This is a genomic window from Undibacterium sp. TJN19, from assembly GCF_049339485.1.
Classification (GTDB): Bacteria; Pseudomonadota; Gammaproteobacteria; order Burkholderiales; family Burkholderiaceae_D; genus Undibacterium.
In genome coordinates this window covers 340,664-454,424 of the sequence record NZ_JBMPPL010000003.1, presented here as the reverse complement: position 1 = coordinate 454,424, position 113,761 = coordinate 340,664, and the positions used below count along the sequence as shown (strand labels likewise).

Sequence of the window (113,761 nt, the reverse complement as noted above, 5' to 3'; positions counted from 1 at the left end):
ACCCAACTGCCGAATGGTCGGGCGAATGCGCTTCCCGAGCTTGATATAAAGCTTGACCGCTCGAATACGGTCTTCGTATGAATACATGAACTACCTCCAAGTAGTCCAAGTTATTGTCCGCACCCCCGCGTTTGTATCAAATTCTTACCCACTCTGTTCGTTTGCTAGCTGAATTGACCCTGTCAGTTTGATCCGCCTTCCACTTCCTGGCGAAGGCGGCCACCCGGTCATACGACCCTTCAAATCCCAGTTCTTTTAGATCGAGATGAAGCTGCTTTAAGCTTCGTCGCTGCTTACGATTTTTTCCCGCTTCGGTTTTAAGCCAGCTTGAAAGCTGTAATGCATACTGATCGATGGTGCTTGTTGTTTGTCTATCCGCATAGGCTGGCTCTGTGACTTCAGAGCGCAGATAGCGACGGACAGTGTTGCGAGAGATGCCCAGTCGTCTGGCAATCTCCCGTAATGGAATCTGGTCACGAATGTGCCAGCGTCGAATAATACCTAGTAACGCCACGTCAATCACTCCTGTCCCCTACTCATCAAGATAAGTAAGATTGTGTGCTAAACGTGGGTCAATATTAGATGCAAATTATCCAGCAAAAGTGGAGGTCAATTTTCAGTGCAAATCAACACATCGAATCTTGAGCGTAAGTTTTAATAGCCTTTTCGCTGTTATTTTTATTTAATGCCTCCGAATTATTTTTTGAAACTTCATTTGCATTTCTATTCAAGTCTTCACAAGATAAGACAAGCTGTTTCCGGTTACACTTTGTTAATCGGGAATACGAGGGCGTTGCAACGACCGCACAATTTTTATTAATCCGAATATTAAAAAGCAAAGAAAGATAAACGCCAATCCAGAAATTATTTTCATTTTTTTCTTATCTTGTCTCCAAGATTCAAAGGAGCGATTTTCTTTACCGATGTGATAGACAATTTTTACATCTTCAAGGTTGTTTAACATTTTCGTCACTTGATCAACCTCCGCAACAGAAATTTGAAGAATCGATTTATTCAACCAATTAATTTCTGGCGGCGCTGCGCTTGATTTGTCAAAATACCTAAAAACGAGGAATTCTTTGCTTTCAGGTTCCGTAGATTTATGAACGTATACATAAACCGCTGAATCACTGCTACTGGTATCACAAACAGTGTAGTGCGCAGACGCAATTAAGCCAGAACCATTGGCAACCTGCGGTAATTTGTCATGCATACAACTCGAACTAGACTTACCCTGAGGATCTAGCATGTTAGGCAATAAGTAAAAATAAAATGAAATCCCTACTGCACATAACACACATAACGCCAATGCAAAATATTTTAAGGTTTTCCTATAACGACTTTCCATATACGAACCGCCTTTTTTTAATTTGAACAATTAAAACTCGTCATTGTGGGCAACCGCAAGTTAAATGACCTGAATTAGCCGCATTCCAGCCGCTGCTCCACCATTCTCCCCAATTGTTACTTCCAGCATTTCCAGATTTCGCAGCACCATAAATATTTCCAATTGCTTTGGTAGCCCACAAAGGCACACCCGCCCCGTTCATGTACACACCAACACCGAAATTAGAAGCGTCGGAATATGCACGAATAAAATCTGAGCCACTTCGTTGATAGTCATATGTCCCAAATTGGCCAATAGAACCTAATCCTTTTGTGGAATCCCATCCATTACGCTGACCTGCAGAATATTCATCGCCCAAATTCCACCCAGGAGGTAAATAATACTCTTTACCTTCAGGAGTTTTGCACTTAACAGCATCTTTTGGAATGTCACGGATGATTCTGGTAATACTAGGAACGGCTGGCGGCATGGGATTAAAATCGGGCCACGGCGTACCTCCTGGGAAAGCTTGCAAACCTTTTGCGTCTATACCACTAACCGGATTCGCCCCCACATACCCATAGGTAGTCATGCCCCCTGCCAAACCTATCGGGTCAGATTCTACATAGCGTCCCGTTCTCGGATCATAGTCCCTGAAGTAATTGTAATGCAGTCCTGTTTCCTGGTCGAAGTATTGACCTGCAAAGCGGATATTAAACGTGAATTTGCTGGTCGCATTCGTTGGCTGCTCATTAGGCAGTGTTTCCCCAAACGGGGCACTATCCCAGCGCCATACTTCTGTCCCTGAACTATCGGTGATGACCCTGGGTGTATCCAGGTGGTCAGTGTGGATGTCATACATTTTTACCGCATGACCCGCCACCGTGACAGGTGTCGAGATGCGGCTTGCCCCCAAGATTGTCTGTGGCTTTTGCCGTCAGGCTATAAGTGCCACTGGTGACATCATTCCAGTTGAAACGATATGGCGCAGTGGTGACGGTGCTTAATAAGCTGCCGCCATTATAGAATTCCACTTTGGCGATGCTGCCATCGCTGTCGGCAGCTGTCGCATTCAGAATGATGGTGGCTGGGGCGGTGGCATTCACCGAGTTGGTCGTCAAACTGACGATGGGGGGGATTGCGTTATACGGCCCCTTGTATTCCCTTAAACTTATACATCTAATTCATTGTTTAGCATCACCAGTCAGTTTACTCAACATAGAATTCTTTTGTTCTTGAGAAGCTGTACTTGTTCTAATGCTCTGTAATTCCGCCTGTTTTTCTTTCTCTGACATTGATCGGAATTTATGCAAATATTCATCCATCATTGCAGGCTCGCCATTAAGCGCGCCTATGTACAACCAGTAATCTGCCATACCGAATTGATGGCGATCAATGTACCTCTGACGCAAATTTTTTATCGCAGTAAAATCTCCAGTATTTGCAAGCTCCACCATTGGATCGATAGGGATATCATCACCCGTTCGTCTTCTGACTTGAAACAGTAGCGAATACAAAACCCAACAAATGATTGTTACTAACAAAATTATTTTAATGGATTTGAGCACGAACCTACCTCTTGATTGTACAAGTACCAAAACAATTCCCAAAAAATGCAGATCGGATGTAATGTTATCATCCAACCGAATGGTTCACGTCCCCATGCTCTGCTTTTTCAATCAATGCATTTAGCCCTTTTTGAGATAAAACCATAGGATCTTGAGTGTAAGTTTTAATTGTCTTTTCGCTGTTATTACTTTTATTCAATACCTCCGAATTATTTTTTGAAACTTCATCAATATTTCTATTCGAATCCTCACAATAGAAGACAACAGAAGAATTGCATATAAATAACGCAAAAACACCACATATAAATTTATTCATATTTGTCAAAAACTGGTCGCTCCCTTGACTGACATAATTCAGTTGCAACATCGAAAACTACAAAGCCCCTCTATCAATGCGCTTACTCAAAATAATAGACGTAGATGTCTGCCTCACCCCATCCAGCGCACCGATCTGGTCGAGTAATTTGTCCAGTGTTTCTGTCGTGGCGCAGCGCAGGGTCAGCATGTAGTCGATGGCGCCGCTGACGGCGCACAGGGTTTCGGTTTCTGGCAGTTGTTGCAGGAACTTGATCAAGCCTGCTGCATAACGTGCTTCAACCGACAAGCCCACGTAGGCGCGCACGGCGGGCTGCACCATTTTTTGGTTCAGTTTCAGGCCATATCCGGCAATCACTTCGCGTTTTTCCAGCGCAGCGATCCTGGCAATCACTGTTGTGCGGGCGATGCCTACCGATTTGGCGATGGTAGTCACTGGCAGGCGTGCATTATCCATCAGCAGGGCCAGTATTTTGTGGTCTATGTCATCGAGGTCTGGTTTCATATCGTCATATTGATGTATTTAATCGACATATTATCTCGCCACTTCACATTTTGACGATAACTTAACCACTATTATCTGACAAAACTAAGGCCTACACTGAACCATCATTCTTTTAACAACATTTATAAAGACTTGGAGACAGACATGGCCACAAAATTAATTCTCTTGGGCGCAGGCAAGATTGGCGATGCAATTCTTAACTTGCTGTCACATACTGGCGATTATCAAATCACTGTTGCTGACCGTGACCCAGAGCGCCTGAAATATGTAGAGCAGGCAGGCTTCCCGAATACCCGCATCGTGCAAGCCGATTTGGGCGACAAGGCTGCGGTCACTGAACTGATACGCGGTCACAAGGTGACGATGTCGGCATGCCCTTATTTTTTAACGCCCATCATTGCCGGCGCTGCGCGTGAAGCCAATTCCCATTATTTTGATTTGACTGAAGACGTGGAAAGCACACGTATCGTCAAGCAACTGGCTGAAGGCGCAGATTGCGCATTTGTGCCGCAATGCGGCTTGGCACCGGGCTTTATTTCCATCGTCGCCAATGATGTGGCAAAACGTTTTGAAACCCTGCGCGATGTCAGCATGCGTGTAGGTGCCCTGCCTACCTTCCCGAATAATGCATTGAAATATAACCTGACATGGAGCACGGACGGCCTGATCAATGAATATTGCAACCCTTGCGAAGCGATCGTTGATGGCCAATTGCGTGAGACTGCGGCATTGGAAGAAATTGAACATTTCTCTCTCGATGGTATCGATTATGAAGCCTTCAATACATCTGGCGGCCTGGGTACTTTGTGTGAAAGCCTGGAAGGTAAAGTACAGAACCTGAATTACAAAACCGTGCGTTACCCCGGTCACCGCGATATTGTCAAAGTACTGATACGCGACCTGCAACTGGGCAAACTGGAACGCCGCCCCATCTTGAAAGAAGTCATGGAAACAGCGATTCCCATGACCAAGCAAGACGTGGTCCTGGTATTTGTGAGCGTAGTAGGTATGCGTGATGGCCGCTTGGAGCAGGAATCTTATGCCAAGAAAATTTACGCACAACAAGTGAATGGACAATTGCTGTCGGCCATACAACTGACTACGGCATCAGGCATATGCGCGATGGTTGACCTGGTTGTCACAGGCAAGTTACCGCAGCATGGCCTGGTACGTCAGGAGCAAGCCAACCTGCCAGATTTTCTGGCGAACCGTTTCGGGCAATACTATACAGTCTAAGCCTGTTGAGCTTGACGGCGTTACAATATGCGCCTGGCGACCCGCCCATCGAAAAATTCACATGCTTGCGTCACGCCCTATCAAGGCCCCTGCCGCAAGCAGGTATGTATCTGAGGTTAAAGACAATGGCTAACACGACTCTTGAAGCAATCTTGCAGGAACTCAGCATCAATCTGAGCGACTATCAGGGAACAGACATTCACAGCGTTTCACCAATCAACGGCGAAACCCTGGCCAGCCTGCGCGCTGATTCAGCAGATGAAGTAAAGCAGCGCATTGATCGTGCGCATGCTGCATACTTGCAATGGCGCAATGTGCCGGCACCACGCCGCGGTGAACTGGTGCGTCTGTTTGGCGATGAATTGCGTATCCACAAAGAAGCACTGGGCAAACTGGTGACGTTGGAAGCAGGGAAAATCCTGCAAGAAGGCCTGGGCGAAGTGCAGGAAATGATCGACATCTGTGATTTCGCTGTTGGCCTGTCACGTCAGTTATACGGCCTGACGATAGCCTCTGAACGCCCTGGCCACCGCATGATGGAACAATGGCATCCGATAGGCGTGGTCGGTGTCATTTCTGCATTCAACTTCCCGGTGGCCGTATGGGCCTGGAATGCTGCACTGGCCTTTGTTTGCGGCAATAGCGTGACCTGGAAACCATCGGAAAAAACACCGTTGACCGCCATCGCCACGCATGCCCTGTTCATGAAAGCCGTAGCACGTTTTGGCAGCGATGCCCCTGCTGGCCTGGCAGAACTGATTATCGGCGCACGCGATACTGGTGCGCACATGGTGGAAGACAAACGTGTCGCCCTGGTCAGCGCAACAGGCAGCACCCGTATGGGCCGCCAGGTGGCAGAAGCCTGCGCCAAACGTCTGACTCGCACCATTCTTGAATTGGGCGGCAACAATGCCATGATCGTTGCCCCTAGCGCAGACCTGGAAATGGCAGTGCGCGCCATCACTTTCTCTGCTGTTGGTACGGCAGGACAGCGCTGCACAACATTGCGCCGCTTGTTCGTCCACGACAGTATTTACGAGAACCTGGTACCGCGCCTGAAGAAAATTTATGGAGGGCTGCCTGTTGGCAATCCGCTGGAAAAGACGACGCTGGTTGGCCCCTTGATTGATGCGGCATCGTTTGATGCCATGCAAAGCGCACTGGCTGTTGCCAAAACAGAAGCCGGGCATGTATTTGGTGGTGAACGTGTTGAGGTCAGCGACAACAGCAAGGGCTTCTATGTACGCCCTGCCCTGGTGGAAATGCCGGGGCAAACCAAATCCATGCACCATGAAACTTTTGCCCCCATCATGTACATTGTGCGTTACAGCGATTTGCAACAGGCAATCAACTGGAATAATGAAGTACCGCAGGGCTTATCTTCCTCCATCTTCACAACTGATTTGCGCGAAGCAGAAACTTTTGTTTCCGCCTCAGGCAGCGATTGCGGCATCGCCAATGTCAATATCGGCCCTTCCGGTGCTGAAATCGGCGGCGCGTTTGGTGGCGAGAAAGAGACTGGCGGTGGACGTGAGTCGGGTTCAGATGCATGGAAAGCCTACATGCGTCGCACCACCAACACGTTTAATTACAGCAACTCCCTGCCATTGGCACAAGGTATCAGCTTTGATATCTGATCTTGTTGACTTATCTCATTGACTGATCTGCACCTGATGCATTGAAGCAAAAGACCGTCTTCTGGCGGTCTTTTGCTTTATGTGTAGAGAAAATAGCCTTACAATTTATAGTGAAATCGATATCTACAGAAGCAGCACACCAAGATCATGAAAAAAGCAGTCTCTTGTGCATTCATCAATCATCTTGAGCAATTACCCAATGTCGGCAAGGCAACTGTTGCCGATTTGCATTTACTGGGCATCACCACGCCACAGCAATTGAAGGGACGCGACCCCTACCAGATGTACGATGCGCTTTGTACCGCGACAAAAGTGAGGCACGATCCCTGTGTCTACGACGTTTTCATTTCCATAGTAAAATTCATGAATGGCGAACCGCCTCTGGCCTGGTGGCATTACACCGCAGAGCGCAAGGCGTACTTGCTATCCCCCTCCTCACTCTAAGCCTATTCCTGACAAGATTACTCAAGTTTGCTATACTTGACCAAAATGCTCAACAATTCAGGGCATTCAGCATTTCCTGGCAAGAAGTACCCCGGAGTAAGAATATGCGATTGACCACAAAAGGACGTTTCGCCGTGACGGCAATGATTGACCTGGCTTTGCGGCAGGACAAAGGACCGGTCACGCTTGCTGGCATCAGCCAGCGGCAAGACATCTCGCTGTCTTATCTCGAACAATTGTTTGGCAAGCTGCGCCGCCATGAAATCGTTGAGTCTGTACGTGGCCCTGGCGGCGGCTACAATCTTGCCCGCAAGGCACAGAATGTCACAGTGGCAGATATCATCATTGCTGTTGATGAACCCCTGGATGCAACACAATGCGGCGGCAAGGGAAATTGCCATGGCAGTGACCATGAAAACGGCCTGCATTGCATGACGCATGATTTATGGGCGACGCTGAACGCCAAAATGGTCGATTACCTGGATTCGGTTTCACTTCAGGATCTGGTCAATCAGCAAAGACAGAAAGCCTCGGAAAACCATATTATTGTCATGCACCCCAGCCATGCCAGTCATATTGCCTCTTGAATATTTGGAGTTTTGAATGAACGCCCCTTTGGAAAAAAGCCTGATTGATACGCTGAAATCACCACACTTCCCTATTTACATGGATTACTCGGCAACGACGCCTGTTGACCCACGGGTTGCTGACAAGATGATCCCGTTTTTGCGTGCGCAATACGGCAACCCGGCATCGCGCAGCCATATGTATGGCTGGGATGCGGAAAAGGCTGTTGAAGATGCGCGCGCGCAGGTGGCTGACCTGGTCAATGCAGACCCGCGTGAAATCGTCTGGACTTCTGGCGCCACAGAAAGCAATAACCTGGCACTCAAAGGTGCGGCAAATTTCTACAAAGCCAAGGGCAAGCACATCATTACGGTCAAGACCGAACATAAAGCCGTGCTGGATACCGTACGCGAACTGGAGCGCCAGGGCTTTGAAGCAACCTACTTGCAACCAGGCGACAATGGCCTGATCACCATTGAGCAGTTAAAAGAAGCGATTCGCCCTGACACCATACTGGTATCCGTGATGTGGGTGAACAATGAGATCGGCGTTATCCAGCCTATCGCTGAAATTGGTGAATTATGCCGCGAAAAAGGTATAGTGTTCCATTCCGATGCGGCGCAGGCTACTGGCAAAGTTGTGATTGACCTGGAAAACACCAAGGTGGATCTGGTTTCGTTTTCTGCCCACAAAACTTATGGTCCCAAAGGTATAGGTGCCCTGTATATTCGCCGCAAACCACGCGTGCGCCTGGAAGCGCAAATGCATGGTGGCGGTCATGAGCGCGGTTTCCGTTCCGGCACACTGGCAACCCATCAAATTGCTGGCATGGGTGAGGCTTTCCGCATCGCCAAGGAAGAAATGGACAGTGAACTGACCCATGTACGCAGCATGCGTGACCGCCTGGCAAAAGGTTTGCAAGAAATTGAAGAAACCTATGTCAATGGTGACATGGACCACCGCGTACCGCATAACCTGAACGTCAGTTTCAACTATGTGGAAGGTGAATCCTTGATCATGGCGATCAAGGATATTGCTGTTTCATCCGGCTCTGCCTGCACATCAGCCAGTCTGGAACCTTCCTATGTCTTGCGCGCACTGGGCCGCAGCGATGAGTTGGCGCACAGCTCGATACGTTTCACCATCGGCCGCTTTACGACAGAAGAAGATATCGATTTTACGATCAACCTGCTCAAGACCAAGGTTGCCAAATTGCGCGAATTGTCACCGCTGTGGGATATGTACAAGGACGGCATTGATATCTCTACCATTCAGTGGGCTGCGCATTAATTCATATTCATTGCGTATTTGAAAAACGCACTTGAAAAAACGCATTTGAAAAATCAAGGAGCATCAAAATGGCTTACTCAGAAAAAGTTTTAGATCATTACGAAAACCCCCGCAATGTCGGCGCTTTTGACAAAGGCGACGATACTATAGGCACCGGCATGGTGGGCGCGCCTGCGTGTGGCGATGTCATGAAATTGCAGATCAAGGTTGGCGCTGATGGCGTTATCCAGGATGCCAAGTTCAAGACTTATGGCTGCGGCTCTGCCATTGCCTCGTCTTCACTGGTGACTGAATGGGTCAAGGGCAAGACCCTGGATCAGGCTCTCGAAATCAAGAATACAGCGATTGCTGAAGAACTGGCCCTGCCGCCCGTAAAAATTCACTGTTCCATCCTGGCTGAAGATGCAATCAAGGCAGCTGTGCTTGATTACAAAGCCAAACATGGCGCTGAGCAAGCTGCCTGATTTGCAACAACTGGCGACACAGGCACGGCAATATTGGTAAAACTGGAATCAACATGGCTATCACACTCACAGAAAAAGCAGCAAAACACGTCACCCGTTATATGGAGCGCCGCGGCAAGGGCATAGGCCTGCGTTTTGGCGTGCGCACCACGGGCTGCTCTGGCATGGCGTACAAGCTTGAATATGTAGATGAAATCGGCAATGACGATGAAGTGTTTGAGTCCCATGGCGTGAAGGTGTTTGTTGACCCGAAAAGCTTGCCATACATTGATGGCACAGAACTGGATTTTGCCCGCGAAGGCTTGAACGAAGGTTTTAAATTCTACAACCCCAATGTCAAGGATGAATGCGGCTGCGGTGAAAGTTTCAGGATTTAAGGCCAGTCTGCATGCAAAATCATTTTGAACTTTTCCAGCTACCACAACGATTCGCACTGGATCAGGCTCAACTGGATGCTGCTTACCGTGAAGTACAGAATACGGTGCATCCAGACAAATTTGTACAGGCCAGCGAAGCCGAGAAAAGGGTAGCCATGCAATGGGCTACCCAGGCCAACGAAGCTTACCAGGTCCTGAAAAAACCGCTGAAACGCGCACGCTATTTATGTGAATTGCAAGGCGTGGATTTGCAGACCGAGTCCAATACTTCCATGCCTGGCGCCTTTCTGATGCAGCAAATGGAATGGCGGGAAACCTTTGAAGATGCGGTACGCGACAACAATCAGGCTGCGCTGTTGCGACTGGAGCGCGAAGTGAACAGCGCATTAAGAACGCAATTGCATGCGGTTGGAGAAGCGCTGGATCTGCGTCAGTTTCAGGAAGCTGCGCAACAGCTCCGCGCCTGCATGTTCCTGGAAAAATTCATTGCCGATATCGTAGCAATCGAAGAGTAATTTCGAATAACCCTGCAAGTCCGCGCAAGATAATTGGCGCGATGAGCATTTTTCGATGGTCCGCCATCAGCATTTCACCATGGCTTTATTGCAGATTTCTGAACCTGGCATGTCCACTGCCCCGCACCAGCACAGGCTGGCAGTCGGCATCGATTTAGGCACGACCAACTCCCTGGTTGCGACGGTACGCAACAGCATACCCGAAGTATTGAATGACGAAGAAGGCCGGCCATTGCTGCCATCCATTGTGCGCTACCTGCCGAACGGTCATGCCCACATAGGCTTCAAGGCGCAGGCAGAGCAAAGTAATGACCCAAAAAACACCATTGTTTCAGTCAAGCGCTTCATGGGACGCGGGCTGAAAGATATCGCCTACGCTGAAAACCTGCCCTACGATTTCCATGATGAACCTGGCATGGTGCAACTGAAAACCGTTGCCGGTATCAAAAGCCCAGTGGAAGTTTCTGCGCAAATCCTGGCAACTTTACGCCAGCAGGCAGAAGATGCGCTGGGTGATGATCTGGTCGGCGCAGTCATCACTGTTCCCGCCTACTTTGACGATGCCCAACGCCAGGCCACCAAGGATGCGGCAAAACTGGCTGGCCTGAATGTCTTGCGCCTGTTGAATGAACCGACCGCGGCGGCGATTGCCTATGGTCTTGACAATGCATCCGAAGGCATTTACGCCGTGTTTGACCTGGGTGGCGGCACGTTCGATATTTCCGTCCTGAAAATGAGCAAGGGCATATTCGAAGTATTGGCCACTGGCGGCGATTCTTCTCTCGGTGGCGATGATTTTGATCACCGCCTGTTTTGCTGGATTTTACAAGAATCCAAACTCCTACCTTTATCAGATGAAGACACCAGCACCTTGATGGTGAAAGCGCGAGAAGCCAAAGAAACCCTGTCAAACAAACCCAGCACCTTCATCGATGCGAAATTAAATTCTGGCGAAAGCGTGCATTTGCAAATCAGCGCCACCGCATTTGCAGAGATGACGCAAAACCTGGTGTTGAAGGCAATCACCCCATGTCGTAAAGCCTTGCGCGACGCTGGCTTGACCATAGATGATATCGATGGCGTAGTACTGGTCGGTGGCGCAACGCGCATGCCGCATGTGCGTAAAGCCGTTGGTGAGTTTTTCCAGACCACGCCACTGGCAAATATTGATCCTGACAAAGTAGTTGCCCTGGGTGCGGCCATACAGGCCAACCTGCTGGCTGGCAACCGCGCTCCTGGTGACGACTGGTTGCTGCTGGATGTCATCCCTTTGTCTCTGGGTGTGGAAACCATGGGTGGACTGGCAGAAAAAGTTATTCCCCGTAATTCCACGATACCTTGTGCGCGCGCGCAGGAATTCACCACCTTTAAAGATGGTCAGACCGCCATGGCGATTCACGTGGTGCAGGGCGAGCGCGAGCTGGTCAGCGAATGTCGCTCTCTGGCACGCTTTGAATTGCGCGGCATCCCGCCGATGGCTGCTGGCGCTGCGCGCATACGCATCACTTATCAAGTCGACGCTGATGGCTTATTGTCAGTTTCTGCCCGCGAATTGCGTTCTGGCGTAGAAGCAGCTATCTCTGTCAAACCGTCATACGGCCTTGCTGATGATGATATTACCCGCATGCTGCAAGATTCGTTTGCATCGGCAGATAACGACATGCAGGAACGTGCATTGCGCGAAGAAAGTGTGGAAGCAGAGCGCATTTTATTGGCAACGCAATCCGCCTTGAGCGCCGACGCCCAGTTGCTTAATGAAGCCGAACAGGTTTCGATACAAGAATTGATGAAGACAGTCAACGAACTGAAATCAGGCAAGGATCACCAGCAATTACATGCAGCGATTAAAGCGCTGGCACAAGGTACGGAAGAATTTGCTGCTCGTCGCATGGACCAGAGTGTGCGCAAAGCTCTTGCCGGCAAAAAACTGGATGAAATTGCCTGAAGTTGCCTAACCCTATTGAGAAAAACATGCCACAGATTATTGTTTTACCCCATCCCCAGCTTTGTCCTGAAGGCACTGTAATCGATGCGCCTGAAGGCAAGTCTTTGTGTGAAGCTTTGGTAGAAAGCGATGTTGAAATCGAACATGCCTGCGAAATGTCGTGTGCCTGCACGACCTGTCACGTTGTCATCCGTGAAGGCTTTCAGTCATTAAATGAATCCACTGACGACGAAGAAGATTTGCTTGACGCTGCATGGGGCCTGGAATCCACATCACGCCTGTCTTGCCAGGTCAAGTTGGGCAAGCAGGACATCACCATAGAAATCCCGAAATACACCATCAATCACGCGCGCGAAAATCATTAGGGCAAGCCATGAAATGGACAGACACCTACAGAATTGCCGAAGCCCTGAGCGATAAATTCCCTGATATCGATCCGCTGACGGTTCGTTTTACCGATTTGCATAACTGGATCGTTGACCTGGAAGAGTTTGACGACGATCACACACGCGGTGGCGAAAAAATCCTGGAAGCCATACAAATGGCCTGGATAGAAGAAAGCAAATAAGCGAACTGCGTCCGTCCCTACACTGTGAAAGCTCTGCAACATCAGGGATCAGGACAACCACTTGTGTCACGCATAGTCCCAAATTTGCACGCTTTTAGACGGACTATGTAAATTTGTGCACATATACTGTATGCGCAAGAATCATAACTTGCTGAAACGCAAAAAACCTTTTAGTATTTTAGAATTGTTTGTGCGATCATCAGATCACCAATACCTTTAGTTGTGTCTGATCAGTAAATGATTGTCTGCGCAGAGCGCCAAAGCGCTCCGGCAGACTATGCCTACCGGGAAGTGTTGCACAAGGATCTTGCAATGCAGTTTCGACATCTTTTATCCGCACTACGCAGCCGCATTACGCTCAGACTTGCGATCATACTGGCAGTTGTATTTGGATTAACAGTTCCCGCCGCCATTCTCATTCCTTACCACTTACACACGATAGAAACCGCTGCCCAGGTACGCAATGCGGAAGACCATAACCGCCTGGTAGAAATTCTGTCCGTCATCCTGAGTGAGCCTTTGTGGCAAATCACCCCTGAAATTGCAAATATTTCCAGTGAAGTCGTGTATTCCGACCCCCGAGTGGCAACAATAGAAGTCATTACCCTGCCTGACCGCAAAGAGTTCATCAAGAACGATACCCGCAAGCAAACCCAAAAAGGGCCATTCACCAGCATGGTCAGGGAAATCAAGCATGGTGGCCAGGTCATAGGCCAGGTCAGGTTGACGCTGGCTGAAGATCTGTTGCAAGAAAGCCTGGCTTCTGATTTCCGGCGCTACGTGACTACTGCCGTCCTTTCACTGATACTGGCTATCTTGTTTATCTTGCTGGTATTGCAATGGCGTCTGGTGCAGCCAGTGCGGATATTGATGGGGCAGTCAGACCGACTGGCCAATGGCGAACTGAATGACCCTATCGCCTTGAACCGCGAGGATGAGCTGGGTCACCTGGCAACCAGCCTGGAAGCAACACGACAGGCTTTGCAACGCTCGTTTGGCGAACTGGAAATCAAGAACCAGCAATTGCTGGAATACTCCGGGACTTTGGAATCCAAAGTCAGGCAAAGAACCCAGGAACTGGAAACCGTGAATCAAAACCTGGAAGCGGCGCTGACCAATGTCAATTCTGCTCAGGCAGAACTGGCCCGGGTTGAGCGCATGGCTGCGCTGGGTTCCATGGTGGCTGGCGTTGCCCATGAACTCAATACGCCCCTTGGCAACTGCCTGCTGGTGGCCAGCACGCTCGAAGAAGAGACCAGACACCTCGTCAAGATGGTGGAAGAAGGCAAAATGCGCAGGTCAGACCTGACCCGCTATGCCAATACGGCTGTGGATTCAACCAAGCTGTTGTTGCGTGGCTTGCAGCAATCTGCCCATCTTGTCGGCGACTTCAAACAAGTCGCCGTGGATCAGTCCAGCGCACAACGCCGTCAGTTCGCCCTGCTGGTCATGTTGCAGGAACTGACAGCCCTGCTGCATTCCAGCTTGCGCAAAACACCGTTTACGCTGGAACTGGATATTCCGGCAGAGATACAACTTGATAGCTACCCAGGCTTGCTGGGCCAGGTTTTCACCAACCTGGTCAATAATGCCGTTGCCCACGGACTGGAAGGCCGCGAAGAAGGCCATATGCGCTGCACAGCTGAAAAACAGGGCGAACAGGTCATCATTATTTTCGAAGACAATGGCAAAGGTATTTCCTCCGACATCATCAACAGAATATTCGAGCCCTTCTTCACTACCAAGTTTGGCCAGGGTGGCAGTGGCCTGGGCCTGAGCATTACCTTCAATATCATTTCCAACGTCCTTGGTGGCAGCATTCATGCGACCAGCATCGTTGGTGAAGGCACACGCTTTGAAATCAAGCTTCCGCTAGTCGCTCCGGGCGAACCGGAATCATCCAATCCTTTGTTAAGTAAACGTTAATTTTTTGATTATTTCAATGTAGACGCCAGGTGGACGGCATCCACGGCGGTAGCAATTTGATTCAATCGACGTATATTTTGACACCTAAGGTATACTAGTGCCTCAGACAACACCGTTTTTAATTCCCCATGCGTCAATATCTGGACTTCATGCGTCATGTGAAAGAACATGGCACGCGCAAAACTGACCGTACCGGCACCGGTACCCTGTCTGTGTTCGCACATCAAATGCGCTTTGATCTGAACGAAGGCTTCCCTTTGCTGACGACCAAGAAACTGCACCTGAAGTCTATCGTGCATGAACTGATCTGGTTTCTGGCTGGTTCAACCAATATCAAATATCTTAAAGACAATGGCGTTTCCATCTGGGACGAATGGGCTGATGCCAATGGTGACCTTGGGCCGGTCTACGGATCGCAATGGCGTAGCTGGCCAACGCCTGCTGGCCAGCATATAGACCAGATCAAGCAAGTCATTGAACAGATCAAGAACAACCCTGACTCGCGCCGCTTGATTGTGTCAGCATGGAATGTGGCCGACATCCCGCACATGAAACTGCCCCCTTGCCACGCGCTGTTCCAGTTTTATGTGGCCGATGGAAAACTGTCCTGTCAGTTGTACCAGCGCAGTGCAGATATTTTCCTTGGTGTTCCCTTCAATATTGCTTCATACGCTTTACTGACCCATATGGTGGCGCAACAGACCGGCCTCGGTGTCGGCGATTTCATATGGACAGGTGGCGACTGCCATCTGTATTCAAATCACATGAACCAGGTGGAAGAGCAATTATCGAGGACTACCCTGCCCCTGCCCAAACTGCTTATAAAACGCCAGCCGGATAGCATATTCGATTATCGCTATGAGGATTTCGAATTCCTGGATTACCAGTTCCATCCAGCCATCAAAGCACCGGTTGCTGTTTAAAAAAGTGATTCATCACCATGTCATCTTTAACGATTATTGTAGCGACTGATAAAAAAAACGGTATTGGTATAAACAATACCCTGCCGTGGCGCTTGCCCGAAGACCTTGCCCACTTCAAACGCACGACCAGTGGGCACAGCATCATCATGGGCAGAAAAACCTTTGATTCGATAGGCAGGCCATTGCCCCAAAGACGCAATATCGTCATCACGCGCAATCGCCAATGGCAGCACGATGGCGTCGAAAACGTCGCGTGCCTGGATGACGCCCAAGCCCTGTTGCATGATGAAGAGGCATTTATCATCGGTGGCGCAGAGATTTATCAGCAGAGTCTTGCGCTCGCAGATAAATTGATCGTGACTGAAATACAACAAGAATTTGATTGTGATGCTTTTTTCCCAGAAATCGATCCCCAGATATGGGAAGAGACAGGAAGAGAAAAACATTACTCCGAGGCAAATAATTTACATTTTGCTTTTGTAACTTACGAGAAGATTTAGGAATATTATGTCAGGACACGGATTTCACGTACACGGACCGCATGACCACGAACTGGAACATGCAGCGCACGGCAATGACGATTTTGCCAGCCGGATAGCTGTCATGACGGCGATCATGGCAACCGTAGGCGCGCTATTTGGTTACGCTGGCGGCGCAACACAGAATGATGCGGGTATGTTTAAAAATGACGCCGCAATAAAAAAGACTGAAGCATCGAACCAATGGAATTTTTATCAGTCGAAGTCAAACAAACAAAACCTGGCTGAACTGGCGATGGTTTTGCCTGGCGTTGATGTTGAAAAATATCGTGCTGAAGTAAATCGTTACAAATCAGAAAAAGAAGAAATCAAGAAAAAAGCGGACGAACTGGAAAAAGAAGCGCAAGATTACGAACACAAGTCTGAAGAATCACTGCATCAGCACCATCGCTGGGCACAAGCGATGACAGCCTTGCAAATCGCCATCTCCTTGGCAGCAATCACCTTGCTGACCAAAAAGAAATGGATGCAATATGCATCGTATGGCGTTGCAGGTATTGGTGTTGCAGTGGCTGGACTTGCCTGGTTCCACTTTTAATTAAAGCGAGAACAGAATGAAAAGAATACTCGGCATTGCCTTATTGGCGACGGTGTGCTCGGTGCATGCCCAAACCTCGCAATTCGTGCAATTGGTGCCCACCACATATTTACCCAAGGATGCGAATTTTTCCCTGGGTGCAGTGGCACTTTCCATGCCAAAATATATCGGCGCTGATGATCGGCGTCTGGCAGTTTATCCAATGTTTGACGCACAATGGAAAAATGGCGCTTTTTTCAGCGCAATAAGCGGTCTTGGCTATAACTTTTCCAAAGACCCCAGTGTGCAATACGGCCTGCGCCTGACGCTCGAGGCCGCACGTGATGAATCCCGCTCTGGTAAATTACGCGGCCTTGGCGATGTGAACACTGCCATCGAAACCGGCGGCTTTTTCAACTATAACATCGACCAGAATTATTCACTCGCTTCATCTATCAGGTATGGATCCGGCACTGATCACAATGGCTTGCAAATCAGTTTTGGTGGCCGTGCGACTACGCTCTTAAGCCCGCAGCACAGATTGTCAGCAAGCATAGGGGCAAACTGGGCCAATACCGCTTACATGCAATCTTACTTTGGTGTCAGTCCTTCGCAATCCGCCATCAGCGGCTACGCACAGTACACGCCCTCTTCCGGCATCTCCGACATCAAACTGGGGGCAAGCTGGCACTGGAGTATAGATAGCAACTGGTCATTGACGACCGGCGCATCCGTTACCCGCCTGAATGGCGATGCTGGCAGAAGCCCGTTTGTGTTCCAGAAAAACCCGGTCACGATATTTTCTGCGGCAACTTATCGATTCTGATAGTGATGTTGTAAAAATAGCAGACATATGAAAAGGAGTGCTGAACAGCACTCCTTTTCCTTTTGGGCGATACGCATTCTTAAATTAAATTCATGCCTTGGCCCATTTGGCGATGCAAGATATGGTGCAAAAGCCAATTTGATGACAATCACATGAAATTTTGATTTTCCCATGCCCAACATACGTATTTTTTCACATCAGCCCCCACATATCTGAGAGAATTCGCTTCTTTGAATTTTTCGGCGCGCAAGCGGTTGATTTAACTTGCCCAGGCGTCTCCCTTGTAACAAGCTTTTTTGGAGACTTCCATGAAATTCCGCTTCCCCATCGTCATCATCGACGAAGACTTCCGTTCCGAAAATACTTCTGGCCTGGGCATACGCGCCCTGGCTGATGCCATAGAATCCGAAGGCATGGAAGTATTGGGCGTCACCAGTTATGGCGACTTGTCCCAGTTCGCACAACAGCAGTCACGTGCCTCTGCCTTTATTCTGTCTATCGACGATGAAGAGTTTGGCGACGGTACCGACGAAGAAACCGATTACGCACTGAAATCATTGCGTGCCTTCGTCGAAGAAATCCGCTACAAGAATGCGGATATCCCGATTTATCTGTACGGCGAAACCCGCACCTCGCGCCACATCCCGAATGACATCCTGCGCGAACTGCACGGCTTCATCCATATGTTTGAAGACACGCCTGAATTCGTGGCGCGCCATATCATCCGTGAAGCACGCTCTTACCTCGATGGACTGGCACCACCGTTTTTCCGTGCACTGGTACATTATGCAAATGATGGTTCCTATTCCTGGCACTGTCCTGGGCACTCAGGCGGCGTAGCCTTCCTGAAGTCACCGATAGGCCAGATGTTTCACCAGTTTTTTGGTGAAAACATGCTGCGCGCCGACGTTTGTAACGCCGTCGAAGAATTGGGTCAATTGCTGGACCATACCGGCCCGGTAGCCGCGTCCGAACGCAATGCCGCCCGCATTTTCAATGCAGATCATTGCTATTTTGTCACGAATGGTACCTCGACATCGAACAAGATGGTCTGGCATTCCACTGTGGCACCCGGCGATATCGTCGTTGTTGACCGTAACTGCCATAAATCCATTCTGCACTCCATCATCATGTGTGGTGCGATACCCGTTTTTCTGATGCCTACCCGTAATAATCTTGGCATCATTGGCCCTATCCCGCTGGAAGAATTCAGCATGGAAAGCATACAAAAGAAGATAGAAGCCAATCCTTTTGCACGCGAAGCCAAAAACAAGAAACCGCGCATCCTGACGATCACGCAATCGACGTACGACGGCGTGCTGTACAACGTCGAAGTATTGAAAGACTTGCTCGACGGTGAAATCGATACCCTGCACTTTGATGAGGCATGGTTGCCGCATGCGACTTTCCATGACTTTTACAAAGACATGCATGCCATCGGCAAAGACAGGCCACGCGCCAAGAAATCGATGATTTTCTCGACGCAGTCCACGCACAAACTGTTGGCCGGTATCTCACAGGCATCGCAAATTCTCGTGCGTGAATCCGAAACGCGCAAACTGGACAGAGACAGCTTCAATGAAGCCTACCTCATGCACACGTCAACATCGCCTCAGTATTCGATCATTGCGTCCTGCGATATCGCTGCCGCCATGATGGAAGCGCCAGGTGGTACGGCACTGGTAGAAGAATCAATACTCGAAGCCCTGGATTTCCGCCGCGCCATGCGCAAGGTTGATCAGGAATGGGGCAAGGACTGGTGGTTCCAGGTCTGGGGGCCGGAAGAATTTGCCGCTGATGGCATAGGTTCGCGCGAAGACTGGATCATCCGCGCAGAAGACGACTGGCATGGCTTCGGCAAGCTGGCGTCTGGTTTCAATATGCTGGACCCGATCAAGGCCACCATCGTGACGCCCGGCTTGTCCCTGGAAGGCAAATTTGGCGAGACTGGCATCCCGGCTTCCATCGTGACCAAATACCTGGCTGAACATGGTGTTATTGTCGAAAAATGCGGTCTGTATTCTTTCTTCATCATGTTTACCATTGGCATCACCAAAGGCCGCTGGAATACCTTGCTGACAGCCCTGCAGCAGTTCAAGGATGATTACGACAAGAATCAGCCTATGTGGCGTATCCTGCCTGAATTTGCCGCTGCCAATCCCCGTTATGAAGGCGTTGGCCTGAAAGACCTGTGCCAGGGCATACATGAAGCCTACAAAGGCCATGATGTGGCACGCTTGACGACTGAAATGTATTTGTCTGACATGCAGCCAGCCATGAAACCCTCAGATGCCTTTGCCATGATGGCGCACCGCGAAACTGAACGCATATCGATAGATGAACTCGAAGGCCGCGTCACGGCCATCCTGCTGACACCTTACCCACCGGGCATTCCTTTATTGATTCCGGGTGAAAGGTTCAACCGTACTATCGTTGATTACCTGCGCTTTGTACGTGATTTCAATGAAAGATTCCCTGGCTTTGAAACGGATTGCCACGGCCTGGTAAAAGCCGAAGTTGATGGCAAACGTGGTTATTTTGTCGATTGTGTAAAATCTACGGCAGAAATGGTCAAATAAGCCCAGTTTTATTTCGGTTTAAGAGGCACTTATGACCATTCCAAAGTCATAAGTGCTTTTTTATTATGCCAGGGAACAACATAGGCTTTAATTTGCCTGGTCTTTCGATATACAATCAAATCGGACTTCAGAATACGGAATCAAGACATGGGTGGTGCTTCAGGATTAATGCCAATCAAGCATGCTGAAATCAGCGTAGGTGAAACCGTACCTTGGTCCATCTATGATTCGAACGGCAACTTGCTGATGGCATCGGGCGTTGTCGTTGAAAATCAGCATCAGCTTGATGGCTTGCTGGAGAACGGTTATTGCAACCCTGATGCGATGTGGGACACCATCCCCTCGAAACTCACTCCTATTTCAAAGCAGACATCGTCCCCGGCAGCTTCGCCAAGCACTACACCTGCAGAAGCTCATAAAGATACGTTGATTGAGTTGGATAGCGTACGCTGGAACGTTGGTGAGATTTTGTATTTGCAAGTACATGATCATGCCTCAGTGCGGTATACAGTGCGCCTGATCGGCTTCGTGAAAAATATGTCTATACTGGTGACCGCACCAACAGCCGAGGGCAAAACTGTATTGATACGCGATGGCCAGACATTTATTGTGCGCGCCTTCCCTGGCAAGAGAGCATATGCATTTACTGCATCGGCGATAAAATCCGTCTATTCCCCACATTCTTATTTACACATCTCTTACCCCAAACAGGTTCGCTGCACAACGATACGCCAAGGTTCGCGGGCGGTCGTGAAAATCATTGCTTCCGTAACGATAGGCGATCCGGAGCAGACCGCGGCGGCCGCATTAGGCGACCTAAGCATGGGTGGAGCTTCAGGCGTAATTAAGAAAGCGATAGGAAAAAAAGGAGATTTTGGCGTCATCAAATTCAAAGTCAGTGCAGCCGGCAATGATGAATACCTGATTTTGAAAGTCATCCTGCGATCACAGGCACCTACTGAAAATGGGCTGGAATTCCGACATGGCTTTGAATTTGTCGATGTATCAGCACAATCAAAACTGATACTTTCAGCTTTTGTTCATCAGACCCTGGCAGAAATGGACTGACAATTCATTGCAATATGGAAATACGCTGTTAAAAGGCTCACACTTTCGTTACTCTTTGTTACGCGCAATAAGCGATTATTGTGCATCCTAACCCTTTGTTACACTTTATGGCTATTTGGTGAAAGGGGATAGATTAGAATTACCTTGCCAGAAGGAAATTTTCTGGGAGGACAATTAGGAGTCATCATGCCGCGCATCAGATTTACCACGCTCAAATTCTTGCTGATAGCAGCGCTGATCTCAACGCTTAGCTCTTGCGGCGGCGATGGAAAAACCAGTAGCTCTACTCCTGACAACAACACTTCCGCAATCAGCGGCATTCAGGCCCTGTTTGCACCAGCACCTGTCGTCACCAGCAGTACGGTAACTTTTAACGGTTTTCGCTCCAATTACACGATCACTAATACGGGAAGCGGCTACACAGTCAAAGACAATGTCGGCAGTGATGGCACAGTGACTATTGCGGCAGGTACGCAACAACTAAATTTCAAGGATGTCTCGGTCAATCTGCTGATTGCCGATCTTTCGACCACCATTGCTGTGTCTGATTTAAATGCGATCATAGAACTCTATGTCGCCTACTTCAATCGCATCCCTGATGCCAATGGCCTTGCCTACTGGATAAACCAGTTTAAGAGTGGCGTGCCGATTGAAAAAATTGGTGAATCTTTCTATATTTCTGCCATCCAGGACTCGGCATTGACTGGCTATCTGCCAAACATGACGAATGCTGATTTCGTCACGGTCGTCTATAAAAATGTACTCAGCCGCAGCCCACCTGATAAAGCCGGCCTTGACTACTGGACCAACGGCCTGGCGAATGGCACGGTAACGCGCGGCAATGTCGTGCGTTCCATGCTGATTGCCGCACACGGGTACGCTGGCGACCCGGTATATGGCTGGATCAGCAACCTGCTCGACAACAAGGATAGTGTTGCAAAAAATTTCGCCATTCAGCAAGGCTTGAGCTACATCCTGACTTCCGACTCCATCAGCAAAGGCATGACGCTGGCTGGTAGCGTATCAGCAACAGACACCAGTATTGCTAACGGCCTGATCCAGGCCCTGGTTGGCTTTCAATCTGCCAGCAGCAATGCGCCGACACCAACACAGGCTTCACGCTTTCTCGGACAAACCACCTTTGGTGCTACCAATACTGATATTACCGGCCTGACAAATAGTAGTTACAGCGCCTGGATAGACAAGCAATTCAGCTTGCCTCAGAAACTACATAAAAATTATATGGATACGCAGGCTGCCGGTTTCATCAATGGCCAGGCTGATCTGAGCCAGAATAATTTCTTTGAATCGTTCTGGCAACAAGCGATCAAAGGGGATGACCAGTTGCGTCAGCGCGTCACATTCGCCCTGTCGCAAATCATGGTTGTGTCATTTCAAGACAGTAATGTTGCCAACTACCCGCGTGGTGTCGCCGCCTATTACGACACTCTGGGTGCAAACGCGTTTGGCAATTTCCGCAATTTGCTTGAGGCAGTCACCTTGCACCCCATCATGGGCAATTACCTGACTTCAATACGCAATCAGAAAGAATCCGGCACCCAGGTGCCAGACGAAAACTATGCACGCGAAGTCATGCAGTTGTTCACTATCGGCTTATACCAGTTGAACCAGGACGGCAGCTATGTTCTCAACAACGGCAAACCCGTTGAAACCTATTCCAGCACTGACATCAGCGGTCTGGCCAAAGTATTTACCGGCTGGAGCTGGGCTGGCGCAGACAAGAGTGATTCCCGGTTCTTTGGTGGCAATCCCGATGCAAATCGTGACTGGTTGCCTATGCAGAGCTATCCTAAATACCATTCGATTTCAGCCAAGACATTTTTGGGAACGACTATTCCAGCACAATCCTCAGCCAACACGGAAGGTGATTTGAAAATAGCCCTGGACACTTTATTCAACCACCCGAATGTCGGCCCTTTTATTGGCAAACAATTGATACAAAGGCTGGTTACCAGCAACCCCAGCCCGCAATATATTTCGCGCGTCGCTGCGGCATTTAATAACAATGGCCAGGGTGTCAGGGGAGATATGCGCGCGGTCATCAAGGCAGTGCTGCTCGATAGCGAAGCACGCAACGAAGCAACACTGGGTTATGCCAGTACAGGCAAATTGCGTGAGCCCGTGATCAGACTGGCAAACTGGATGCGTGCTTTTGGCGTAAATTCCACATCGAGCCGCTTCCTGATGACCAACCTTGATGATCCATTAAGTGGACTGTCTCAAACACCGATGCGTTCACCAACGGTATTTAATTATTATCGACCTGGTTATGTACCACCAAACAGTGGTATTGCGACAGCAGGCCTGGTTTCACCAGAAATGCAGATTACCGGCGAGACCTCTGTGACGGGATATCTGAATTTCATGCGTGATGCCATACCTAACGGTACAGGCTCGTCCCGTGACATCAAACCAGATTACACAAGCATGCTGGCATTGGCAGCAACACCAGATCAGATGCTCGACCAGATCAACTTGCTGTTAATGGCGAATCAAATGAGCAGTGGCTTGCGCAGCCAGTTACTGACGGCAGTGAATTCTGTCACCATACCAACCAACAGTACGGCCAATGCAGACGCAGCGAAAAAGAATCGGGTTTATCTGGCGATTTTCCTGAGTATGGCATCACCAGAATATCTGGTTCAAAAATGAACGGGGCTTACCATGACTAAAGTCAATGCTTCGCGCCGGGAATTCTTGCGCGTCTCTTCTGCACTCTCTGCTTCCGGCATCATCGGTAGCGCCAGCATTCCTTTCGCGCTCAATCTGGCGACAATGGGGTCGGCGGCGGCACAAACTTCTACTGGTGGTTACAAGGCACTGATCTGCCTATTTTTATACGGCGCAAATGATCATGCCAACACCGTACTGGCCACGGATAGCACATCGTGGAATCAGTACACGACTGTACGCACCACCAATGAAGCTGGCTCGATTGCCTTGCCGCCCGTAGGCAGCAATGGTGGGGTCATCCCCATCACGCCAACCAGCGCGCAAAGTGGCCGTAGCTTTGCCCTGCATCCAAACCTGGCTTCATTGAAAACGCTTTTTGACAATGGCCGAGCAGCCATCGTCAGCAATGTCGGCCCCTTGATCGTGCCGACCACCTTGCAACAGTACAAGGCAGCCAGCGTGCCTTTGCCACCAAAACTGTTTTCCCATAATGATCAGCAGTCTTTATGGCAGGCTTATGCCCCTGAGGGAGCGACTTATGGCTGGGGTGGCCGCATGGGTGACATGCTGGCGTCGACCAATGCCTATCCGGTGTTTACTGCGATTTCAGTATCTGGCAATGCTGTCTTTCTTGCCGGACGCAATGTCAATCAATATCAGGTCAGCGGCTCTGGCGCGGTTCCTATTGGCGGCCTGACAGGCGCCTTGTTTGGGTCCACCGCTGGCGGCAATCCGCTGAAAAACATTATTACTGCTGACAACCCCAATCTGTTTCAAAAAGAGCATGCCGCTGTCACTAACCGCGCTATCAATGCACAAAGCCTGCTGAGCCCGGCAATGGCGCCTGCTGGCGCAACTGGTGTGCCCAATCCATCGCAATACACCAACCCAAATAACGGCGCCTCAGCAACCAATGGCCTGGCAGCACAATTACAAACCGTTGCCCGCATTATTGCCGGACGCAGTGCATTGGGCGCACAAAGACAGGTATTTTTTGTCAGCCTGGGCGGATTTGATACGCATGATTTTCAGCGTACGGCACACGCTGACCTGATGGCCAGACTGTCCCATGCACTCACCTATTTCGACGGCGTCATGAGTAATTTGCAGGGTACTGACATGCGCAACCAGGTTACACTATTTACCGCATCAGACTTTGGGAGGACTTTTACCAGTAATGGCGATGGCACTGACCATGGCTGGGGCGCACATCATTTTGTCGTAGGCGGTGCAGTCAAGGGAAATAATATCTATGGCGACTTCCCCGTGACAGGCCTCAAACATAGTCTGGACGTAGGATCGGGTAGTTTGTTGCCACAGATATCGGTCGATCAGTACGGTGCCACGCTGGCCAACTGGTTCGGTATCAGCAACTCGCAAATCAATGATATTTTCCCCAACATTGTCAATTTCTCGAACCGCAATCTCGGCTTCATGAGTTCATGACTTTGTTTTCAGCTACTGACAGGCACGTCAGATTTTTTATTCAAAAGATCGAGCGTGCTGTCAGCGTCGTGAAACGTTCCAGCGCATAAGTACCCGCCAGTGAATTGCCGGTAGCATCCAGCCCGGGTGACCACACTGCCACAGCCAGCTCTCCCGGCACCAGCGCCAGGATGCCGCCACCAACACCGCTTTTGGCTGGCAAGCCGACCCGGTAAGCAAAATCTCCCGCTGCATCATAGGTGCCACAAGTCAGCATCAATGCATTTAACCGCTTGGCCGAACTGGCATCCAGTATCTGCACGCCATTCCATGGAATAGTGCCGTGATTGGCAAGGAAACTACCAGCTTTTGCCAACTCCTCGCAAGTCATCGTGATCGAGCATTGGCGGCAGTAACTATCAATGACTGTCTTGACCGGGTTATGCAGGTTGCCAAAGTCTTTCATCAGATGCGCAATCGCATAATTTCTGTGCGCAGTCTGCCGTTCGGATTGCGCAACCGCCATATCAAAATCGATATTATTTTTGCCGGCAATCATGCGGGCAAACTGCATGACGGCAATATCTGACTCAACAAAACGTGCCGACAAAATATCGGTCATGACCAAAGCACCCGCATTGATGAAAGGGTTGCGTGGCTTGCCTCTTTCATATTCGAGCTGCACCAGCGAATTGAAAGGATTGCCCGAAGGCTCGCGCCCTACCCTTTCCCAGATGGCGTCACCCTCGCGTGAAAACGCCAGTGCCAACGCAAACAGCTTGGTCACACTTTGCAAAGAAAATTTTTGCTGGCCTTCGCCAATCGAAAAAGTACTGCCATCAAGGCAATACACAGCCATGCCGAATTGGTCCGCCCGCACCTTCGATAATTGCGGAATATAAGAAGCGACCCTACCCTGTGACAGCAAGGGCTGCACTTCTTCAAAGATGGTTGCAAGAATGGCGGCGTAATCCGGCGACGCTGCGGCCACTGACGCGGATGACTCTGGCGACATACGTAATTCTGCCGTATCAGGTTTTAGGCAATGTTACGCCCACCTGCCCCTGATATTTGCCGCCACGGTCTTTATAAGAAGTCTCGCAGACTTCATCACTTTCAAAAAACAAAACCTGGGCACAGCCTTCACCTGCATAAATCTTGGCTGGCAATGGCGTGGTATTGGAAAACTCCAGCGTCACATAACCTTCCCATTCAGGTTCAAACGGCGTGACATTGACGATAATGCCACAACGTGCGTAGGTAGATTTACCCAGGCATATTGTCAATACACTACGTGGAATACGGAAATATTCCATCGTACGCGCCAGTGCAAATGAGTTGGGCGGAATGATGCAGACATCACCCTTGAAATCGACAAAAGATTTTTCATCAAAATTCTTTGGGTCAACGATGGTGCTGTTGATATTGGTAAAGATCTTGAACTCGTCCGCACAGCGGATATCATAACCATAAGAAGAAGTGCCATAGCTGACGATGCGGTGACCATCCTGCTCACGCACCTGGCCTGGTTCAAACGGCTCTATCATGCCAGTCTGTTCTGCCATGCGGCGTATCCACTTGTCTGATTTGATGCTCATATACTTCCCCTGCCAAATTGATATTGGCGCGATTTTACGCGAAAACAGCTATATCTAATATGGAATTAGCCCTTAAAAATACAAACAAATTCGAGAAAATTCACATCAAACCAGCGACATGACCAAGTCAAACATCAATTTTCACCGCATCAGCACGGCGCTTTCAAACAATCGCAGACAAGTCCAGATTTTCCTCATGGTCAACGCTCAACTGATCAGACCTTCTATCACCAAGAACAAATTCATTGGCAAATAGCTCATATCAATTGCATGCAAGCTTTTGATTTTTCAGAAGAATTTCCTTAGTCCCACACAAAATCAGCTGCTTTCCGGTACAATTCCGCCAATGAACGCTCAGCCTAAAAATCTATTCTCATTCCCACGTTTCCGTCCCGAAGTCGGCGGTAAAAATACCGCGCCTTTTTTACCCATGTCACGCGCCGAAATGGATGTGCTGGGCTGGGATAGCTGCGATGTCATCCTCGTCACTGGTGACGCCTATATTGATCATCCCAGCTTTGGCATGGCATTGATAGGTCGCCTGCTGGAACATCACGGTTTCCGCGTCGGCATCATCAGCCAGCCAGACTGGCAATCGGCTGAGGCCTTCCGTGTGCTGGGCAAGCCCAATCTGTATTTTGGCGTCACAGCAGGCAATATGGATTCCATGGTCAACCGTTATACCGCTGACCGCAAGATACGCTCTGAAGATGCCTATACGCCTGATGGTGACCGCACCAAGCGACCTGACCGTGCATTGGTGGTCTATGCGCAACGTGCGCGTGAAGCTTTCCCTGATGCGAATGTCGTGGCGGGCAGCATTGAAGCCAGCCTGCGTCGCATTGCCCATTACGATTACTGGTCCGACAAAGTCCGCCGCTCGGTATTGCCTGACTCGAAAGCCGACATACTGCTGTTCGGCAATGCTGAACGGGCATTGATAGATCTTACCCATCGTCTGGCAAATGGCGAGGCCATCAAGGACATTCGCGACCTGCGTGGCACCGCTTTCATGACACCACGCGGCTGGCTGCCTGACGATGAATGGACAGAGATCAATTCGGTCAAGATTGATACGCCCGGCAAGATAGAAGTGCATACCGATCCGTATGCCATGACACCAGAAAAAGATGCCAAGTGCGCGACTGGTGACACACCTGAAACACCAGATGCAAAGCTCAGCGCCTTGACAATAACGTCCGCCGCTGCCCAAGCCAGGACTGATGTCGTACAGCAGCAAGCCATACGCATCATGAGCCGGGAAGAGCGCCAGGCCATGTTGCGCAACAAATTGCACAAATCCGTGATACGTCTGCCTTCCTACGATGAAGTCAAGGACGATGCCGTCATGTATGCCCATGCATCCCGCGTTTTCCATCTGGAAGCCAACCCTGGCAATGCCAAGGCACTGGTACAAGGCCACGGTGACCGTGATGTCTGGCTGAACCCGCCGCCGCTGCCTTTGGCCATGGACGAAATGGATGGCGTGTATGACCGTGCCTATGCACGTGCACCCCACCCTGCTTATGGCAAATCACGTATCCCGGCATGGGAAATGATACGTTTTTCCATCAATATCATGCGCGGCTGCTTTGGTGGCTGTACTTTCTGCTCGATTACCGAGCATGAAGGCCGCATCATACAAAGTCGCTCTGAACCTTCGATCCTGCGTGAGATAGAAGAAATCCGTGACAAGGTCAAAGGCTTTACAGGCACGATCTCTGATCTGGGCGGGCCAACTGCAAATATGTATCGCCTCGCCTGCAAGGATAAAAAGATAGAAGAATCCTGCCGTCGTTTGTCCTGCGTCTATCCGACAATATGCTCGAACCTGGGTACCGATCATAGCAAGCTGATATCAATTTATCGCAAGGCGCGTGCTATCCCGGGCATCAAGAAAGTGCTGGTCAGCTCTGGCCTGCGTTATGACCTTGCCGTGCGCTCACCAGAATATGTAAAAGAACTGGTCACGCATCACGTAGGCGGCCTGCTGAAGATCGCTCCTGAGCATACTGAAGCTGACACTTTATCGAAAATGATGAAGCCAGGCATAGGCAGCTATGATGAATTCAAGGCAATGTTCCATAAGTATTCGAAAGAAGCGGGCAAAGAACAATACCTGATCCCCTACTTCATCGCGGCCCATCCAGGCTCTACTGATGAAGACATGGTGAATCTGGCGATCTGGTTGAAGAAAAATGATTTCAAGCTCGATCAGGTACAAACCTTCATGCCCACGCCTATGGCACTGGCAACGACGATGTACCATACGCGCAAGAATCCGCTGAAGAAAGTAACGGCAGATTCCGAAGTGGTAGAAACGGCACGTTCAGGCAAGGTACGCAAACTGCACAAAGCCCTGCTGCGCTACCATGCGCCAGAAAACTGGGAAATCATTCACGAAGCCCTGCAACGCATGGGCAGACGCGACCTGATTGGCAGCAGCCCACGTCATCTGATCCCGCCACGCCAGCCGCTTATCCCTCTTACGATAGAAGAAAGCGGCGTCGCCAATGGCAGGAGGATAGCCGCGCCAAAAATTGACACCTTTGGCAAAAAACCGGTATCACGCGGCGGTAAAGCTGCTACACCCAAGGCAGCGACAGGCGGCGCTGCTGCACGCCCTGCACTCGCCTACAAAACAGCAAAACCAAAGCTCGCTGCCAAACCTGGCCCCAGTAAATCAGGCCGGCGCTAAGCAGCGCAAAGTAGCAAAAAAATTAAAACAATGAAAGCTGTGTTGGATAACACAGCTTTTTTTTCAACCAGCTCTTTTCATATCAGTCTACTGATGTAGAATCAAATCATCACTTGCCGCCAGTCCACGCCATAACCGTACGGAGGAAGTATGAAGCACATGAAAACGGTATTAATCCTGGAACACACCGAGGAAGTTTTCGACAAACTGACTTGTGATGTTTGCGGTGCAGAATCCCGATGGGATGAAAACTGGGGTCGCAAGGAGCATGAAAAAACCATCACCACCATCCAGTTGGAAGAAGAAGAGTCCTTCCCACATGGTGGACAATCCACCATCACCCAATATCATATCTGCCCGGCATGCTTCAAAGAACATCTGGCCAAATGGATGGAAAGCCATAGAGAAAGCAAGCCAACGGTAAGCAACTCGGTCTGGTAAACCCCATCTTCAATCATGCATCGCCAACCGGCATTGAAGGCACGGTCTACCCGCGCAATTTTTGCCGGATGACTTTTGGTTTGCAAGGCACTTTCAACCTCAATAAATAGCGTATTTACCACTTTCCACACAGAGTTATCTTCGATTGCTGTTATGCTGCCCAGGGCAAGGTATAATGCAAGGTTTGATTGCATTAGAAAAGAATACCTATCATGGAAGCTGAACGCCTCAATAGTCTGTCCGCCCTGCTCGCCGACCTGACCGTCCGCGAAGCCGAACTTCGGAGGTATCTTTGACTTCGATATCAAGTCAGAGAAACTGGAACAAGTCAACGCCGAACTCGAAGACCCTGCCGTCTGGAATGATCCCAAGCGCGCGCAAGAATTAGGCAAAGAAAAAAAATCACTGGAAAACGTCGTCAACACGCTTGTCAAGGCGGATAGCGGCCTGCGCGATGCGAATGACCTGTTCGCCATGGCGCGCGAAGAAAATGACGACGATACGCTGGAAGCGATAGAAGTTGATGCCCAAAGCCTGCGTGAGCTGGTGGAAGGCATGGAATTCCGTCGCATGTTCAACAACCCCATGGACCCGAATAACTGCTTTATCGACATCCAGGCTGGTGCTGGCGGTACTGAGGCGCAGGATTGGGCGTCGATGCTATTGCGCCAATATCTGCGTTATTGCGAACGCAAGGGTTTCAAAGTCGAAATCATGGAACAGTCTGACGGCGATATCGCTGGCATCAAGACTGCCACCTTGAAGGTCGAAGGCGAGTATGCCTATGGCTTTTTGCGTACTGAAACAGGCGTACACCGCCTGGTACGCAAATCACCATTTGATTCCAACAATGGGCGCCACACCTCTTTTTCCAGCCTGTTTGTCTACCCTGAAGTAGATGACTCGTTTGAGATCGATATCAACCCGGCGGATGTGCGTACCGATACGTACCGCGCCTCTGGTGCCGGTGGTCAGCATATTAATAAAACCGACTCTGCTGTTCGTTTGACGCACGGCCCTTCGGGCATCGTCGTCCAATGTCAAAATGACCGCAGCCAGCACAGGAACCGTGCTGAAGCATGGGAAATGCTGAAGGCCAAACTGTTTGAACTCGAACTGCGCAAGCGCATGAGTGAAAAGCAGAACTTGGAAGATTCCAAGACCGACGTCGGCTGGGGTCACCAGATTCGCTCTTATGTACTGGATCAATCCCGCATTAAGGATTTACGCACGAATTTTGAATCTGGCAACACCAAAGCAATTCTGGATGGTGATCTGGATGAATTCATTGCGGCATCCTTAAAGCAAGGCGTGTAATTAATTTTGTACAGTGCGCAGGCACCCGCCTGCGCAGCCTTAAAGAATCAAAACCCGCAGGCCAGATGCCTGCCCTCCCTTAGGGAAAATTATGTCTGATATCAATAACACGACAGCAGGTGAATTGCCTGTTGATGAAAATTCCATCATCGCCGAACGTCGCGCCAAACTTGATGCTATCCGCTCCAAAGGCGTCGCATTTCCCAATGATTTCCGCCCACAACACAAGGCTGCGGAACTGGCAGAGAAATACGGCGCAATGAGCCGCGAAGAACTGGAAGCACTGAATGTTGAAGTCAGTGTTGCTGGTCGCATGATGCTGAAACGTGAAGCCGGTAAAAAAGCAGCGTTCGCGACATTGCAAGATGCATCCGGCATGAAGGCTGATGGCCGTATACAGTTATATGTCACCACGGACAAAACCGGCGAAGCTGAAATGGAAGCCTTCCGTCATTATGACCTGGGCGACATCCTGGGTATCGTAGGTGTACTGTTCAAAACAAAAACTGATGAATTGACAGTCAAGGTCACGACCTTGCGCATGCTGACCAAGTCGCTGCGCCCTTTGCCTGACAAATTCCACGGCCTGGCCAATCAGGAAACCAAATACCGCCAGCGTTATGTCGACCTCATCATGAGTGAAGATACACGCCGCACTTTCAAGGCGCGCACAGCGGCCATGAACTCTATCCGTACCTTCATGAACAGCAATGATTTCATGGAAGTGGAGACGCCCATGCTGCACGTGATACCTGGCGGCGCGGCAGCCAAGCCTTTCATCACACATCACAATGCGCTGGACATGCAAATGTATCTGCGTATCGCGCCTGAATTGTATCTGAAGCGTTTGGTCGTCGGCGGTTTTGACCGTGTGTTTGAAGTGAACCGCAACTTCCGCAACGAAGGTGTATCACCACGCCACAATCCAGAATTCACGATGATGGAGTTTTATGCCGCTTACGTGGATTACAAATGGATCATGAACTTCACTGAGCAAGTCATACGCAAGGCTGCCGAAGATGCGCATGGCACAGCCGTATTGACTTACCAGGGTCGCGAACTGGATCTGAGCAAGCCTTTCCAGCGCATGACGATTGTTGACGCGATCAATAAATACGCGCCGGGTTACAGCGCAGAACAATTGCAAGATGCAGCATTCATCAAAACAGAGCTGCTGAAGTTTGGTGTCAAGCCTTTCGCTACTGCTGGCTTGGGCGCTTTGCAGTTGGCGTTGTTTGAAGAAACTGCAGAAGCGAAATTGTGGGACCCAACCTTCATCATCGATTACCCGGTTGAAGTCTCGCCACTGGCACGCGCATCTGATACATCAGATGGCATTACCGAGCGCTTCGAGCTGTTCATGACAGGCCGTGAGATCGCCAACGGCTTCTCGGAATTGAATGATGCAGAAGACCAGGCAGCACGCTTCCAGGCACAGGTTGCGGCAAAAGATGCAGGCGATGAAGAAGCCATGTACTACGACGCAGATTACATCCGCGCCCTGGAATATGGCCTGCCACCAACTGGCGGTTGCGGCATAGGCATAGACCGTTTGATGATGTTGATTACCGACTCACCCAATATCCGTGACGTGATTTTGTTCCCGCACTTGCGCCGGGAAGATTAATAATTGACATAGTCAAGCATAAATGACGAAGGGACTGTAGAATTTGCAGTCCCTTTTGTTTTTTGCCATCTTCTGCCATTTTCAGCCATTTAGTAAATCCTGCCATGCCACCAGTCCACCCGCTTAAAAAACTCCTGAATTATGCCAAGGCCTATAAAACAGATTTTCGCCTGGCGATCATTTATTCAATACTGAATAAATTCTTTGATGTCCTGCCCGAAGTGCTGATCGGTGTCGCTGTCGATATCGTCATCAATGGCGACAAGAGTTTCCTGGCGAAACGGGTATTGGGTGGTTTTGGCATTACAGATACCTGGCATCAACTGATGTTTCTCGGCATCCTGAATGCCCTGATCTGGTTTGGTGAATCCTGGTTCGAATATCTGCTGTCCATCAAGTGGCGCAAGCTGGCGCAAAACCTGCAACATGATCTGCGGCTGGACACTTACGACCATGTGCAAAAACTGGAAATGGCGTATTTTGAAAACCAGCGCACAGGCAACCTAATGTCCATCCTGAACGAAGACATCAATCAGATGGAGCGTTTTTTAAACGGCGGTGCAAACCAGATCATACAAGTCATCTGTTCTTCAATCATGGTCAGCGCCGTTTTCTTTGCCCTTCAGCCATCGCTGGCTGTGATTTCCCTGTTACCGGTACCCGCCATTCTGATAGGCGCATTCTGGTTTCAAAAACGGCTGGCACCCCGTTATTCCGAAGTGCGCGAAGCGGCTGGTGATGTCAGTGCGCGCCTGAATAACAATTTGCTGGGTCTGGCGACCATCAAAGCCTTCGCTACAGAAAATTTTGAAAAGAATCATATCGCACAAGCCAGTGACACATATCGGCAAGCCAACAGCCGTGCCATTGCTATCAGTTCGGCTATCACTCCCGTCATCCGCATGGCGATTCTGGCGGGCTTTACGGCCACCCTGGTCTATGGCGGCTGGCTGACGCTGCAAGGCGACCTGGCAGTCGGCGCTTATTCAGTGCTGGTATATCTGACCCAGCGCCTGTTATGGCCAATGACGGGTCTGGCCGAGGTCGCCGATATGTATCAGCGCTCCATGTCGGCCATAGACCGCGCCATGGGCCTGCTGGATACCAAAATCAATATCCCGTATGAAGGCATACATATTGCCCCAGGCAATGTCAAAGGCGAACTCCGCTTTAACAAGGTGGAATTTGCCTATGGCGAACAAAAAACCCTGAAGCAAATTGACCTGCATATCCCGGCAGGCAAAACTGTCGCTTTTGTCGGCTCTACCGGCTCTGGAAAATCAACGCTGGTCAAGTTGTTACTGCGCTTCTATTCGCCACAATCAGGACAGATTACACTGGATGACAAGGAAATCAGCGCGCTGAATCTGCAAGACTTGCGCCGCACCATAGGCTATGTCGCCCAAGACAGTTTTCTGACCGATGGCACCATTGCTGAAAACATCGCTTATGGCATGCAGGATGCGACAGATGAAGCCATTGTCGAGGCTGCGCAGGCAGCTGAAGCCACGGAATTCATCGCGAAATTGCCACTGGGATTTGCCACACGTATTGGTGAACGCGGACAAAAATTGTCCGGCGGCCAGCGTCAGCGCCTGGCATTGGCCAGGGCCATTTTAAAGAACCCGCCTATTCTCATCCTGGATGAAGCCACCAGCGCAGTTGACAATGAGACAGAGGCCGCCATACAACGCAGCCTGGATGTGGTCAGCCGCAACCGCACGACCATCGTCATTGCACATCGCTTATCCACCGTGCGTCAGGCCGATTGCATTTACCTGCTCGAAGCAGGCACAATAGTCGAAAGTGGTACACATGAAGAATTGTTATCATTAAACAGAGGTTATGCCGCTTTGTGGCGATTGCAAACCGGCGAAAGAAACCCTGCGTTATAATAAGAAAAATTTATTCTGAGCAACTTGTTCGCTGGATAAGTCTTTAAGGATATGGAGTAGCGCCTGGTATGAAAAAATCTCTTGCTATAGGACTGGCAGCAAGCTTGCTGACCCTGCTTGGCGTGACCTCTTACCATGCAATTGCCTATGTGGCACAAGTGCAACCGGCCAGCAGTGTCGCGCTCAGTTCCCCCGTCAAGCCCTTTGAAGTTGATCCTTCCTGGATAAAATCTGGCAATCCTAACTTCAGGGCGACAGAATTCTTCAAATCCCATGATGGAAAAACCAGCTCAGGCATATTCGAATGTGATGGCCCCTCTACTTTTGAATGGCACTATCAATTGGATGAAACCATTTATGTACTCGATGGCGGAGTTGATATTGACTACCAGGGCAAGCATTTTTCACTGAAAGCGGGTGAAACTGCTTTTTTCCGTGCTGGCACCAAGGCGCTCTGGCATGTTCCCAAAGGCATACGCAAAAGCTGGACCCTGCATGACGCGGGCAAACCTGCGCGCGGACTGGCCAGTTTGCTCAAATAAGTACTCAGGCAGGTGAACAAGACTTGTCAGAAGTATAGAAAAAATGATTATTCTTGAGCGCCTTGCTGGTTCTTCCTGTCATGTGCTTTCATGCTGGCTTCGACAGATGCCTGAAACCAGCGCCAGCGCGAATGCATCAAGCCAGATAAAACCTGGTATTCATCTTCTTCCACTACGTCACGTGAAGCCTGCTCATGAAGTTGCACGAATCTCACTGAAATGGCATTTGGCTTGCGCTCTTGCCTGACCAGCCTGATTTCCCTGATGATGTATTCATCCAGTGTCATATAAGTTATGTCCATTTGTGCTTTTAAGTATCAGAGCGCTTTGACCGCAGCGAGGAATATCCCAAGCTTAATCAGCCACTTTATCGCTGGGAACACGGATAGAGGCGCGCAGTAAATGACTCATCGGCATATTCAAATTGATACCGTTTGGGAAAATGGGGCTGGCAAACCATTTTTTGTACATGGCATAAATTTCACCATCGAGCATGATGCGCGACACTTCACGGTCAATCAGGTGCTTGAAATCAGGGTCTTGTCTGGCCAGCAAGATGGCATATGGCTCTGCTGACAATGAATCGCCAACGACCACAAAGTCAGCCGGATTTTTAGCAGCCGCCCGCAAACCATTCAGCAAGACATCATCCATCGCGAAAACATCTGCTTCTTTGCGCTCCACCATGGCAAAGGCTGCCGCGTGGTCTTTACTTTCCAGCAAAGTAATATTGAGTGAGCGTATTTTGTCCCTGTCTATCAGGGTCTGCGCATTGGTGGTGCCTTTCGTGGTGACGACTCTTTTATCGCGCAGGTCTGACCAGTTTTTTATTCCTGAATCTGTTCTCACCAACATCCGGGCACCGGCAATAAAGTAAGAAATGCTGAAGTCAACCTGTTTGCGGCGCTCCTTCGTGTTGGTGGTAGAACCGCATTCAAGATCTGCCTTGCCATCAGCAATCATTTGCATGCGGTTCGCAGGTGTCACCAACACATACTGCACATCCAGATGTGTCAGTTTTAACTCACGCCTGACGGCCTCCACAATCTTCTCGCAGATATCCATGGCATAACCAATGGGGTGCTTTTTATCGTCCAGATAAGAAAATGGCATGGAAGATTCACGATGTGCAATGACTATCGTTTTTCGTTCACTGATCCTGGCCAGGGTGTCACTCGCCCTGGATTCCAGCGAAGACAACAACATGAGAAGAACGACGATTTTCATCATTGATACAGGCATGGTGTGGGCTCCGGTAAATTAAACAAGACTTAATGCTGATGGGTGAGTTGTGCGTTTTCTTCAGACAGACTGACGCAGCGGCGCGCAAGAATTTCAGTAGGATCGAGCAAGGCAACACGCTTGCCGTCGATAAAAAAGTCCGTGGTTTGCGACAACAGCAAAGGCAGCTCTGTGCAACCCAAAATGACCACTGTTGCGCCACGCCTGACCAGATGCCGCAAGGCTTGCATCAAATCCTCCAGGCATTCACCTTCAAGATAGCCAGCCTTGATGCCTTTTTCGCCGTAAATCGCACGCATCAACTGGTCTTGATGCGCATCATCAGGCACCATAAGATCAAAGTGAGCGCCTCTTGCCGCATCGTGATAGACACGGCTACTGATTGTTCCCGTTGTCGCGAGCAAACCGACCTGGCTCTGTTCACTATGGTGATGCCGTATGAAAGAAATTGTTTCGAACAGCATATTCACGATGGGTATGGAAAGGTAAGGCTGAATACGCGCGACATAGGCATGTGCTGTATTGCAAGGAATGGCGATCACTGCGGCATCATTCGCCTCCAGCCGTTTGCAGGCGGCGTAAATGGCAAGAGTAGGATCTTCACCCCCGGCAATCAGATTCGCCGTCCTGTCTGGAATCTTGGGGTTGTGCTCAACAATCAACTTGATATGATCCTGATCGCGTCTGGCATCCGTGTTTTTGATGATTTTTTCCATAAAATCAACTGTGGCAGCCGGCCCTACACCCCCTATGATGCCTATCTTGTAAGAGGATGGTCTTACTGTCTCATCATGCGTAAGCGCATAATCAACATATGCCTGATTCGCATCCAGGATGGGAATGCCGCGATGTCTCAGTGCTTCTGCGACGATGGCTATTTCGGTAGCGCCGGGAATAATGACATCAACGCCTTGTTCCATCAGGTTCTCACAGGCTTTTTGCAGCAAATCCAGAGCATCTCCCTGTAAATTGCCGGTCTTGATGCCATTCACGCCATAAATCGCCTGCATGACACAGGCATCCTGAATTTCCAGGTTCGGGTATACCAGAACGTAGTCCTGCTTTTCAAAATAGCGTTCGAAAAGCTGATTTTTTTTCACATAGTCTGAAGTCAAAACGCCGATCTTATGCGAAGAAGGTAAGGCAGACCTCAAATGCTGTAGTAAGGCATGCATGATGTTGACGACTGGTAAAGCCAGTTCCGCCTCAAGCTCATCAAGAAAGGTGTGGCTGATAAAACAGGGAACAAGAACACTATCGATCTGACGCCCCTCAAATTGCTTCATCATGTCGAAAATATACAACTTGCGCCCATTCAAATCAGGGCTGGCCTTCGCTGAATGATCATCCCCGTCGAATGGATGTTGCTCGAACAAGATGTCGTCATTCTCCATACCGCCACGTTGAGTCACCGTACGCATCAGTTTGAAATACACGTCAGCGCCAGCCAAAGCACCCAAACCACCGATGATGCCAAGGCGTTTTCGTGAAGTCTTGTGAGACGTGGTCATATGTATTGGCTTTCCGGTAAGGCGTATCAATTAACTAAAGATACCTAAATCTGACATCGCGACTATGCAAATTCGCACTAGATCTATGCATTAGCGGCATAGCAGTACAAGCTGATTCAACTTAGAATGGGTAACCGGCTCACCAGGCTCACGCAGCAATATGAAAAGAGCAGAAACAGGGGAAGAAAATGGATACCAAATGGATAGAAGATTTTCTGAGTCTGGCGCAAACGCGAAATTTCTCCCGCTCGGCAGAAGAAAGAAACGTCACGCAACCCGCACTGAGCAGAAGAATCAAGGCGCTGGAAGCCTGGGTAGGCACCGACCTGGTTGACCGCAGCACTTATCCACTGGTACTGACAGCCGCGGGTAAAATATTCAGCGCCTCTGCCACAGATTCGCTCCGCATTCTCAATGACACGCGCGCCATGTTGCGCGTTGAGGGTGCTGACGAAAACATGCTGCACATCTCCGCCGGGCACACGCTGTCGCTGAATTTTTTCCCGATGTGGCTCAATGGCATGCAAGCCAGGCTGGGCAAGATACGCACACGGATTTTACCGGCCAACGTCCATGATTCGGTGTTATCGCTGGTAGAGAAAAACTGCGACCTGCTTTTATGTTATTACCATTCGGATCTGCCGATAGAACTGGATCCGGCGCGCTATCACTGTGTCAGCCTGGGTAGCGAGATGGTCATACCGGTTTCTATCCCTAACCGTGCGGGTTCGGCAGCGTTTTCACTTCCTGGCAGCAAGAGCAAACCAACGCCGCTGCTGGCTTACACGGGCGCATCATTTTTCGGCCGGGTAGTCGAGCGCATTATCGCCAAAACCAGTCAGCCCAGTTTTTTCGTTCACACCTACGAAAGTGATATGGCAGAATTACTGAAAAGAATGGCATTGACAGGGCATGGCCTTGCCTGGCTGCCAGAAAGTTGCATCGTCCGCGAGCTGGCCGAAGGCAAACTGGTGCGTGCGGGTGGTGAGCAATGGGGCATGACGCTGGAAATACGCTTATATCGCGCTGTTGACAATAAGAAAGCGCTACTCAACACCATGTGGGATGAGTTAAGCCATACGTAAAACTGTTCATGAAACTGCTGATCAAGACGGCAGAAGGGCTTGCACCACTTCTGCCTGCCAAAATCATCGTGTTATTCAAAAATTGATTTCGCCAAAGCCAGAGCACTGAGGAAAGCATTCTCCACCCGACCGGCGCCTTCCAGTCCGGCAGCAAACCAGTCACCGCAGACGCCAATCTTTTGTCTGGCATTCCACAGGCTATCGGCATCTACCGGTTTTTCAGCCTGCGCATAACGCCAGCGATGCACTACTGCGTGAATTGGCTGTATCCATGAACCCGTAGCTTCATGAAAAGCCTTGGTCAGTTTTTCTTTTACCCGCTCATCATCATCTTCCAGATGCTCCAGGCTCCATGCAGCGGTGGCGTGACAGACCCAGCGCTCACCTGCCCTGTGCAAGGGCTTGGCATCATCATGGGCGATCCAGCCCAGTCTTGAATTATTGATCCAGGCACCATCATAGGGCAACTCAAGCGAAGTCTGAAAACCCAGCATCAAGGTCCAGCAAGGGGACAGACGCGCCTGCTTGGCCTGCTTGGCGAAAGCAGGTACCACGCTCAACAGGGGCTCCGCCTGGTCAGCCGGTATCGCCAGTATCACCGCATCAAAAGGCCCGGCAGTGGCGGCTACAGGCACTTCGCTGGAGCGTATGGACAATAGCCATTGCTTGCCATGTGCTTCCAGCGCCGTTACCTGTTGCTCACACCGCACATCCAGGCCATGCGCCAGTTGCTTGCCCAGCGCGCTCATACCAGGCACGGGCACATAACGGGTAGACGATTTACCTGCGGCCTTGCTGGTGCCTGCATCCAGTGTTGCCAGCTTGGTAGTCCAGGGGACGACCCAGCCAAATTTTTTCCAGTCAGCGACCTCTTTCTTGAAACGATCAGAACTGGCAGTGAAGTATTGTGCGCCATGATCAAAACCGCCTAGTTCTGTGTGTCTGGTACTCATACGGCCACTTACACCCATGCTTTTTTCATACACGGTGACGGCATGCCCTTGTGATTGCAATTGTCTTGCGACAGTCAAACCTGCCAATCCAGCACCAACAACAGCGATATGCATAGTATTTCCCTTATGGAGAAAATTTGAGGCAATAAAAAACGCCCGCGTAAATATGCTTGCGGGCGTCGATTCAATTCATTTTAAACATGCGGGATCATTGCTCGTTTTCTTCTACTGGCCAGTCTCGAATGTATGCCTTCAGCATTTTATTTTCGAAACTTTGCGCTTCCAGTACTGCTCTTGCCACGTCGTAGAAAGAAATGACACCCAGCAAGGTTTTTGCATCCATGACTGGCAAATAACGGGAATGCTTTTCCAGCATCATGCGCCGTACTTCATTGACTTCAGTTTCCGGCGTCACGGTCAGTGGGTGATCATCCATGTATTTGCGCACCGTACCCGAACCAAGAGAGCCCTGGTTTTTATGGATGGCACGTATCACTTCACGGAAAGTCAGGATACCGACCAGATCGCCATATTCCATGACCACCAGCGAACCAATATCCTTTTCTTCCATGACGCTGACTGCTTCGGTGATAGCAATGTCAGGAGTAATCGTGAAAAGTATATTGCCTTTCACCTGGAGTATTTCTGAGACTTTCATGATGCCCCTCCTGTTTGTGCGTTTGTACCTAAGTACCTTATTGCGTTTTTATTGTCGTTCATTGCAATGTATCGCAAGCCTTGCAAAAAATCCAGCATCTAAAATAATTTCCTGATGAAAATACACTGATTTTGCAAGCTTGGTGCCTGCGATGGTAGCATTCAGCATCAAAACAGGGAGAGTCTCCGATGAGCGGACCAAAATACCACGGCTTCGACACACTATCATTACATGCAGGCGCAACACCCGACCCTGTCACAGGCGCCCGTGCCACACCAATTTATCTGACATCGTCGTTTGTTTTCAAGGATTCTGATCACGCTGCCTCTCTATTCAATATGGAGCGCGCTGGTCATGTGTATTCCCGCATATCCAATCCCACCAATGCAGTGCTGGAAGAAAGAATTGCCGCACTGGAAGGCGGGGTTGCTGGAATCGCTGTTGCCAGCGGGCAAGCTGCCATGCATTTGGGTTTGAGCACAATAGCTGGTGCGGGCTCGCATGTGGTCGCGTCCCGCGCCCTGTATGGCGGCTCGCAAAACCTGCTGGCCTACACGATGAAGCGTTTTGGCATAGAAACCACCTTCGTCGATCCACGGGATCTGAATGCTTGGCGCGCAGCAATCCGCCCAAATACCAAAGTATTTTTTGCAGAAACCCTGGGCAACCCGGGGCTGGATGTACTCAATATCCCTGCGGTAGCCGAGATTGCCCATGAAAATCATTTACCATTGATGTTGGATGCGACTTTCACTACCCCTTATCTGTTAAAGCCGTTTGATCATGGGGCTGACCTGGTATTTCACTCAGCGACCAAGTTCTTGTGTGGGCATGGCACAGCCATCGGCGGCCTGTTGGTGGATGGTGGCACCTTCAACTGGCAGGAAGCTTATGAAAAAACCGGTCGTTTCGCTGAATTGTGCGAACCCTATGATGGCTTTCACGGCATGGTATTTGCGGAAGAATCCAGTGTTGCACCATTTTCACTGAGAGCAAGACGTGAGGGTCTGCGTGACTTCGGTGCCTGCCTGAGCCCGCACAATGCCTTTGCGATTTTGCAAGGCATAGAAACACTAGGGCTGCGCATGGATCGCCATGTTGCCAATACCCGCAAAGTGGTCGAATTTCTGGTGGCACATCCGGCGGTTGAAGCAGTGTCTTACCCTGAACTTCCATCGCACCCCGACTACGAGTTGGCCAAGACGCTGCTGCCCAAGGGTTGCGGCGCCGTGTTTTCTTTCAATATCAAGGGCAATCGCGCTGCGGGCCAGCGCTTTGTGGAATCACTTTCCATCTTTTCGCACCTGGCTAATGTTGGCGATGCCAAATCCCTGGTCATACACCCTGCGTCTACTACGCATTTCCGCGTTCCGGCAGAACAATTGCTGGCGTCTGGCATTACCGAGGGCACGATGCGCTTGTCGATAGGACTGGAAGATGTCGACGATTTGATTGAAGACCTGGCACGTGGCTTGAAAGCTGCACAGAAAGGGGCCTGAGATGCTATATCAAGTTCAGGGACAAGCGGCATATTGCTATACAGGCGGTAAAACTTATCAACCAGAATTACCGACCGTGGTTTTTATTCATGGCGCCCAAAATGACCATTCAGTTTGGGGCTTGCAGAGCCGCTATTTTGCCTATCATGGCTTTAATGTACTGGCCGTTGATCTGCCCGGCCATGGCCGTAGCAAGGGCGATGCGTTGACCAGTGTAGAGCAGATGGCAGACTGGCTGATTGCACTGATGGATGCCGCCAGGGTGCCGCAAGCCACGTTGATTGGCCATAGCATGGGATCACTGATCGCACTCGAAACCAGCTTCAGGGCACCCACCCGCGTGAGCAAACTGGCACTGGTGGGTACGGCCTACCCGATGCGAGTTTCCGATACCTTGCTCAATGCAGCAAGAGATGAAGAACAGACTGCGATTGATATGGTCAATATCTGGTCGCACAGTTCAATCGCACATAAGCCTTCTTCCCCTGGCCCAGGTTTCTATGTCATGGGTGTCAGCCAGCGACTGATGCAAAACATCTCAAAAATCAATCCAAAACAGGTTTTCCATACCGATTTCAGCGCCTGCAATGCCTATGCCAATGGTGAAGTCGCAGCACAGGCAGTCACTTGCCCTACCCTGTTTTTACTGGGCAGGAAAGACATGATGACACCCGTCAAAGCCAGTGCCATATTGAGCAAGTCAATTGCACATAGCCAGCAAACCATCATAGAGAACTGCGGGCATTCGCTGATGGCGGAACAGGCAGATCAGGTACTCTCAAGCCTGCTTGCATTTGCCCGGACATAAACAGCATGGCAATGAATCTGGAAAGCTGGGCCTTGTTTACCCTGACAGAAGCTGCCCTGTCCCTCTCACCAGGGCCAGCCGTGATGATGGTGGTTGCCTATGGCATAGCCAGGGGATGGCGTACATCGCTATTCGTCACACTGGGCATATTGACTGGCAATGCGATTTACTTTGTCCTGTCGGCAACTGGCATAGGGTCTTTGCTATTAGCCTCGCCCAGGGTATTCATGGCGATTAAATATCTGGGGGCTGCTTACCTGATTTATCTGGGGCTATCGGCAATTTTCGGCAAGCCGTCACCCATGACCATTTCCAGACTGGATGACAAGGTTTTAAGCGGCAAACGGATTTTTACTGGTGCATTGATGCTGCAACTGACCAATCCTAAAACCTTGCTGATGTTTGTGGCGATACTGCCGCAGTTCATTGACCCAGCCCAACCTGTGGGTTTGCAGATGCTGATACTGGCGGCCTGCTCCATCATCCCGGAATTCTTCATTCTACTGGGCTACGGCATGCTGGCCAGTAAAGCTAGCCATTGGGCAACGCAGGAAAGATATGCCGTCATCACCGAGCGCATCGCGGGCACGCTGGTCATGGGTGCAGGCATCATGGTAGCGATTGTCTAAGATTCCGAACAGACAGACATCACACTGCGCTTTTTGGGCAGTGTGATATCTGACAATCGACTCGTTACGCCTGAGCAGGCAGGCGCTGGCTCAGGTTAGCCAGGTAATCAGCCCGGAAACGCCGCAAGATATAGTCTTTATAGTTATTGTGCTTGAGATTGTCCCAGGCGGCTTCCCTGCCCCTGGCTGATTTTTCTTTTGCCGCCTGCACCAGATCCTTATTGCATTCAAGACAGGCATCTGTCATCAGTTCATAGCCATATAGCTGCATGAATTCCTTCGTCAGGCTCTCGATGACTTCTATCTCTTGCAGGCTGAGCTGCTGTTTGAACTTATCTTTATTTGCCATCAACGGCGGGAAACGATTACTTTCCCATAGTGCCGACATATGGGAAATCTGTTGCGCCTCACTCGAATGTTCGACATCCAGCATTTCGGGCAAAAAGGCAATACCGAAAAACTGACAGATGGCGCGCAGTACAGTTTCCTGGTTACTCAGAAAATCTTCATAACGTATGGTCAATACGCGATCAGGGTAACGTTGCACGATATCGCGCGCAAGCTGATGCGCTTCCAGCCATGACAAGGCATTCAGTGTGGAATCATAGTCATGAATAATCGCGCGGTTCATCGATGCCACTTGCGCCCTGGGGTCACGGACTACATTCAGGAACAGCATGTCCGGGAACAGTTGCAGCAATTCTTCCGCATAGTGAACACTGTCAAGCGACTTGTCCATGACGATACTCGCATGATGCTGTTCGCCGGTGCGCAGCAGCAATTCCCATAATATTCGGTGCACGCTACGCGTCTGATGCTTTATCGATTCAAAAATATCGACCGGATCAAACACGATGTCTTTCCACTTCACCATACTGGCAGATTGCAGGCCCACCACATCTACCACCAGGCGGAAATAGGCTTCATCATCTTCCAGGTTGCCATAACGCGGCACTAATGGCATGAAGTCAACGATGTGCAGCGGATACGGAGAATAAAACTCTTTGCTGTTATTCAGGCGCAGGCGCAATGCATGACTGCCGCAGCGCCGCAAAGGGATCATCAACACGGGTCGCGGACGCTTTACACCAGCGGTATTCACTTGGGTATCTGAAACGCTATCGTTACTATCCATGTTCGTCTCCTGAGCTGATAAACCAATAAGCAGAAAAACTTTATTTCTTAAGTCATTTTTATCACGATGTAGTTTGAGTAATGAAGGATGGTACCTGCTCAAAATAGGCGGCAAAGCACCGGGTAAAATATTCAACTTCCGACGCTGCCAATTGGTTAATGCCGGCGGCACTGCGTCGACCACCTCCGCTGACAAACCGGGAGCAGAACTGACTTGCCGAATGCGTATCTGGCTGCCCCGAACGGACACTGACTACATAGGAAGCATCTGACCTGGCAGTTAAGACGGCAAAAGATTTTCCTGGATCCTGCACACTCAGTTGATTTGCCAATATCCCTGAAACACGTCTGGCCCACGCCTTTGCTGGCAAGATATATATGGCGCACGCCTCGGCTTGCCAGGTCGCACTAATTCCTTGCAAGGCAAGCATATCTTCAGCGTAGGCTTTGCGTAAAACGGCAAACTCAGTCGCCGTATTAATGAAATCAAATGGGTCTGTATAAATATGTACAGCCTGATACAAGGCAGCCGGATGAAAATGCAGGTCTTCGACGCTTTCGCCGTACGCGTTATAGTTAATGAGCGTGCCAAGCTCGTGTAATTGCCCGCACTGCGCCGGACTCATCCCAAGTTGCTGGGCCATCTGGCGCGCCACATGCTGCAGGTTGTCACCATAAGCAGCCACCACGGCCCAATGGGCATATTTTTCGCCTAAATAACGATTCACAAGAATACTGGTGCACACGTCGGCGGCAGTATCACAAAACAATTGCAGGTGCTCATGCTCGAAAGCTTGCGCCGCATTATGATGATCAAAGTAACTGACCATTGCACCGGCAGACAGATGTTCGCGCAAGGGGCGTATATTGGCATCCAATGAAATATCCAATATGGTCAGTCTGTCGCCCGGGCCTGACTGAAAGCGTGTCAGCAAATCAATATCTCGCTTGGCACCGGTAATTAATGTTGCGTCACGAGATTCGTGTAAGCGCAACTGATGCAGGGCACAGATACCATCTGCATCACCATTGAACACATCAAAATCCTTACTTGCAGCATTTGTATCAACAAGCATTTTTCTCTCGCACCTCAACGAATTCTTTAACGCCCCACCCTTTGTCTCTTGGTTTGCCTGCGCATCTGTATGTGCATTTATTTGATATAACAAAGTCCGATAAGATGGCGATATAACTTATCTGCGGCATCTTCTATGGTATGCAATTCGGAATTGATTTCCATATCCGGATCTTCAGGTGACTCATAGGGCGCCGACACACCGGTAAATTCGGGGATTTCACCACGACGGGCTTTCGCATACAAGCCCTTGGGGTCACGCCTTTCACAGACAACGCCCGGCGTACTGATGTGAACTTCGATAAATCGTTCGACACCAATAATTTCTTTCGCCATGGCACGATCATCGCGAAATGGTGAAATGAAAGCGGTGATGACGATAATACCTGCCTCGTTAAGCAAATGGGCAACTTCTGCCGCCCGTCTGATATTTTCGCGCCTGTCATGCGCAGAAAAACCCAGGTCGCTGTTTAAGTGATGGCGCAGATTATCGCCATCAACGACAAAGCAACAGTGCCCCCTGTCCAGCAAGTTTTTTTCAAGCGCATAAGCCAGCGTGGATTTACCCGCCCCGCTTAAACCTGTCAGCCATAAAGTCGCCGGTCGCTGATGTAATAATCGTTCCCTTACATGCGCGCTGACAACGCCATGATGCCAGTTGATATTGGTACCATGCGATTGGGGGTTTGGCATAAAACGGCCAAATCTGGTCCTGCGTTCAACGATGACAGCCTGTTCGGATGCTTCTTGCAAAATTGCTGTAGTCGCTTGCATTTTCCAACCCCCAAATAAAATTTGACCTGTTCAATGCTTCTAAAACTCTTCCCAATCCTGCGTACCAGCCTGATGATTACCAGGAGAATTTACCACCCGTTTGATGTGATTGAGGTTTTGTTTTTTGTCTTGTGGCGTCGCTTTCTTGACCAATGGGATGACCTTCTTGTCAGCTTTGGCAGGCTGACCAGTCATGACCGCCTCGCGCCAGCTCTGGTCGGTAAATTTACCGGCTTCAAGCTGGAAGGTACTGACCAGGCTGGATAAGTCATCGGCCTGATTTTGTAAGGCAGAAGCTGCCGCAGCGGCTTCTTCCACTAATGCCGCATTTTGCTGTGTGACATCATCCATCTGCACGATGGCTTCATTGATTTGTTCTATGCCAACGGTCTGTTCCTGGCTGGCCTGCATGATTTCGCTCATGATTCCGGTGACGCGCTTGATGCTGGCAACAATCTCTTCCATTGTCAGTCCTGCCTGATCAACCAGTTTTGCGCCAATATCAACCTTGGTGACCGAGTCGTCGATCAAAGTCTTGATTTCCCGTGCAGCCTCAGCCGAGCGTTGTGCAAGGTTGCGTACTTCGGTCGCAACAACGGCAAATCCTCGCCCCTGTTCACCAGCGCGCGCAGCTTCAACTGCCGCGTTAAGGGCAAGGATATTGGTTTGGAAAGCGATACCGTCAATGACGCCAATAATATCGACGATCTTGCGAGAAGAAGCGTTGATGGAACCCATGGTGACAACCACTTCTGACACGACCGAGCCACCTTTGACGGCCACATCAGAAGCTGACTGGGCAAGCAGGTTTGCCTGTCTTGCGCTATCGGCATTTTGTTTTACTGTCGAGGTCAACTCTTCCATGGAAGAAGCAGTTTCTTCTAGCGAGCCAGCCTGTTGTTCCGTACGCGATGATAGATCCATATTTCCCGAAGCAATCTGTCTTGAAGCCGTGGCGATTGTATCGGTACCTGAACGCACCATGCCGACGATGTCTGCGAGTCCTTTCTGCATTTCCCGCATGGCATGCATCAGGCTACGGGTATCATTGGCTTCGAGATGAATTGGTACAGCCAGGTCACCTGCGGCAATTCTTTCTGCAATTTGTACGGCATATCGAGGTTCGCCACCCAATTGTTTCAACAGACTTCTGACAATAAGCAAGGAAGCGACAATTCCCATCAGCAAAGCGGCAGCACCGAAGCTATACATCAGTTTTTTTGCATTGGCGTAATCCACTTCGGCTTGCGCAATTGCCTCTGCATTCTGTTTATCTTCATCTGAAATGAAGTCATTCAACAGTTCCCACCATTTTTTTTGCACAGGTCTGAATTCAAAGCGCAAAAGCTTGTAGGCCTCTTCACCTTGTTTTTTAACCCCTAGATCCGCACCTCTTGCAATAAACGGTTCGGCCAGTTTTGCCTGGTCCTTGATGCGGTTAAATAAGGCGATTTGTTCGGCTGTGCTGTTAGGATCATCCGCGAACATTTTTGTCAGCTTGTCTTCAGCGTCAGCATATTTTTTTGCCTGTGCCTTGATCCTGCTAACTTCGATCTGGATCTCGGCTTCATCAGTGAGCAAAATAAGATTTCGCAAAGCAAGCGCGCGCTCGGTCACTGTCAGGTACATGGTCGAAGCCAACTTGGACTGCACATTATTGACGTTGGCAATCTCCTCAAGGCGTTGGTGCATCCTTGCCATGTAGGTCGTCCCCAAAAGCAGAACTACCAGCAGTAAAACCAGCACCAAGCCAAAACCTGTCGTAAGACGGGTAGAGACTTTCGAGTTCTCGATCTTCATGATTCCCCCAAAAACATTTTCAGACAAACAACAAAATGACTGAGTAAGGGCTTGCAATGCATTGCTACACAAATCCATATTGCCACACAGAAATTAATACTTCAAGGCAATTTGTTAAATATTGTGATTTTTAACCCAGCGAGACTTGCTATTGAAATGGATTTTATATAGTAATTAACTATTAACCTCTAACAAAAATCGCATATCCATATTCGTTATCAATATATCAAATTCAATAATAGTAGAATTTATTTCAATGTCAATATTGAAATAAATATTATTTTAATAATATTTTCAAGTGAATTCGCATTTGAAAATTTTTGAAATTTGATTGTTGGTTTTATCCGCTCATTGTCTGCACTGACGTCATTCTATTTGCGCTTACCATTAACCTGATAAAAGTATTTTTTCGGAAAATCCCAATGCGCATGCTAAAAAAATCGGAGCTCCCTAGCAAACTCTGCCTGCAATGTAATAGGCCATTTACGTGGAGAAAAAAATGGAAGAAAGTTTGGAGTGATGTGAAATACTGCTCGGATCGCTGCCGCCAGGATAACAAACGTCAAGCATGACTATTTCAACTTCACCTCTTGCAGCAGACACGGCAACAATCTACTGGTTTCGCAACGATCTGCGCTTAGTTGGCAATCCTGCTCGAAGCGCCAGATCTGGGAATCGCTGATTGACGCTGACATGACAGAGCCTGCTGCACCGCCGGGTTTGAGGCGCAATTGATTGACTACGACGTCTACAGCTATCAAGGCAAAGAGCTATATATCGCCATCACCGGACAAGGCATCGATCCCCTGAACGGAAGACGGTTTAATATTCAAAAAAAGCCTATGATCATGAGCAAGCTGATGTATATCAACGGCTGAGGAATTCACTATAATGATGACGATGACTATAAAAAAACTCACCCTCAGATTGATCCTGGGCGACCAGCTCAATCTGCAACATCGCTGGTTTACCGAAGTCGACGATGACACAGTATATGTCATGATGGAAGTTCGACAAGAAACCGATTACGTACTACATCACGCGCAAAAGATTCTGGCGATTTTCGCTGCAATGCGCGACCTGTCAAGACAGTTATGCGAAGCTGGGCACAGAGTGCATTATCTCGCTATTGATGACGTACACAACACCCAGTCAATGCCCAATAATATTGATGCGTTGATCAGTCTTTACCAGGCCACTGTATTTGAGTATCAGGCACCCGATGAATGGCGCCTGGATCAACAGTTATATCAACATGGGCGCCGATCGCACATCCCCTGGATAATGATCGATAGCGAACATTTTTATACCGGGCGTAATGAAGTTGCAGATATCTTCACAGGGCGCAAACAATGGCTGATGGAGTTTTTCTACCGCCAGATGCGGGTTCAACATCAGGTGTTAATGGAGGATAGCAAAAAACCTCTGGGAGGTCAGTGGAACTATGATCACGACAACCGCAAGCCGTGGCGTGGTATACCCAGCGAACCGCAAGATGTGCGTACTTTGCATGATCATTCTGATTTGTGGAAAACCATCGTGCAGGCAGGTGTGAAGAGTTTCGGCAATCCCAAGGCGGATCAACTGTCTTGGGCGCTGAACCGGGATGAGGCATTGCAACAACTGGATGCATTCATTAACAATGCCTTGCCGCAGTTTGGAGATTTTCAAGATGCCATGAGTACCAAGGCCTGGCGTTTGTTTCATTCGCTTTTGTCGTTTTCTTTAAATGTGAAAATGCTGAGTCCACGTGAAGTCGTTGCCAAAGCTGAAGCGGCCTATCACGCAGGCCAAGCGCCACTGGCCGCGGTTGAGGGGTTTATCCGACAAATATTAGGGTGGCGTGAATATGTGCGCGGTGTCTACTGGGCTAACATGCCAGATTATGCAGAGAAAAATTTCTTTGGCCATAAGCGTGCGCTACCTTCCTGGTTCTGGGATGGTAAAACCAGGATGAATTGTTTGTCACAGGCGATAACACAATCGCTGGAACAAGCGCATGCACATCACATTCAGCGTCTGATGGTCATTGGAAATTTCGCCTTGCTCGCCGGCTTAGATCCAAAGGAAGTACATCACTGGTATTTAGGCATCTACATCGATGCATTTGAGTGGGTAGAGCTTCCCAACACGCTGGGCATGAGTCAGTTTGCCGACGGCGGATTACTGGCAACTAAACCCTACGTGTCCAGTGCTGCCTACATTGATCGCATGAGTGACTATTGCAAAGGCTGCCACTACGATAAAAAGGTCCGCATCGGCGAACGTGCTTGTCCATATAATGCCTTGTATTGGGATTTTTTTCATCGCAATACGAATACGTTGGCGAGGAATCCACGCATTGGCATGGCGTACAGACAGTTGGAGAAAATGGATGCCGCAACGATTACGGATTTCCAGAAGCAGGCGCAAAGTATTTTCGATAATTTAGATTTATTGTAAATCCATACTGTAGATTGCCCATCCAATGTATTAAATGAAAATAAGGAAATCCAATCCATTCAGGGCCGCTGGTTTGCGGCTTGTGGTCAAGGTTTTGCTGCCCTGTTTTCGGGTATCACACGCATCAGCATGTTTGCACATTAAAAACTTTATTCAAAGCGATATGCCATGCTGATATGCGGTATGCCCGCCTCTTCAAAAATATCGCCATCGCGCAGATAGCCTTCTTTCAAATAAAAATTTTCTGCTGACTGCTGGGCATTCAAGCGAATCGTTTTTTCACCACGCTGCTGCGCCTGCGCCATCAGGGCACGCAATATCATTGCACCTATACCCATGCCTCTGGCCTCACCCAGAACTGCCATGCGACCGATATGCGCATCTGGCAATAGACGGCCGGTACCCAGCGCAAGACCTGTTTCGTCATAGACAACCGCGTGCACACATTGCGCGTCTGCGGCATCCCATTCCAGTTCGGCAGGAATTTTCTGCTCCACAACGAAAACCGCATAGCGTATTGCCTGTGCGTCTTTTTGCAAGGTGTCCCAGTCAGCAATCACTATGCGTAAATTAGCTTTGTTCATGATCGTGTATCAGCAGGTAAATGTGTTTCGAAGGCCGTTATTATCGCACGCCATGCATCGCTGACTGGTACGGCTTTTCTTTTTTCGGTATCTGCATATACATACACCAGTTCGCCTGAGATGAGCTGATTTTCGCCGAGTTAAATCTCAAGTAGGAATTGCAAGGAAGAACGCCCCATGCTGGCACAACGCACCCCGATATCAAGTTCATCATCAAACCTGGCTGGTGCCATGTATTCAAGCGTCGCTTTACGGGCGAATAACTCCATCCCGTTCGCTGCTTGTGAAATGACATTTGGCAAGCCGGTAGCACGCCAGTATTCGGTAAAAGCCACATCAAAATAATTCAGGTAGTGGCCATTAAAGACAATAGCCTGCATATCCACTTCAGACCAGCGTACTCGCAAGCGATGGAAGAAAGCGAAATCTCTTTTTGCCATGGGCTTAGCTCTTCAAATAATCGCGTATCAATTGATTAATGCGCTGCGGCTGTTCATGGATGATCCAGTGTGAACCCTCAGGAATGCGCTGCACCTGCAAGTCTGCAACGAATTCCTCCAGTCCATCCAGCAGGGTTTTAGGCAGCGCCTTATCGTTCTCCCCCCAGATCACGCGAACCGGCACCGTCACCTTGAAATCAGCAGGATTTAATTGCAATTTCAACGGCCCCGGATTGCTCTCTGTCGGTGGATGCAAAGGTGAAGCACGATAATAATTAACACCTCCGCTCAAACCACGCGCCCAGCAGGCATGGTATTTTTCTCTGGTGTCTGTATCAAACCATGGTGCCTCGCCCTGCCCCATGCCATTGAAAAAGCCATCCATCAGGATGAAATTATCTTTTGCGAGTGCCTCTTCTGATCCAGGCGTACGCAACCAGTTCATGTATTCGCTGGATTGTTTTTGTGCAGCATCATTGACCAGCGCGTGCATGAACAGATAAGGATGTGGGGAATTGATGATAATGAGTTTTTCAAACAAATCTGGCAGAACAGTCGCCATATTCCAGCAAACTGCACCACCCCAGTCATGTGCGACAACGACGGCTTTTTCGTAACCAAGATGTGCTATCAGTAAACGCAGATCGTCAACAATGTGCTTGGCCTTGTAGGCCGTCACATCTGCCGGCATGTCGGACAAATTAAAACCACGCAAATCTGGCGCGACAGCGAAATAGTCCTGACCAAATTCAGCCAGTTGTGCTGACCATTCATACCAGAACTCTGGGAAACCATGCACAAACAACATAAGGGGTCTTCCCTTTTCACCTGCACTGGCGTAATGCAGGCGTGTGCCGTTTTCCAGATTTGCATATTGCATGCTTTGTATTTGCGCAGTCATCCCTGTGTCCTTTTTCAGGTGAAATTATTATGCCTTCAGTTTGGCGCGCAGCATGTCACGTATGTGTGGCGCGGCTTTGTAGGGGTCTCCAGGATTGCGTTGCAGAATGATGTCTTCCATGCGTTCCTGCACGTTACCCAATGCGCCCGGATGAGAGAAGATATAGAACTGTTCGTCAGCAATTGCCTTGAAGGTATTTTCAGCCACTTCTTGTGCCGTCACTTTGCCAGAGTTCACTGCCTTGTCTGACATGGCCTGCGCCGCTCTCTGGCTGGCTGTGGGCGCAGAACCTGGTACATCTTCGGGACGATTTCTATGCGATTGTGAAATGCCGGTAGGCACAAAATAAGGACACAGTACAGAAGCACCTATCGGTGCTTCAACCAGTTTCAAATCCTGGTACAGTGATTCAGACAGCGACACCACGGCATGCTTGGAAACATTATAGACACCCATGGTAGGCGCATTCAACAAGCCGGCCATTGAAGCCGTATTGACGATATGTCCTTCAAACTGCGGGTCTTTCTTTGCACATTCCAGCATCAGATTGGTAAAAATGCGCACGCCGTGGATGACACCCCAAAGATTGACGCCGATCACCCAATCCCAGTCTGTCTGCGAGTTTTCCCAGATTAGCCCGCCTGAACCTACACCCGCATTATTGAATACCAGATGCACGGCACCAAATTTTTCCATCGCTGCATCGGCCAGGGCTTGTACTTCTTCAACATGACGCACATCGCAACGCATGGCCACAACCTGTGCGCCCAACTCTTCCAGTTCTGCCTTGACTTTATCAAGTGCATCTTGCTGCACATCTGCCAGCACCAGCTTCATGCCCAGACGTGCACCGATCAATGCAAATTCACGCCCAAAACCGCTGGCACCACCAGTGATGACGGCTACTCTATCCTTGAATACTTTCATATTGTCTCCTTTATGTCATTGTATGTAATTTATTAAATCTTTTTTTTGCTTCAGTTTATTTTGCGCGTTTCATCTGGAACCCTACACGTGGAAAATGCACAAGCACAGTTCCTGCACGCGCATCTTCACGACGTACAGCCAGTTCATTTTCGCTAGCAATCACCAGTTCACCCACGACCGGGTCCAGCGCATAGTCGGTCGGCATGATGGCAACCTGCTCACCCAGAGCGATGCCATGACTATCAACAAAATTGCGCCCGTCCATATCAAAAACTTGCGCTTTCTTTGCGATCTCCAACGCCTCAGCACTACTTAAAGTTTCAGACTGGTGATGCCCAAAAGCGGCAACCCGGTCCATCCATTTCAATAATTTTGGATGACCATCAAAAATGGGATTGATCGCCGGCGCTGTGCGTATCAGCCATAAAGTCTGATACACAGAGAAGTCGGCGATACTAGCTTGTGCCCCCAATAAAAAGGGCGCATCACTCTCAAGCATACTGTCGAGGCGTCTTAAATATTCGCACAACTGTCCCTTGGCTTCACCCATACTGCTACGAGGCATATTGCCACGCATGGTGGCGCGATCCGCACTGAAGGCCTGCATTTCTTCAGCACTGATATCGCCGAAGATGGAAGGAATGGCGGCGGGCTGAAACGCATAAGGAATGGCCGTCCAGAACAAGGTGCTGTCCGCCCATTGCGCCAGATTACGGGCAAGGCCATTGACGGTAGGCGGATACAGCGAAGGCGCAGGTGAACGCTTGTCCAGCACCTCAGCGATAAGAGACGTGTCGCAATAAATATCAGCGCCAATTTGCAGTAGCGGCGTGCGCCGGTACCCGCCTGTTAAGGCCGTCACATCTGGCTTGGGCATGATGATGGGTACCGTAACTGATTTCCAGTGCAATTGTTTAAAACCGAAAATCAAACGAATTTTTTCCGAAAACGGAGAAATCGCAAAATTATGAAGAATCAAATCGGACATGGTTGCTCTGCGCTTTTGGGTTGATAATTTGACTTAAACCAGTTTCACCAGTTGCTTGCCGAAATTCCGGCCTTTCAACAAGCCGATAAAGGCGTCTGGTGCAGCAGCGATTCCTTCCGCAACAGATTCCCTGAATTTCAGTTTGCCTGTTGCTACCAGACCGCCCAGCTCTTTCAAGCCTTGCGGCCACAGATCCATGTGCTCAGAAACGATGAAGCCGCGCATGGTCAGGCGCATGGTCAGGAAAACCCTGGCATTCTTGATTGTCAGTTGCTCGCCGTTATAGCCCGAGATCAGGCCACACAGTGCGATGCGTCCAAAGGCATTCATGCGCGCCAGGCTGGCATCAAAAATCTCGCCACCGACATTTTCAAAGACGGCATCAATACCGTCTGGCGTTGCTGCCGCCAGGTCGGCAACCAGATTGCCTGCCTTGTAGTCAATGCAGGCATCAAAACCGAGTTCATTGACCACATACGCGCATTTATCTGCACCGCCGGCAATACCAACCACACGGCAACCCATTTGTTTGGCAAGTTGCCCGACCACGCTGCCCACCGCACCGCTGGCGGCAGACACGACAACGGTTTCACCTGCTTTGGGTTGCATGATCTGGGTCAGGCCATACCAGGCTGTCAAGCCCGGCATACCGACTGAACCCAGGTAAGCGGGTAGAGGGATATGCGTCGTGTCAAGTTTGCGCAGCAACTGACCATCAGAAACACCGACTTCAGTCCAGCCCAGCATGCCAATAACCTTGTCACCTATATTGAACTTTGGATTTTTGCTGGCCGTCACCTCACCTACTGTACCGCCTATCATGGTTTCACCGATAACTTGCGGTGCGGCATAGCTTTTTGCATCTTCCATACGGCCACGCATGTAAGGATCTAGCGATAAAAAGTGATTGCGTATCAATACCTCGCCATCCTTTAACTCTGGAACAGGCAGAGTTTCAAGACGAAAATTTTCGGCAACCACTTCACCCTTAGGACGGGAAGCCAAAACAATACGTTGAAAATTTGTACTCATATTTTTCTCATTTCATTAAGTGATTTGCCACAGCCTGGAAAGCGCGATAAGTGACCGGGTCACTGGCACCATTGGCAGCAATGGGATGGGATGAAAATTTAACGATGACCATTTCAGCCACCGGGTCGATATAAATCCGTTGGCCATGTATGCCACGTGCTTCAAATGTCTGGTGGCTGTTATGACCCACCCACCACATATTGCGGTATGAATAACCGGGCAAGGTCGCATAAGCCGCCTTGGCAAATTTTACCGGCTCACCACCTTTGCGTATATCTTCCACCGCAGCAGCCGCGATGATCTGTTGTCCGTTGAATTTACCACCCAGGCGCATCATCTCGCCAAAGCGGGCCATGTCACGCAAAGTCAGGTTCAGGCCTCCGCCACCCTGCTCTGTACCCACGCTGTCGACAGCAAAATAGGCATCATTTTCAGTGCCAAGTTTTTGCCATATTCTTTCGGATAATAAATCAGATAAGTTCTGGTTTGTCACACGTTTGACTATCCAGGCCAATACTTCGGCATTGACCGTCTTGTAGGCAAACGCTTCATCATGCTTGCCTACTTTTTTGAGTTTTACCAGGAAGTCATAAAATGTTTTAGGCCCATCATAAGCAGGAGCGACAGGCAATAAACCGCCGGATCTTGCATAGTCCCATATCTCGGCTTCTGGGTCGGCATAGTTCTCAGAATACTGAACACCTATCGTCATATCCATGACCTGTCGCACTGTCGCATCAGCATAAGCCGTGTCTTTCAACTCAGGGATGTACTTTGTCACAGCTGCGGCAGGATCGAGCTTGCCTTCAGCCGCTAAAGATGCTGCCAGCGTGCCGACAAAAGACTTGGTGACTGACATCGCAATATGCGGCAAATAAGGCTTGGTAATACCCAGATAGCGCTCATACACGATCTTGCCTTTGTGCAGCACCAGGATGCTGTCTGTATAAGTACGCCCCAGCATGTCTGACCAATTGATGTCGGCACCTTTTTCATCTGCGAAACGCAATTGATCCAGGTCACGCAAGGCCACAGGCAAGGCGGAAACCTGGCCTGCACCATGCCAGACGTTACTGGTCGGCCCCAATTCACGTCCATGCGAAAATGACCAACGGGTACGCGGAAATTGGTAGTTGCTGCCATTGGCAAATTTAATGATTTTTTCAGGCGGCGGGGGAAAGCCCTGCATCCAGCCCATTTTTTTTGGATCGCTTGCCTCAGCGTCGGGTACCGGATTTTGCGCGGATGACATACTCATGAATGGTCCACCGAGTAAAACTGCAAAGAGTATGGCGAAGCGGGTCTGCTGCATGTTTGTCTCCATTATTTTTTAATTGGACTTGCAAGCGCTGCTTTTATATTGCTGTCTTTAAATGCATTAACTGAGCTCAGTCACTGCCGTACAATTTCTTCATGTTCTCGCCAGACTTCAGGCGGCGCAAATATTTGAATGTGCCCATGGCCTTGGCGATCAGCTTGTCACCGCTCCAAACTTCGCCTTCGCAAAAGCACATGGTCGTGGATTGGTGAAATGCCTTGCCGCGCGCTTCCATGCGACCGCCTGGTATGCCACCTGGTTGCAGGAAAGAAGTTTTCATTTCCACCGTAACGACACCTTTAAGGTCGGTACTCAGTGAGCGGCCGGCCATTGCCATGACAACATCAAGCATCGTCATGGTGATGCCACCGTGGGCGATCTGCCAGCTATTCATGTGCCGTTCAGTCAGGTCAAGCGCGAGGCGTGCCTGGCCATTTTCCATTTCCAGGAATTCCACGCCCAGATCATGTAAAAAGGGATTGAGTACCGGTGTTGGTTGTGCGATAGGAAGACTCATACGTAGTCCTGTCAGACGGCAGAAACGCCGCCATCAACCGCCAGGGTCTGGCCGGTGATATGTTTGCCTGCATCACTGGCAAACAACAGGGCGATGCCTTTCAGGTCTTCGTCATCACCGATGCGTTGCAAAGGGGCTTCCATCGCCAGTTTTTCTTCCCCCAGATGTTCGAGTATGCCCTTGGTCATCTTTGAAGGGAAAAATCCGGGCGCAATCGCATTGACGGTAATACCATGCACACCCCACTCACCTGCCAGGGTACGTGTGAAATTGATGACGGCAGCCTTGGACGTATTGTAGGCAATGGTCTGCATGGTGCCAGGTGCATTGCCGGCCAGCCCGGCGATAGAGGCGATATTGATGATGCGGCCGTGCTTGCGCGGGATCATTGAACGCTTGCCCACTGCCTGCGACATCAAAAAAATGCTGCGTATGTTCAGGTTCATGACCTTGTCCCAGGCATCAATGGGGTAGTCTTCAGCAGGCGCACCCCAGGTTGCACCGGCGTTATTGATGAGAATATCAATATGCCCAAGGCGCGCCAGGGCTTCATCCACCAAGGGCGTTACGGCGGTTTCTTTGGATAAATCAGCGGCAATTGCGCTGGCGTGGATGGCACGCCCTTGCAGATGGGCTACCGCTTCGTCCAGGTCGGACTGCTTACGTGACGACAGGATCACTCTCGCGCCCTGCTCACCGAGTGCTTCGGCCATTTGCAGGCCAAGGCCACGTGAGCCACCGGTAATCAAGGCTGTTTTGCCACGCAGATCAAATAATTGCTGGACTGTACGTGGTTCGGTTTTAGAAGCATTTGTCATTTTTGTCTCCGTTATCAGCAGATATCCCATGTGCAAAGACGGCACATGAAATTCTGCTTTAATTATTCAGGGTTCGCGATGATCGCGTTAAGAACAGGCTTGACGATGGCAATATCAAAACCATGCATCCTGCATTTCATAGGTGGTCATATCAAGGTTTGCCAGCAAATCGAGTTGTGGATGGACACGTGGCAATTCCCAATGGAAGAAATACTTACATGCCTGCAACTTACCTGCATAGAAGTCAGCATCATGATGATTTTCCTTATGCAGACAAAGCAAAGCTTGCTCCAGCCACATCCAGGCGACCACGGCGTGGCCAAACACTTCCAGGTAAGCGGATGCATTTGCCAACGTCTTGTTGGCATCCCCACTGGCATGCAATTGCTGTGTTACCGTCGCCAGCCTTTGCAAGACCCGCGCCAGTGATTTGGTATAGGCCAGTAATTCAGGGTGAGTAGTCGCACGTGACAAAGTTTTATGTATGGCTTCACCCAGCGCTTCCAGTGCCGCACCGTCATGCATGATGACTTTACGGCCCAGCAGATCCAGCCCCTGTATGCCATGTGTACCCTCATGGATAGGGTTCAGGCGGTTATCACGATAAAACTGTTCTACATTGTATTCGCGCGTATAACCATAGCCACCATGTACCTGTATTGCCAGGTTATTCGCTTCCAGGCACCATTGCGAAGGCCAGGACTTGGCAATCGGCGTTAATATTTCCAGCATCTGCGCCGCATGTATGCGCGCTTCAGCACTGGTGCCGGTACGTTCTTCATCAACCAGACGGGCACAATATAAATTCAGCGCCAGACCACCTTCGACATAGGTTTTTTGTGCCAACAGCATGCGCTTGACATCGGTATGCTGGACGATGGGCAGTTGCGGAGCCGCCGGATCTTTATTCAAGGGGGCCCGGCCTTGCGGGCGGTTACGTGCATAATCCAGTGCATGCAGGTAGCCAGTGTAACCAAGCATGACAGCGCCCAGGCCAACACCTATGCGCGCCTCATTCATCATATGGAACATATTGGCCATACCGCGGTGCAGGGTGCCGACCAGATAACCAATGGCCCCAGCCTTGCCTTGTGGTTTGAATTTGCCTTCACCAAAATTCAACAGGCAATTGGTCGTGCCGCGATAACCCATTTTATGGTTAAGACCGGCGAGCACTACGTCATTGCGTTCACCAAGACTACCATCGGCATTGACGAGTTTTTTCGGTACGATGAAAAGTGAAATTCCCTTGACGCCCGGGATTAATTTACCATTTTCATCCGGCACCTTGGCCAGCACCAGATGCACGATATTTTCCGACAACTCATGTTCGCCAGCCGATATCCACATCTTGTTGCCAGTGATGCGATAACTGCCGTCTTCTTGCGGTTCGGCACGCGTAACAATGTCTGACAGGCTGGAACCTGCCTGGGGTTCGGACAGGCACATGGTGCCAAAGAAACGGCCATCAAGCATGGGCTTGACGAAGGTTTCTATCTGTTCCGGCGTACCACATTTCAGTATGGTATTGGCATTGCCTATGGTCAGGAAAGGATAAGAAGCCGTGCCGACGTTGGCGCCCTTGAAATAGGCGAAACCAGCTTTTTCAACCACACAGGGTAACTGCATGCCGCCGACATCAAAGTCTTGCCCGGCGGCCATCAGGCCTGCTTCGCAAAAAGCTTTCAGGGCAATCTTCACTTCAGGAATCATGTGTACCGCTTCGCCATCGAAATGCGGTTCTTCCTGGTCGTTTTTCTTATTATGGGTGGCGAACAAGTCTGTCGCAATTTGCTCGCAGGTGTCCAGTGCTGCATTGAAGGTCTCGCGGCTATGATCGGCGAAACGGGGTCGCTGGTTCAGGGATTCGACATTCAGCCACTCATACAGCAGGAAATCGAGATCGCGACGGGAGAGGATTTTGGATTGCATGGCGTTTTTTTGGAATAAAAAGATGAATCACCTATTTTGCTCATACTGCATGACAGCAGTATGAGCACCCGACATGCTGGTTAATCAAACCACTTCAAACAAGCCCGCTGCACCCTGGCCACCGCCAATGCACATGGTGACAACCACAAACTTTGCACCACGACGTTTGCCTTCGATCAAGGCATGACCAGTCAGGCGTGCGCCTGACACACCGTAAGGATGACCAACGGCAATGGCACCGCCATTGACATTGAGTTTATCCATAGGAATGCCGAGTTTGTCAGCGCAATATAAAACCTGCACGGCAAACGCTTCGTTGAGCTCCCACAGGCCGATATCGTCGACTTTCAAACCGGCTTTTTTCAACAATTTAGGGATAGCGAAGACCGGGCCTATGCCCATTTCATCAGGCTCGCAACCGGCAACGGCAAATCCGCGGAAGATACCCAGCGGTTGCAGACCCCGTGCTTCTGCCAGTTTGCTATTCATGAGGATGGCAACGGATGCACCATCAGAAAACTGACTGGCATTACCCGCCGTGATTACACCACCAGGAACTGCCGTACGTATTTTGGAAACACCTTCCAGTGTCGTGTCGGCACGTATGCCTTCATCGGCAGAAATGGTGACTTCCTTGCTGATGAGCATGCCGGTGGCTTTGTCAGCCACGCCCATGATGGTGGTCATGGGTATGATCTCCGCATCAAACAAACCGGCAGCCTGCGCGGCAGCAGCGCGCAACTGGCTTTGTACGCCATATTCATCCTGACGTTCACGCGGGATGTTATAGCGTTTCGCCACGGTTTCAGCAGTTTGCAGCATGGGCCAATAGACTTCTGGTTTGTGTTCTTTCAACCAGGTTTCAACAATCATGTGACTGTTTGCTTCATTTTGCACGCAAGAAATGGATTCGACACCACCGGCGGCATACACATCGCCTTCACCAGCAATAATTCTTTGAGCAGCCAGCGCAATGGTTTGCAAGCCGGAGGAGCAAAAACGGTTAACTGTCATACCGGCAGTAGTCACCGGACAACCCGCACGCAAGGCAATCTGGCGGGCGATATTGCTGCCAGTTGCGCCTTCAGGCGTGGCACAGCCCATGATCACATCTTCCACTTCAGCAGCATCAATCTTGGCACGCGCAATGGCAGCATTAAGTACATGGCCACCCATAGTTGCGCCATGGGTCATATTGAAAGCACCCTTCCAGGACTTTGCCAGGCCGGTACGTGCGGTGGATACGATAACTGCATCAGACATATGGATCTCCTATTAGTGTAAGTATGGGCAACGGCTTGTAACCGCATGCCATGACAGAATAAGAATTTCCCCAGGCAAATCATTGATAGTTACCTGTGGAAGTCTTTCTATCTTTGTCTCAATTAGTTGAAGCGCGACAGCCTATCTCCAAGCTGAAAATAAGAATAGCACAATTTTAGTACGACCGTTCGTAAAAATATTTCATCCATTTTACGCCTCAATATTGTCATTACAACTACTTAAATAGTTTACACGTAAGTTTCTGTAAGTTTCAAGAAAGCATGCCGTAAGTTTCAGCTTGCACACTTTGCATGCAATAAAAATTATGTGGGAAAAATCTGTAGCAAATTTCGATCATATTTTTAAGCGCATCCAAATATATAAAACAGGAGACAAGCATGGCGACAGCACCTATCGCAACGTCAGGCGGCATGACGGCAGAAGAACGCAAGGTTATTTTTGCTTCTTCGCTAGGCACCGTTTTTGAATGGTACGACTTTTATCTTTACGGCTCACTGGCGTCGATCATTGCCAAGCAATTCTTCGCCGGCACTGATCCCAATACGGCTTTCATTTTCGCCCTGCTGGCCTTCGCTGCCGGCTTCATCGTGCGTCCCTTCGGCGCTTTGGTGTTCGGACGCCTTGGAGACATGATAGGCCGTAAATACACCTTCCTGGTCACGATTTTGATCATGGGCGGCTCGACTTTCTGCGTGGGTCTGCTACCCAACTACGCAACCATAGGCCTCGCTGCCCCGGTCATCCTGATTTCCCTGCGCATTTTGCAAGGCCTGGCCCTAGGGGGTGAATATGGTGGTGCAGCAACATATGTGGCGGAACATGCCCCTCATGGCAAGCGTGGCGCCTTTACTGCCTGGATACAAACGACAGCAACACTTGGTCTGTTCTTGTCATTGATGGTGATTTTGGGTACGCGTAGCGCGATTGGCGAAGCAGAATTTGAAAGCTGGGGATGGCGCGTGCCTTTCTTGGTTTCGGTATTCCTGCTGGCAATTTCCGTCTGGATACGTTTGTCCATGAATGAATCCCCAGCCTTTGCAAAAATGAAAGCCGAAGGTAAAACTTCCAAAGCACCTTTGACAGAATCTTTCGGTCAATGGAAAAATCTGAAGATCGTTATCCTGGCACTGGTTGGCTTGACAGCCGGTCAGGCTGTAGTCTGGTATACCGGTCAGTTTTATGCCCTGTTCTTCTTGCAGCAAACCTTGAAAGTCGATGGCCCAACTGCGAACATCCTGATTGCCGCATCCCTGCTCGTTGGCACACCGTTCTTCCTGGTGTTTGGCTCGCTGTCTGACAAAATCGGGCGCAAACCCATTATTTTGGCAGGCTGCCTGATCGCGGCAGTAACTTACTTCCCAATTTTTAGCGGATTGACTCATTTTGCCAATCCAGCACTGGAAGCTGCCCTGAAAAACGCACCTGTCGTGGTTACTGCTGACCCTGCTGATTGCCAATTCCAGTTTAACCCTACCGGCACGAAGAAATTTACCTCTTCCTGCGATATCGTTAAAGCGAAACTGGCAGCAGCTTCAGTCAATTACTCGAATGAAATATCCGCACCTGGCATTCCAGCAACGGTTAAAGTGGGTGACAAGGTAATCACTGCCTACAGCGCAAACGGTTTGCCGAAAGAAGAAGCCGCAGCAAAAGACAAAGCGTTCTCGAAAGAATTGGCCGATGCCATCAAGGCGGCTGGCTATCCGGCAAAAGCAGATCCAGCGCAAATCAACAAGCCCATGGTGTTTGTCTTGCTGCTTATTCTGGTGATTTACGTCACGATGGTTTACGGCCCGATCGCAGCGATGCTGGTTGAAATGTTCCCGACCCGTATTCGCTACACCTCCATGTCCCTGCCTTATCATATTGGCAATGGCTGGTTTGGTGGTCTCTTGCCAACTACCGCTTTTGCGCTGGTGGCATTCAAAGGCGATATTTATTATGGTCTTTGGTATCCGATCATCATTGCCGCAGCGACTTTCGTCATCGGCATGCTGTTCATTAAAGAAACCAAGGACAATGATATCTATGCGGCAGATTAAGCCATAAGATATTGCTTCAAAAAAAGCCGCCCGGTTTTCACATCGGGCGGCTTTTTGATTTATAAATTACAAGCTTACAGATTACCAGCGATACTGCATTTTCAGGCTTGCCTGCCCTTCGCTTAGGGTCAGATGGGCATCACTACCAACAACCAGGCTGGCACGCGTGCGGATATGACCGAAAGGCAGCCCTGTTACGATGGGCACATCGAGAATGCTGCGCATATAGGTCAGCATCGCTTCGAAATCATAGCCATTGTCATGCGTTGCCAAACGATAGGCAGAAAAATTGCCAAGCACGATCGCCTTCTGCTTTGAAAGAACGCCAGCAAAATGCAGTTGCAGCAACATGCGTTCAACACGGTAGGGATGCTCACCGATATCTTCCAGAAACAGAATGCCGTCATCCACTTCCGCCCAGTAAGGTGTGCCGACTGCATGAGTCAGCATGGCCAGATTACCGCCCCAAAGCTGGCCATGAAGATCCAGATCCCTGCCATAGGTCGTCGTGAATTCAACCTGATGCGAGGAATGGCCCACGCAATCCTTAAATTGTTTCAGCGTATAGTCACAAGGTTCTTCACGCGTATAGTCATCGCATAACATGGGGCCCGCCATACTGATACGGCCACGCCCCAGCAAACCCAGATGAATGAGACTGAAATCGCTGTAGCCAACAAAACACTTGCCGCTATTGGCCAGCAAATCAAAGTCTATCCCCGGCATCAGGCGCGACATGCCATAACTACCCCGCAAGGCCATGACTATCTGTACATCGGGATTTTTGGCAGCCGCATGCAGCTGCTCAAGACGCGTCGCATCACCCGCACCAAAGCGCTGAAATTTATCTTCAGGCTGGTAATAACTATGCACCTTGAAACCTTGCTGCGCCAGCAGAGCCAGGCCACGCACTACGGCGGCTTCATCAAGTGGCGCACCGCTAGGGGCAATAATGGCGATTCCCGGTTGCTGTGTCATTTGTGTGGTCTGCGACATATCGTTGGAAATGGATTTAGTTTATTGCGTTTGGCTCATTAGCTGGATGGATGAGTGAATCAGTCAATCCAGCATTGACGGCTTGCCTCTTTTGCGCCGCTATTGCACGTCTATGCGCAAAAAAATCCCTTAACAGGGCAGCACACTCGTTAGCCATGACGCCACCCATTACCTGCGTATGATGATTGAGCTGCGTATTGTCAAAAACGTTCAGCAGAGAGCCGGCAACGCCGGTTTTCGGGTCGCTGGCGGCATAGATCACCCGCGCAAGTCTTGCATGCATCATGGCACCAGCGCACATCATGCAAGGCTCAAGAGTCACGTAAAGTTCACAACCGGGCAGGCGATAATTGCCGATGATTTCAGCAGCGGCACGCAGAGCCATGATTTCGGCATGTGCCGTAGGGTCATGCTTGCCTATAGGGCGGTTATAGCCGGTTGCAATAACCTGGCCATCTTTTACCACGACGGCACCGACTGGCACCTCACCTTCATCCCAGGCCCGTTGCGCCTGCTGATAGGCGGCTTGCATGAATTCCAGATCGCGCAAGCCCTGCGCGTCTGCTTCCGCTGCAATTTGCTGCGTGTCCATTAACCGTCTATCTCAGCCCAGCAATTCGGCGTTTCATAAAGAGTGACTTTGGTCAACTCCAGCGTACGGCCAAACCTGCCGTGATATACCACTTTCAGTATATCGAAGGCAATTTTAGCCAGATTTTCAACGGTAGGTACACGGTCAATCACCACGGTTTTGTGCCCTGGCAGCTTCTCCAGGAAATTCTTGATGATGTAATCCTTCTCATAGACGATGAAGGAATGATCCCAAAGGTTAACCAGATGTTCATTGGCCAGCGCCTTGATGTCGCCGAAATCCATGATCATGCCGTTATCCGACTCGCCATCTTTCTGGACAACATCGCCGGTTAGGGTAATTTGCAGGGTATAGCGGTGACCGTGCAAATTGCGACACTGGCTGCCGTGATCGGGAATACGATGACCGGCATCGAATTCCAACTTTCTGGTAATCGTTAACATGAAAACTTAAGGAATCTGTAGGAGTTTATGGGTTTGCAAGCTCAGCTTCCATTGTGGATGCTGTTTGCAGAATTCTATTGCGAGACGCAAATTATCGTCTCTTAAGGGGCCATCCATAGCCTGTACAAAGTAATGTTCAAAATCAAGATTTGCATATGCCGCCATATCCTGACCAAACTGCGGGATCACCACTTTGAGCTCACTACCTTTGCGTACAACCAGTTCCGAGCCCATTTTGGGACTGACACAAATCCAGTCCACACCTGCGGGCACTGGCAAAGTACCATTGGTTTCTATGGCAATTTCAAAACCAACGGCATGCATGGCATCAATCAGGGTGGCATCAAGTTGCAGCAAAGGCTCGCCACCAGTAAACACCACATACTTACTTGCAGTATAGGACAAAGGCCACAAAGCGTTGATCGTCGCAGCCAAAGCTTCCGCTACCTTGAATTTGCCACCACCCTCGCCATTAGTGCCGACAAAATCGGTATCACAGAACTGGCAAACCGCTATCGCCCTGTCCTCTTCACGTCCCGACCACAAATTGCAGCCAGAAAAACGACAAAACACCGCCGGGCGCCCGGCATGATTGCCCTCGCCCTGTAAAGTATAAAAAATTTCTTTGACGCTATAAGTCACGTCTTATTCCCATTCTATCGTCGCAGGCGGCTTACCTGAAATGTCATACACCACGCGGTTGATGCCGCGTACTTCATTGATAATGCGGTTCGATACTTTGCCCAGCAACTCATGCGGCAGATGTGCCCAGTGGGCTGTCATGAAATCCTGGGTTTGCACTGCACGCAAGGCAACTACGTATTCATACGTGCGACCATCCCCCATCACACCAACGGACTTAACTGGCAAGAATACGGCAAAAGCCTGGCTGGTGGCGTCATACCAGCTTTGTTTGATCTCTGCACTGGCATCAACGAAGTTATTACGCAATTCTTCGATGAAAATCGCATCGGCACGACGCAATAAATCGGCAAATTCTTTTTTTACTTCACCAAGGATGCGCACACCCAGACCTGGGCCAGGGAAAGGATGACGATAGACCATGCTGTGTGGCAAACCCAGAGCCACACCCAGTTTGCGTACTTCATCCTTGAACAATTCACGCAAGGGTTCGAGCAGTTTCAGGTTCAGTGTATCTGGCAAACCGCCTACATTGTGATGGCTCTTGATGGTATGCGAGCCTTTTTTGCCTTTGCCAGCGCTCTCAATGACGTCAGGATAGATCGTGCCCTGCGCCAGCCATTTGGCATTACTCAGCTTACCGGATTCAACCTGGAAGACTTCAACAAACTCGCGGCCTATGATCTTGCGCTTCGCTTCCGGGTCAGTAACGCCTGCCAAATGCCCCATGAATTGAGTGCTTGCATCAACATGGATGACTTTCACACCCAGGTTGTTGGCAAACATTTCCATGACCATCTTGCCCTCATCCAGGCGCAGCAGGCCATGATCAACAAAAACGCAGGTTAACTGGTCACCAATGGCACGATGTATCAACGCCGCGGCAACGCTACTGTCAACGCCACCCGACAGGCCGAGGATGACTTCATCAGTACCCACCTGTTCACGGATGGACGCAACGGCTTCGGCGATGTAGTCAGGCATGTTCCAGTCAGACTGGCAGCCACAGATTTGATGAACGAAGCGACCGATAATCGCTTCGCCTTGCAATGTATGCGTCACTTCAGGGTGAAACTGCACAGCATAAAAACGACGTTCTTCATCAGCCATGGCGGCGATCGGGCAATTGTCGGTGGACGCCATCAATTTGAAGCCCGCTGGCATTTCGTTGACTTTATCGCCGTGGCTCATCCACACCTTGAGCATGCCGTGGCCTTCAGGCGTGACAAAATCATTGATGCCATCAAACAGGGCTGTATGTCCACGCGCCCTTACCTCGGCATAACCAAATTCGCGCAACAAGCCATTTTCAACCTTACCACCCAGTTGTTCCGCCATGGTTTGCATGCCGTAGCAAATACCCAGTACCGGTACGCCAGCATCAAACACTGCCATGGGCGCGCGTGGGGTATCTCCCTCAGTCACGCTATTTGGGCCGCCTGACAAAATAATGCCGGCTGCGCCATAGTTTTTGATGAATTCATCACTGACATCATAAGGATGAACTTCAGAAAAAACACCCGCATCACGCACGCGACGTGCGATCAATTGCGTTACCTGTGAACCAAAATCAAGGATAAGAATTTTTGAATGCATAATCAAATTATCATGTCAGGTTGTGCAGGCGTAGCCTGGACAACACAATTGTTTCCTGCATTTCTGGCTGAAAGCAGGGCTTTTTCTGCGAGGCTGATCAAGACCTCTGGCTCAACGTCCGGGAAAATATCGGTAGAGGCGGAACCGGCACTGATGGTCAGTCCGATATCCTGATCATTGACGTTTTCCGGGTGCATCATGACAGACGACCTGATGCGCTCACCAACGGCAGTGACGACCAGATGCGACGCACCAGGCAAAACAATTAATAGCAAATCAGTACCAAAGCGACCCAGCGCATCAAATGGCCGGACACAGGAACGAATACGGCTGACAGTCTTGACCAGCATCATGTCGGTGATGGCAACCCCATGCGCTTCGCGCAAGAATTCCATCTGGTCAAGATTAGCCAGCAACAATGCCAAAGGCTTTCCTGCCTTGCTACAGCGTTCCATCTCTATCTTCAGCGAACGCACTATGGCCGTCTTGTTCCAGGTACCGAGCAAAGGATCAATGAGAGAATCACGCTTGAGGCTGCGGTTTTGCTTGATCACTTCCAACTGGTTCTGATACAACACGCCAAAGGCCATATCGCGCTCTACCATGGCAGCCAGATCGGCAAGTGATTGCCGCTCTTCATCATCAAATACACGTGGCTGGTAATCAATCAGGAACACCGCCCCAATCTGCAGATCAGTGTGACCGATAATCGGATGAGATGCAAAAAACCGGATATGCGGTGCGCCAGCGACAAAACGGTGCTGGCTTAAAACTGGCTCCAGCCGCAGATCATCAACCACCACTACATCTTCCAATACCGGCAAACTGTCACAAAATGACGCCTCTACTCCGGTTATTGAGCGCTCTGCGTTATCAAACCGCGTCGCCAGATCACCAAAGCTGATGAAACAATTCGCCACCCGGAACAGCCTGATACCAAAACGCTCGAAACGGGCGACGCGCGCTTCCGTTTTTTCAGCAGCCAGACGGTCAAATCCCGAATTGATCTGAACCGCAGTAGTTGGGCCAGCGCGATCTAGGCTCGTTGACATACCACTCTCCGGGCATCTTCAATTCGGGACGGATTCATCATTGCTATCAGCTATTAGTCAGCGCGGTAATTTGGCGCTTCTTTCGTGATCTGCACGTCATGGACGTGTGATTCACGCATACCGGCAGAAGTGATTTCAACAAATTCAGACTTGGTGTGCAAGTCGTCTATCGAAGCACAACCACAATATCCCATGGAAGAACGCACACCACCAACCAGTTGATACAGAATCGCCAGCACACTGCCTTTATAAGGCACACGGCCTTCAATACCTTCAGGCACAAGCTTGTCGGCATTATTGGCAGCATCCTGGAAATAACGGTCAGCAGAGCCATCTGCCATCGCACCAAGGCTACCCATGCCACGATAAGATTTATAGCTACGCCCCTGGAACAGAATTACTTCACCCGGTGCTTCTTCCGTACCGGCAAACATGCTGCCCATCATGACTGTGGATGCGCCCGCTGCCAATGCCTTGGAGACGTCACCAGAAAAACGTACACCACCGTCAGCGATACAGGGAACGCCCGTGCCTTTAAGTGCATTGGCAACATTGGCAATTGCTGTAATTTGCGGCACACCAACACCTGCCACGATACGGGTAGTACAGATGGAACCTGGGCCGATACCAACCTTGACTGCATCAGCACCATGCTCAACCAGCGCCAGTGCTGCCGCCGCTGTGGCAATATTGCCGCCTATGACTTCAATATGTGGGTAATTGGTTTTCACCCAGCGTACGCGATCCAGTACGCCCTTGGAATGACCATGTGCCGTATCAACCACGATGACGTCAACACCAGCTTTAGCCAGCAAATCGATGCGTTCTTCATTGTCAACGCCGACACCAACAGCTGCGCCTACACGCAATTTACCCTGCTCATCTTTGGACGCAAAGGGATGCTCTGTTGACTTTTGAATATCTTTTACGGTAATCAGGCCGCGCAGCTCAAATGCTTCATTAACAACAAGCACGCGCTCCAGCCGGTGTTTGTTCATCAGGCGCTTGGCTTCTGCCAGATCAGCTGTTTCGTTAACGTAGACGAGTTTTTCACGCGGCGTCATTTTTGCCCGTGCTTCAGCATCAAGCTCTTCTTCAAAGCGCAAATCACGGTTAGTGATGATACCAACCACGGTTTTGCCTTCAACCACCGGGAAACCGCTGATGCCATATTGCTGCGACATGGCAATCACATCACGGATTTTCATGTTAGGTGGGATGGTGATAGGATCACGCAAAACACCAGACTCAAAACGTTTGACCTTGGCCACTTCGCGGGCTTGCTCTTTCGCTGTCAGGTTCTTATGGATGATACCGATACCACCTTCCTGAGCCATGGCAATTGCCAGACGGGCTTCAGTCACTGTATCCATCGCAGCTGATACCAGCGGGATGCTCAGTTTGATATTGCGAGTCAATCTGGTCGCAAGGGAAGTATCTTTAGGGAGTATGTTCGAGTATGCAGGGACGAGTAGCACGTCATCGAACGTGAGTGCTTTTTGGAGTAAACGCATAGTATTTCCTATAGGCGCAAAACCGAATTATACAGAAAACTTGCGAAGTCGTCTTGCTACGTGTAAAACTATCAGTAATCAAGCAATTATAGAAAGCCGTTTATGACACTCCCACGTATCACTTCCGCCTTGTTGTTGACCTTGTTTTGCTGCTCCCTCGCCCAGGCGCAATATGTCTGGCTGGATGAAAAGGGAAACAAGCAGTATTCAGATACACCGCCGCCAGCAACCGTGCCGCGCAACAAGATCATCAAGGCACCAAATATGTCTGGCAAGCCAGTGGCTGCAACAGACGCGGCCCCTGCTTCTGCTGCGGAGGCAGCGAGTACTTTGCAAAAACCGGTGACAACTGCCAGCAAAAACGAAGACTATAACAAGCGCAAAGCCGAGCAGGCAGAGAAAGACAAAAAAGCCGACGACGAAAAACAGGCAGCAGCAGCCAAAGCAAAAAATTGCGAAAGAGCCAAATCCTATCAACAAAACCTGGAATCAGGCGTGCGCATTGCCACCACAGACAAGAATGGCGAAAGAGTCTTTATGGATGACAATCAGCGCAATCAGGAATTGGCTGACGTAAAAAAAGCGCAGGCGGGTTGCTAAAAAAATCTGCCAGTTGAAAGCAGTTTTTACATTTTCGATTGTTTTTTCGCCCTGCGTCTGCGTGCTTCCATAGGATCAGCAATCAGGGGTCTGTAGATTTCTATCCTGTCATCTGGATGCAGCTTAGCATCCAGATCTTTGAGCTTACCAAACACGCCAAGCTTGCATGCGCTGATATTGATTTCCGGGTGCAACCCGACAATACCACTCAACTCAATCGCCTGGCGCACAGTGGCATCGATTTCAATTTGCAGTCTTAACAAGCTGGTGTTGTTCGGCCCTGCATAACAAACCTGGATTGCCATTGTTAAAGGTTCAGGCATACAGGACATCCGCACGGGCACAAAAAGAATCAACAAAACTGTTGGCGATTTTGGAAAAAACTGGCCCAATCAGGTGCTCCAGCAATTTGCTGGAAAACTCGTAATTCAGATCAAATTCAATTTTGCAGGCATCTGGCCTGAGTTCGGTGAATTTCCAGCAGCCTGACAATTGCTTGAATGGCCCTTCCACCAGATTCATTTGCATCAGTTGCGGCCGTTGATTGATGTTCCGGGTCGTAAACTGTTGTTTAATGCCATGATAATTAATTGACAAAGTGGCAGTAAGGCCTTGCTCTGAACGCTCAGCGACCTTGACCTCGCCACACCAGGGCAGGAATTGAGGGTAATTTTCGACTTGCTCAACCAGAGCAAACATCTGCTCAGTGCTGTAAGCTACGAAAACTGTTTTATGCACGACTGCCATCAAGAAGAACCATTTGGTAGAATCACAGGTTCGCATTTTAACCGAGTCATTCAAAGTATCGAAATGCATTCCTGTATTTCGCCACCTTAAAATGACGTATTTTCATCCCACATGAGCATTGCTGATAATAAAAAAGCATTCCACGATTACTTTATCGAGGAACAATTCGAAGCTGGAGTCGTCCTCCAGGGCTGGGAAGTCAAGGCCATACGTGCCGGGCGCCTGCAATTAAAAGAAGCCTACGTCATCGTAAAAGGTGGTGAGATTTTCCTGTTTGGTGCGCACATAGGTGCACTGCCAACGGCATCGACACATATCCACCCCGACTCTGTCAGAACCCGCAAGCTATTGCTGAATGCGTCAGAAATCAGCAAATTGATAGGGAAAGTTGAGCGTTCAGGCTACACCATGGTGCCGCTGAACATGCATTTCAGCAAAGGCAGAATCAAATGTCAGATTGGCTTGGCCAAGGGCAAGAAGCAGCACGACAAACGGGATACAGAAAAAGAACGCGACTGGCAGCGAGAGCAACAAAAAATAATGAAGCAAAATCGTCGCTAATTTTTTAAATTGTATTTAACGATATTTAACGATTCAGCGAACCGGGGTATAGATGTCATGCCCCGCGTCCTGAATCTGTCGGCGCAAGGCGCGCTTTTCATCGGGCGTCAGTCGATTACGTTTTTGCGCATCGTCTGCTTTGTTGCACGTACGGTCACCATTACAACGATCCACATTGTCGATGCGGTTTTGTCCCGGCTGTTTGTTCATTTGACGTTCGTGCTGCTTGCTAAGCAAATCCTGCTTGCGGGGAGCCTCAGGCTTACGATGCGCATCTCCCCCGCCAAACCGCCCCCAAAACCCTCCGGCATTGCTACGCGTATTGTCCGCCATTGCTCCCGCCGAACCGAGCAGCGCGAACAATAAGACAGAAAATTTCAAGTACGGTATATTCATTGCCTTGGCTAAAGAACAGTTGGCCATCATGTAAATGACGCAACCAGGAAGTTGATAATAACTGCAAAAAAACAGAATTGAATTTTATGCGGAAACTTGCATCCAGCGCTAGCATCCTTTTCTATGAAATCAGTTTACGTTAGCTGTGAAAATTCCGCTGTGGTATTCCGTAAAGTATGTAACAGTTTGTAATCCAAACAAGTAATCTTGTTTGCAAGCTCACGCGATAACAGTACTATATTCCCATGACAAATACGACACCCACTTCAGACGCATCCAACAACACCAGCAATAGTCCCAAAGCTAAAATTCTGGTGGTTGATGACGATCTTCGATTGCGCGATTTATTGCGCCGCTACCTGACCGAACAGGGATTTCACGTTGTCAGTGCAGAGAATGCACAAGCGATGAACAAATTGTGGATCAGGGAACGCTACGACATGCTGGTGCTTGATCTGATGTTGCCTGGTGAAGACGGGCTGGCCATCTGCCGCCGCTTACGAGGCGCTGGTGACAAAACACCCATCATCATGCTCACTGCCAAAGGTGAAGAGGTTGATCGCATTATCGGTCTGGAAATGGGGGCGGACGATTACCTTCCCAAGCCTTTCAGCCCACGCGAGCTGGTAGCGCGCATCAACGCGGTTCTGCGTCGCAAGACACCAGATGAATTGCCCGGGGCGCCTTCTGACGGGCCGCAAACTTTTGCATTTGGCGATTTTGTGCTGGATCTGGGAACCAGGACCTTGAAAAAGCAGCAAGAAAATATCTCGCTGACGACTGGTGAGTTCTCTGTTCTCAAAGTCTTTGCACGCCATGCGCGCCAGCCACTATCCAGGGAAAAACTGATGGAACTGGCCAGGGGACGAGAATACGAAGTATTCGACCGCAGCCTTGATGTGCAAATTTCCCGTCTGCGTAAATTAATCGAACCAGATCCTAGCAATCCCTTATACATACAAACAGTCTGGGGGCTGGGCTATGTATTCATTCCTGATGGCCAGTCTCACTGATATTTTGTTCTCGTTTTGTTGTTTTTTCCGCTAATTCTGAATGCGTGAATATCTGAACAGCCTGGAATGGCTCAGGAGCGGGCTGTTCTGGCGTACCTTTTTCATGCTGGCTTTGTTGGTAACAGGCAGCATGTTTGCCTGGATGGCAAGTTTTCGCGTACTCGAAACAACGCCACGGGCACAGCAGCTGGCGGCACAAATCGTTTCCATCGTCACCATCACCCGCGCCGCCCTGACCCACTCTGCACCTGAAAAACGCCACGAATTATTACTGGATCTGGCCAATAAAGAAGGTGTGCGGATTTACCTCCTGGAAGATAGCGATCAGGCAGAAGAGCCTGAAGCGACTGCTTTTTTTGAGGAATCAAAAGCCTTAATGCTGAACGGCCTTGGCCGTGAGACCCGCTTTGCCAGCAAACTGAATGGCATCAGCGGCTTCTGGATCAGCTTCGATATTGAAGATGATCATTACTGGTTGCGTCTCGAACAAGACCGGCTGGACCCTCCGATAGGACTGCAACTATTCAGCTGGGCCATGGTGACTGTATTTCTGACATTGCTGGGTGCTGCTGTCATTTCCAAATTGATAAACGACCCTCTTTCACGATTAAGCAATGCAGCACGCGCTGTAGCCCAAGGCAAGCAACCACCACCGCTGCCACAAAAAGGCCCGAAAGAAATACGCGAAACCAATTTAAGCTTTAATACCATGGTTGAAGATCTGGTCAGGATAGAAGCTGATCGAACTATCATTCTGGCAGGTATCTCCCACGATTTGCGTACCCCTCTTGCCCGCATGCAGCTGGAGGTGGAAATGGCGAATCTCAGCCACGACGCCAGATCTGGCATGCAATCCGACCTGCATCAGATGGATGCGATTATTGGTCAGTTTCTGGACTATGCGAAACCGATGGACAAGCTTGAACTGGAACCCATCAATCTCAGTGAAATGCTACAACAGGTGATAGATGAGTCTTCCCGCTTCCAGTACCTGCGGCTACGCACCGCCATTACACCAGACCTCTTCATTGATGGCAACCTCATCGAATTACGGCGCTTATTCAATAACCTGATTGAAAATGCCTGCCGCTATGGCAAAACAGCAGGTGCCCCGGTAACCACTCTGGATGTACAGTGCACGCGCAAGAACAAGGAAAGAAAACATGGTTTGCTGATCAGCTTCCGTGATCACGGTGCAGGCGTGGCCGAGCAAGACCTGGCGCGGCTATTGCGTCCCTTCACCCGTGGTGATGCGTCGCGAAGCCAGGCCAATGGCTCAGGCCTGGGTCTGGCTATCGTCGACAGAATTATTAAACGCCACAGAGGCAAGCTGCGTATCTATAACCATCAGGACGGCGGCTTCGTGGTAGTGATTGCGTTTCAAGAAGCCAAAGTCGCATAACTATTACAAGCAACACAGACCGAATCAGCGAAATGTTCAAGAACAAAAAAAATCCCGGTTAACCGGGATTTTTTTCATACAAGTTAATTTCTCTCAGTTACCGGCCATCATTTCCCGCCATCGCCAGTTGTGTGCCACGCTTGCTTTTGTCTTCTGCCTGAGTCGGGGTTTCGGATTGTGGCGCTGTCAATTCATAGCTTAAGTGCAAGCCAGTTTCTAATTTTTGCCCAGAAACAGCAATGGGTGCCTGCAATGCGGCAGTCTTATGTCCAAACACGCCCGGTGCAATACTGCCTGCCAGGCTCACATTGCTAAAGCCTGCCAAACCTGCAAGACCAACAATACCGGCGCACAATAACAGACCAGCAATGACGGAAGGACGCAAGCGAAAGCGTTTTTGCACTTCTTGCTGCTGCGCTTCATAAGCAACATCAACTGGTGCTGTGGCCAAAATCTCCTCAACTTGCTGACGCCATTCTTGCGATTGCTGTTTGTTGTTAAGCAACTTGGCAATCAATTCCTGCGCCAGTTGTTCAGCCGCCTGATGTTCCGCTTCCAGCGTCTGCCTAGCCATGTCGGCTTGCGCTTGCAAGTGATTTTTCTGTTCCTGGATCTCTTGCATATTTTGTTCTTGCCATGCTTTGGCAGATGCCAGGGCCTGAGCGACGAAAGCTTGTGCATCTGCTTGCTGCTGCTGTTTTTGCTGCAACAAAGCTTGCAATTCTGCTTCTGCTGCCAATTGCTGTTCCGCCTGTGCCTGCAAGGCGTTTTCTTCTGACAGTCTTTGCGTCATGGCTTCTGCAAGCGCTTGCTGCTTTGCCAGTCTTTGCGCTTCCACCGTCTCAAACTGGTTTTGCTGCATCAATCTGCTATGCAATTCTGCCAACGCTTGCTCATCTGCCTGCATTTGCATGGCAGTTACCTCTGCCAATTCACGTTCCCTGGCCAATCTGTCCTGCTCAAGAGCATTGGCAGCCACCAATTGTTCGGCTCTTTGTCTCGCCTGCTCCACCAATTCCGCCTCAAGGCTAACACTTTCTTCTGATGCATTGAGGATCAGGCGTTCAGCTTCGAGCTTTTCTTCAAGCAAGCGCAACGCTGTCTGCTGCAACTGCAGACTAGTCGCTTCCATTTCCTGTTTGCGTTGTGCGGCAGCAATTTCACTTTGCTCCAACTCGGCACGTTGCAACTCAATTTCTTGCAAAGAAAGCAGTTCGTTCAATTTGGCTTGCGCCAATTCTGCGGCCTGCATTTCAGCAATAGCTACGGCTTCGGCCAGACCGGATGCATCTTTTTCGCTTTGCAAGCGCGCTTGTATTGCGACATTGGCGTTCTGCTCTGCAGTTGCGCGAATTTCACACAAGGCCAGATATTCCTGCTCGGCTTGCTTGCGTTGCTCAGCAGCGTCTGCTGCCTGTTGCTCTGCCACCAGTTTTTGCTGTACCAAACTCAGTTCTTCCAGTTCACAAGCAGCACGGTGATTTTCTGTCACGGCCAAAGCATCGGTTTCACGCAATTTTGCTACGGCTGCTTCATTGGCGATCTGTTGCGCTTCGGCAAATTCATTGGCGCGCAACAATAAAGCCTGCTCCGTATTGGCAAGTCGCAAACTGGTTTCCAGTGCCAATTGTTCTTGTGCAGCACGCTGAGTGGCCGTTTCTGCCAATTGACGTTCGGTTTCCAACCTCGCCTGCAAGGCAATTGCGGCGCATTCTTCCTGCTCCAGTTTTGTTTGCAACTGTGCGCTCAGTTGTTGCTCAGTAGCAATCTGCGTTTGACCTGCGCGGCTCAATTCCAGCAGCAAAGCCGATTTTTCTTCCATTGCGGCAGCGGCCTGACGCTTGATCAAGGCTTCTTCAGCGGCTTGCGCGAGCCACAGTTTTTCAGACTGATTAAATTGTTCTGCTATTTGCTTCGCTTCCTGTTCTACAAGTTGACGAGCCTTTGCCAGCTTCATTTGCTCTTGTTCTGCTGACAGACGCGCTTCAGCTTCGGCAGTTGCAGATAATTCCGCCTGTTGTTTGGCGGTTAGCATTGCCAGTACGGCTTGCTCTGCCTGTACACGTTGCTGCTGCATGGCAGTCAATTCTTGTTCTTGTAGCAGGCGCTGTGCGATTAATTGAGCGACCAGTTTTTGCGCATCGGCGTGTGCTGCCAGCTCCTGGAACAAAGCTTGTTCAGATGCCAGTGTTGCTTCTGATGCCACGCGAATGATTTTTTCAGCGCTGGCACGTGCTTCTGCAAATTGCCTGGTTTCTGTTTCGTTCGCCAGACGAGCCTGGACTTGCTGTTGAATTTCTTCTTCAGCCTGTAATTTAGCCTCTGTAGCAGCCAGCAGATTGGCATCGTCTTCCAGTTTTTGCTGCAAAACACTGTCAAGTTGCGCAATTTTCCGGTTTTTTTCCAGTACCAGTTCATGTGCCTTATGCTGGCTGGCTGCATATGCCTGCGCCTGTAACTGTAAAGTTTTTTCAGCTTGCAGTTTAGCCATGGCAAGTTCATTTGCCTGTTCCTCAGACCTCGCCCGCTCTTCAGCAGCCTGGGCATGTTGCTGCTCAGCCGCTGCACGGGCAAGCGCTGCAGCACTGGCGGCTTTTTCCGCAGCCAGTTTTTGCATGGCAGCTTTCGCTTCAGCATTGGCAGCATCTGCTTTTTGCTTTTCAAGCATGGCCTGCTGCTCAAGCGCAGTGGCAGCAGCTTGCTGGGATTTGGCTTTTTCCTGCTCCAGCTTTGCCAGTTGCGTAGCAGCTTTGACACGCGCACCAGCCGCAGCAGCAGCTTGTTGTTCTGCCCTGGCCTGCACATTATTTTGCTCAAGCAGTTGCTTTTCTTCTGCCAGCTTGACTTCAACTGCCTGACGCAAGACTTGTTCAGATTGCAAACGTGCCAGGTGTTGATCGCGCTGTTCTTGTTCCAGCGTGGCCTTGGTTTGCAGTTCTGCTGTCAGGCGTTTTTCGGCTTCCAGCTTTTCCTGTATCAGGGTCAATGCTTTTTGCTCGGTTTCTGTACGCAATTTCAGGGTTTTACCCAATTCTTCAGCTTCTATCGCCTTGGTTTGCGCCAGGGTGGCCGATTGCTTTTGTAACTCGGCATGTTCCTGCATTTTTTTCAGGCGTGCCTGTTCAGCCACGATCATGGTCTGACGGGCTGCGCGTGCTTCCACTTCTTGCTGTTGACGTGCGTTCAATACCTGCACATGCTCACGGTCTGCATAGGCTCTTGCAATAACTTGTTCAGCAGCAGATTTTTCAGCTTCCAGTTTTGCCTGCGCGGCCCTTGCAGCTTCTTTCTCTGCATCCAGATGCACTTGCTCTGCGCGTGCCATTTCTGTTGCCTGGTGGCTTTTCAGCAAAGCAAGCTTGGCAGCCCTGGATTGTGTTTCTTTTTGCAGCTCGGTCTGTTCGAGTATGTTTTTCTCTGCATCGACAGTCGCTTCGAGCGCCAGTCTTTGTTCGCGCTCAGCCTGTTCTTTGGCCTGCGCTATTGCCTTGATCTGCTCTTCAGCTTGCAGTCTTGCCTCTGCTTCTTTCTGGGCAGCCTGTTCGCTGTGAAGTTTTTCCTGCGTGGCTTTCAGCACTTGCTGTACTGCGCTTGCGCGGCGACGTTCTGCCTGTAGTTTTTCTTCCTGAAGTTCCATCGCTTTCACCTCATCATTAGTGCGTTGCTGTTGGACGCGCAGAAGTTCGGTCGCATCATGGTTTTTCCTGGCGGCAGCCGCTGCCATTATTTGCTGCAATTCAACCTGTTCCATTGCTTTTTCAAGGCTCAGTTTTTCTGCCACACATTCTGATTCACGGGCCACGCGACGCGCATGCTCTGCCTGCCCTTGCATGCTCAGCAGTTCTGCATGAGATTGCTCAGCCTGTGCACGTGCCTCGGCTTCTTCAATTTTCTTGCGTTCAGCATCGAGCTTCAATTGCAAGGCATCTGCTGCTTTTTGTTCTGCTTCTGCACGGATTTTTTCAACCTGCGCCAATTCTTCGGCTTTTTTGGCATTTTCAGTTGCCATCAAGTTGGCACGTTTGAGCAATTCAGCCTGAAAAGCAGTGGCGCTTAATGCCTGTTGCTCAGAATTAGCTTGCTCGCGAGCGATTTGCACTGCCTCACGTTCAATTTCTATACGTTCTTTTGCCAGCTTCGCTGCACGTTGCTCTTCAGCGACACGTTGACGGGCAATATCGGTCGCTTCCTGCTCGGCCTTACGGCGTTGCGCTGCCTCTTCTGACAGGGCTGCTTCTGCCAGCAGTTTTGCCCTGGTTTGCATGTCAGCCTGTTGTTCACTTTCTATTCTATGCATGGCTGTCGACTGTAAATCACGCTCAGCACGGATACGGGATTCAGTCACCATGCGGATTTTGTCTTCGGCTTCGCGTCTGGCTTTGGCCGTTGTCGCTGCCATGGTTTCTGCCTGTTCACGCTTGTTGGCAGCGATACGCAAGTCTTCTTCAGCCTGCATGCGCAACTGTATGGCTTCTGCGGCGCGTCTTTCCGATTCCATCCTGGCCTGGGCAATGGCTTCCTGCTCTTGCTCCAGTGCGACACGTGCCAATGCATCTTCGCGGGCACGTACTTCAACTGGCGCACGATTGATGGCATAGGCCAGTGCCATGGCTTCGGCCTGATCGCGCTCTTTATTGACCTGCAATGATTCGCTGCGCACTTTGGCCAGCATTTCTGCCGTTTCACGGGCTTCGCGATCACGCTTTTCTCTTTCTCTGGCCAGTTCGGTAATGCGGGCGTCGGCCTTGGCACGTTCTTCGGCCTGCTGGCGGGCAGATTGTGAGGCGGCAAAGCGTTCTGCCGCCCAGTTACGGGCGTTGGTGGTCTCGGTTGCCAGCTTTTGTGCTTCGGCATGGGCTTGCGAAGCGAGTTCTGATTCCGCTTTATATTGCGATTCAGCGTTTTCCTTGGCTTGCAATTCGAGTTTTGAACGTTGCTCGGATTGTTCACGCGCCAGCGTTTCCATCTGGGCGCGTTCTTGCAGGTTTTTGGTTTCTTCGGCTGTAGCGGCAATGCGTGCCTCGCTGGCAACGCGTGACTGGCGTTCAGCCAGCAATTTTGCCTGTGTGCCGGCAATGGCTTCCTGCTCCAGCGCCAGTTTGCGCTGAGCGAGTTCTGCGGCTTCAGCTTCGGCCTGCGCCCTGGTTTCTGCCAGTGCCCTGGCCTGGGTTTCTGCTTTTAAGCGGGCTTCAACGGCAACTGTCGCACGTGCTTCTGCTTCTACCCTGGCGATGGCTTCACGAATACCCTTGACGTCGATGCGCGTATTGGATTCGATTGCCTCTTCTGATGGCAAATAATCGTCTTTACGGTCGCCATGGCGATCGAGGGAGTAACCTCCCAGAGATAATTTATTTAACAACGCCTGATTGCTGTCCATTCTGCACTCCTGATCTGATAGTCGTTCGCCGTCATCGCGGGCCCTGCCATGCCGGAACTTCTTAAGTTGAATTATCAATCAAGGAAAAACAAACAATGGCTGGAGCAGAAGTGGAAAAACACTTCAATTCTTGTTTATCAGTTTCCCTTAATGCTGGCTGGGACGTAAAATAGCGGTCAACTCAACATTGCCGGAGAATTATCTTGAACGAACTCGTTACCGAAATCAGACACCCCCTGGTGCAGCACAAGTTGTCGCTGATGCGCAGCAAAGATACGCCTACCGACAATTTCCGCCGTTTGCTGCGTGAAATCAGCCAGATGCTGGCCTATGAAGTAACGCGCGACCTGCCTATTGAACTGGTCAAGATAGAAACGCCGATCACCACCATCGACGCGCCAACCATCAGCGGCAAAAAACTGTGCGTGATATCAGTATTGCGTGCAGGCAATGGCATTCTGGATGGCATGCTGGACTTGCTGCCGAATGCCCGCGTTGGCCATATCGGCTTGTACCGCGACCCGGAAACCCTGGAACCTGTCGAGTATTATTTCAAAGTACCTGAAGATATCGCAGAACGCCTGGTGATTGTGGTTGACCCCATGCTGGCAACCGGTAATTCAGCCGCCGCAGCCATTGCCCGCCTGAAGCTACGTGGCGCCACCAGTATCAAATTTGTTTGCCTGCTCGCTGCGCCAGAGGGTATCAAGGTCATGCAAGCGGCCCACCCGGATGTCGCAATCGTCACGGCTTCCATCGACCAATGCCTGAATGAACACGGCTACATCGTCCCTGGCCTCGGTGATGCTGGTGACCGCCTGTTTGGCACAAAATAATAATTTTTTTTGTTTTTGATACTTTTCACTGATGACTACGACTGCCCGCTTCGTCCCCATATCCAAACTGCCCGAAGTGGGCACCACTATTTTTTCAGTGATGTCGAGCCTGGCGGCTGAGCACCAGGCAGTCAATCTGGGTCAGGGCTTTCCTGATTTTGCCTGCGACCCGGCCTTACCTGCCAAAGTGGCGCAGGCCATGGCGGACAATTTCAATCAATATCCGCCCATGCCGGGCATGCCACAGCTGCGTGAACAGATAGCCGCCAAAATACAGGCTGTTTATGGCCATCAGTATGATGCCAACACTGAAATTACAGTAACCGCTGGCGCAACCCAAGGCATCATGACCATCTTGCTGGCCTGTGTGCACGCTGGTGATGAAGTCATTGTCATCGAGCCAGCTTATGACAGTTATGTAGCATCAATCAAACTGGCTGGCGGCATACCCGTATTTGTCAGCATGGAACTGGGGCCAGAAGGATATACCATCCCCTGGGACAAGGTAAAAGCGCGTATCACTGGCAAGACCCGCCTGCTCATGTTGAACTCACCCCATAACCCCACTGGCTCGATATTCAGCGCCACCGATATCAGCACCCTGACCGATATTGTGCGCGATACACAGGTGCTGATCGCTTCAGACGAAGTATACGAACACATGGTGTATGACGGTCAACGCCATGAATCCCTGTCGCGCCATCCTGAACTGGCCGAACGCAGCTTTATCATCTCCAGCTTCGGCAAGACTTATCATGTGACTGGCTGGAAAGTTGGTTATGTGGCAGCGCCTGCTGCACTGATGGCAGAATTTCGCAAAGTACATCAATACAATGTATTCACGGTAAATACGCCCATGCAACTGGGCCTGGCGCATTACATGCAAGACCCCGCCCCTTATCTGACACTGGCTGGGTTTTACCAGAAAAAACGCGATCTGTTCCGGGCTGGCCTGGCAAATTCCAAATTGCGCCTGCTACCCTGTGCTGGCACCTATTTCCAGAGTGTTGATTATTCAGCCGTATCGAATAAATCTGAACTGGACTTTGCGCGTTGGCTGACTACGGACATTGGGGTTGCTGCCATACCGGTTTCAGCGTTTTATCAGCAGGGTCAAGAATCAGGCATAGTACGCTTTTGCTTTGCCAAACAGGATGCCACGCTGGAGCATGCCTTGCAGCGCTTGCAAAAACTGTAAGCTGGCTACTTCTTTTCGCCCGCCATGGTTTTCAACAATGACCACACCATTGCGGCCAGTAAGGCCAAGCCGCCTGCCAAAGCCGCCCATAACCAGGGCTGGTGTTCTTTTGGCGGTACCGCCTCGGCTTGTTTAATTGGTGCAGGCACCACAATAGCGCTTTCAGCAATTTCGACACTGGCTTCATCAGCAATTATTGGCTTGCGGATATCCACTTTGGGTATCAATGTCTGTACGGACAATGCTGCCCCATCGGCAATTTCCTTACCCCATTCCAGTTTGTAAGGTGGCGCACCACGCGCCAGAAATACCAGCCGGCGTGGCAGGCTGGCAATTTGTATGTCGGGTGGGACTTTACCGAGCATGCTGATGGGGCCTTCCGTCTGCAAACGCAAGCCTTTATAACTACCACCATCCATCAGTAAATCCGCAGAGCTCACCTCGCCATTGGGCAGGCTTAAGCGGTATGCCAGGCTTTCATTGAGCCATACTTCACGATCAGTCTGTACCTCAGCAACACGTCGCTGATGTCGCAACACGTGCAAGGGGTACAGGGGATTATGGTGGTGCCGGTAAGTGCTGACAGCCGGGCCGCCAGAAACCTGCCCCAGCACGCTGAGTGAAACCAGCGTATTGGTTTCCTTCAATTGTAATTTCAGGCTATCTATCGGGGTGTTCAGCGGCAGTACATAATCGCAATAATGCGTACTGCAACTCTGCGCATGGATGGGCTTACTCCATTGCACCGGCGGCGGTACTGACGCTTGCTGCTGGCTATCAACCGTCACGCTGTCTATCCACGGTGCCTTGCTTGGGTCGTTCCAGCGCAAACGCAAATATTTTGCGCTGGCATGTTGCAGATTGATTTCCAATTTTTGTATCGTCAGGCTCTGGTGTTGAAGTTGCACCAACTGCTCGCTACTACTTATTGTTTGCCAGCGCTGCAAATCATCACTACTTTCCAGGCTGAATGAAAACATGCCATCCGCATTGTCAGGAATAGCAAATTTCGCCTGCAACAATTGTCCTTTTAATTGACTGACATCGATGATCCAGGCGGCGATCACATTTTTTTTATCAAGCTTCCACTTGTTCAACTCTGTCAGTGAACCATCGGCATTTTGCTTAAAACCGCGCACCGTCGTCTTTTGTTCTTCTTTCAAGGGGAATAAAGCCGCAGCTTTGCTGGTCAGCTCCGAAGTGCTGGTTTCTATATCTGACCAGGCAAAAGGCAATAAATCACCAGAGGCATTGCGCACACGGACATCATGCAAATCAGGGTGCACGCTGCCGGGATAAATCGTTGCAGGCAAGGTCAACTGAAAATAAGGACCACTGCCCTTGGTAGTGATCAATGCCTGTTGACTGGCTGCCTGTACATTGCCAGCAAGCAGCACGAGCAGGCCAAGCGATTGCAAGAGTTGCAAGGTTGCGGCATTGAACTTGATTTTATTAGAAAAACTCATGCGTCCTCCTGCGCACTTGCTACAGGTGCCTCAGTATCAGTTATCGACGCATCCTTGGGTTTTACCGGCACTGGCGCAAAATAGCCAACTACCAGCAACAGTATCCCTACACCAATGAAGGAAACGATGCGGTACAAGCCGCCACGGTCAGCCAGCTCTATCAGGAACAACTTCAACACCACCACAGCCAGCAAGGCTGCACCTGCTATCCATATAGTGCGCGACATACGGCGATTGGCAAACAGCATCACCGCGACACCACAGATGGCCCAGGTAATTGAGACTGCCGCCTGACTCAGGCGCGATGCAAACAAGGCATCGGCATCCCAGGGCACGCCAGCAAAATGATGGCAACTGCGCAATACCATGCCGGTCAGCAAGGCCAACGCCGTTGCAGCAGCAAAACCCGCCACCGCGTTTGATGCAGTTGTCTTGACTGCCGTCGGCCCAGACAGCGCGCGCCACCAGTGCAGCAGTGCTGCCAATACCAGCCACTGCCCCAACTCCAGCGGATTGAGCAAAGGTAGATATGGCAACGGACTGGCATTTCCTGCGCTAAACGCATTGGTCAGCCAGCACCAGCCCAGCAAATACAGGGCAACCGGCGCGCAGGCCTGTTCGATATACGCTTTACGATAGGTGTTGAGCGGCCAACGCTGCCCTAATTGTTTATTGCCAATGAACCAGAACACCAATGCGGGAACCAGTATCCAGCCCAGTAATGGCCAGCTGGACCAGGTATCTGCCAGCGGTTCAAAATGTGCCTGCCCTTCACGCGCAGCCAGTAACAGGAACAGCCAGAAGCCTGCTATATGCGTCAATTTCAGCAGACCGGGCCACAGCGCCAACCAGTTTTGCTGTTTTTTTAAGGCAAACAAATGCCAGGCAAAGGCCACAGGCCAGGCCAGCCAACCCAGATAAGCGGAAGGCAGATAGTTTCCCTTCGCCCCGGAAACTCCAATCAGCGCACTCAACATCAGCAAGGGCAAAGTTACCATCGCAGCCCCTGCCATTTGTGGCCAGGCCCGCCATTTTGCCAGGCTGATCATCAGCAGCGAGCTGATGACGGTGATCGCCACCGCAGCCGATGAGCAATATTCGCTGCGGGCAGTTCGCTCAAGTGTATCCAGACACTCAGGGAACCAGGCGGTCAGCCACCAGCCCAGGCCCCAGATAACCGGAATGGCCAAGGCCATTTTTCCGCTACACCAGGGATTGAGCCAGACGACTGGCAAAGGCAAGCCACTACTGCGGTTATCAGAACCATCGCCCTGCCCTGCCGCAGCATTTGCGGCACTCATTTGCAATAAGACATCGCGCATCCTGACAGCTTCTGCCCGTACACGGTCACCACTAAACCAGGCAGTCACAGCCAGAGACAATGGAACGAGGAACCCGAGATGCGCAAATGATGCACTATGATAGCCATTAAATTCAGTCACATAGATGCATGCAGCAATCACTTGCAAAGCCGCCGCCAGCGCAGCCAGTGCTGTATGCGACATACGCAATCCCACCCACAACAACAGGCAGGAAGTCAGCGGCCAGATCAATGCGGCCTGCTTCAGGTCAATCGCAAACAGCATCGCCAGATGCAACAAGGAACAGGCGCTAACCACAGACAATTTGTTCCAGTTAGACCATGTCGGCGGCAAGCCTTTGGCTTGTGCAGCACTTCTGGCGACAATCATGAAACGGCCCGCACTGAATAATATGCTGGCTGCGATGATCGCTGCTGAAAGCATACCACGCCAGCCATCGGCCAATGCCGCCTGGTTATTTGCAGTACCAGTTACTGCGGCCTGGGTATGCAGGGTCAGTAAAAATGAAATGAGAGACAGCGCCTGCAAAGTCGCAGATATCCTTGCAAAATCCGGCAATATCCAACGGGTAGCCACAGCCGACACCAGCAAAGCCAACACTGCCATGGCAGCAGCAGCGAATTGCGGCGTCAGTAACATCCAGGGCAATAAGGCAATTGCCGCTACACCTAGCCAAGGCAGCAAGGCATTCGGTAGTTTTTCCCACGCAGCCACTACATTTTGCTGTGAGCCACTGGCCGCACGCCGATGCAAATTCCAGACTACGAATACGCTGACGGCCAACAGCACCGGCCCCAGCCATGAACCTTGCAGCAATGGCCCTGCTACCGGATTGAGATAGATACCATGTAAAAGCTTATATGCCGCCCCCACCATGACCAGATAAGCAAAACCACGCGCATAAGGCCTTTGCTGGCGTATGCCCAGCCAGTACATGCCGGCACCTTCTACGGCCCAGGCAGCACCGGTCCAGGTGCCTTCCAGCCCCAGTGGTATCGCCAGTGTGCCAAAAATGGCTGCAACAATGACATAGGCTTCTGCCAGCAAAGCCAACCCCTGTTTTTCTTTGGAAAACACAAACCTGGCCAGCAGCAGATAAAAGAACCCGACGATCAGGGCAGAAAATGCAGCACCAAATTCGGTATTCTGAACCAGCAGGTATTGCATGCCAAAAGCAGTCACTGGATTACCAAATACCAGGGCGCTATCAACACGTCCGACCTGTTTCAGGGTTGCCAGCGGCCCTTCCACGTTGCTGGCTTCTTTGAGGGTGCGGCGTGCAAACAGCAAGCCGATAAGAGCAAACAAGACGAAGAAGAAAATCAGGAAAGGCTGAACAATGCCGTACTGGGCATCTGTGTAATAACGCTGCGCCCAACCCAAAGCAAGCGTAAAAGTGCCGACAAAACCGATCAGATTCAATACCCGCCAGGCATTGAACCAGGCCACCACGAAAATACCCACATCCAAAACAGCCAGGTAAGTGAACAAACCCAAAGGCCGGTTTTCGCCACTGGAGGTCAGTATGGGCGTAGCAAAACCTTCCAATGCAGCGACGATAGCCAGCAAGGGTGCATTTTGCAGCACAGCCAGTGCAGCGCTCAGCACTGATACGGCAAACATGAAACCAAAACCAGCTTCAGGAGAAATCAATGAAGATATCTTGATTGCCGACAAGGTCGTCAGATAAAACACCCCTATCGCCATGCCTTGCAGTATCAGGGCATAATCGCGCCGCTTGTTGCGCAAGAACCACCCCAAAGCCAGCAATACCACGCCCGTCAACGCCACGCCGGCATAACGCAATTCAACCGGTACAGTCACGCGTTCAGCGGTATAACGCAATAAGAACGCCAAACCAAGGAACAAAATAAGCACCCCGATTTTAACCAGGGTATTGCCACCAAAAATAAGATTGGCCAATGGTGCAGGCAAACTTTCCCGCAGGGTTTTGGGCGGTGGCGGAGGTGGCCTTTTGGCGATGACAGGTGGTACTGGTACCGGTGGCAGAATAGATGTAGCCTGCGCTTCGCGATCTTGTGCAACTGATAAATCTGTCAGTATTGCTAGCGCTGGTGCTGGTGTTGGTTCAATTTCATCGAGAATGACTAATTTTTTATCTGACTCTGCGGAGAGTTCCGTAACCAGTGCACTTTCCAGCGGCAATTCTGTCAGTATCAGGGAGGTGGTATCTTTAGCGAGAGCGTCATTGAGTTCAAGTTCATCGCTTGCCTGGGTTTTGACTTCAGGCGCTGGAGGCGTGAGCGCAATATTCAGTTTGGCAGCCTGCTGCATGTCGGCAGCAGCAGATTTGGACTGTTCTGCCTGCGTTTTTCTAAAGGCGGCTTTTTCCTCCTCCAGTTGCTGCTCTCTGAGTTGTATCTCTTCCCTGTCGCTCAGCTCAACGCCGTTAGCTACTTTTAAGCTGACAACTTCGCGCTCAAGACTTTGCAGGCGAATTTCCAGACTGGCGATTTTTTTTCGCATATCTGTCATCGCATCATTCGCCTGAGCTTGCGCAGGCACCTTCAATTCAGCCGACTTACCAGCCTTGCCTGCATTGGAACGACTCAGCATGTGGCCCAGATAACCACCCAGCACCGCCAGAATTAACATGGCAATACCAGATTCAAAAGCGACACCTATGATGAACCCAACGATTCCACCTACAAACCACATATTATTCCTTATTAGAACTGCGCTAATTACACTATCGCAGACTGTAAGGACATTTTAATAGACTTGCAATACTTATATCGTAACCAAATTTTAAATTTGGAAAAGACTGATCCAGAATGATTTGCCGCAAATCGTCAGTGAAACAGATTAAAAGACACCAAGAAAGAAATCAGGGTTTTGTCTGCTTTTGCGCCAATTCACGGTCTAGTTCTTCGATATGCAATTTTCTTTGCAAAGACTTGGCTTCGAGTGAAATTCTCTGCAAAACAACGATATGCTTACGGCGCTCTTGCTTGACGTCATTTAAGCAAGAGTTAACGAAAAAATTGTTGTGACAGGTCTTCTCTGCCTGTTCAAACCAGTTTTGTAAACGCGTCTGAGCGGCGGTGCTTTCTTTGAGAGCCAAATCAGCCGCCTCACCAGTGACAATACTGCCACCGGCGAATTGCTGATTCAGCGATTCGGTCAAATGGGCGATGGCCGAGATTTCATCCGCATCAGACGAAGCAAAGGCGACGCCTGTCATCAGCAGCTGAGCCGCCAACACGAGGCAAACTGAACAAAAATATTTTATCAAACGATGTTCTCCGTGACATGGCGCTGATCGGCATCCATATATTCTTTCGACTGCATTTCTATGATGCGCGATACTGTCCTGTGAAACTCATTAGACAAGGTGCCGTTGGTGTACAGCTCCTCAGGCTGGACTTCAGCCGACATGATCAATTTTACCTTGTTGTCGTAAAACACATCAATCAACCAGGTAAAACGTCTTGCCTCGGACGACATGGCCGCAGACATGCGCGGCACAGAAGACAAAACCACGGTGTGAAAGCGACTGGCAATTTCAAGATAATCATTTTGCGAACGCGGGCCACCGCATAGCGTGGCAAAGTCAAACCAGATGGCGCTGCCGGCACGTCTTAATGATTTCAGGTTACGCCCTTCTATATCCACACGCGGGTCTTCATCACTGGTTTCTGCAATGCGCGCAAAGACATCGCGCAGGGCTTTATCTGTCGCAGCATTCAAAGGTGTCAGATAAGCCTGAACCTGCTCCAGGGCACGTTTGCGGTAATCATTGCCCGAATCAACATTCAATACATCCAGCTTTTCATTCAGCAACGCAATGGTCGGCAACATGCGGTCGCGGTGCAATCCCTCCGGGTATAAAGTCTCCGGCTGGTAATTCGACGTCATGACAAAAGAGACGCCGTTATCGAATAAGGCTCTGAGCAGGTTATACAATAACATCGCATCAGCCACATCAGAGACGTGAAATTCATCAAAGCAAATCAGGCGGTATTTTTTTGCAATACGCTTTGCAACTTCATCAAGCGGATCAGCAACGCCTTTCAATTCATCCAGCTGGCGATGAACGCCACGCATGAATTCATGAAAATGCAATCTGGCTTTTCTGACTACTGGCACAACGGAGTAAAAACTATCCATCAGAAACGATTTGCCTCGCCCTACTCCACCCCACATATAAACGCCACGGGGCACTTCAGGACGGGTAATCAGGCGTGTCAACTTATTGGCACGCTTGCCCTTGTACAAGACCCATTCATCGTAGGCCGTCTGCAAACGATCAACTGCACGTTTTTGCGCCTCATCAGCCTGAAAACCACGCTGGCTCAATGCATCCTGATAGTACTCTAAGACATTCATGGAAATAAAAGAAAGATCTTTGCTGTGTCACCATACTTGCGGCGACAGGGTGAAACTGCTGCATGTGCTGACCTGACACATATCAAGTCAGCACATATCTGTCAGTCTGGGCGCAAAAATTGCGCCCGTTTCCAGTCAAGCTGAGTTGAATCAGAAATTGAGTGAACGCTTGTCCACTGCCAGCGCAGCTTCTTTGGTTGCTTCCGACAAGGACGGATGTGCATGACAAATACGAGCGATATCTTCAGCAGATGCACGGAATTCCATCGCTACCACAGCCTCAGAAATCAGCTCGGAAGCCATCGGTCCGATGATGTGCACGCCCAGGATTTCGTCAGTCGTAGCGTCCGCCAAAAACTTGACCATGCCAGAGGTATCACCCAAAGCGCGTGCACGGCCATTCGCCATGAACGGGAAAGTACCCGCTTTATAAGCAACACCGTCCGCTTTCAATTGCTGTTCAGTGCGGCCAACCCAGGCGATTTCTGGCGAAGTGTAGATCACCCAGGGAATCGTATTGAAATTGACATGGCCGTGTTGACCCGCGATGCGTTCAGCAACAGCAACACCTTCTTCTTCAGCTTTATGCGCCAGCATAGGGCCGCGCACGACGTCACCAACTGCCCAGACATTTGGCAGATTGGTTTTGCAATCACCGTCCACCGCGACGAAGCCGCGCTCGTCAAGCTTCAGGCCGACTGCTTCTGCATTCAGGCCATTGGTGTTTGGTGTGCGACCGATAGAAATGATCAGCTTGTCGAAAACAGCCTTGTGTTCAGCACCTTTGTCATCGGTATAATTGACAGTAACGTCTTTACCACCGTTGACGATTTCGCCAATTTTTACGCCAAGGTTGATGGACAAACCTTGTTTGCCAAACAGCTTATGCGCTTCTTTGGCGATTTGCTCATCCACCGCACCCAGGAAAGTCGGCAAAGCTTCGAGTACAGTAACTTCTGCACCCAGGCGACGCCATACACTGCCCATTTCCAGGCCAATCACACCGGCACCGATAACGCCAAGCTTTTTAGGTACTTCAGCGATCTTCAGGGCACCGTCATTTGACAAGATAGTTTCTTCATCAAAAGCAGCGCCTGGCAAGGCACGCGCATTGGAACCGGTAGCAACGATGATATGTTTGGCAGTAATGCTCTCTTCTGTTTTGCCGGCGACCTTGATCTCATACGCGCCCGCATCGGCTTTTACGAAAGAGCCGTGACCGTGGAAGAAAGTGACTTTGTTCTTTTTGAACAAGAACAAAATACCATCATTGTTTTGCTTGACGATGGTATTTTTTCGACCCAGCATTTTTGCCACGTCCAGGCCCAGGCCCTGAACCTGAATGCCGTGGTCAGCAAATGCATGGCCTGCATGCTCGTAATGCTCGGAGGATTGCAACAGCGCCTTGGAGGGTATGCAACCTACGTTAGTGCAAGTACCACCAGGTGCCGGGCCGCCTTTTTCATTGGTCCAGGCATCGATACAGGCGGTAGAAAAACCGAGTTGCGCAGCACGGATAGCGGCGATATAACCACCGGGGCCGCCACCAATGACGACGACATCAAATTGTTTACTCATGGAAGTATCCTGATTTTGAATATGTTCTTACTTGGCAGGCAATCGCAAATGTCTTCACGGGCATTTTTACGCTTCAATCTTCTTGCGGGATAATAATCCAGGCCAGTAGATAGGCCAGTAATCCAGCGCCGAAATAAATCGTAAAAATGACGAACAACAAACGCCAGACTGACGAATCCAGGGTCGTTGTTTTTCCCAGACCACCACAAATACCGCCAAACCATCTGTCGTTTTTTGAACGACGAAAATGGTTCAATTGTTGCAGTGCCGGATCAATCCCTGAATTTGAAAACGACTGATCAAACGAAGACTGCCCACTTCCATTGGAAGCAAGCAGTTTTGCCTTGGCTTGCGCGAATTCTGCATCAGACAAAGCGCCTTTCTGATGCAGTTCGTGCAGGTGTTTGATTTCGTCAGCGAGATTCATTTGTTTCTTGCCAAACGTTGACGCTGAGATTACAGATCGAGCAACAAACGTGCAGGATCTTCCAGCGCTTCTTTCATTGTTACCAGACCCAATACCGCTTCGCGGCCATCGATAATTCTATGGTCATAAGACATCGCCAGGTAATTCATAGGACGGATGACGATCTGGCCGTTTTCAACGACAGCGCGGTCCTTGGTTGCATGCACACCCAAAATTGCAGACTGCGGTGGGTTGATAATCGGTGTCGACAACATGGAACCGAAAGTACCGCCGTTAGAGATGGAGAAAGTACCGCCAGACAAATCATCCAGGGTCAGCTTGCCATCTTTGGCCTTGGCGCCGAATTCACCGATTTTCTTTTCGATTTCAGCGATGCTCATCTGGTCAGCATTACGCAGGATAGGCACCACCAGACCACGTGGCGAACCAACTGCAATACCGATGTCGAAGTAACCGTGATACACGATGTCATTGCCATCAACAGATGCGTTGATGATAGGGTATTTTTTCAATGCAGCTACGGCAGCTTTGACGAAGAAGGACATGAAACCCAGTTTGACGCCGTGCTCTTTTTCAAACTTGTCTTTGTACTTGTTGCGCAAGTCCATCACAGGTGCCATGTTGACTTCATTGAAGGTCGTCAGAATCGCATTGGTTGATTGCGATTGCACCAGACGTTCAGCGATACGGGCACGCAAACGGCTCATCGGCACGCGCTCTTCAGGGCGGTCACCCAGGTCCGCTGCTTTTGGTGCAGCGACTTGTTGCAAGGCTGGTTTTGCTGCAACGGGTGCTGCCATTGGCGCAACTGACGGCGCTGCCGCTGGTTTGGCCGCGACCGCTGCCAGTGCATCACCTTTGGTAACGCGGCCATCTTTGCCGGAACCATCAACTTGCACTGCAGTCAGATTATTTTCTGACAGGATTTTTGCTGCCGCCGGCATTGCTACGCCAGCAGAAGATTTGGCATCAGCAGGCGCTGCTGCTGCGGCAACTGCGACTGGAACAGCTGACACTTCCATCGGGCTTACTTTTGCAGACGCATCAGTATCGATGATCGCAATGATTTCACCAGCGACAACAGTGCTGCCGTCGCCTTTGATGATTTGCGTAATCACACCAGCATCTGGTGCTGGCAGTTCGAGCACGACTTTGTCGGTTTCTACGTCGATCAGGTTTTCGTCACGGCCAACTGCTTCGCCGATTTTTTTATGCCAGGACAACAGGGTCGCTTCTGCAACGGACTCAGATAACTGAGGAACTTTTACTTCGATAATTGCCATTTTTTTCTCTCCGATTCGGGTAGCCAGATGTGGCATCAGCTTCTGATGCCACATCGCGTCATTATTTGGTCAGGACAAAGCCTTTGAGTTTGGAAAATGCCGTTTCCAGCAATGCTTTTTGTTGTGCATAGTGCTTGTCGTAGTAACCGACAGCTGGCGATGCACTGGCTGGACGACCTGCGTAGGCAAGTTTTTGTCCTTCTTCCAAACTTTCAAAAATATTGTGCTGGATCTGGAACCATGGTCCCTGATTTTGCGGTTCATCTTGCGCCCAGACCAGTTCTGCCATGTTCGGAAATTTTTTCAATTCGGCAGCAAAGCTCTTGTGCGGGAAAGGATACAGCTGTTCAACACGGATGATTGCCGTATCGGACTGGCCGCGCTCTTTACGTGCATTGACCAGATCGTAGTAAACCTTGCCGGAACAGGCGATAACACGCTTGACCTTTTTGGCATCGATCTTTTCATCGACTTCACCAATGACGGTGTGGAAACTACCCTTGGCCAGATCGGACAATGGAGAACCTGCATCCTTGTTACGCAGCAAGGACTTCGGCGTCATGATCACCAGCGGCTTGCGGAACATGCGTATCATCTGACGACGCAACAGATGGAAAATCTGCGCAGATGTCGTCGGTTGTACAACTTGCATATTGTTGTCAGCACACAATTGCAGGAAGCGCTCTGGACGTGCGGAAGAATGTTCTGGACCCTGACCTTCATAGCCATGCGGCAGCATCATGACGAGACCAGAAGCACGGCCCCATTTCACTTCGCCAGAACTGATGAACTGATCGATAACAACCTGAGCACCATTGGCGAAATCGCCGAACTGTGCTTCCCAGATCGTCAGGGTATTTGGCTCTGCCGTGGAATAACCATATTCAAAGCCCAGTACCGCTTCTTCAGACAAAACGGAATCAATGACCGTGAACGGTGCCTGTTTGTCGGAAATGTTTTGCAGAGGAATATACGTACCTGCATCCCAGCGTTCACGATTTTGATCATGCAACACAGCGTGACGGTGGACGAAAGTGCCGCGACCTGCATCCTGGCCAGTCAAACGAATGGCGTAACCGGAAGAAACCAGGGACGCGTAAGCCAGATGCTCACCCATGCCCCAGTCCAGATTCATTTCACCACGGCCCATCGTTGCACGGTCACCCAGTACTTTTTCGACCAGGCTATGTGGCTTGAAGCCTTCTGGAACGGTAGTAATACGCTCAGCCAGACGTTTCAGTTCTGTGGCCGGCACTGCTGTATCGGCAGCATCTGTCCATTTACGGTTGAGGAAAGGAATCCAGTCAACAGCATATTTGTTTTTGAAATTGGAAATAACCGGATCATGCGTATGCTTGCCGGCATCCATGGCGTCACGGTAGGCTTTGATCATCTGATCGCCGCCGTCAGCAGGAATAGTACCTTGTGCAGACAATTTGTCCGCATACATCTTGCGCGTACCAGGATGCTGACCAATTTTCTTGTACATCAATGGCTGTGTCAGTGCTGGCGTATCTTGTTCGTTATGACCCAATTTACGGAAGCAGATGATATCGACCACGATATCTTTCTTGAATTCCATACGGTAATCCAGAGCGATTTGCGTCGCCAGAACCACAGCTTCAGGATCATCTGCATTCACGTGCATGACTGGCGCTTCAATCATCTTGACGACGTCGGAGCAATATAAAGTCGAACGTGAATCGCGTGGATCAGAAGTGGTGAAACCGATCTGGTTATTGATGACGATATGCATCGTGCCACCAGTACCGTAACCACGAGTCTGCGCCAGATTCAGGGTTTCCATGACCACGCCCTGCCCTGCAAACGCGGCATCACCGTGTACCAGGATAGGCAAGACTTGTGAGCCATCTTTGTCGCCGCGACGATCCATACGGGCTTTGACAGAACCTTCTACCACTGGATTAACGATTTCCAGATGGGAAGGATTAAATGCCAGGGACAAGTGAACCGGGCCGCCAGGGGTAGAAATATCCGAAGAGAAGCCTTGATGGTATTTAACGTCACCTGCTGGCAAATCATCACCATGTTTGCCTTCAAATTCAGCAAACAGATCCTGCGGCATTTTGCCCAGGGTATTGACCAGTACGTTCAGACGTCCGCGGTGGGCCATGCCGATAACGATTTCTTCCACACCGCGCTCACCGGCGCGTTGTATCGTTTCATCCATGGAAGCGATAAAGCTTTCGCCACCTTCTAGGGAGAAGCGCTTCTGACCAACATATTTGGTATGCAGATAACGTTCCAGGCCTTCAGCCGCGGTCAGGCGGTCGAGGATATGTTTTTTCTTCTCAGCAGAGAAAGATGGTGTGGAGCGTATCGCTTCCAGCTTTTGTTGCAACCAGCGCTTTTCTGTCGGGTCGCTGATGTACATGAATTCAGCGCCGATGGAACGGCAATATGTGTCGCGCAAGGCGTTGATCAGGTCGCGCAATGATGCAGTTTCTGGCCCGAAATAGGTATTGCTGATATTGAACTGTATGTCCATATCGGCATCGGTAAAGCCGTAGAAACTTGGTTCCAGTTCTGGAATGCTTGGGCGTTCCTGGCGTTGCAGCGGGTCCAGATTGGCCCAGTGGCTGCCGAGGAAGCGATAGGCGGCGATCAGTTGCTGGGCGGCGACGCGTTTGCGCCCCATTTCAGCATCAGCAGTGGCATTGACTGTACGTATCGGGCCTTGTTTGGCGCGTTCTGCGAACGAAGCAATCACAGGTGCGTGGGCGACGTCAGGTTTTGCAGAGCCATCAACTGCTGGCACATGCTGCATTGCATCAAAGTATGCGCGCCAGTTTTCAGGAACAGAACCGGGATTGTTGAGGTACGCTTCATACAGTTCTTCTACATACGGCGCATTGCCGCCGAACAAGTACGAGTTAGCGTTATATTGTTGCATCATCTTGCTCACCTTTCTTCGCGTTTCGCGAGATTAGCGGGTTAATCTAACCTTCCGCGACACGGCCTGACCGGTTAGCGGATTGCACATCAAGTTGTGGGGAAGGGCTTGTTTCAAACTAGCTTCATGACCAAATCAGAAAACATATCATTTCAATATCTTTTTTGATTGAATCGCGAAATTTATATGTAAAAATCACTTTCGTGGCGAAGCATAGCATAATTAATGAAGAAAAAAAAAGCGAGTCGCAAAGACTCGCTTTTTACAACAGCAATAATTATCAAAAATTAACGCTTGTCGATAGATGGCACATCACGCTTTGGTGAGCCAACGAACAATTGACGTGGGCGACCAATTTTTTGCTCAGGATCAGAAATCATTTCCTTCCATTGTGCAATCCAGCCTACTGTACGAGCCAGTGCAAAGATACCGGTGAACAATGCGGTTGGAATACCCAAGGCGCGTTGTACGATACCTGAATAGAAATCGACATTCGGATAGAGCTTGCGGCTGACGAAGTATTCGTCTTCCAGCGCGATTTTTTCCAGTGCCATCGCCAGTTTGAACAATGGATCATCTTGCAGACCCAGTTCTTGCAACACTTCATAGCAAGTTTCACGCATCAGTTTGGCGCGTGGGTCATAGTTTTTATAAACACGGTGACCAAAACCCATCAGCTTGACGCCAGAATTTTTGTCTTTTACTTGTTCAATGAAGTGCGGGATGTTATCGACACTGCCGATTTCTTCCAGCATGCTCAATGCGGCTTCGTTCGCACCACCGTGAGCAGGGCCCCACAGGCAAGCGATACCAGCAGCGATACACGCAAATGGATTGGCACCAGAAGAACCTGCCAGGCGTACAGTCGAAGTCGACGCATTTTGCTCATGGTCTGCATGCAAGATCAAAATACGGTCCAGCGCACGTACCAGCACTTCATTGCTCTTATATGGAGCACAAGGTGTCGAGAACATCATGTACATGAAGTTGGCGCTGTAAGACAAATCATTGCGTGGATACACAAATGGCTGGCCGATAGAATATTTGTAAGCCATGGCAACCAGCGTTGGCATTTTAGCGATCAGACGTATCGCTGACACTTCACGATGGCGAGGGTCATTGATATCAAGTGAGTCATGATAAAACGATGCCAGCGCACCAACCGTGCCTACCAGTACCGACATGGGATGCGCATCGCGACGGAAGCCACGGAAGAAAAACTGCATCTGTTCATGCACCATGGTGTGATTGGTGACCGTTTCAACAAATTCAGTTTTTTGCGCTGCATTTGGCAACTCACCGTTCAACAACAGATAGCAGGTTTCCAGGAAATCACCGCCATTGACCGCCAGTTGCTCAATCGGATAGCCGCGATACAGCAATTCGCCTTTATCGCCATCGATATACGTAATCGAGGAATTACATGCCGCTGTCGACATGAAGCCCGGATCATAGGTGAACATACCGGTAGAACCATACAATTTACGGATGTCGATGACATCAGGACCAATCGAGCCCTTGTAAATCGGCATTTCCAGCGCTGGCGAGCCATCGGAGAATGAAAGGGTAGCTTTTGTTTCAGAATTAGTCATGGCTCTTCCTTCAGATAAGAGGTGAGTCGTTAATCAAAAAAACACAAAAATCAATTATGTTCAAGCCGTTTGCAGGCGCAGCAATAAAGCATGTACGTGAGGCAGATCCACTTCTGCTTCAGGCTGCTTTTTAGCCATAATCAAATCCATCAAAGTATTGTCTGGCAATTCCATCAGGCGACTGAAGGCATCCACTTCTTCATCCGTCAGGGATTCTTCATTCACGTCCAGAAAACGCGTCAATATCAAATCGTTTTCCAGCAAACCCCGCCTTGCACGCCATCGCAGGCGAGCACGTTTTACCGGATCGCTTTGATGAGGTATGGCTATTGACTCAGACATAATTACTTTCTCTTTTATGCTTACTATTTCATGCAATTCTCAGGGCATCCAGAAAACCGCATGAAATAGCAGCGATGCCTTTCAGCATCGCTACTTTTACAGCCTATCTACTTAACTCAGACTGCGCGGCGAACCATCAGTTCCTTGATTTTGCCGATAGCACGGGTAGGATTCAAACCTTTTGGACAGACGTCCACACAATTCATGATGGTGTGGCAACGGAACAAACGATAAGGATCTTCCAGGTTATCGAGACGCTCGCCAGTGGCCTGATCACGTGAATCTGCAATGAAGCGATATGCCTGCAACAAACCTGCCGGGCCAACAAATTTATCAGGATTCCACCAGAAAGACGGGCATGAAGTCGAGCAGCATGCACACAAGATGCATTCATACAGACCATCAAGCTCTTCACGTTCTGCCGGTGATTGCAGACGCTCTTTTTCCGGAGGAATGGAGTCATTCATCAGGTAAGGCTTGATGGAATTGTATTGCTTGAAGAATTGCGTCATATCCACGATCAGATCGCGGATGACTGGCAGGCCAGGCAAAGGACGCAAGACAATAGGCTCGCTCAATTCATTCAGATTGGTGGTACATGCCAGACCATTCTTGCCATTGATGTTCATCGCATCAGAACCACACACGCCTTCACGGCATGAGCGACGCAGCGCCAAAGAATCATCAACGTCAGACTTGATGCGCTGCAAGGCATCCAGCAACATCTTGTCAGTGTCTTGCAACTCGACTGTCAAGTCTTGCATGTAAGGCTTGGCATCCTTGTCCGGATCGTAGCGATAGATTTTAAATTTTAGTGTACGTGCCATATCGATATCTCTTTAGAATGTACGTGGTTTCGGCTTGAAGGTGTCTACAGTCAGCGGCTTGGTCACGACCGGTTTGTAGTCAAGACGATTGCCTTCGGAATACCACAAGGTATGCTTCATCCAGTTAATGTCGTCACGATCTTCATAATCACGGTGTGCATGCGCACCACGAGATTCTTTACGGGCGGCGGCGGATGTAATGGTTGCCTTGGCTGTTTCGATCAGGTTATCCAGTTCCAGCGCTTCCACACGGGCAGTATTGAAAACCTTGGATTTATCCTTGAAAGAAACATGCTTGCGGCGCTCATCAAGCTCCATAATTTTCTTGTAACCGGCTTGCAGCAATTCATCAGTACGGAATACACCGCAGTATTGCTGCATGCTGGCACGGATATCGTTGGCAACGTCTTGCACGCGCTCAGAACCAGTGCTGGTTTCCAGCTTGGCCAGGCGTGACAACGCCAGGTCTGCTGCATCAGCAGGCAAGTCTTTATTGCTGCGTTCTTTAAGCTTGCTGGCAACGACATGATTACCAGCAGCACGGCCAAACACCAGCAAATCAAGCAGAGAGTTAGTACCCAGACGATTGGCACCGTGTACGGATACGCAGGCGCATTCACCGATTGCATACAAACCATTGACGACTTCACTGCCACCGTTTTTCGGCGCAACAACCTGACCATGAATATTGGTCGGGATACCACCCATTTGATAATGGATGGTAGGAACCACAGGAATCGGCTCCTTGGTCGCATCCACGTTGGCAAACTTGTGAGCGATTTCGAGAATCGATGGCAGACGTTTTTGAATGGTGTCAGCACCAATATGACGCAGATCCAGCATGACGTGATCTTTATTCGGACCACAACCACGACCTTCTTTAATTTCCTGATCCATGGAGCGGGAAACAAAGTCACGTGGTGCCAAATCTTTATACGTAGGCGCATAGCGCTCCATGAAGCGCTCACCCTGACTATTGATCAGGATACCGCCCTCACCGCGTACACCTTCGGTAATCAGGACGCCGGCACCGGCAACACCAGTAGGATGGAATTGCCAGAATTCCATATCTTCCAGTGGCAAGCCAGCGCGTGCAGCCATACCCATACCATCACCGGTATTGATGAAAGCATTGGTGGAAGCTGCCCAGATACGACCGGCACCGCCGGTTGCAAATATCGTGGTTTTGGCTTCCAGCATCATGACTTCGCCGGTTTCCATTTCCAATGCAACCACACCCAGCACGTCACCATCCGCATCGCGGATCAGGTCGATTGCCATCCATTCAACAAAGAAATGGGTACGGGCACGTACGTTGCGTTGATACAGGGTATGCAGCAAAGCATGGCCAGTACGGTCAGCTGCGGCGCAAGCACGCTGTACAGCTTTCTCACCGAAATTGGCGGTATGACCACCAAATGGACGCTGATAAATCGTGCCATCAGCATTACGGTCAAAAGGCATGCCGAAATGCTCAAGTTCATAAACGACTTTTGGCGCTTCACGGCACATGAATTCGATCGCATCCTGATCACCCAAGTAATCGGACCCCTTGACCGTGTCAAACATATGCCAGTACCAGTTGTCTTCCGACATATTACCCAGGGAAGCACCAATACCACCTTGAGCGGCTACTGTATGCGAACGGGTGGGAAATACTTTAGACAATACAGCAACATTCAGACCAGCCTCAGCCAGTTGTAGCGAAGCACGCATGCCTGAACCGCCAGCACCAACGATAACCGCATCAAAACGGCGGGTAGGAATTGCAGGTTTAATTGCGGCCACTTTTATACTCTCCACAAAATCTGTGCAGCATAGCCAGCACAAGCAATCAGCCACAGGATCGTGGCAACTTGAAATACCAGGCGCACAAATACACTGTGCGTCACATAATCCATCCAGACATCACGCATACCTACCCAGGCGTGATACAACAGGCAAATCACCACCGAAAACGTCGCCAGCTTGAACCATTGCATGGCGAAAATGCCAGCCCAACCTTCATAGCTGAAATTTTTACCCGTCAAAAACAAACCCAGCAAAATCACGGTATAGACTGCCATGACAATCGCTGTTACGCGCTGCGCCAGCCAGTCACGCAAACCGTAGTTCGCACCCACGACCAGGCGCTTAGGGCCAATATTATTATTTGCCATTTAAAATACTCCGAACAGTTTCAGACCTGTCAATGCAGCCAGCACCAGGCTGATGGCCAGCACACCAACAGCTGATTTGCGCGCCGTATCTTTATCAAGGCCAAAGTGCAAATCCATGAACAAGTGACGAACGCCCGCACAAAAATGATGCAAGTAAGCCCAAACCAAAGCAAGAATCACCAGCTTGACGAAAACATGCGAAGTAAACCCTTGCAATTCAGCAAACGTCAGTTCCGATGTCAAGCTTTTGTCCAGCAGGTACAAAATAAACGGCAACAACAGGAACATCAACATTCCACTGCCACGATGCAGAATCGAAACAAAGCCTGCCAGCGGCAGACGATATCCCGTCGCATCGATCAGGCGCATTACACCAAAGCGCGGTCTGGTTTTTACTACTTCAGACATAAATAATCTCCCCATTAACTAGTCTGTACATAAACCTTGCAATTTTCGCTCATTTTGGTGCATTGCACCAACAAAAATCGGCGCAATTTACAAAATATCGCTATCTTAAACCTAAACGCAAGACGTCACAGAACGCCAAGTCATTCAAAAACAAGGCAAAAATGGAAGTACAAATTAATTTCGGATAACACCAAAAAACCACATGGAAGCGCGTATCAACTCAACTCGTTCCGATAATGATGACTGGTAGTCAGATATAAACCGCGACGCAACTCCACTGGCTTGTCGCCATAAGTAAAAGACACCCGCTCCACATTCAACAAAGGCATACCGGTGTCGACCTGCAACAGGGAGGCCACCAACTCATCAGCACAGATGGCGCGAATTTGCTCTGAAGCACGTATCATGTGCGTACCAAATTCTGTTTCGAACAGGCCATACATTGGCCCTTTGTATTCATTCAGCCGCTCAGCCGTCAGCCCTTTAAAAATGGAACCCGGCAACCATAAGTCATCAAGAATTGTCGGCACACCAGAAAATGACTGCACACGCCGGATGAAAACCACTGAGTCGCCAGATTTAATTTCAAGCAGGCGAGCCACCTCGGCAGGCGCACGCATGCGCTTGACTTCAACGATTTTATTTTCCGGATAATGGGGAACACCTTCATCAGGCGCCAGTCGCAAAAAACGGAACTGCGAACGCGCCTCATGATGGGTGGCAACAAACGTCCCCTTCCCCTGACGCCGAACGACCAGATTTTCGGCAGACAACTCATCAATCGCCTTACGTACTGTGCCCTGACTTACCTTGAAGCGACTGGCCAGCTCCATCTCACTGGGAATCAGCTCACCAGGCTTCCACTCACCAGATTGCAGGCTTTGCGTAATCAATGCCTTTATCTGTTGATACAATGGACTGAATGTGGGAGACGCAGTCAAGGATGCATTACCAACCCCACTACCCGGAGTGGCCGGACTGATCGCTTGATTATTTGGTGTTGGCAGGATTGAGTTCATAGGCTGCAATTTCACCACAAAACCACCCTGTCCGTCCAGAATAAAAGCGTTAAGTAATATGTCTTATATAAGACATAAGATATTCATTGACACTTGCACTGACACAACCTAAACTCCCGTACAAATAGCTGGTCACTTGCCAACTATATCCGTGTCATACCAAGCAATATAGTTCTAACGCCTTTAATGTAAAGGACGAAAAGCATGTTTACAGCTGATTTTGGCTGACTGACTGCGTTTTCAACGGTATCATTAAGCGTTTCACATAGTGCCTGATTTTTGATTTCACGGCGCTGCACTTGTTTGAACATCGTTTTAACACCACTTCGGAGATGTATCATGGCGAAATCCCCTATGCGCGTAGCTGTTACCGGCGCCGCAGGCCAAATTGGCTATTCCCTTCTGTTCCGTATCGCCAATGGCGACATGCTGGGCAAAGACCAGCCAGTGATTCTGCAATTATTGGAAATTCCTGACGAAAAAGCCCAGAAAGCGTTGAAAGGCGTCATGATGGAAATCGACGACTGCGCATTCCCACTGTTGGCTGGCATGACAGCTCACAGCGATCCAATGACAGCGTTCAAGGATATCGACGTTGCCCTGCTGGTTGGCGCACGTCCTCGCGGCCCAGGCATGGAACGCAAAGATCTGCTGGAAGCCAATGCACAGATTTTCACCGTGCAAGGCAAGGCACTGGATGCAGTAGCATCCCGCAATGTTAAAGTTCTGGTAGTTGGTAACCCAGCCAATACCAATGCTTACATCGCCATGAAATCAGCACCATCCCTGCCGGCGAAAAACTTCACGGCAATGCTGCGTCTGGATCATAACCGCGCCTTGTCCCAAGTCGCCGCCAAAGTTGGCAAACCAGTTGCAGCAGTTGAAAAACTGTGCGTCTGGGGCAATCACTCCCCAACCATGTATGCTGACTATCGCTTCGCGACAGTTGACGGCGCGTCCGTCAAAGACCTGATCAATGACCAAGTCTGGAACAAGGATGTATTCCTGCCTACAGTTGGCAAACGCGGTGCAGCGATTATCGAAGCACGCGGCCTGTCTTCTGCTGCCTCAGCAGCGAATGCAGCAATCGACCACGTACGTGACTGGTTGCTGGGCACAAACGGCAAATGGACTACCATGGGAATCCCTTCTGATGGCTCTTATGGCATCCCTGAAGGCACCATGTTCGGCTTCCCTGTCACAACAGAAAACGGCGAATACAAAATCGTTGAAGGTCTGGAAATCGACGAGTTCTCCCGTGAACGCATCAACATTACTCTCAAAGAATTGCAAGAAGAGCGTGATGGCGTCAAACACCTGGTAGGTTAATCAAGTCAGGGGGCAGATCCCGGTTTTTGCCGGGATTTGCCTTGGTTCACGATGATATATTTAAGTGATGCATCCATCTACAGTACTTTTTCAGGATCACATTCGACCGGTTATATTGCCGGTATGCGACCATTACGCTGGATCTGAAAAATTGATGCGCAAATCGATTGCGCGACAACAGGAACTGGATGGTGTTTTCGACATCACTCTCGATTGCGAAGATGGCGCCTCCGCTGGCAACGAGATCATTCATGCAGAACTGATCGCCGCATTGGTCGCCAGCACTGACAATCATTATCAGCGTCTTGGCGTTCGCGTACATGATGTCCACCATCCTGCATTTGAACAAGACCTGGAAATAATCCTCCCGGCATGTGCAGACAAGCTTGCCTATCTGGTTTTACCAAAAATCAATACCACTGCAGAATTACTGTCTGCACTGCAACGCATTAATCACTATGGCAAAAGAACTGACGGCCAGCTCATTCCCGTCCATGCCCTGATAGAAACCCATGGCGCACTGGCAGAAGTGCAGCAAATTGCCGCCCTGCCCCAGGTAGAATGCTTGTCGTTTGGTTTAATGGATTTTGTATCCTCCCATTTTGGTGCCATACCTGCCTCAGCCATGCGCTCGCCCGGGCAATTTACTCACCCACTGGTTTTGCGCGCCAAGCTGGAAATTGCCGCAGCCTGTCATCGCTATGGCAAAGTTGCCTCTCACAATGTCACCACCGAGATCAAAGATATAAGCGTAGTGGCAAATGATGCCCGGCGCGCAGCCAGCGAATGCGGCTATACACGCATGTGGAGCATACATCCTGACCAGATACGGCCCGTCATCCAGGCATTTTCACCGAGTGAAAATGAAATTCATGATGCCATTGCCATTCTGACTCAGGCAAAAAATCAGGCCTGGGGGCCAATACAATGGCAAGGTCAGCTACATGACAGAGCCAGTTACCGCTATTATTGGACAATTTTAAGACGGGCCCAATCAGGGTCATTTGTTTTACCAGCAGCAGCACAAGAATTACTTTAGGAGACACCATGAAATTACTTTCTTTTATTAGCCTGGCATTTGCCGCATGCACCATCCTTGCTACCAATGCCAATGCCGTGGAAGCGCCTCGCAGCAAGACTAAATCCACAGCAAAAGCGGCAAAACCTGCCGCTGCTCAGGCAACAAAAGAAGATGATGAGCCGGAACCGGACGTGCAAATGCACAATAGTTTCGAATACAAATGCGAACTCGGCAACTCCCTGACCATGTACATCAACCCGGAAGATGTTGATCATGTGGCCATGCGCTGGAAAAAGCGCTTGTATCGACTGTCCAAAGTGGATACCACAACGGGTGCCGTACGTTTCGAAAATCAAAAGGCCGGATTTGTCTGGATAGGCATCCCCGCCAAAGGCTTGTTACTGGATTCTCATAAGGGCCAGCAATTAGCCAATGAATGCAAGACAGAAGCAGCCTCACTGGCGGAAGTGAATAGTAAAGACAGCACCAGCACTGCAGCGCAAGTCAAGTAAGCTTCATGCTTCAAAACCAGCAACATACTCAGTTGCGCCAGCTCGATTGAGATAAATGGATATCGCACTAGTTAATGTAATTATTTTTTGATCGTTGATTTTTGTAAATAAGAGGAAGAGCCATGAGCCAAAATGCGTACAAAGATGCATTCAAAACCCTGAAAGATTTTAAAATTTCAGATGCCAAGAAAGGCAAGTTCTTTTCTTTGCCTGCATTGGAAAAAAATCTCGGTGTCAATATTTCACGCCTGCCAGTTTCTATCCGTATCGTTCTGGAATCGGTACTGCGTAACTGCGACGGTAAAAAAGTAACTGAAGAACACGTCAAACAACTGGCTAACTGGGGTGCAACTGCCTCCCGTACAGACGAAATCCCGTTCGTTGTGTCCCGTGTTGTACTGCAAGATTTTACCGGCGTACCGCTGCTGGCCGATCTGGCTGCCATGCGCAATGTCGCTGCCAAACAAGGTAAAAATCCAAAAAATATTGAGCCTTTGGTTCCTGTTGATCTGGTCGTTGATCACTCTGTGCAAATCGATCATTTCCGCGAAAAGAAAGCACTCGACCTGAACATGAAACTGGAATTCTCGCGCAATAACGAGCGTTATCAGTTCATGAAATGGGGCATGCAGGCATTTGATACTTTTGGCGTGGTTCCTCCAGGCTTTGGTATCGTCCATCAGGTCAATCTGGAATACCTGGCACGCGGCGTACACAAAATCAAAGACGCCAAGAAAAATGAAGTGTATTACCCAGACACACTGGTAGGTACTGATTCCCACACGACCATGATCAATGGTATCGGCGTCGTTGGTTGGGGTGTTGGCGGCATTGAAGCCGAAGCTGGCATGCTGGGCCAACCAGTCTACTTCCTGACACCAGACGTCGTCGGCGTCAATCTGACTGGCGCATTGCGCGAAGGCTGTACTGCAACGGATCTGGTATTGACGATCACTGAATTGCTGCGCAAAGCCAAGGTTGTTGGCAAATTTGTTGAATTCTTTGGCGAAGGCACACGCTCCCTGTCTCTGACAGATCGCGCGACTATCGCCAACATGGCACCGGAATACGGCGCGACCATGGGCTTTTTCCCGGTCGATGAAGCAACGATTGATTACTTCAAAGGCACAGGCCGCACCAAGGCAGAAATCGACGCATTTGAAGGCTACTTCAAAGCCCAGAAGATGTTTGGCATCCCGGCAGCTGGCGATATCGACTACACGACAGAAATCTCACTTGATCTGTCCACGGTTGCGCCGTCCCTGGCTGGCCCTAAGCGCCCGCAAGACCGTATCGAAATCGGCAATGTCAAATCGACATTTGCCGACCTGTTCTCAAAACCAACGTCCGAAAATGGCTTCAACAAAAAAGCAGAAGACCTGGATGCGGTATATACCAATACTGATAACGTAAAAGTTAAAAACGGCGATGTACTGATCGCTGCAATTACCTCCTGCACCAACACATCCAACCCTAGCGTCTTGCTGGCGGCTGGCTTGCTGGCCAAGAAAGCAGTTGAAGCTGGTTTGAAAGTAGCACCGCATATCAAAACTTCGCTGGCCCCTGGCTCTCGCGTTGTTACCAAATACCTGGAAGCAGCAGGCCTGTTACCTTACCTGGAAAAACTGGGCTTTGGTGTGACTGCTTATGGTTGCACAACCTGTATCGGCAATGCTGGCGACCTGACACCGGCCATGAATGAAGCAATTGTTGCCAACGACATCGTGGCTTCTGCCATCCTGTCTGGCAACCGCAATTTTGAAGCACGTATTCACCCGAACATTCGCTCCAACTTCCTGGCATCTCCTCCTTTGGTCGTCGCCTACGCCATCGCTGGCAATATGACCCGCGATTTGATGACAGAGCCAGTTGGCCGCGTTAAAGGCAAGGATATTTTCCTGGGCGACATCTGGCCGACCAGCGCAGAAATCAGCAAGCTGATGAAATTTGCGATGAATTCCAAGACTTTCAAAGAAAACTACGCAGACGTCAAAGGCGCACCAGGCAAACTGTGGGAAAACATCAAGGGCGTGGCAGAAGGCGATGTCTACAACTGGCCGACTTCCACTTACATTGCAGAGCCACCATTCTTTGCTGACTTCACGATGGAACCAAAAGCCGCAGCAACCGGCATTACCGGCGCGCGCGCTTTGGGCGTATTTGGCGATTCGATCACCACTGACCATATCTCACCTGCCGGTGCGATCAAGGAATCCAGCCCTGCTGGTAAATGGCTGAAAGAAAACGGTGTTCTGAAGGCTGATTTCAACTCCTACGGTTCACGTCGTGGCAACCATGAAATCATGATGCGCGGCACGTTTGCCAACGTCCGCATCAAAAACCTGATGATTCCAGCCAAGGAAGATGGTTCCCGCGTTGAAGGCGGCGAAACCCTGTTCCAGCCAACCGGTGAACCTATGGCGATCTACGACGCAGCGATGAAGTATATTGCTGACGGCGTACCAACCATGATTTTCGGTGGCGAAGAATACGGTACAGGCTCCTCCCGTGACTGGGCTGCAAAAGGCACGCAATTGCTGGGCGTGAAAGCAGTGATTGCACGTTCATTTGAACGTATCCATCGCTCCAACCTGGTTGGCATGGGCGTACTGCCATTGCAATTCATCGGCAGTGACAGTGTTGATACTCTGGGCATCACTGGTACTGAGTCTTTCGACCTGAAAGGCATAGAAGGCGAAATCAAGCCGCAACAGGAAGTCACTCTGGTGATCAATCGTGCCAATGGCGACAAACAAGACGTTAAAGTCCTGCTGCGCATCGATACACCAATCGAAGTTGACTATTACGAACATGGCGGTATTTTGCCATTCGTATTGCGTCAATTGCTGGCAGCTTAAGCATAGACAGTGCCTCATCCCCACTTGTGGGGATGAATGAAAAAAGAGTGAATTTCAATTGAAATTCACTCTTTTTCTTTTTTCTTTGGTTTTTCTTCCACAACAAAGCTATGCAAGACTGACGTAAGCAAAGCTCATTAAGCTTACTCCATCTTATAAGCAAAACTCTGGAGACTTTATGTGGAAAATTCTCGTCGGCTTTATTATTTTTGCAGCCGCTGCCTTGTTCTTTATTTTCAAAGCTGGTGATAAAGTGGATATGCAAGGCGAAGCTGCCGGCCATGATCCAACAGAAGTACATTCTGCATCTGCCAGTACATCAGCGTCCACACCCGTGGTCACACCTGTCGCTGCGCCTGAAGTAGCTGCACCTGCTTCTGATGTATCAGCAGGCAGCGCAAGCAAATAAATCGCAAGTATCTGGCGAGTCTCTTTGCTCGCCAGCTTGACACTTGTCAGGCTGGCGTAGCCAACGCCAGCATCATCGCCTGCTCGATATCAGCAATCAAATCAGCCGCATCTTCCAGCCCGATATTAAAACGTACCAGCGTGCCGTGCCCTTGCCATTGGTTACGCATTTGCTCAATGCGATAGGGCACACAAAGGCTGTGCGCCCCACCCCAGCTAAATCCTATCTTGAAGAGCTTCAGGCTGTCGACAAAACAATCTGTCTGCTCTTCACTGTATTTGCTGTCAAACAAAACTGAAAACAGACCACCAGCACCAGTAAAATCACGCTTCCAGATTTCATGTCCAGGGCAATCAGGCAAGGCTGGATGCAATACTTTGCTGATTTCAGGACGAGTTTTCAACCAGGTGGCAATCTCGCGCGCCGACTGATCATGTGCATTAAAACGCAATCGCAATGTCGCCAAATTACGCAACACCAGATAAACATCATCCATACCAACACCCAGACCCAGGCGCATGTGCGCAGCCTGCAAACAGGCATTGAGCGCCTTGTCACGGGTAATGACTGCCCCCATCAAGACATCCGAGCCGCCACTCTGGTATTTAGTCAGCGCCTGCATGATGATATCCACACCATGTGCAAAAGCGGGGAAAGCGACACCACCCGACCAGGTATTGTCCAGCGCAACCAGCACATCACGCGCATGGGCAGCGGCGCAAATTGCAGGTACATCAGGCACCTCCATGGAAACTGATCCCGGTGCTTCTACCCACACAAGCTTGGTATTTGCTTCGATCAGACTGGCGATACCTGCACCTGTCAACGGATCATAATAGCGCACGCTGATGCCAAAACTGCGCGACAACCAATCTGCCAGATCGCGATTGGGCCCATAGACATTATCAGGCATCAGGATATGGTCGCCACTTTGCAGCAAAGCCATATCAATCAGCGTAATTGCTGCAAGTCCACTTGGCGCGAGCAGGCAATAATTGCCCTGCTCGATTTCTGCCAGCCTGGCCTCCAGCGTAAAACTGGTCGGTGTGCCATGCAAGCCGTAGGTATAGGCTGATTTATCCTGCCAGGTTCTGGCCCGCATGGCGGCAACATTGTTGAACAGCACGGTGGAGGCATGATGTATCCCGACCGGGAAAGCATCAAAACCCGCTGGAGGCTCATAATCCTGATGTATGAGCCGGGTGTTAAACCCTGCGTCTGCGTCTAACTTTGAATTTGAGTTTGTGTTTGAATCTGAATTTTCCGGCATGGTCGTTTTTCTTCGGTGGATTCGAACAATATTCGAATGAATATCTTAGCGCAGAAGTCTGCTTTTGAAGCCACAATCATCTTTCCGTCACATATAAATTCAAAGGCGAAAAAAAAAGCGCTTATGCGCTTTTTTATTTTGCTTTTGTTGATGCAGGTGTTTTCTTCAGTTTGGGTGGTGGCAATAACTCAATCACGAAATCCATGCTGATTTTTCCATCATCGGATTGCCAGATGCCTCGTATGGTATTGCCCTTTAACTCGCCATCCCACTGACCTGAAACGTCAACACCATCCTCCGACTCTTCCATGCTGAGTTTATTGCCACTGACTTCGCCCGCAAGCAAAATCTTTTTGCCCTGATTGCGCTTGCCACTCAACACGACGTAAGAGCCTTCGACACTATCGCGGTCTTCTGTTTTAGGTTGCAAGTGCATACGGATCTGCTCGCCGCCCATTTTGCCGCGCAATTCAATTGGCTGCGCGAAAAATGGATTTTCCATCGGTGCAAAACGCCGAATTGATGCATCTTCCACCTTGGCCGCCACTGTAGCCGTTTCATTGCCCACCTGAGCATAAACGGGAATCGCAAACCCGGACACCACGGAAAGCCCCAACAAAACCAGATACGAAACCTTCATCAAACTGCCTCACCCCACAAATCATGGGCGTCAGCTGCGGTAATTTTCACGTCGACAAACTCCCCCACCTTCAACTTACGGTGCGGCTCAAACGGTGGTTTGACATACACAACACCGTCAATTTCAGGCGCGTCGGCTGCGCTGCGCCCAACACCGCCACTACGGTCCAGCGAGTCGATCAAAACACGCATGGTTTTACCAATTTTTGCCTGTAAACGTTTTTTCGATATGCCTTCCTGCAATTCCATGACGCGACGGCGGCGGTCTTCGCGCACATCATCTGGCAATTGGTTGGCGAGTTCGTTGGCCGTTGCACCTTCGACCGGTGAATAGGCAAAACAGCCCAAGCGATCAATCTCAGCTTCTTTCAGGAAATCAAGCAGGTATTCAAACTCTTCTTCCGTCTCGCCAGGGAAACCGGCGATGAAGGTCGAACGTATCGTGATTTCCGGGCACATCTCACGCCAGGCTTTGATGCGTTCTATATTTTTTTCGCCGCTTGCCGGGCGCTTCATGCGCTTCAATACATCAGGGTGCGCATGCTGCAAAGGTACATCCAGATATGGCAATACGTGACCATTGTTCATGAAGGGAATGATCTGATCCACATGCGGATAAGGGTAAACATAATGCAGACGCACCCAGGCATCATGTTGCTTAGCCAGTTCGCCCAGGGCCTCAACCAGTTGTGTCATGTGAGTTTTGACTGGCTTGCCATTCCAGAAACCCATGCGGAATTTGACATCTACACCATAGGCGCTGGTGTCCTGGGAAATCACCAACAATTCTTTCACGCCTGCCTTGAACAGGTTTTCTGCTTCCATCATGACGTCGGCAATCGGGCGTGAAACCAGGTCGCCACGCATGGAAGGGATAATACAGAAGCTGCAACGATGGTTGCAACCTTCCGATATTTTCAGGTAAGCGAAATGCTTGGGTGTCAGTTTGACGCCTTGTGGCGGCACCAAATCCATGAAGGGTTCATGCGGCTTGGGCAAATGCTTGTGCACTGCAGCCATGACTTCACCCACTGCGTGCGGGCCAGTCACCTCAAGAACCTTGGGGTGGATGGACTGTATCATGTCCTTGCCATCAGCACCCTTTTTAGCACCAAGGCAACCAGTCACGATGACCCGGCCGTTCTCAGCCAGTGCCTCGCCGATGGCATCCAGGGATTCCTGCACAGCGGCGTCAATGAAACCGCAGGTATTCACGATGACAAGGTCGGCGCCATCATAGGATTTGGCGGTGTCGTAACCTTCGGCACGCAATTGAGTCAATATTTGTTCGGAATCGACAAGTGCCTTTGGACAACCCAGGGACACGAACCCCACCTTGTGAGTAGCAGGCATTTCTTGACGACGAATTTCAGTGATGGACATAAGGGGTAATAAATAGCAAAAAAGGGTACAAAAGCGAATCCGCTATTGTACCCTTTTTGCTAGCCCAACTTGCCGCATCTGCGATTAATTCCTGAAGAATCAGGGGCTTAAGTCATAAGACAGATCTGGCCGGTTCAAAAATTATTTACTTTTTATTCACATCTTCCGGATTAAACGGGAACACGTTGAACATATTTTTTGCCTGACTCTGCATTTGCTCTTGCATTTGTACAAACAAATTTTTACTTTGCTCTATGTAATTACCCATCATGCCCTGCATCATCGGACCCTGCACGTTCATGAACTGCGTCCACATTTCGGGGCTGAACGGCTTACCCTCATAGATACCCTTGGAATTTTCTGCCAGCTTGTTCTGGATGTCGATGAAAGCCTGGACATTTTTTTCCAGATAATTGCCCATCATGCCCTGCATGGCATGACCATAGTAACGAATGATCTGCGACAGGACAACGCTGGAAAACATGGGTGAACCACCCGCTTCTTCTTCCAGAATGATTTGCAACAGTATGCTGCGTGTCAAATCTTCACCTGTTTTTGCGTCGACAACCGCAAAATCATCATTCTCCAGCACAAACTGCTTCACATCAACCAGGGTGATGTAACTGCTGGTCTGCGTGTCATACAAGCGGCGGTTAGGATATTTTTTGATCAGATGCTGTGTTGATTTTTTTGCGCTATTCATTGAGATCTCAGTTAAGCACTTCGATATCCAGACACCTTCAGGAAGATTATCCCATCCAGGTGACACAGACTAATTCACGCAAACATGCATTTCCTGCTTTGGCCACACTAATAATGCCTTAAGCATGAAAACGATGTTTGTCCCCTTTATTATTGCATTTTTTTATTTTGCTGCCTGCAAAAAGATATGCTCATCGAAATCTTGCGACTCTGATGAGCATATTTTACCGCACTGCGGAAGAAAGACAGCAATCAAGGGGTTAAAAAGCTGATTTATAACAAATAAAACAAATTTGCCCCTGATTTAACATTGCATAGCAGGCTTAGCCCATATGCAAGCCACCATTGATGGAGAAGTCTGAACCAGTCGCATAACCACCTTCATCAGAAGCGATCCATGCAACGATGGAGGCGATTTCTTCAGGCTCAGCCAGACGTTTGACAGGAATGCCGGCCACGATTTTTTCCAGCACATCAGGGCGTATCGCCTTGACCATGTCAGTACCTACATAACCTGGTGAAACCGTGTTAACCGTCACGCCCTTGGTTGCCACCTCTTGTGCAAGTGCCATGGAAAAACCATGGATACCCGCTTTTGCCGTAGAGTAGTTGGTTTGGCCAAACTGCCCTTTTTGACCATTCACTGAAGAAATATTGATGATGCGGCCCCAACCGCGGTCTACCATGCCATCAATGACTTGCTTGGTGACGTTGAACAGGGAATTCAAATTGGTATCCATGACGGCATCCCAATCTGCCTTGCTCATTTTGCGGAATTGGCCGTCACGGGTAATACCGGCGTTATTGACCAGCACATCCACTTCGCCGATTTCGGCCCTTACTTTTTCAAAGGCAGCCCTGGTTGATTCCCAATCAGAGACATTGCCTTCAGAAGCATGAATATCCAGACCTTCAGCGCGCATATCGGCCAGCCATTTGTCTTTACGGGCAGAATTTGGCCCGCATCCAGCAACGACTATGTAACCATCCCTGCACAAACGTCTGCAAATTGGCGTCCCAATACCACCCATACCACCGGTTACATACGCAACACGTTTTGACATACCAGTTCTCCTAATTTAAATTTTATTACCTACTTGCAACGACCATCAATTTGCTCTTACCCTGCTTTTAATCTGCCCTTACTTTGACATAGCGTCCGGGAGCGGCTTCTATCGCCTTAAATTCTGCATTGCCTGGCTGGCTTGGTGCCTTGA

General features: G+C 49.9%; 104 protein-coding genes and 1 pseudogene (1 of these 105 only partly in view). 44 read left to right on the top strand and 61 right to left on the bottom strand.

The window, feature by feature from the left end; genetic code table 11:
* Positions 1-196: 196 nt before the first annotated feature.
* The 7 genes and pseudogenes from ACO0LH_RS13435 to ACO0LH_RS13405 all read right to left on the bottom strand — a co-directional run.
* Positions 197-523, bottom strand: a pseudogene (locus tag ACO0LH_RS13435) (helix-turn-helix domain-containing protein); the annotation flags it as partial.
* 249 nt (positions 524-772) lie between these two features.
* Positions 773-1,348 (bottom strand): hypothetical protein, encoded by a 576-nt coding sequence (locus tag ACO0LH_RS13430; protein WP_422941595.1) that lies wholly within the window; start codon positions 1,346-1,348, stop codon positions 773-775.
* Between the two features lie 40 nt (positions 1,349-1,388).
* Complete coding sequence (locus tag ACO0LH_RS13425) at positions 1,389-2,189, bottom strand: RHS repeat domain-containing protein (protein ID WP_422941594.1); 801 nt, start codon at positions 2,187-2,189, stop codon at positions 1,389-1,391.
* Complete coding sequence (locus ACO0LH_RS13420) at positions 2,182-2,448, bottom strand: Ig-like domain-containing protein (RefSeq protein ID WP_422941593.1); 267 nt, start codon at positions 2,446-2,448, stop codon at positions 2,182-2,184. The genes ACO0LH_RS13425 and ACO0LH_RS13420 overlap by 8 nt, the downstream gene beginning before the upstream one ends.
* A 63-nt stretch (positions 2,449-2,511) precedes the next feature.
* On the bottom strand, positions 2,512-2,895 hold the full coding sequence (locus tag ACO0LH_RS13415) for a hypothetical protein (protein ID WP_422941592.1): 384 nt from the start codon (positions 2,893-2,895) through the stop codon (positions 2,512-2,514).
* A gap of 67 nt (positions 2,896-2,962) precedes the next feature.
* The gene (locus ACO0LH_RS13410; protein WP_422941591.1) at positions 2,963-3,211 is read right to left on the bottom strand and encodes a hypothetical protein; all 249 of its coding nucleotides are present in this window, start codon (positions 3,209-3,211) and stop codon (positions 2,963-2,965) included.
* A 57-nt stretch (positions 3,212-3,268) separates the two neighbouring features.
* Positions 3,269-3,715 carry an Lrp/AsnC family transcriptional regulator gene (locus tag ACO0LH_RS13405; protein ID WP_422941590.1) on the bottom strand — a complete coding sequence of 149 codons (447 nt, stop codon included), beginning with the start codon at positions 3,713-3,715 and terminating at the stop codon, positions 3,269-3,271.
* A gap of 144 nt (positions 3,716-3,859) precedes the next feature.
* On the opposite strand from ACO0LH_RS13405, the gene ACO0LH_RS13400 reads away from it, so the two are divergent.
* From ACO0LH_RS13400 to ACO0LH_RS13305, 20 genes are all read left to right on the top strand, one after another.
* Complete coding sequence (locus tag ACO0LH_RS13400) at positions 3,860-4,951, top strand: saccharopine dehydrogenase C-terminal domain-containing protein (RefSeq protein ID WP_422941589.1); 1,092 nt, start codon at positions 3,860-3,862, stop codon at positions 4,949-4,951.
* 125 nt (positions 4,952-5,076) lie between these two features.
* Positions 5,077-6,588 carry an aldehyde dehydrogenase family protein gene (locus tag ACO0LH_RS13395; protein ID WP_422941588.1) on the top strand — a complete coding sequence of 504 codons (1,512 nt, stop codon included), beginning with the start codon at positions 5,077-5,079 and terminating at the stop codon, positions 6,586-6,588.
* Positions 6,589-6,735: 147 nt separating this feature from the next.
* Entirely contained in the window at positions 6,736-7,032 is a 297-nt protein-coding gene (locus ACO0LH_RS13390) for a helix-hairpin-helix domain-containing protein (protein WP_422941587.1), read from the top strand.
* A 104-nt stretch (positions 7,033-7,136) separates the two neighbouring features.
* The gene (gene iscR / locus ACO0LH_RS13385) at positions 7,137-7,619 is read left to right on the top strand and encodes a Fe-S cluster assembly transcriptional regulator IscR (protein ID WP_422941586.1); all 483 of its coding nucleotides are present in this window, start codon (positions 7,137-7,139) and stop codon (positions 7,617-7,619) included.
* Between the two features lie 16 nt (positions 7,620-7,635).
* On the top strand, positions 7,636-8,889 hold the full coding sequence (locus ACO0LH_RS13380) for an IscS subfamily cysteine desulfurase (RefSeq protein ID WP_422941585.1): 1,254 nt from the start codon (positions 7,636-7,638) through the stop codon (positions 8,887-8,889).
* 68 nt (positions 8,890-8,957) lie between these two features.
* Entirely contained in the window at positions 8,958-9,353 is a 396-nt protein-coding gene (gene iscU, locus ACO0LH_RS13375; RefSeq protein WP_422941584.1) for a Fe-S cluster assembly scaffold IscU, read from the top strand.
* A 53-nt stretch (positions 9,354-9,406) separates the two neighbouring features.
* Positions 9,407-9,730: an iron-sulfur cluster assembly protein IscA gene (gene iscA, locus ACO0LH_RS13370; protein ID WP_422941583.1), complete on the top strand. Its 324-nt coding sequence runs from the start codon at positions 9,407-9,409 to the stop codon at positions 9,728-9,730.
* A gap of 11 nt (positions 9,731-9,741) precedes the next feature.
* Complete coding sequence (gene hscB / locus ACO0LH_RS13365; RefSeq protein ID WP_422941582.1) at positions 9,742-10,245, top strand: Fe-S protein assembly co-chaperone HscB; 504 nt, start codon at positions 9,742-9,744, stop codon at positions 10,243-10,245.
* A gap of 79 nt (positions 10,246-10,324) precedes the next feature.
* The gene (gene hscA / locus ACO0LH_RS13360) at positions 10,325-12,190 is read left to right on the top strand and encodes a Fe-S protein assembly chaperone HscA (RefSeq protein WP_422941581.1); all 1,866 of its coding nucleotides are present in this window, start codon (positions 10,325-10,327) and stop codon (positions 12,188-12,190) included.
* A gap of 26 nt (positions 12,191-12,216) precedes the next feature.
* Entirely contained in the window at positions 12,217-12,555 is a 339-nt protein-coding gene (gene fdx / locus ACO0LH_RS13355) for an ISC system 2Fe-2S type ferredoxin (protein WP_422941580.1), read from the top strand.
* 8 nt (positions 12,556-12,563) lie between these two features.
* A complete protein-coding gene (iscX, locus tag ACO0LH_RS13350; RefSeq protein WP_422941579.1) occupies positions 12,564-12,758 on the top strand; it encodes a Fe-S cluster assembly protein IscX in 195 nt (64 codons plus the stop codon).
* A 312-nt stretch (positions 12,759-13,070) separates the two neighbouring features.
* Positions 13,071-14,684: a sensor histidine kinase gene (locus ACO0LH_RS13345; protein ID WP_422941578.1), complete on the top strand. Its 1,614-nt coding sequence runs from the start codon at positions 13,071-13,073 to the stop codon at positions 14,682-14,684.
* 128 nt (positions 14,685-14,812) lie between these two features.
* On the top strand, positions 14,813-15,607 hold the full coding sequence (locus ACO0LH_RS13340; RefSeq protein ID WP_422941577.1) for a thymidylate synthase: 795 nt from the start codon (positions 14,813-14,815) through the stop codon (positions 15,605-15,607).
* Between the two features lie 17 nt (positions 15,608-15,624).
* Positions 15,625-16,107 carry a dihydrofolate reductase gene (locus tag ACO0LH_RS13335; protein WP_422941576.1) on the top strand — a complete coding sequence of 161 codons (483 nt, stop codon included), beginning with the start codon at positions 15,625-15,627 and terminating at the stop codon, positions 16,105-16,107.
* Between the two features lie 7 nt (positions 16,108-16,114).
* Positions 16,115-16,684: a DUF4337 domain-containing protein gene (locus ACO0LH_RS13330; RefSeq protein ID WP_422941575.1), complete on the top strand. Its 570-nt coding sequence runs from the start codon at positions 16,115-16,117 to the stop codon at positions 16,682-16,684.
* Between the two features lie 16 nt (positions 16,685-16,700).
* A complete protein-coding gene (locus ACO0LH_RS13325; protein ID WP_422941574.1) occupies positions 16,701-17,489 on the top strand; it encodes a MipA/OmpV family protein in 789 nt (262 codons plus the stop codon).
* 308 nt (positions 17,490-17,797) lie between these two features.
* Entirely contained in the window at positions 17,798-20,068 is a 2,271-nt protein-coding gene (locus ACO0LH_RS13320) for an Orn/Lys/Arg decarboxylase N-terminal domain-containing protein (RefSeq protein ID WP_422941573.1), read from the top strand.
* 147 nt (positions 20,069-20,215) lie between these two features.
* Positions 20,216-21,136, top strand: coding sequence for a flagellar brake protein (locus ACO0LH_RS13315; protein WP_422941572.1), 921 nt, complete (start codon positions 20,216-20,218; stop codon positions 21,134-21,136).
* Positions 21,137-21,322: 186 nt separating this feature from the next.
* Positions 21,323-23,809 carry a DUF1800 family protein gene (locus ACO0LH_RS13310; RefSeq protein ID WP_422941571.1) on the top strand — a complete coding sequence of 829 codons (2,487 nt, stop codon included), beginning with the start codon at positions 21,323-21,325 and terminating at the stop codon, positions 23,807-23,809.
* A gap of 12 nt (positions 23,810-23,821) precedes the next feature.
* Positions 23,822-25,276: a DUF1501 domain-containing protein gene (locus ACO0LH_RS13305; RefSeq protein ID WP_422941570.1), complete on the top strand. Its 1,455-nt coding sequence runs from the start codon at positions 23,822-23,824 to the stop codon at positions 25,274-25,276.
* 40 nt (positions 25,277-25,316) lie between these two features.
* On the opposite strand, the gene ACO0LH_RS13300 is transcribed toward ACO0LH_RS13305, so the two are convergent.
* Together ACO0LH_RS13300 and dcd are read right to left on the bottom strand one after the other, a co-directional pair.
* The gene (locus ACO0LH_RS13300; protein ID WP_422941569.1) at positions 25,317-26,270 is read right to left on the bottom strand and encodes a glutaminase; all 954 of its coding nucleotides are present in this window, start codon (positions 26,268-26,270) and stop codon (positions 25,317-25,319) included.
* A 16-nt stretch (positions 26,271-26,286) separates the two neighbouring features.
* Positions 26,287-26,853 (bottom strand): dCTP deaminase, encoded by a 567-nt coding sequence (gene dcd, locus ACO0LH_RS13295; protein ID WP_422941568.1) that lies wholly within the window; start codon positions 26,851-26,853, stop codon positions 26,287-26,289.
* Positions 26,854-27,199: 346 nt separating this feature from the next.
* Between dcd and ACO0LH_RS13290 the strand changes: the two genes are divergently transcribed.
* From ACO0LH_RS13290 to ACO0LH_RS13265, 6 genes are all read left to right on the top strand, one after another.
* Positions 27,200-29,551 (top strand): YgiQ family radical SAM protein, encoded by a 2,352-nt coding sequence (locus ACO0LH_RS13290; RefSeq protein WP_422941567.1) that lies wholly within the window; start codon positions 27,200-27,202, stop codon positions 29,549-29,551.
* A gap of 150 nt (positions 29,552-29,701) precedes the next feature.
* Positions 29,702-29,992, top strand: coding sequence for a hypothetical protein (locus tag ACO0LH_RS13285; protein WP_422941566.1), 291 nt, complete (start codon positions 29,702-29,704; stop codon positions 29,990-29,992).
* Positions 29,993-30,204: 212 nt separating this feature from the next.
* Positions 30,205-31,309, top strand: a protein-coding gene (gene prfB, locus ACO0LH_RS13280) for a peptide chain release factor 2 (protein WP_186951525.1) whose coding sequence is annotated in 2 segments (ribosomal slippage) — positions 30,205-30,285 and positions 30,287-31,309 — 1,104 coding nt in all. Because the reading frame shifts where the segments join, the coding sequence is not laid out codon by codon here.
* A gap of 91 nt (positions 31,310-31,400) precedes the next feature.
* Positions 31,401-32,936: a lysine--tRNA ligase gene (gene lysS / locus ACO0LH_RS13275; protein ID WP_422941565.1), complete on the top strand. Its 1,536-nt coding sequence runs from the start codon at positions 31,401-31,403 to the stop codon at positions 32,934-32,936.
* Between the two features lie 104 nt (positions 32,937-33,040).
* On the top strand, positions 33,041-34,831 hold the full coding sequence (locus ACO0LH_RS13270; protein WP_422941564.1) for an ABC transporter ATP-binding protein: 1,791 nt from the start codon (positions 33,041-33,043) through the stop codon (positions 34,829-34,831).
* Positions 34,832-34,899: 68 nt separating this feature from the next.
* Complete coding sequence (locus ACO0LH_RS13265) at positions 34,900-35,373, top strand: cupin domain-containing protein (RefSeq protein ID WP_422941563.1); 474 nt, start codon at positions 34,900-34,902, stop codon at positions 35,371-35,373.
* Between the two features lie 47 nt (positions 35,374-35,420).
* On the opposite strand, the gene ACO0LH_RS13260 is transcribed toward ACO0LH_RS13265, so the two are convergent.
* The 3 genes from ACO0LH_RS13260 to ACO0LH_RS13250 are packed head-to-tail and all read right to left on the bottom strand — an operon-like array spanning position 35,421 to position 38,126.
* Positions 35,421-35,675 (bottom strand): hypothetical protein, encoded by a 255-nt coding sequence (locus tag ACO0LH_RS13260; protein ID WP_422941562.1) that lies wholly within the window; start codon positions 35,673-35,675, stop codon positions 35,421-35,423.
* A 52-nt stretch (positions 35,676-35,727) separates the two neighbouring features.
* On the bottom strand, positions 35,728-36,615 hold the full coding sequence (locus tag ACO0LH_RS13255) for an amino acid ABC transporter substrate-binding protein (RefSeq protein ID WP_422941561.1): 888 nt from the start codon (positions 36,613-36,615) through the stop codon (positions 35,728-35,730).
* A 29-nt stretch (positions 36,616-36,644) separates the two neighbouring features.
* Positions 36,645-38,126: an aspartate/glutamate racemase family protein gene (locus tag ACO0LH_RS13250; RefSeq protein WP_422941560.1), complete on the bottom strand. Its 1,482-nt coding sequence runs from the start codon at positions 38,124-38,126 to the stop codon at positions 36,645-36,647.
* Between the two features lie 188 nt (positions 38,127-38,314).
* Between ACO0LH_RS13250 and ACO0LH_RS13245 the strand changes: the two genes are divergently transcribed.
* Complete coding sequence (locus tag ACO0LH_RS13245; RefSeq protein ID WP_422941559.1) at positions 38,315-39,211, top strand: LysR family transcriptional regulator; 897 nt, start codon at positions 38,315-38,317, stop codon at positions 39,209-39,211.
* A 71-nt stretch (positions 39,212-39,282) separates the two neighbouring features.
* Here the strand turns inward: ACO0LH_RS13245 and ACO0LH_RS13240 are convergent, their stop codons facing one another.
* Both ACO0LH_RS13240 and ACO0LH_RS13235 read right to left on the bottom strand, forming a co-directional pair.
* Positions 39,283-40,278: an NAD(P)/FAD-dependent oxidoreductase gene (locus ACO0LH_RS13240; protein ID WP_422941558.1), complete on the bottom strand. Its 996-nt coding sequence runs from the start codon at positions 40,276-40,278 to the stop codon at positions 39,283-39,285.
* A gap of 94 nt (positions 40,279-40,372) precedes the next feature.
* Positions 40,373-40,822 (bottom strand): CBS domain-containing protein, encoded by a 450-nt coding sequence (locus ACO0LH_RS13235; RefSeq protein WP_422941557.1) that lies wholly within the window; start codon positions 40,820-40,822, stop codon positions 40,373-40,375.
* A gap of 188 nt (positions 40,823-41,010) precedes the next feature.
* Here ACO0LH_RS13235 and ACO0LH_RS13230 point away from each other — a divergent pair, with 188 nt between their 5' ends.
* The 3 genes from ACO0LH_RS13230 to ACO0LH_RS13220 are packed head-to-tail and all read left to right on the top strand — an operon-like array spanning position 41,011 to position 43,758.
* Complete coding sequence (locus ACO0LH_RS13230; RefSeq protein WP_422941556.1) at positions 41,011-42,321, top strand: O-acetylhomoserine aminocarboxypropyltransferase; 1,311 nt, start codon at positions 41,011-41,013, stop codon at positions 42,319-42,321.
* A gap of 1 nt (position 42,322) precedes the next feature.
* The gene (locus ACO0LH_RS13225; protein ID WP_422941555.1) at positions 42,323-43,129 is read left to right on the top strand and encodes an alpha/beta fold hydrolase; all 807 of its coding nucleotides are present in this window, start codon (positions 42,323-42,325) and stop codon (positions 43,127-43,129) included.
* A 5-nt stretch (positions 43,130-43,134) separates the two neighbouring features.
* On the top strand, positions 43,135-43,758 hold the full coding sequence (locus ACO0LH_RS13220) for a LysE family translocator (RefSeq protein ID WP_422941553.1): 624 nt from the start codon (positions 43,135-43,137) through the stop codon (positions 43,756-43,758).
* Positions 43,759-43,822: 64 nt separating this feature from the next.
* Here the strand turns inward: ACO0LH_RS13220 and ACO0LH_RS13215 are convergent, their stop codons facing one another.
* The 4 genes from ACO0LH_RS13215 to ACO0LH_RS13200 form a co-directional block, all read right to left on the bottom strand.
* Positions 43,823-44,893, bottom strand: a complete 1,071-nt coding sequence (locus ACO0LH_RS13215) for a sulfotransferase family protein (protein ID WP_422941552.1) — start codon at positions 44,891-44,893, stop codon at positions 43,823-43,825.
* A 61-nt stretch (positions 44,894-44,954) separates the two neighbouring features.
* The gene (locus ACO0LH_RS13210; RefSeq protein ID WP_422941551.1) at positions 44,955-46,061 is read right to left on the bottom strand and encodes a hypothetical protein; all 1,107 of its coding nucleotides are present in this window, start codon (positions 46,059-46,061) and stop codon (positions 44,955-44,957) included.
* Positions 46,046-46,741 carry an adenylyl-sulfate kinase gene (gene cysC, locus ACO0LH_RS13205; RefSeq protein WP_422941550.1) on the bottom strand — a complete coding sequence of 232 codons (696 nt, stop codon included), beginning with the start codon at positions 46,739-46,741 and terminating at the stop codon, positions 46,046-46,048. Before cysC ends, ACO0LH_RS13210 begins: the two co-directional genes overlap by 16 nt.
* Positions 46,742-46,780: 39 nt before the next feature.
* Positions 46,781-48,541, bottom strand: coding sequence for a methyl-accepting chemotaxis protein (locus tag ACO0LH_RS13200; RefSeq protein WP_422941549.1), 1,761 nt, complete (start codon positions 48,539-48,541; stop codon positions 46,781-46,783).
* A gap of 422 nt (positions 48,542-48,963) precedes the next feature.
* Here ACO0LH_RS13200 and ACO0LH_RS13195 point away from each other — a divergent pair, with 422 nt between their 5' ends.
* Entirely contained in the window at positions 48,964-49,113 is a 150-nt protein-coding gene (locus ACO0LH_RS13195) for a DUF2256 domain-containing protein (RefSeq protein WP_422941548.1), read from the top strand.
* 319 nt (positions 49,114-49,432) lie between these two features.
* Positions 49,433-50,983: a cryptochrome/photolyase family protein gene (locus ACO0LH_RS13190; RefSeq protein WP_422941547.1), complete on the top strand. Its 1,551-nt coding sequence runs from the start codon at positions 49,433-49,435 to the stop codon at positions 50,981-50,983.
* 149 nt (positions 50,984-51,132) lie between these two features.
* Here ACO0LH_RS13190 and ACO0LH_RS13185 read toward each other — a convergent pair whose 3' ends face one another.
* The 11 genes from ACO0LH_RS13185 to ACO0LH_RS13135 form a co-directional block, all read right to left on the bottom strand.
* Positions 51,133-51,567, bottom strand: coding sequence for a GNAT family N-acetyltransferase (locus ACO0LH_RS13185; RefSeq protein ID WP_422941546.1), 435 nt, complete (start codon positions 51,565-51,567; stop codon positions 51,133-51,135).
* A 140-nt stretch (positions 51,568-51,707) separates the two neighbouring features.
* A complete protein-coding gene (locus ACO0LH_RS13180) occupies positions 51,708-52,007 on the bottom strand; it encodes an acyl-CoA thioesterase (protein WP_422941545.1) in 300 nt (99 codons plus the stop codon).
* Positions 52,008-52,011: 4 nt separating this feature from the next.
* Complete coding sequence (locus tag ACO0LH_RS13175; protein WP_422941544.1) at positions 52,012-52,908, bottom strand: alpha/beta fold hydrolase; 897 nt, start codon at positions 52,906-52,908, stop codon at positions 52,012-52,014.
* Positions 52,909-52,935: 27 nt separating this feature from the next.
* The gene (locus tag ACO0LH_RS13170; protein WP_422941543.1) at positions 52,936-53,835 is read right to left on the bottom strand and encodes an SDR family oxidoreductase; all 900 of its coding nucleotides are present in this window, start codon (positions 53,833-53,835) and stop codon (positions 52,936-52,938) included.
* Positions 53,836-53,890: 55 nt separating this feature from the next.
* The gene (locus tag ACO0LH_RS13165; RefSeq protein WP_422941542.1) at positions 53,891-54,823 is read right to left on the bottom strand and encodes a glutathione S-transferase family protein; all 933 of its coding nucleotides are present in this window, start codon (positions 54,821-54,823) and stop codon (positions 53,891-53,893) included.
* A 33-nt stretch (positions 54,824-54,856) separates the two neighbouring features.
* The gene (locus ACO0LH_RS13160) at positions 54,857-55,855 is read right to left on the bottom strand and encodes an NADP-dependent oxidoreductase (protein WP_422941541.1); all 999 of its coding nucleotides are present in this window, start codon (positions 55,853-55,855) and stop codon (positions 54,857-54,859) included.
* Positions 55,856-55,862: 7 nt separating this feature from the next.
* Entirely contained in the window at positions 55,863-57,167 is a 1,305-nt protein-coding gene (locus tag ACO0LH_RS13155; RefSeq protein WP_422941540.1) for a serine hydrolase domain-containing protein, read from the bottom strand.
* Between the two features lie 76 nt (positions 57,168-57,243).
* Positions 57,244-57,690 carry a PaaI family thioesterase gene (locus ACO0LH_RS13150; protein ID WP_422941539.1) on the bottom strand — a complete coding sequence of 149 codons (447 nt, stop codon included), beginning with the start codon at positions 57,688-57,690 and terminating at the stop codon, positions 57,244-57,246.
* A gap of 11 nt (positions 57,691-57,701) precedes the next feature.
* Entirely contained in the window at positions 57,702-58,508 is an 807-nt protein-coding gene (locus ACO0LH_RS13145; protein ID WP_422941538.1) for an SDR family oxidoreductase, read from the bottom strand.
* A gap of 114 nt (positions 58,509-58,622) precedes the next feature.
* A complete protein-coding gene (locus ACO0LH_RS13140; protein WP_422941537.1) occupies positions 58,623-60,440 on the bottom strand; it encodes an acyl-CoA dehydrogenase in 1,818 nt (605 codons plus the stop codon).
* A gap of 84 nt (positions 60,441-60,524) precedes the next feature.
* Positions 60,525-61,703, bottom strand: coding sequence for an acetyl-CoA C-acyltransferase (locus ACO0LH_RS13135; protein ID WP_422941536.1), 1,179 nt, complete (start codon positions 61,701-61,703; stop codon positions 60,525-60,527).
* Positions 61,704-62,101: 398 nt separating this feature from the next.
* On the opposite strand from ACO0LH_RS13135, the gene ACO0LH_RS13130 reads away from it, so the two are divergent.
* Positions 62,102-63,766, top strand: a complete 1,665-nt coding sequence (locus ACO0LH_RS13130) for an MFS transporter (RefSeq protein ID WP_422941535.1) — start codon at positions 62,102-62,104, stop codon at positions 63,764-63,766.
* Between the two features lie 81 nt (positions 63,767-63,847).
* Here ACO0LH_RS13130 and ACO0LH_RS13125 read toward each other — a convergent pair whose 3' ends face one another.
* Genes ACO0LH_RS13125 through guaB form a run of 7 tightly spaced genes read right to left on the bottom strand, consistent with a single transcriptional unit; the run spans position 63,848 to position 70,601 of the window.
* Positions 63,848-64,744 carry an LD-carboxypeptidase gene (locus ACO0LH_RS13125; RefSeq protein ID WP_422941534.1) on the bottom strand — a complete coding sequence of 299 codons (897 nt, stop codon included), beginning with the start codon at positions 64,742-64,744 and terminating at the stop codon, positions 63,848-63,850.
* A gap of 34 nt (positions 64,745-64,778) precedes the next feature.
* On the bottom strand, positions 64,779-65,354 hold the full coding sequence (tadA, locus tag ACO0LH_RS13120) for a tRNA adenosine(34) deaminase TadA (RefSeq protein ID WP_422941533.1): 576 nt from the start codon (positions 65,352-65,354) through the stop codon (positions 64,779-64,781).
* Positions 65,354-65,797 (bottom strand): 6-carboxytetrahydropterin synthase QueD, encoded by a 444-nt coding sequence (gene queD / locus ACO0LH_RS13115; protein WP_422941532.1) that lies wholly within the window; start codon positions 65,795-65,797, stop codon positions 65,354-65,356. Before queD ends, tadA begins: the two co-directional genes overlap by 1 nt.
* A gap of 6 nt (positions 65,798-65,803) precedes the next feature.
* Positions 65,804-66,439, bottom strand: a complete 636-nt coding sequence (gene queE / locus ACO0LH_RS13110) for a 7-carboxy-7-deazaguanine synthase (RefSeq protein ID WP_422941531.1) — start codon at positions 66,437-66,439, stop codon at positions 65,804-65,806.
* Between the two features lie 3 nt (positions 66,440-66,442).
* Positions 66,443-68,035, bottom strand: a complete 1,593-nt coding sequence (gene guaA, locus ACO0LH_RS13105; protein WP_422941530.1) for a glutamine-hydrolyzing GMP synthase — start codon at positions 68,033-68,035, stop codon at positions 66,443-66,445.
* Between the two features lie 2 nt (positions 68,036-68,037).
* Entirely contained in the window at positions 68,038-69,087 is a 1,050-nt protein-coding gene (locus tag ACO0LH_RS13100) for a GGDEF domain-containing protein (RefSeq protein WP_422941529.1), read from the bottom strand.
* 53 nt (positions 69,088-69,140) lie between these two features.
* Positions 69,141-70,601: an IMP dehydrogenase gene (gene guaB / locus ACO0LH_RS13095; protein WP_422941528.1), complete on the bottom strand. Its 1,461-nt coding sequence runs from the start codon at positions 70,599-70,601 to the stop codon at positions 69,141-69,143.
* 102 nt (positions 70,602-70,703) lie between these two features.
* On the opposite strand from guaB, the gene ACO0LH_RS13090 reads away from it, so the two are divergent.
* On the top strand, positions 70,704-71,201 hold the full coding sequence (locus ACO0LH_RS13090; RefSeq protein ID WP_422941527.1) for a DUF4124 domain-containing protein: 498 nt from the start codon (positions 70,704-70,706) through the stop codon (positions 71,199-71,201).
* Between the two features lie 26 nt (positions 71,202-71,227).
* Here ACO0LH_RS13090 and ACO0LH_RS13085 read toward each other — a convergent pair whose 3' ends face one another.
* Positions 71,228-71,524, bottom strand: a complete 297-nt coding sequence (locus ACO0LH_RS13085) for an RnfH family protein (protein ID WP_422941526.1) — start codon at positions 71,522-71,524, stop codon at positions 71,228-71,230.
* A complete protein-coding gene (locus tag ACO0LH_RS13080; RefSeq protein WP_422941608.1) occupies positions 71,517-71,948 on the bottom strand; it encodes a type II toxin-antitoxin system RatA family toxin in 432 nt (143 codons plus the stop codon). Before ACO0LH_RS13080 ends, ACO0LH_RS13085 begins: the two co-directional genes overlap by 8 nt.
* 111 nt (positions 71,949-72,059) lie before the next feature.
* On the opposite strand from ACO0LH_RS13080, the gene smpB reads away from it, so the two are divergent.
* Positions 72,060-72,509 (top strand): SsrA-binding protein SmpB, encoded by a 450-nt coding sequence (gene smpB, locus ACO0LH_RS13075; protein WP_422941525.1) that lies wholly within the window; start codon positions 72,060-72,062, stop codon positions 72,507-72,509.
* A gap of 33 nt (positions 72,510-72,542) precedes the next feature.
* Here the strand turns inward: smpB and ACO0LH_RS13070 are convergent, their stop codons facing one another.
* Entirely contained in the window at positions 72,543-72,935 is a 393-nt protein-coding gene (locus ACO0LH_RS13070) for a hypothetical protein (RefSeq protein ID WP_422941524.1), read from the bottom strand.
* A 215-nt stretch (positions 72,936-73,150) separates the two neighbouring features.
* Here ACO0LH_RS13070 and ompR point away from each other — a divergent pair, with 215 nt between their 5' ends.
* The gene (gene ompR / locus ACO0LH_RS13065) at positions 73,151-73,918 is read left to right on the top strand and encodes a two-component system response regulator OmpR (RefSeq protein ID WP_422941523.1); all 768 of its coding nucleotides are present in this window, start codon (positions 73,151-73,153) and stop codon (positions 73,916-73,918) included.
* A gap of 40 nt (positions 73,919-73,958) precedes the next feature.
* Positions 73,959-75,320, top strand: a complete 1,362-nt coding sequence (locus tag ACO0LH_RS13060) for an ATP-binding protein (RefSeq protein WP_422941522.1) — start codon at positions 73,959-73,961, stop codon at positions 75,318-75,320.
* Between the two features lie 97 nt (positions 75,321-75,417).
* Here ACO0LH_RS13060 and ACO0LH_RS13055 read toward each other — a convergent pair whose 3' ends face one another.
* Positions 75,418-80,700 (bottom strand): hypothetical protein, encoded by a 5,283-nt coding sequence (locus tag ACO0LH_RS13055; RefSeq protein WP_422941521.1) that lies wholly within the window; start codon positions 80,698-80,700, stop codon positions 75,418-75,420.
* A 203-nt stretch (positions 80,701-80,903) separates the two neighbouring features.
* On the opposite strand from ACO0LH_RS13055, the gene upp reads away from it, so the two are divergent.
* Both upp and ACO0LH_RS13045 read left to right on the top strand, forming a co-directional pair.
* Positions 80,904-81,536, top strand: coding sequence for a uracil phosphoribosyltransferase (gene upp, locus ACO0LH_RS13050; RefSeq protein WP_422941520.1), 633 nt, complete (start codon positions 80,904-80,906; stop codon positions 81,534-81,536).
* Between the two features lie 31 nt (positions 81,537-81,567).
* Positions 81,568-82,734 (top strand): pyridoxal phosphate-dependent aminotransferase, encoded by a 1,167-nt coding sequence (locus ACO0LH_RS13045; RefSeq protein ID WP_422941519.1) that lies wholly within the window; start codon positions 81,568-81,570, stop codon positions 82,732-82,734.
* A 5-nt stretch (positions 82,735-82,739) separates the two neighbouring features.
* Here ACO0LH_RS13045 and ACO0LH_RS13040 read toward each other — a convergent pair whose 3' ends face one another.
* From ACO0LH_RS13040 to ACO0LH_RS12970, 15 genes are all read right to left on the bottom strand, one after another.
* On the bottom strand, positions 82,740-84,200 hold the full coding sequence (locus ACO0LH_RS13040; protein ID WP_422941518.1) for a DUF3999 family protein: 1,461 nt from the start codon (positions 84,198-84,200) through the stop codon (positions 82,740-82,742).
* Entirely contained in the window at positions 84,197-88,201 is a 4,005-nt protein-coding gene (locus ACO0LH_RS13035) for a DUF2339 domain-containing protein (protein WP_422941517.1), read from the bottom strand. Before ACO0LH_RS13035 ends, ACO0LH_RS13040 begins: the two co-directional genes overlap by 4 nt.
* 169 nt (positions 88,202-88,370) lie before the next feature.
* Positions 88,371-88,727 carry a hypothetical protein gene (locus ACO0LH_RS13030; RefSeq protein WP_422941516.1) on the bottom strand — a complete coding sequence of 119 codons (357 nt, stop codon included), beginning with the start codon at positions 88,725-88,727 and terminating at the stop codon, positions 88,371-88,373.
* 47 nt (positions 88,728-88,774) lie between these two features.
* Positions 88,775-89,872, bottom strand: a complete 1,098-nt coding sequence (gene zapE / locus ACO0LH_RS13025; RefSeq protein ID WP_422941515.1) for a cell division protein ZapE — start codon at positions 89,870-89,872, stop codon at positions 88,775-88,777.
* A 150-nt stretch (positions 89,873-90,022) separates the two neighbouring features.
* Entirely contained in the window at positions 90,023-91,450 is a 1,428-nt protein-coding gene (gene lpdA / locus ACO0LH_RS13020) for a dihydrolipoyl dehydrogenase (RefSeq protein ID WP_422941514.1), read from the bottom strand.
* A 73-nt stretch (positions 91,451-91,523) separates the two neighbouring features.
* Positions 91,524-91,877 carry a PspC domain-containing protein gene (locus ACO0LH_RS13015; protein WP_422941513.1) on the bottom strand — a complete coding sequence of 118 codons (354 nt, stop codon included), beginning with the start codon at positions 91,875-91,877 and terminating at the stop codon, positions 91,524-91,526.
* A gap of 29 nt (positions 91,878-91,906) precedes the next feature.
* A complete protein-coding gene (odhB, locus tag ACO0LH_RS13010; protein ID WP_422941512.1) occupies positions 91,907-93,160 on the bottom strand; it encodes a 2-oxoglutarate dehydrogenase complex dihydrolipoyllysine-residue succinyltransferase in 1,254 nt (417 codons plus the stop codon).
* A gap of 61 nt (positions 93,161-93,221) precedes the next feature.
* Positions 93,222-96,077 carry a 2-oxoglutarate dehydrogenase E1 component gene (locus ACO0LH_RS13005; protein ID WP_422941511.1) on the bottom strand — a complete coding sequence of 952 codons (2,856 nt, stop codon included), beginning with the start codon at positions 96,075-96,077 and terminating at the stop codon, positions 93,222-93,224.
* Positions 96,078-96,361: 284 nt separating this feature from the next.
* The gene (gltA, locus tag ACO0LH_RS13000; RefSeq protein ID WP_422941510.1) at positions 96,362-97,666 is read right to left on the bottom strand and encodes a citrate synthase; all 1,305 of its coding nucleotides are present in this window, start codon (positions 97,664-97,666) and stop codon (positions 96,362-96,364) included.
* A gap of 60 nt (positions 97,667-97,726) precedes the next feature.
* Positions 97,727-98,008 carry a succinate dehydrogenase assembly factor 2 gene (locus ACO0LH_RS12995; protein ID WP_422941509.1) on the bottom strand — a complete coding sequence of 94 codons (282 nt, stop codon included), beginning with the start codon at positions 98,006-98,008 and terminating at the stop codon, positions 97,727-97,729.
* 116 nt (positions 98,009-98,124) lie between these two features.
* Positions 98,125-98,835, bottom strand: a complete 711-nt coding sequence (locus ACO0LH_RS12990; protein WP_162041574.1) for a succinate dehydrogenase iron-sulfur subunit — start codon at positions 98,833-98,835, stop codon at positions 98,125-98,127.
* A 12-nt stretch (positions 98,836-98,847) separates the two neighbouring features.
* Positions 98,848-100,623: a succinate dehydrogenase flavoprotein subunit gene (gene sdhA / locus ACO0LH_RS12985; RefSeq protein ID WP_422941508.1), complete on the bottom strand. Its 1,776-nt coding sequence runs from the start codon at positions 100,621-100,623 to the stop codon at positions 98,848-98,850.
* A 2-nt stretch (positions 100,624-100,625) separates the two neighbouring features.
* Positions 100,626-100,994 (bottom strand): succinate dehydrogenase, hydrophobic membrane anchor protein, encoded by a 369-nt coding sequence (gene sdhD, locus ACO0LH_RS12980; protein ID WP_422941507.1) that lies wholly within the window; start codon positions 100,992-100,994, stop codon positions 100,626-100,628.
* Positions 100,995-101,402, bottom strand: a complete 408-nt coding sequence (gene sdhC, locus ACO0LH_RS12975) for a succinate dehydrogenase, cytochrome b556 subunit (protein WP_422941506.1) — start codon at positions 101,400-101,402, stop codon at positions 100,995-100,997.
* 215 nt (positions 101,403-101,617) lie between these two features.
* Positions 101,618-102,421: a GntR family transcriptional regulator gene (locus tag ACO0LH_RS12970; RefSeq protein WP_422941505.1), complete on the bottom strand. Its 804-nt coding sequence runs from the start codon at positions 102,419-102,421 to the stop codon at positions 101,618-101,620.
* Positions 102,422-102,760: 339 nt separating this feature from the next.
* Between ACO0LH_RS12970 and ACO0LH_RS12965 the strand changes: the two genes are divergently transcribed.
* From ACO0LH_RS12965 to ACO0LH_RS12945, 5 genes are all read left to right on the top strand, one after another.
* Positions 102,761-103,750, top strand: coding sequence for a malate dehydrogenase (locus ACO0LH_RS12965; RefSeq protein ID WP_422941504.1), 990 nt, complete (start codon positions 102,761-102,763; stop codon positions 103,748-103,750).
* Positions 103,751-103,817: 67 nt separating this feature from the next.
* Complete coding sequence (locus ACO0LH_RS12960) at positions 103,818-104,789, top strand: HpcH/HpaI aldolase/citrate lyase family protein (RefSeq protein WP_422941503.1); 972 nt, start codon at positions 103,818-103,820, stop codon at positions 104,787-104,789.
* Positions 104,790-104,797: 8 nt separating this feature from the next.
* A complete protein-coding gene (locus tag ACO0LH_RS12955) occupies positions 104,798-105,283 on the top strand; it encodes a hypothetical protein (RefSeq protein ID WP_422941501.1) in 486 nt (161 codons plus the stop codon).
* A 122-nt stretch (positions 105,284-105,405) separates the two neighbouring features.
* Positions 105,406-108,141 carry an aconitate hydratase AcnA gene (gene acnA, locus ACO0LH_RS12950; protein WP_422941500.1) on the top strand — a complete coding sequence of 912 codons (2,736 nt, stop codon included), beginning with the start codon at positions 105,406-105,408 and terminating at the stop codon, positions 108,139-108,141.
* A 178-nt stretch (positions 108,142-108,319) separates the two neighbouring features.
* Positions 108,320-108,550, top strand: coding sequence for a hypothetical protein (locus ACO0LH_RS12945; RefSeq protein ID WP_422941499.1), 231 nt, complete (start codon positions 108,320-108,322; stop codon positions 108,548-108,550).
* A 46-nt stretch (positions 108,551-108,596) separates the two neighbouring features.
* Here the strand turns inward: ACO0LH_RS12945 and ACO0LH_RS12940 are convergent, their stop codons facing one another.
* From ACO0LH_RS12940 to phaC, 6 genes are all read right to left on the bottom strand, one after another.
* A complete protein-coding gene (locus ACO0LH_RS12940) occupies positions 108,597-109,820 on the bottom strand; it encodes a cystathionine beta-lyase (RefSeq protein ID WP_422941498.1) in 1,224 nt (407 codons plus the stop codon).
* A gap of 133 nt (positions 109,821-109,953) precedes the next feature.
* Complete coding sequence (locus ACO0LH_RS12935; protein ID WP_422941497.1) at positions 109,954-110,460, bottom strand: hypothetical protein; 507 nt, start codon at positions 110,458-110,460, stop codon at positions 109,954-109,956.
* Entirely contained in the window at positions 110,460-111,842 is a 1,383-nt protein-coding gene (rimO, locus tag ACO0LH_RS12930) for a 30S ribosomal protein S12 methylthiotransferase RimO (protein WP_422941496.1), read from the bottom strand. Before rimO ends, ACO0LH_RS12935 begins: the two co-directional genes overlap by 1 nt.
* A 145-nt stretch (positions 111,843-111,987) precedes the next feature.
* A complete protein-coding gene (gene phaR / locus ACO0LH_RS12925) occupies positions 111,988-112,545 on the bottom strand; it encodes a polyhydroxyalkanoate synthesis repressor PhaR (RefSeq protein ID WP_422941495.1) in 558 nt (185 codons plus the stop codon).
* Between the two features lie 322 nt (positions 112,546-112,867).
* A complete protein-coding gene (locus ACO0LH_RS12920; RefSeq protein WP_422941494.1) occupies positions 112,868-113,608 on the bottom strand; it encodes a 3-ketoacyl-ACP reductase in 741 nt (246 codons plus the stop codon).
* A gap of 67 nt (positions 113,609-113,675) precedes the next feature.
* Positions 113,676-113,761 carry the end of a class I poly(R)-hydroxyalkanoic acid synthase gene (gene phaC, locus ACO0LH_RS12915; protein WP_422941493.1) on the bottom strand. Its footprint extends 1,660 nt past the window's final position, so 86 of the gene's 1,746 nt are visible here — the last part of the coding sequence; the start codon falls outside the window, past its right edge; its stop codon occupies positions 113,676-113,678.

Excerpts from the sequence above, each read along its gene's own strand:
- ACO0LH_RS13430 (WP_422941595.1), bottom strand. The coding sequence starts at position 1,348 with ATGGAAAGTCGTTATAGGAAAACCTTAAAATATTTTGCATTGGCGTTA.
- ACO0LH_RS13425 (WP_422941594.1), bottom strand. The coding sequence starts at position 2,189 with ATGTATGACATCCACACTGACCACCTGGATACACCCAGGGTCATCACC.
- ACO0LH_RS13410 (WP_422941591.1), bottom strand. The coding sequence starts at position 3,211 with ATGAATAAATTTATATGTGGTGTTTTTGCGTTATTTATATGCAATTCT.
- ACO0LH_RS13405 (WP_422941590.1), bottom strand. The coding sequence starts at position 3,715 with ATGAAACCAGACCTCGATGACATAGACCACAAAATACTGGCCCTGCTG.
- ACO0LH_RS13400 (WP_422941589.1), top strand. The coding sequence starts at position 3,860 with ATGGCCACAAAATTAATTCTCTTGGGCGCAGGCAAGATTGGCGATGCA.
- ACO0LH_RS13395 (WP_422941588.1), top strand. The coding sequence starts at position 5,077 with ATGGCTAACACGACTCTTGAAGCAATCTTGCAGGAACTCAGCATCAAT.
- ACO0LH_RS13390 (WP_422941587.1), top strand. The coding sequence starts at position 6,736 with ATGAAAAAAGCAGTCTCTTGTGCATTCATCAATCATCTTGAGCAATTA.
- iscR (WP_422941586.1), top strand. The coding sequence starts at position 7,137 with ATGCGATTGACCACAAAAGGACGTTTCGCCGTGACGGCAATGATTGAC.
- ACO0LH_RS13380 (WP_422941585.1), top strand. The coding sequence starts at position 7,636 with ATGAACGCCCCTTTGGAAAAAAGCCTGATTGATACGCTGAAATCACCA.
- iscU (WP_422941584.1), top strand. The coding sequence starts at position 8,958 with ATGGCTTACTCAGAAAAAGTTTTAGATCATTACGAAAACCCCCGCAAT.
- iscA (WP_422941583.1), top strand. The coding sequence starts at position 9,407 with ATGGCTATCACACTCACAGAAAAAGCAGCAAAACACGTCACCCGTTAT.
- hscB (WP_422941582.1), top strand. The coding sequence starts at position 9,742 with ATGCAAAATCATTTTGAACTTTTCCAGCTACCACAACGATTCGCACTG.
- hscA (WP_422941581.1), top strand. The coding sequence starts at position 10,325 with ATGGCTTTATTGCAGATTTCTGAACCTGGCATGTCCACTGCCCCGCAC.
- fdx (WP_422941580.1), top strand. The coding sequence starts at position 12,217 with ATGCCACAGATTATTGTTTTACCCCATCCCCAGCTTTGTCCTGAAGGC.
- iscX (WP_422941579.1), top strand. The coding sequence starts at position 12,564 with ATGAAATGGACAGACACCTACAGAATTGCCGAAGCCCTGAGCGATAAA.
- ACO0LH_RS13345 (WP_422941578.1), top strand. The coding sequence starts at position 13,071 with ATGCAGTTTCGACATCTTTTATCCGCACTACGCAGCCGCATTACGCTC.
- ACO0LH_RS13340 (WP_422941577.1), top strand. The coding sequence starts at position 14,813 with ATGCGTCAATATCTGGACTTCATGCGTCATGTGAAAGAACATGGCACG.
- ACO0LH_RS13335 (WP_422941576.1), top strand. The coding sequence starts at position 15,625 with ATGTCATCTTTAACGATTATTGTAGCGACTGATAAAAAAAACGGTATT.
- ACO0LH_RS13330 (WP_422941575.1), top strand. The coding sequence starts at position 16,115 with ATGTCAGGACACGGATTTCACGTACACGGACCGCATGACCACGAACTG.
- ACO0LH_RS13325 (WP_422941574.1), top strand. The coding sequence starts at position 16,701 with ATGAAAAGAATACTCGGCATTGCCTTATTGGCGACGGTGTGCTCGGTG.
- ACO0LH_RS13320 (WP_422941573.1), top strand. The coding sequence starts at position 17,798 with ATGAAATTCCGCTTCCCCATCGTCATCATCGACGAAGACTTCCGTTCC.
- ACO0LH_RS13315 (WP_422941572.1), top strand. The coding sequence starts at position 20,216 with ATGGGTGGTGCTTCAGGATTAATGCCAATCAAGCATGCTGAAATCAGC.
- ACO0LH_RS13310 (WP_422941571.1), top strand. The coding sequence starts at position 21,323 with ATGCCGCGCATCAGATTTACCACGCTCAAATTCTTGCTGATAGCAGCG.
- ACO0LH_RS13305 (WP_422941570.1), top strand. The coding sequence starts at position 23,822 with ATGACTAAAGTCAATGCTTCGCGCCGGGAATTCTTGCGCGTCTCTTCT.
- ACO0LH_RS13300 (WP_422941569.1), bottom strand. The coding sequence starts at position 26,270 with ATGTCGCCAGAGTCATCCGCGTCAGTGGCCGCAGCGTCGCCGGATTAC.
- dcd (WP_422941568.1), bottom strand. The coding sequence starts at position 26,853 with ATGAGCATCAAATCAGACAAGTGGATACGCCGCATGGCAGAACAGACT.
- ACO0LH_RS13290 (WP_422941567.1), top strand. The coding sequence starts at position 27,200 with ATGAACGCTCAGCCTAAAAATCTATTCTCATTCCCACGTTTCCGTCCC.
- ACO0LH_RS13285 (WP_422941566.1), top strand. The coding sequence starts at position 29,702 with ATGAAGCACATGAAAACGGTATTAATCCTGGAACACACCGAGGAAGTT.
- lysS (WP_422941565.1), top strand. The coding sequence starts at position 31,401 with ATGTCTGATATCAATAACACGACAGCAGGTGAATTGCCTGTTGATGAA.
- ACO0LH_RS13270 (WP_422941564.1), top strand. The coding sequence starts at position 33,041 with ATGCCACCAGTCCACCCGCTTAAAAAACTCCTGAATTATGCCAAGGCC.
- ACO0LH_RS13265 (WP_422941563.1), top strand. The coding sequence starts at position 34,900 with ATGAAAAAATCTCTTGCTATAGGACTGGCAGCAAGCTTGCTGACCCTG.
- ACO0LH_RS13260 (WP_422941562.1), bottom strand. The coding sequence starts at position 35,675 with ATGGACATAACTTATATGACACTGGATGAATACATCATCAGGGAAATC.
- ACO0LH_RS13255 (WP_422941561.1), bottom strand. The coding sequence starts at position 36,615 with ATGCCTGTATCAATGATGAAAATCGTCGTTCTTCTCATGTTGTTGTCT.
- ACO0LH_RS13250 (WP_422941560.1), bottom strand. The coding sequence starts at position 38,126 with ATGACCACGTCTCACAAGACTTCACGAAAACGCCTTGGCATCATCGGT.
- ACO0LH_RS13245 (WP_422941559.1), top strand. The coding sequence starts at position 38,315 with ATGGATACCAAATGGATAGAAGATTTTCTGAGTCTGGCGCAAACGCGA.
- ACO0LH_RS13240 (WP_422941558.1), bottom strand. The coding sequence starts at position 40,278 with ATGCATATCGCTGTTGTTGGTGCTGGATTGGCAGGTTTGACTGTCGCA.
- ACO0LH_RS13235 (WP_422941557.1), bottom strand. The coding sequence starts at position 40,822 with ATGAAAGTCTCAGAAATACTCCAGGTGAAAGGCAATATACTTTTCACG.
- ACO0LH_RS13230 (WP_422941556.1), top strand. The coding sequence starts at position 41,011 with ATGAGCGGACCAAAATACCACGGCTTCGACACACTATCATTACATGCA.
- ACO0LH_RS13225 (WP_422941555.1), top strand. The coding sequence starts at position 42,323 with ATGCTATATCAAGTTCAGGGACAAGCGGCATATTGCTATACAGGCGGT.
- ACO0LH_RS13220 (WP_422941553.1), top strand. The coding sequence starts at position 43,135 with ATGGCAATGAATCTGGAAAGCTGGGCCTTGTTTACCCTGACAGAAGCT.
- ACO0LH_RS13215 (WP_422941552.1), bottom strand. The coding sequence starts at position 44,893 with ATGGATAGTAACGATAGCGTTTCAGATACCCAAGTGAATACCGCTGGT.
- cysC (WP_422941550.1), bottom strand. The coding sequence starts at position 46,741 with ATGCAAGCGACTACAGCAATTTTGCAAGAAGCATCCGAACAGGCTGTC.
- ACO0LH_RS13200 (WP_422941549.1), bottom strand. The coding sequence starts at position 48,541 with ATGAAGATCGAGAACTCGAAAGTCTCTACCCGTCTTACGACAGGTTTT.
- ACO0LH_RS13195 (WP_422941548.1), top strand. The coding sequence starts at position 48,964 with ATGCGCATGCTAAAAAAATCGGAGCTCCCTAGCAAACTCTGCCTGCAA.
- ACO0LH_RS13190 (WP_422941547.1), top strand. The coding sequence starts at position 49,433 with ATGATGACGATGACTATAAAAAAACTCACCCTCAGATTGATCCTGGGC.
- ACO0LH_RS13185 (WP_422941546.1), bottom strand. The coding sequence starts at position 51,567 with ATGAACAAAGCTAATTTACGCATAGTGATTGCTGACTGGGACACCTTG.
- ACO0LH_RS13180 (WP_422941545.1), bottom strand. The coding sequence starts at position 52,007 with ATGGCAAAAAGAGATTTCGCTTTCTTCCATCGCTTGCGAGTACGCTGG.
- ACO0LH_RS13175 (WP_422941544.1), bottom strand. The coding sequence starts at position 52,908 with ATGACTGCGCAAATACAAAGCATGCAATATGCAAATCTGGAAAACGGC.
- ACO0LH_RS13170 (WP_422941543.1), bottom strand. The coding sequence starts at position 53,835 with ATGAAAGTATTCAAGGATAGAGTAGCCGTCATCACTGGTGGTGCCAGC.
- ACO0LH_RS13165 (WP_422941542.1), bottom strand. The coding sequence starts at position 54,823 with ATGTCCGATTTGATTCTTCATAATTTTGCGATTTCTCCGTTTTCGGAA.
- ACO0LH_RS13160 (WP_422941541.1), bottom strand. The coding sequence starts at position 55,855 with ATGAGTACAAATTTTCAACGTATTGTTTTGGCTTCCCGTCCTAAGGGT.
- ACO0LH_RS13155 (WP_422941540.1), bottom strand. The coding sequence starts at position 57,167 with ATGCAGCAGACCCGCTTCGCCATACTCTTTGCAGTTTTACTCGGTGGA.
- ACO0LH_RS13150 (WP_422941539.1), bottom strand. The coding sequence starts at position 57,690 with ATGAGTCTTCCTATCGCACAACCAACACCGGTACTCAATCCCTTTTTA.
- ACO0LH_RS13145 (WP_422941538.1), bottom strand. The coding sequence starts at position 58,508 with ATGACAAATGCTTCTAAAACCGAACCACGTACAGTCCAGCAATTATTT.
- ACO0LH_RS13140 (WP_422941537.1), bottom strand. The coding sequence starts at position 60,440 with ATGCAATCCAAAATCCTCTCCCGTCGCGATCTCGATTTCCTGCTGTAT.
- ACO0LH_RS13135 (WP_422941536.1), bottom strand. The coding sequence starts at position 61,703 with ATGTCTGATGCAGTTATCGTATCCACCGCACGTACCGGCCTGGCAAAG.
- ACO0LH_RS13130 (WP_422941535.1), top strand. The coding sequence starts at position 62,102 with ATGGCGACAGCACCTATCGCAACGTCAGGCGGCATGACGGCAGAAGAA.
- ACO0LH_RS13125 (WP_422941534.1), bottom strand. The coding sequence starts at position 64,744 with ATGACACAGCAACCGGGAATCGCCATTATTGCCCCTAGCGGTGCGCCA.
- tadA (WP_422941533.1), bottom strand. The coding sequence starts at position 65,354 with ATGGACACGCAGCAAATTGCAGCGGAAGCAGACGCGCAGGGCTTGCGC.
- queD (WP_422941532.1), bottom strand. The coding sequence starts at position 65,797 with ATGTTAACGATTACCAGAAAGTTGGAATTCGATGCCGGTCATCGTATT.
- guaA (WP_422941530.1), bottom strand. The coding sequence starts at position 68,035 with ATGCATTCAAAAATTCTTATCCTTGATTTTGGTTCACAGGTAACGCAA.
- ACO0LH_RS13100 (WP_422941529.1), bottom strand. The coding sequence starts at position 69,087 with ATGTCAACGAGCCTAGATCGCGCTGGCCCAACTACTGCGGTTCAGATC.
- guaB (WP_422941528.1), bottom strand. The coding sequence starts at position 70,601 with ATGCGTTTACTCCAAAAAGCACTCACGTTCGATGACGTGCTACTCGTC.
- ACO0LH_RS13090 (WP_422941527.1), top strand. The coding sequence starts at position 70,704 with ATGACACTCCCACGTATCACTTCCGCCTTGTTGTTGACCTTGTTTTGC.
- ACO0LH_RS13085 (WP_422941526.1), bottom strand. The coding sequence starts at position 71,524 with ATGCCTGAACCTTTAACAATGGCAATCCAGGTTTGTTATGCAGGGCCG.
- ACO0LH_RS13080 (WP_422941608.1), bottom strand. The coding sequence starts at position 71,948 with ATGGCAGTCGTGCATAAAACAGTTTTCGTAGCTTACAGCACTGAGCAG.
- smpB (WP_422941525.1), top strand. The coding sequence starts at position 72,060 with ATGAGCATTGCTGATAATAAAAAAGCATTCCACGATTACTTTATCGAG.
- ACO0LH_RS13070 (WP_422941524.1), bottom strand. The coding sequence starts at position 72,935 with ATGATGGCCAACTGTTCTTTAGCCAAGGCAATGAATATACCGTACTTG.
- ompR (WP_422941523.1), top strand. The coding sequence starts at position 73,151 with ATGACAAATACGACACCCACTTCAGACGCATCCAACAACACCAGCAAT.
- ACO0LH_RS13060 (WP_422941522.1), top strand. The coding sequence starts at position 73,959 with ATGCGTGAATATCTGAACAGCCTGGAATGGCTCAGGAGCGGGCTGTTC.
- ACO0LH_RS13055 (WP_422941521.1), bottom strand. The coding sequence starts at position 80,700 with ATGGACAGCAATCAGGCGTTGTTAAATAAATTATCTCTGGGAGGTTAC.
- ACO0LH_RS13045 (WP_422941519.1), top strand. The coding sequence starts at position 81,568 with ATGACTACGACTGCCCGCTTCGTCCCCATATCCAAACTGCCCGAAGTG.
- ACO0LH_RS13040 (WP_422941518.1), bottom strand. The coding sequence starts at position 84,200 with ATGAGTTTTTCTAATAAAATCAAGTTCAATGCCGCAACCTTGCAACTC.
- ACO0LH_RS13035 (WP_422941517.1), bottom strand. The coding sequence starts at position 88,201 with ATGTGGTTTGTAGGTGGAATCGTTGGGTTCATCATAGGTGTCGCTTTT.
- ACO0LH_RS13030 (WP_422941516.1), bottom strand. The coding sequence starts at position 88,727 with ATGACAGGCGTCGCCTTTGCTTCGTCTGATGCGGATGAAATCTCGGCC.
- zapE (WP_422941515.1), bottom strand. The coding sequence starts at position 89,872 with ATGAATGTCTTAGAGTACTATCAGGATGCATTGAGCCAGCGTGGTTTT.
- lpdA (WP_422941514.1), bottom strand. The coding sequence starts at position 91,450 with ATGAGTAAACAATTTGATGTCGTCGTCATTGGTGGCGGCCCCGGTGGT.
- ACO0LH_RS13015 (WP_422941513.1), bottom strand. The coding sequence starts at position 91,877 with ATGAATCTCGCTGACGAAATCAAACACCTGCACGAACTGCATCAGAAA.
- odhB (WP_422941512.1), bottom strand. The coding sequence starts at position 93,160 with ATGGCAATTATCGAAGTAAAAGTTCCTCAGTTATCTGAGTCCGTTGCA.
- ACO0LH_RS13005 (WP_422941511.1), bottom strand. The coding sequence starts at position 96,077 with ATGATGCAACAATATAACGCTAACTCGTACTTGTTCGGCGGCAATGCG.
- gltA (WP_422941510.1), bottom strand. The coding sequence starts at position 97,666 with ATGACTAATTCTGAAACAAAAGCTACCCTTTCATTCTCCGATGGCTCG.
- ACO0LH_RS12995 (WP_422941509.1), bottom strand. The coding sequence starts at position 98,008 with ATGTCTGAGTCAATAGCCATACCTCATCAAAGCGATCCGGTAAAACGT.
- ACO0LH_RS12990 (WP_162041574.1), bottom strand. The coding sequence starts at position 98,835 with ATGGCACGTACACTAAAATTTAAAATCTATCGCTACGATCCGGACAAG.
- sdhD (WP_422941507.1), bottom strand. The coding sequence starts at position 100,994 with ATGGCAAATAATAATATTGGCCCTAAGCGCCTGGTCGTGGGTGCGAAC.
- sdhC (WP_422941506.1), bottom strand. The coding sequence starts at position 101,402 with ATGTCTGAAGTAGTAAAAACCAGACCGCGCTTTGGTGTAATGCGCCTG.
- ACO0LH_RS12970 (WP_422941505.1), bottom strand. The coding sequence starts at position 102,421 with ATGAACTCAATCCTGCCAACACCAAATAATCAAGCGATCAGTCCGGCC.
- ACO0LH_RS12965 (WP_422941504.1), top strand. The coding sequence starts at position 102,761 with ATGGCGAAATCCCCTATGCGCGTAGCTGTTACCGGCGCCGCAGGCCAA.
- ACO0LH_RS12960 (WP_422941503.1), top strand. The coding sequence starts at position 103,818 with ATGCATCCATCTACAGTACTTTTTCAGGATCACATTCGACCGGTTATA.
- ACO0LH_RS12955 (WP_422941501.1), top strand. The coding sequence starts at position 104,798 with ATGAAATTACTTTCTTTTATTAGCCTGGCATTTGCCGCATGCACCATC.
- acnA (WP_422941500.1), top strand. The coding sequence starts at position 105,406 with ATGAGCCAAAATGCGTACAAAGATGCATTCAAAACCCTGAAAGATTTT.
- ACO0LH_RS12945 (WP_422941499.1), top strand. The coding sequence starts at position 108,320 with ATGTGGAAAATTCTCGTCGGCTTTATTATTTTTGCAGCCGCTGCCTTG.
- ACO0LH_RS12940 (WP_422941498.1), bottom strand. The coding sequence starts at position 109,820 with ATGCCGGAAAATTCAGATTCAAACACAAACTCAAATTCAAAGTTAGAC.
- ACO0LH_RS12935 (WP_422941497.1), bottom strand. The coding sequence starts at position 110,460 with ATGAAGGTTTCGTATCTGGTTTTGTTGGGGCTTTCCGTGGTGTCCGGG.
- rimO (WP_422941496.1), bottom strand. The coding sequence starts at position 111,842 with ATGTCCATCACTGAAATTCGTCGTCAAGAAATGCCTGCTACTCACAAG.
- phaR (WP_422941495.1), bottom strand. The coding sequence starts at position 112,545 with ATGAATAGCGCAAAAAAATCAACACAGCATCTGATCAAAAAATATCCT.
- ACO0LH_RS12920 (WP_422941494.1), bottom strand. The coding sequence starts at position 113,608 with ATGTCAAAACGTGTTGCGTATGTAACCGGTGGTATGGGTGGTATTGGG.